The 115,343-nt window shown below is 50.9% G+C and carries 93 protein-coding genes and 1 other annotated feature (2 of these 94 only partly in view); of the genes, 47 read left to right on the forward strand and 46 right to left on the reverse strand.

The window, feature by feature from the left end; translation table 11 throughout:
- Positions 1–4: the final stretch of an anti-sigma factor family protein gene (locus LVQ77_RS07645; protein ID WP_232904106.1), read on the forward strand. 749 nt of this gene lie to the left of the window's left edge; 4 of the gene's 753 nt are visible here — the last part of the coding sequence; its start codon lies off the left edge, out of view; its stop codon occupies positions 2–4.
- Between the two features lie 51 nt (positions 5–55).
- On the opposite strand, the gene LVQ77_RS07650 is transcribed toward LVQ77_RS07645, so the two are convergent.
- From LVQ77_RS07650 to entC, 13 genes are all read right to left on the reverse strand, one after another.
- Positions 56–445, reverse strand: coding sequence for a type II toxin-antitoxin system VapC family toxin (locus LVQ77_RS07650; RefSeq protein WP_232904107.1), 390 nt, complete (start codon positions 443–445; stop codon positions 56–58).
- Between the two features lie 2 nt (positions 446–447).
- A complete protein-coding gene (locus tag LVQ77_RS07655; protein ID WP_232904108.1) occupies positions 448–711 on the reverse strand; it encodes an antitoxin in 264 nt (87 codons plus the stop codon).
- 261 nt (positions 712–972) lie between these two features.
- Positions 973–1,254 (reverse strand): acetolactate synthase small subunit, encoded by a 282-nt coding sequence (gene ilvN, locus LVQ77_RS07660; RefSeq protein WP_151994831.1) that lies wholly within the window; start codon positions 1,252–1,254, stop codon positions 973–975.
- A 3-nt stretch (positions 1,255–1,257) separates the two neighbouring features.
- Positions 1,258–2,946: an acetolactate synthase large subunit gene (gene ilvB / locus LVQ77_RS07665; protein WP_232904109.1), complete on the reverse strand. Its 1,689-nt coding sequence runs from the start codon at positions 2,944–2,946 to the stop codon at positions 1,258–1,260.
- 111 nt (positions 2,947–3,057) lie between these two features.
- Positions 3,058–3,159: an ilvB operon leader peptide IvbL gene (ivbL, locus tag LVQ77_RS07670; protein WP_232904110.1), complete on the reverse strand. Its 102-nt coding sequence runs from the start codon at positions 3,157–3,159 to the stop codon at positions 3,058–3,060.
- A gap of 127 nt (positions 3,160–3,286) precedes the next feature.
- Positions 3,287–4,309, reverse strand: coding sequence for a CobW family GTP-binding protein (locus tag LVQ77_RS07675; protein WP_232904111.1), 1,023 nt, complete (start codon positions 4,307–4,309; stop codon positions 3,287–3,289).
- Positions 4,310–4,324: 15 nt separating this feature from the next.
- Complete coding sequence (locus LVQ77_RS07680; RefSeq protein WP_232904112.1) at positions 4,325–4,522, reverse strand: YbdD/YjiX family protein; 198 nt, start codon at positions 4,520–4,522, stop codon at positions 4,325–4,327.
- Positions 4,523–4,575: 53 nt separating this feature from the next.
- On the reverse strand, positions 4,576–6,681 hold the full coding sequence (cstA, locus tag LVQ77_RS07685) for a pyruvate/proton symporter CstA (protein WP_232904222.1): 2,106 nt from the start codon (positions 6,679–6,681) through the stop codon (positions 4,576–4,578).
- 304 nt (positions 6,682–6,985) lie between these two features.
- Positions 6,986–7,402, reverse strand: coding sequence for a proofreading thioesterase EntH (gene entH / locus LVQ77_RS07690; RefSeq protein WP_232904113.1), 417 nt, complete (start codon positions 7,400–7,402; stop codon positions 6,986–6,988).
- Positions 7,403–8,155 (reverse strand): 2,3-dihydro-2,3-dihydroxybenzoate dehydrogenase, encoded by a 753-nt coding sequence (gene dhbA / locus LVQ77_RS07695; protein ID WP_232864187.1) that lies wholly within the window; start codon positions 8,153–8,155, stop codon positions 7,403–7,405. It abuts the gene before it with no gap.
- Positions 8,156–8,157: 2 nt separating this feature from the next.
- Positions 8,158–9,012 carry an isochorismatase gene (locus tag LVQ77_RS07700; RefSeq protein WP_232904114.1) on the reverse strand — a complete coding sequence of 285 codons (855 nt, stop codon included), beginning with the start codon at positions 9,010–9,012 and terminating at the stop codon, positions 8,158–8,160.
- Between the two features lie 14 nt (positions 9,013–9,026).
- Positions 9,027–10,643: a (2,3-dihydroxybenzoyl)adenylate synthase gene (locus tag LVQ77_RS07705; protein ID WP_232904115.1), complete on the reverse strand. Its 1,617-nt coding sequence runs from the start codon at positions 10,641–10,643 to the stop codon at positions 9,027–9,029.
- Positions 10,644–11,825: an isochorismate synthase EntC gene (entC, locus tag LVQ77_RS07710; protein WP_232864184.1), complete on the reverse strand. Its 1,182-nt coding sequence runs from the start codon at positions 11,823–11,825 to the stop codon at positions 10,644–10,646.
- Positions 11,826–12,040: 215 nt separating this feature from the next.
- On the opposite strand from entC, the gene fepB reads away from it, so the two are divergent.
- Positions 12,041–12,985 carry a Fe2+-enterobactin ABC transporter substrate-binding protein gene (fepB, locus tag LVQ77_RS07715; protein ID WP_232904116.1) on the forward strand — a complete coding sequence of 315 codons (945 nt, stop codon included), beginning with the start codon at positions 12,041–12,043 and terminating at the stop codon, positions 12,983–12,985.
- Here the strand turns inward: fepB and entS are convergent, their stop codons facing one another.
- Positions 12,986–14,242, reverse strand: coding sequence for an enterobactin transporter EntS (gene entS, locus LVQ77_RS07720; RefSeq protein WP_232864182.1), 1,257 nt, complete (start codon positions 14,240–14,242; stop codon positions 12,986–12,988).
- Positions 14,243–14,383: 141 nt separating this feature from the next.
- Between entS and fepD the strand changes: the two genes are divergently transcribed.
- The 4 genes from fepD (at position 14,384) to LVQ77_RS07740 (ending at position 17,791) form a co-directional block, all read left to right on the forward strand.
- Complete coding sequence (fepD, locus tag LVQ77_RS07725; RefSeq protein WP_232904117.1) at positions 14,384–15,373, forward strand: Fe(3+)-siderophore ABC transporter permease; 990 nt, start codon at positions 14,384–14,386, stop codon at positions 15,371–15,373.
- Complete coding sequence (gene fepG, locus LVQ77_RS07730; protein WP_232904118.1) at positions 15,370–16,362, forward strand: iron-enterobactin ABC transporter permease; 993 nt, start codon at positions 15,370–15,372, stop codon at positions 16,360–16,362. The genes fepD and fepG overlap by 4 nt, the downstream gene beginning before the upstream one ends.
- On the forward strand, positions 16,359–17,159 hold the full coding sequence (gene fepC / locus LVQ77_RS07735) for an iron-enterobactin ABC transporter ATP-binding protein (protein ID WP_232904119.1): 801 nt from the start codon (positions 16,359–16,361) through the stop codon (positions 17,157–17,159). The genes fepG and fepC overlap by 4 nt, the downstream gene beginning before the upstream one ends.
- Before the next feature lie 302 nt (positions 17,160–17,461).
- A complete protein-coding gene (locus LVQ77_RS07740; RefSeq protein ID WP_232864178.1) occupies positions 17,462–17,791 on the forward strand; it encodes a HigA family addiction module antitoxin in 330 nt (109 codons plus the stop codon).
- A 39-nt stretch (positions 17,792–17,830) separates the two neighbouring features.
- Here LVQ77_RS07740 and LVQ77_RS07745 read toward each other — a convergent pair whose 3' ends face one another.
- From LVQ77_RS07745 to fes, 3 genes are read right to left on the reverse strand one after another with little or no spacing between them, the layout of a single operon-like run.
- The gene (locus LVQ77_RS07745; RefSeq protein WP_370645007.1) at positions 17,831–21,718 is read right to left on the reverse strand and encodes an enterobactin synthase subunit F; all 3,888 of its coding nucleotides are present in this window, start codon (positions 21,716–21,718) and stop codon (positions 17,831–17,833) included.
- Positions 21,719–21,758: 40 nt separating this feature from the next.
- Entirely contained in the window at positions 21,759–21,980 is a 222-nt protein-coding gene (locus LVQ77_RS07750; RefSeq protein ID WP_232904120.1) for an MbtH family protein, read from the reverse strand.
- 15 nt (positions 21,981–21,995) lie between these two features.
- Positions 21,996–23,210: an enterochelin esterase gene (fes, locus tag LVQ77_RS07755; RefSeq protein ID WP_232904121.1), complete on the reverse strand. Its 1,215-nt coding sequence runs from the start codon at positions 23,208–23,210 to the stop codon at positions 21,996–21,998.
- Positions 23,211–23,488: 278 nt separating this feature from the next.
- Here fes and LVQ77_RS07760 point away from each other — a divergent pair, with 278 nt between their 5' ends.
- From LVQ77_RS07760 to gdhA, 3 genes are all read left to right on the forward strand, one after another.
- On the forward strand, positions 23,489–25,771 hold the full coding sequence (locus LVQ77_RS07760) for a TonB-dependent siderophore receptor (RefSeq protein WP_232904122.1): 2,283 nt from the start codon (positions 23,489–23,491) through the stop codon (positions 25,769–25,771).
- 104 nt (positions 25,772–25,875) lie between these two features.
- Positions 25,876–26,550, forward strand: coding sequence for an enterobactin synthase subunit EntD (gene entD, locus LVQ77_RS07765; RefSeq protein ID WP_232904123.1), 675 nt, complete (start codon positions 25,876–25,878; stop codon positions 26,548–26,550).
- A gap of 103 nt (positions 26,551–26,653) precedes the next feature.
- The gene (gdhA, locus tag LVQ77_RS07770) at positions 26,654–27,997 is read left to right on the forward strand and encodes an NADP-specific glutamate dehydrogenase (RefSeq protein WP_232904124.1); all 1,344 of its coding nucleotides are present in this window, start codon (positions 26,654–26,656) and stop codon (positions 27,995–27,997) included.
- A gap of 141 nt (positions 27,998–28,138) precedes the next feature.
- Here the strand turns inward: gdhA and opgB are convergent, their stop codons facing one another.
- Positions 28,139–30,418: a phosphatidylglycerol--membrane-oligosaccharide glycerophosphotransferase gene (opgB, locus tag LVQ77_RS07775; RefSeq protein WP_232904125.1), complete on the reverse strand. Its 2,280-nt coding sequence runs from the start codon at positions 30,416–30,418 to the stop codon at positions 28,139–28,141.
- A 442-nt stretch (positions 30,419–30,860) separates the two neighbouring features.
- On the opposite strand from opgB, the gene ahpC reads away from it, so the two are divergent.
- From ahpC to LVQ77_RS07795, 4 genes are all read left to right on the forward strand, one after another.
- Positions 30,861–31,424 carry an alkyl hydroperoxide reductase subunit C gene (ahpC, locus tag LVQ77_RS07780; RefSeq protein WP_151994812.1) on the forward strand — a complete coding sequence of 188 codons (564 nt, stop codon included), beginning with the start codon at positions 30,861–30,863 and terminating at the stop codon, positions 31,422–31,424.
- Positions 31,425–31,524: 100 nt separating this feature from the next.
- Positions 31,525–33,093 (forward strand): alkyl hydroperoxide reductase subunit F, encoded by a 1,569-nt coding sequence (gene ahpF / locus LVQ77_RS07785; RefSeq protein ID WP_232904126.1) that lies wholly within the window; start codon positions 31,525–31,527, stop codon positions 33,091–33,093.
- A gap of 220 nt (positions 33,094–33,313) precedes the next feature.
- Positions 33,314–34,402 (forward strand): NapC/NirT family cytochrome c, encoded by a 1,089-nt coding sequence (locus tag LVQ77_RS07790; protein ID WP_255666842.1) that lies wholly within the window; start codon positions 33,314–33,316, stop codon positions 34,400–34,402.
- Positions 34,403–34,440: 38 nt separating this feature from the next.
- Positions 34,441–36,882 (forward strand): trimethylamine-N-oxide reductase 2, encoded by a 2,442-nt coding sequence (locus LVQ77_RS07795; protein ID WP_232904127.1) that lies wholly within the window; start codon positions 34,441–34,443, stop codon positions 36,880–36,882.
- Between the two features lie 75 nt (positions 36,883–36,957).
- On the opposite strand, the gene LVQ77_RS07800 is transcribed toward LVQ77_RS07795, so the two are convergent.
- Together LVQ77_RS07800 and cysS are read right to left on the reverse strand one after the other, a co-directional pair.
- Positions 36,958–37,620 (reverse strand): helix-turn-helix domain-containing protein, encoded by a 663-nt coding sequence (locus LVQ77_RS07800; protein WP_232904128.1) that lies wholly within the window; start codon positions 37,618–37,620, stop codon positions 36,958–36,960.
- A gap of 90 nt (positions 37,621–37,710) precedes the next feature.
- The gene (gene cysS, locus LVQ77_RS07805) at positions 37,711–39,099 is read right to left on the reverse strand and encodes a cysteine--tRNA ligase (RefSeq protein WP_232864168.1); all 1,389 of its coding nucleotides are present in this window, start codon (positions 39,097–39,099) and stop codon (positions 37,711–37,713) included.
- Positions 39,100–39,287: 188 nt separating this feature from the next.
- On the opposite strand from cysS, the gene ppiB reads away from it, so the two are divergent.
- From ppiB to mnmH, 5 genes are all read left to right on the forward strand, one after another.
- Complete coding sequence (gene ppiB, locus LVQ77_RS07810) at positions 39,288–39,782, forward strand: peptidylprolyl isomerase B (protein ID WP_232864167.1); 495 nt, start codon at positions 39,288–39,290, stop codon at positions 39,780–39,782.
- 7 nt (positions 39,783–39,789) lie between these two features.
- Positions 39,790–40,512 (forward strand): UDP-2,3-diacylglucosamine diphosphatase, encoded by a 723-nt coding sequence (gene lpxH, locus LVQ77_RS07815; protein ID WP_232904129.1) that lies wholly within the window; start codon positions 39,790–39,792, stop codon positions 40,510–40,512.
- A 138-nt stretch (positions 40,513–40,650) separates the two neighbouring features.
- Positions 40,651–41,160, forward strand: a complete 510-nt coding sequence (purE, locus tag LVQ77_RS07820; RefSeq protein ID WP_120063936.1) for a 5-(carboxyamino)imidazole ribonucleotide mutase — start codon at positions 40,651–40,653, stop codon at positions 41,158–41,160.
- Positions 41,157–42,221: a 5-(carboxyamino)imidazole ribonucleotide synthase gene (purK, locus tag LVQ77_RS07825; protein ID WP_232904130.1), complete on the forward strand. Its 1,065-nt coding sequence runs from the start codon at positions 41,157–41,159 to the stop codon at positions 42,219–42,221. The genes purE and purK overlap by 4 nt, the downstream gene beginning before the upstream one ends.
- A 122-nt stretch (positions 42,222–42,343) precedes the next feature.
- Positions 42,344–43,447, forward strand: coding sequence for a tRNA 2-selenouridine(34) synthase MnmH (gene mnmH, locus LVQ77_RS07830; RefSeq protein ID WP_232904131.1), 1,104 nt, complete (start codon positions 42,344–42,346; stop codon positions 43,445–43,447).
- Positions 43,448–43,473: 26 nt separating this feature from the next.
- On the opposite strand, the gene LVQ77_RS07835 is transcribed toward mnmH, so the two are convergent.
- From LVQ77_RS07835 to ybbA, 3 genes are all read right to left on the reverse strand, one after another.
- A complete protein-coding gene (locus tag LVQ77_RS07835) occupies positions 43,474–44,625 on the reverse strand; it encodes a porin (protein WP_370644995.1) in 1,152 nt (383 codons plus the stop codon).
- Between the two features lie 262 nt (positions 44,626–44,887).
- Entirely contained in the window at positions 44,888–47,302 is a 2,415-nt protein-coding gene (gene ybbP, locus LVQ77_RS07840) for a putative ABC transporter permease subunit YbbP (RefSeq protein ID WP_232904132.1), read from the reverse strand.
- Positions 47,299–47,985 (reverse strand): putative ABC transporter ATP-binding protein YbbA, encoded by a 687-nt coding sequence (gene ybbA / locus LVQ77_RS07845; RefSeq protein WP_232904133.1) that lies wholly within the window; start codon positions 47,983–47,985, stop codon positions 47,299–47,301. Before ybbA ends, ybbP begins: the two co-directional genes overlap by 4 nt.
- On the opposite strand from ybbA, the gene tesA reads away from it, so the two are divergent.
- The 5 genes from tesA (at position 47,956) to LVQ77_RS07870 (ending at position 51,745) form a co-directional block, all read left to right on the forward strand.
- Positions 47,956–48,582: a multifunctional acyl-CoA thioesterase I/protease I/lysophospholipase L1 gene (tesA, locus tag LVQ77_RS07850; RefSeq protein ID WP_503489112.1), complete on the forward strand. Its 627-nt coding sequence runs from the start codon at positions 47,956–47,958 to the stop codon at positions 48,580–48,582. The two genes, ybbA and tesA, sit on opposite strands and share 30 nt — an antisense overlap.
- A complete protein-coding gene (locus LVQ77_RS07855) occupies positions 48,572–49,381 on the forward strand; it encodes an SDR family oxidoreductase (protein ID WP_232864159.1) in 810 nt (269 codons plus the stop codon). Before tesA ends, LVQ77_RS07855 begins: the two co-directional genes overlap by 11 nt.
- Positions 49,382–49,437: 56 nt before the next feature.
- Entirely contained in the window at positions 49,438–50,292 is an 855-nt protein-coding gene (locus tag LVQ77_RS07860) for a co-chaperone YbbN (protein WP_232864158.1), read from the forward strand.
- 89 nt (positions 50,293–50,381) lie between these two features.
- A complete protein-coding gene (locus tag LVQ77_RS07865; protein ID WP_064557085.1) occupies positions 50,382–51,296 on the forward strand; it encodes an SPFH domain-containing protein in 915 nt (304 codons plus the stop codon).
- Positions 51,293–51,745 (forward strand): NfeD family protein, encoded by a 453-nt coding sequence (locus LVQ77_RS07870; protein ID WP_232864157.1) that lies wholly within the window; start codon positions 51,293–51,295, stop codon positions 51,743–51,745. Before LVQ77_RS07865 ends, LVQ77_RS07870 begins: the two co-directional genes overlap by 4 nt.
- A 51-nt stretch (positions 51,746–51,796) precedes the next feature.
- On the opposite strand, the gene cueR is transcribed toward LVQ77_RS07870, so the two are convergent.
- The 3 genes from cueR to LVQ77_RS22350 all read right to left on the reverse strand — a co-directional run bounded on the left by cueR (position 51,797) and on the right by LVQ77_RS22350 (position 65,794).
- Complete coding sequence (cueR, locus tag LVQ77_RS07875; RefSeq protein ID WP_232864156.1) at positions 51,797–52,198, reverse strand: Cu(I)-responsive transcriptional regulator; 402 nt, start codon at positions 52,196–52,198, stop codon at positions 51,797–51,799.
- A gap of 158 nt (positions 52,199–52,356) precedes the next feature.
- Positions 52,357–61,869, reverse strand: coding sequence for an autotransporter-associated beta strand repeat-containing protein (locus LVQ77_RS07880; RefSeq protein WP_232904134.1), 9,513 nt, complete (start codon positions 61,867–61,869; stop codon positions 52,357–52,359).
- 214 nt (positions 61,870–62,083) lie between these two features.
- Positions 62,084–65,794 carry a C2 family cysteine protease gene (locus LVQ77_RS22350; RefSeq protein ID WP_232904135.1) on the reverse strand — a complete coding sequence of 1,237 codons (3,711 nt, stop codon included), beginning with the start codon at positions 65,792–65,794 and terminating at the stop codon, positions 62,084–62,086.
- A gap of 524 nt (positions 65,795–66,318) precedes the next feature.
- Between LVQ77_RS22350 and LVQ77_RS07890 the strand changes: the two genes are divergently transcribed.
- From LVQ77_RS07890 to LVQ77_RS07920, 7 genes are all read left to right on the forward strand, one after another.
- On the forward strand, positions 66,319–68,487 hold the full coding sequence (locus tag LVQ77_RS07890) for a type I secretion system permease/ATPase (RefSeq protein ID WP_232904136.1): 2,169 nt from the start codon (positions 66,319–66,321) through the stop codon (positions 68,485–68,487).
- Entirely contained in the window at positions 68,484–69,881 is a 1,398-nt protein-coding gene (locus tag LVQ77_RS07895; RefSeq protein WP_232904137.1) for an HlyD family type I secretion periplasmic adaptor subunit, read from the forward strand. Before LVQ77_RS07890 ends, LVQ77_RS07895 begins: the two co-directional genes overlap by 4 nt.
- Positions 69,871–71,316: a TolC family protein gene (locus tag LVQ77_RS07900; protein ID WP_232904138.1), complete on the forward strand. Its 1,446-nt coding sequence runs from the start codon at positions 69,871–69,873 to the stop codon at positions 71,314–71,316. Before LVQ77_RS07895 ends, LVQ77_RS07900 begins: the two co-directional genes overlap by 11 nt.
- A 104-nt stretch (positions 71,317–71,420) precedes the next feature.
- Positions 71,421–73,928 carry a copper-exporting P-type ATPase CopA gene (gene copA, locus LVQ77_RS07905; protein ID WP_232904139.1) on the forward strand — a complete coding sequence of 836 codons (2,508 nt, stop codon included), beginning with the start codon at positions 71,421–71,423 and terminating at the stop codon, positions 73,926–73,928.
- A gap of 74 nt (positions 73,929–74,002) precedes the next feature.
- Positions 74,003–74,809 carry a TraB/GumN family protein gene (locus LVQ77_RS07910; RefSeq protein WP_151994789.1) on the forward strand — a complete coding sequence of 269 codons (807 nt, stop codon included), beginning with the start codon at positions 74,003–74,005 and terminating at the stop codon, positions 74,807–74,809.
- A 411-nt stretch (positions 74,810–75,220) separates the two neighbouring features.
- A complete protein-coding gene (gene ybaK, locus LVQ77_RS07915; RefSeq protein ID WP_232864148.1) occupies positions 75,221–75,700 on the forward strand; it encodes a Cys-tRNA(Pro)/Cys-tRNA(Cys) deacylase YbaK in 480 nt (159 codons plus the stop codon).
- Between the two features lie 82 nt (positions 75,701–75,782).
- Positions 75,783–76,670 (forward strand): AraC family transcriptional regulator, encoded by an 888-nt coding sequence (locus tag LVQ77_RS07920; RefSeq protein WP_232904140.1) that lies wholly within the window; start codon positions 75,783–75,785, stop codon positions 76,668–76,670.
- Positions 76,671–76,755: 85 nt separating this feature from the next.
- Here LVQ77_RS07920 and ushA read toward each other — a convergent pair whose 3' ends face one another.
- Complete coding sequence (gene ushA, locus LVQ77_RS07925; RefSeq protein ID WP_232904141.1) at positions 76,756–78,408, reverse strand: bifunctional UDP-sugar hydrolase/5'-nucleotidase UshA; 1,653 nt, start codon at positions 78,406–78,408, stop codon at positions 76,756–76,758.
- A gap of 189 nt (positions 78,409–78,597) precedes the next feature.
- Between ushA and LVQ77_RS07930 the strand changes: the two genes are divergently transcribed.
- Positions 78,598–79,806, forward strand: a complete 1,209-nt coding sequence (locus LVQ77_RS07930) for an MFS transporter (protein ID WP_064516732.1) — start codon at positions 78,598–78,600, stop codon at positions 79,804–79,806.
- Between the two features lie 215 nt (positions 79,807–80,021).
- Positions 80,022–81,683, forward strand: a complete 1,662-nt coding sequence (gene ybaL, locus LVQ77_RS07935; protein WP_232904142.1) for a YbaL family putative K(+) efflux transporter — start codon at positions 80,022–80,024, stop codon at positions 81,681–81,683.
- Between the two features lie 39 nt (positions 81,684–81,722).
- On the opposite strand, the gene LVQ77_RS07940 is transcribed toward ybaL, so the two are convergent.
- The 9 genes from LVQ77_RS07940 to LVQ77_RS07975 all read right to left on the reverse strand — a co-directional run bounded on the left by LVQ77_RS07940 (position 81,723) and on the right by LVQ77_RS07975 (position 89,614).
- On the reverse strand, positions 81,723–82,154 hold the full coding sequence (locus LVQ77_RS07940; protein ID WP_232904143.1) for a HipA domain-containing protein: 432 nt from the start codon (positions 82,152–82,154) through the stop codon (positions 81,723–81,725).
- Positions 82,124–82,276, reverse strand: coding sequence for a HipA N-terminal domain-containing protein (locus LVQ77_RS22355; RefSeq protein WP_370644998.1), 153 nt, complete (start codon positions 82,274–82,276; stop codon positions 82,124–82,126). The genes LVQ77_RS07940 and LVQ77_RS22355 overlap by 31 nt, the downstream gene beginning before the upstream one ends.
- Positions 82,277–82,525, reverse strand: coding sequence for a helix-turn-helix domain-containing protein (locus tag LVQ77_RS07945; protein ID WP_034458103.1), 249 nt, complete (start codon positions 82,523–82,525; stop codon positions 82,277–82,279).
- Between the two features lie 149 nt (positions 82,526–82,674).
- Positions 82,675–83,979 (reverse strand): inosine/guanosine kinase, encoded by a 1,305-nt coding sequence (locus LVQ77_RS07950; protein WP_151994783.1) that lies wholly within the window; start codon positions 83,977–83,979, stop codon positions 82,675–82,677.
- Between the two features lie 63 nt (positions 83,980–84,042).
- Positions 84,043–85,005 (reverse strand): ferrochelatase, encoded by a 963-nt coding sequence (hemH, locus tag LVQ77_RS07955; protein WP_232904144.1) that lies wholly within the window; start codon positions 85,003–85,005, stop codon positions 84,043–84,045.
- 183 nt (positions 85,006–85,188) lie between these two features.
- Positions 85,189–85,833 carry an adenylate kinase gene (gene adk, locus LVQ77_RS07960; protein ID WP_034458097.1) on the reverse strand — a complete coding sequence of 215 codons (645 nt, stop codon included), beginning with the start codon at positions 85,831–85,833 and terminating at the stop codon, positions 85,189–85,191.
- A 206-nt stretch (positions 85,834–86,039) separates the two neighbouring features.
- A complete protein-coding gene (gene htpG / locus LVQ77_RS07965) occupies positions 86,040–87,914 on the reverse strand; it encodes a molecular chaperone HtpG (RefSeq protein WP_232904145.1) in 1,875 nt (624 codons plus the stop codon).
- Between the two features lie 117 nt (positions 87,915–88,031).
- Positions 88,032–88,637, reverse strand: a complete 606-nt coding sequence (gene recR, locus LVQ77_RS07970) for a recombination mediator RecR (protein ID WP_034458095.1) — start codon at positions 88,635–88,637, stop codon at positions 88,032–88,034.
- Positions 88,638–88,744: 107 nt separating this feature from the next.
- Positions 88,745–89,614 (reverse strand): pirin family protein, encoded by an 870-nt coding sequence (locus LVQ77_RS07975; protein WP_232904146.1) that lies wholly within the window; start codon positions 89,612–89,614, stop codon positions 88,745–88,747.
- A gap of 104 nt (positions 89,615–89,718) precedes the next feature.
- Here LVQ77_RS07975 and LVQ77_RS07980 point away from each other — a divergent pair, with 104 nt between their 5' ends.
- On the forward strand, positions 89,719–90,630 hold the full coding sequence (locus LVQ77_RS07980; protein WP_226812123.1) for a LysR family transcriptional regulator: 912 nt from the start codon (positions 89,719–89,721) through the stop codon (positions 90,628–90,630).
- Positions 90,631–90,844: 214 nt separating this feature from the next.
- On the opposite strand, the gene LVQ77_RS07985 is transcribed toward LVQ77_RS07980, so the two are convergent.
- From LVQ77_RS07985 to LVQ77_RS08000, 4 genes are all read right to left on the reverse strand, one after another.
- On the reverse strand, positions 90,845–91,174 hold the full coding sequence (locus tag LVQ77_RS07985) for a YbaB/EbfC family nucleoid-associated protein (RefSeq protein WP_034458087.1): 330 nt from the start codon (positions 91,172–91,174) through the stop codon (positions 90,845–90,847).
- Between the two features lie 87 nt (positions 91,175–91,261).
- On the reverse strand, positions 91,262–93,181 hold the full coding sequence (gene dnaX / locus LVQ77_RS07990; RefSeq protein ID WP_232864140.1) for a DNA polymerase III subunit gamma/tau: 1,920 nt from the start codon (positions 93,179–93,181) through the stop codon (positions 91,262–91,264).
- Positions 91,868–91,932, reverse strand: a sequence feature (DnaX frameshifting element). Its footprint overlaps the gene before it by 65 nt.
- A gap of 163 nt (positions 93,182–93,344) precedes the next feature.
- Positions 93,345–93,896 carry an adenine phosphoribosyltransferase gene (gene apt, locus LVQ77_RS07995; protein WP_034458083.1) on the reverse strand — a complete coding sequence of 184 codons (552 nt, stop codon included), beginning with the start codon at positions 93,894–93,896 and terminating at the stop codon, positions 93,345–93,347.
- A gap of 149 nt (positions 93,897–94,045) precedes the next feature.
- Entirely contained in the window at positions 94,046–94,423 is a 378-nt protein-coding gene (locus LVQ77_RS08000; RefSeq protein ID WP_232904147.1) for a DUF454 family protein, read from the reverse strand.
- A 45-nt stretch (positions 94,424–94,468) separates the two neighbouring features.
- On the opposite strand from LVQ77_RS08000, the gene priC reads away from it, so the two are divergent.
- On the forward strand, positions 94,469–95,005 hold the full coding sequence (gene priC / locus LVQ77_RS08005; RefSeq protein ID WP_232904148.1) for a primosomal replication protein PriC: 537 nt from the start codon (positions 94,469–94,471) through the stop codon (positions 95,003–95,005).
- Positions 95,006–95,043: 38 nt separating this feature from the next.
- A complete protein-coding gene (rsmS, locus tag LVQ77_RS08010; RefSeq protein ID WP_151994775.1) occupies positions 95,044–95,199 on the forward strand; it encodes a pleiotropic regulatory protein RsmS in 156 nt (51 codons plus the stop codon).
- A 3-nt stretch (positions 95,200–95,202) separates the two neighbouring features.
- Here the strand turns inward: rsmS and mscK are convergent, their stop codons facing one another.
- Positions 95,203–98,583, reverse strand: a complete 3,381-nt coding sequence (mscK, locus tag LVQ77_RS08015) for a mechanosensitive channel MscK (protein WP_151994774.1) — start codon at positions 98,581–98,583, stop codon at positions 95,203–95,205.
- A 129-nt stretch (positions 98,584–98,712) separates the two neighbouring features.
- Entirely contained in the window at positions 98,713–99,354 is a 642-nt protein-coding gene (gene acrR / locus LVQ77_RS08020; RefSeq protein ID WP_151994773.1) for a multidrug efflux transporter transcriptional repressor AcrR, read from the reverse strand.
- A 143-nt stretch (positions 99,355–99,497) separates the two neighbouring features.
- Here acrR and acrA point away from each other — a divergent pair, with 143 nt between their 5' ends.
- The 6 genes from acrA (at position 99,498) to LVQ77_RS08050 (ending at position 106,496) form a co-directional block, all read left to right on the forward strand.
- A complete protein-coding gene (gene acrA, locus LVQ77_RS08025) occupies positions 99,498–100,697 on the forward strand; it encodes a multidrug efflux RND transporter periplasmic adaptor subunit AcrA (protein WP_034458072.1) in 1,200 nt (399 codons plus the stop codon).
- 22 nt (positions 100,698–100,719) lie between these two features.
- Positions 100,720–103,869, forward strand: coding sequence for a multidrug efflux RND transporter permease subunit AcrB (acrB, locus tag LVQ77_RS08030; RefSeq protein WP_232904149.1), 3,150 nt, complete (start codon positions 100,720–100,722; stop codon positions 103,867–103,869).
- Between the two features lie 554 nt (positions 103,870–104,423).
- Positions 104,424–104,798, forward strand: a complete 375-nt coding sequence (gene tomB, locus LVQ77_RS08035) for an Hha toxicity modulator TomB (protein WP_034458068.1) — start codon at positions 104,424–104,426, stop codon at positions 104,796–104,798.
- A 30-nt stretch (positions 104,799–104,828) separates the two neighbouring features.
- A complete protein-coding gene (gene hha / locus LVQ77_RS08040) occupies positions 104,829–105,047 on the forward strand; it encodes a hemolysin expression-modulating protein Hha (RefSeq protein ID WP_034458066.1) in 219 nt (72 codons plus the stop codon).
- Between the two features lie 322 nt (positions 105,048–105,369).
- Positions 105,370–105,936 carry a maltose O-acetyltransferase gene (gene maa, locus LVQ77_RS08045; protein ID WP_232864135.1) on the forward strand — a complete coding sequence of 189 codons (567 nt, stop codon included), beginning with the start codon at positions 105,370–105,372 and terminating at the stop codon, positions 105,934–105,936.
- A 101-nt stretch (positions 105,937–106,037) separates the two neighbouring features.
- Positions 106,038–106,496, forward strand: a complete 459-nt coding sequence (locus LVQ77_RS08050; protein WP_134183996.1) for a YlaC family protein — start codon at positions 106,038–106,040, stop codon at positions 106,494–106,496.
- Between the two features lie 43 nt (positions 106,497–106,539).
- Here LVQ77_RS08050 and ykgO read toward each other — a convergent pair whose 3' ends face one another.
- Both ykgO and LVQ77_RS08060 read right to left on the reverse strand, forming a co-directional pair.
- Positions 106,540–106,680 (reverse strand): type B 50S ribosomal protein L36, encoded by a 141-nt coding sequence (ykgO, locus tag LVQ77_RS08055; protein ID WP_232904150.1) that lies wholly within the window; start codon positions 106,678–106,680, stop codon positions 106,540–106,542.
- Positions 106,681–106,683: 3 nt separating this feature from the next.
- Complete coding sequence (locus tag LVQ77_RS08060; protein ID WP_064516693.1) at positions 106,684–106,941, reverse strand: type B 50S ribosomal protein L31; 258 nt, start codon at positions 106,939–106,941, stop codon at positions 106,684–106,686.
- Positions 106,942–107,253: 312 nt separating this feature from the next.
- Here LVQ77_RS08060 and LVQ77_RS08065 point away from each other — a divergent pair, with 312 nt between their 5' ends.
- Genes LVQ77_RS08065 through LVQ77_RS08080 form a run of 4 tightly spaced genes read left to right on the forward strand, consistent with a single transcriptional unit; the run spans position 107,254 to position 110,563 of the window.
- Positions 107,254–108,291: an isopenicillin N synthase family dioxygenase gene (locus tag LVQ77_RS08065; RefSeq protein WP_232904151.1), complete on the forward strand. Its 1,038-nt coding sequence runs from the start codon at positions 107,254–107,256 to the stop codon at positions 108,289–108,291.
- An 18-nt stretch (positions 108,292–108,309) separates the two neighbouring features.
- The gene (locus LVQ77_RS08070) at positions 108,310–109,119 is read left to right on the forward strand and encodes a MetQ/NlpA family ABC transporter substrate-binding protein (RefSeq protein WP_232864132.1); all 810 of its coding nucleotides are present in this window, start codon (positions 108,310–108,312) and stop codon (positions 109,117–109,119) included.
- Positions 109,116–109,907 carry a methionine ABC transporter ATP-binding protein gene (locus LVQ77_RS08075; RefSeq protein WP_232864131.1) on the forward strand — a complete coding sequence of 264 codons (792 nt, stop codon included), beginning with the start codon at positions 109,116–109,118 and terminating at the stop codon, positions 109,905–109,907. The genes LVQ77_RS08070 and LVQ77_RS08075 overlap by 4 nt, the downstream gene beginning before the upstream one ends.
- Positions 109,892–110,563: a methionine ABC transporter permease gene (locus tag LVQ77_RS08080; RefSeq protein WP_151994765.1), complete on the forward strand. Its 672-nt coding sequence runs from the start codon at positions 109,892–109,894 to the stop codon at positions 110,561–110,563. Before LVQ77_RS08075 ends, LVQ77_RS08080 begins: the two co-directional genes overlap by 16 nt.
- Before the next feature lie 51 nt (positions 110,564–110,614).
- On the opposite strand, the gene LVQ77_RS08085 is transcribed toward LVQ77_RS08080, so the two are convergent.
- Entirely contained in the window at positions 110,615–111,985 is a 1,371-nt protein-coding gene (locus tag LVQ77_RS08085; protein ID WP_151994764.1) for a PTS transporter subunit EIIC, read from the reverse strand.
- A gap of 304 nt (positions 111,986–112,289) precedes the next feature.
- On the opposite strand from LVQ77_RS08085, the gene LVQ77_RS08090 reads away from it, so the two are divergent.
- Positions 112,290–113,489, forward strand: coding sequence for an enolase C-terminal domain-like protein (locus LVQ77_RS08090; RefSeq protein WP_232904152.1), 1,200 nt, complete (start codon positions 112,290–112,292; stop codon positions 113,487–113,489).
- Here the strand turns inward: LVQ77_RS08090 and LVQ77_RS08095 are convergent.
- Positions 113,477–114,199, reverse strand: a complete 723-nt coding sequence (locus tag LVQ77_RS08095; protein ID WP_232904153.1) for a GntR family transcriptional regulator — start codon at positions 114,197–114,199, stop codon at positions 113,477–113,479. The two genes, LVQ77_RS08090 and LVQ77_RS08095, sit on opposite strands and share 13 nt — an antisense overlap.
- A 145-nt stretch (positions 114,200–114,344) precedes the next feature.
- On the opposite strand from LVQ77_RS08095, the gene pdeB reads away from it, so the two are divergent.
- On the forward strand, positions 114,345–115,343 hold the 5' portion of the coding sequence (gene pdeB, locus LVQ77_RS08100) for a cyclic di-3',5'-guanosine monophosphate phosphodiesterase PdeB (RefSeq protein ID WP_232864128.1). The gene runs 573 nt beyond the window's last position; the window shows 999 of its 1,572 coding nt (coding positions 1–999); it begins with the start codon at positions 114,345–114,347; the stop codon falls past the right edge of the window.

Raw genomic sequence — 115,343 nt, forward strand, 5'->3', positions numbered from 1 at the left:
TTAGTTCAGGCAGACAGCTTTGCTTGCCCACATGCAAAATTTGCAAAGCGCATACTTAAACCGCCCAGTCTTCGACACGCAACCGCGCCACCATAGTAAAGGTACGATCGCTGGTTATCAGCGTGGCGTTTCGGCTCAGTGCATGCGCGGCAATTAACTGGTCAAGATGGCCCAATACTTTGCCTTTCTTTTCCATCGCCGCTCGTAATTGGCCGTAGCTTTTTGCCGCTTCACTATCCCAGGCGTAGACCGATACTGTTTCCAAAAACCCCTGTACCGCTGCAGCCAGAGTTTTACTCTGGCGTTTAGCAACGCCATACAACAGCTCAGCCTCCGTGATACTAGAAATGCACACTTCTACAGGCCGCGTTTGAGCAAGCTTTTCTATCACTTTAGGATGCTGACGGAAAAGATAGCTCACCGTGTTGGTATCGAGCATGTACATGATCAGTCCATCCCTGCAAAGGGATCTCTGTCAGCAATACTCTGGTTACGCTCTTGTTCATCAAGGAACGTATCCGACACTTTTGCTTTCTTAACTAAAGCAAAAACGTTTTCCCATCCTTCTGGTTTAGCTGGATTTTTTGAAAGAATCACGTTTCCCTCCTTGTCTTTGCGGATATACACCCTGTCGGTATCAAACTCAAACTCCACCGGTAACCTCACCGCCTGGTTTCTGCCGTTTTTAAAAAGCTTCGCAACGCGTTCCATAGTATCTCCTGGCACTTAATGACCTATGCCATAGCATATGCCAGAGACATACATTCGCCAAGCTCACTTTATATTCAATTAACGTTTTCGAGGGCAACACTACCCTGGATTTATACAATCAGCCTGGCTTTATTTCGACGGAATTATTGTTTTGCGAGAAGCTTTCAGGATTATGAAAATAACAACGCGGCATTGCAGCCCGGAATGATGAATGGCTCAAAATCAGGGTGGGTAAACTGACCATTTACCCACCCTGATATGCTACTGAACTAAAGCAGTCAACTTGCCAAATACGCCTGCGCCATCGGCATCACGCCTGATTTGCACCACATCTTCAAGCTTGTCGATTTGGCTAATCATTTGCTCAAGGCGCTGGTCGTCCGCCACTTGTAGCCAGATTCGGCTTTGGTCGCCCTGCGCTAGCGGAAGGCAGAGAATGCCTTCAACGTTGAACGCACGGCGGGCAAACAGGCCACAAATGTGAGACATCACGCCCGGATGGTTACGCACCGTAAGTTCCAGAATAACGGTTAGTTGTTGCATCGCTTACTCTCCAATCATCTCAATATTGGCAGCGCCTGGCGGCACCATCGGGAATACTTTTTCGCTGGCATCTATGCGCACGTGAATCAGGCATGGGCCAGGTCGTGAAATCGCCTCTTGCAGCGCCTGTTGCGGGTTTTCGGCTGCGTTCAAATCGCAGGTCGCGAGACCAAAACCTTCGGCGATTTTCAGGAAATTAGTCTGCCCTGAATAGGTCGCAGCAAAGACATTTTGTTGATAGAACAATGTTTGTTGTTGATGCACCAGCCCCAAAGCCTGGTTGTTGAGCAAAATGATTTTTACATCCAGATTATGTTCCGCAGCGGTCGCCATTTCCTGAATATTCATCATGATGCTGCCATCGCCAGTGAAGCACAGCACTTTGCGATTCGGTTCAGCTAATGCCGCTCCTACCGCCGCAGGCAGGCCAAAGCCCATGGTGCCCAGGCCGCCAGAAGTCAGCCACTGGCGCGGTCGGTTCAGCGGATAGGCCTGAGCCACCCACATCTGGTGCTGGCCAACGTCGGTGGTAATCACCGCTTCATCATCCACACAGGCGGCGGCTGCGTTAATCAGGCCGTACGGCGTTAACGGGTTATCTGCACCAGGCATATTGAACGGGAATTCATGCTGCAAACCAGCCACTTGTTGCAGCCATTCCTCGCGTGGTTTGGCGTCAATTTTTGGCAATAATTGTTCCAGCACTTCACCCACATCAGCGCGAATGGCAACATGAGCCTGTTTGATTTTACCCAGCTCAGCACGGTCGATATCAACATGAATGATTTTCGCGTTCGGGCAGAACTCTTCGGTTTTACCAATCGCGCGGTCATCAAAACGCGCGCCCAAAACAATCAGCAAATCCGCTTCCTGCAAAATGTAGTTGGTGCTTCGAGCACCGTGCATACCCAACATACCCAACGATAACGGGTGTTTCGCCGGAACAGTGCCCAGCGCCATTAACGTCATTGTGGTTGGCAGATTAGCTTTTTCGGCCAGTGCACGCGCATCAGCATGGGCATTAATCACCCCGCCACCAAGGTACAGCACCGGGCGCTGTGCCTGATTAATCATCGCGGCAGCATCGGCAATTTGTTGGGCTTCAAATTGTGGTGCAGGAGTGTGTGCGGAAACAGACGGCAACTCGCTAATATCAATTTCTGCGGTCTGCACATCTTTTGGAATATCAATCCAGACTGGGCCTGGGCGGCCAGATTCAGCAATGCGAAACGCGTCGCAAATTACCTGCGGTAGTTCAGCAATATCGCGAACCAGATAGTTGTGTTTGGTGATAGGAATGGAGATGCCGTAGGTATCGACTTCCTGGAATGCGTCGGTGCCGATCATCGATTTCGGCACCTGGCCGGTGATGCATACCAGCGGGATGGAATCGAGTCGCGCATCGGCAATAGCGGTGACCAGATTTGTCGCTCCAGGACCGCTACAGGCGATGCACACCGCCGCTTTGCCCTGCGTTCGTGCCATGCCCTGCGCCATAAAGCCCGCACCTTGTTCGTGGCGCGCCAGAATGTGGCGGATTTTTTGGCTTTTACTCAGTGCGTTGTAGAGCGGCAGAACGGTGCCACCGGGAATACCGCTAACGGTGGTGATGCCATGATGTTCAAGCATTTGCACAATTAATTGTGCACCCGTAATACGGTTTGCTTGCGGTGGGTTTTCCGAAATTGCCATTGCTCCAGTCCTTCTTCTTATGCCGTTTCGCTTTTGGCCGGGGGACTAAAACAAGAAACCCCGCCCGGTTTGCGCCGGCGGGGTTTTGGAATCGTTGTGTTGATTCAGACCCTACGGCGCATTGCCGACGACGACCACCACCACACGCACGACGACCACCGCGGCTGGTAGCACGGTTAGTAGTAGGGCTGATGTGTGCAGGTTAGTTGTCATTTGGGTCCTGAATGTGTTGTGTGTTTTTAACAGCGAATTTCATACAAACATACTGCTTCGTTTCGCACAACAGCTTTATTCGCCATGGATGAAAATCGTGCGGAAGATCACATCCGCGTTTCAGCGTTTAAATGGTTGTTGCAGCAAACTCCTGACGCAACTCATCAATCGGCAGGTAACGCCCGATAATCACTAAGCGCGATACTCGCGATTCAGATGGGTGCCACATCGAGCCATAATCAAAACCCACCACTTTATGTACGCCCTGCACAATTAAGCGCTGTGGGTGATCGGCTATTGCCAACACGCCTTTGTAGCGCAGCATGTCATTGCCAAAACGCGCGATGCAGCTTTCCATAAACGCGCCGATTTTTTTCACATCCAGCATTCCGGCATCAAAAACATGGGCCTGAATGGCATCATCCCAGGAGCGTTTGGCAGGCATTTTACGGAACGGCTGGAAACGATCGGGGTGGCTGGCATCAGCGCGAATCACATGGAACCCTGTGGCCATATCGATATTATCAGTGAGTTCAAAAGCGTTAAGATCAAGCCAAAACTCTTCCGGACATTCACCGTTTACGATCTCAAACAGATCCGCTTTGTTATTGATCCGATTAATCCGATCCAGCGCCAGCTGTTTTGTCTCTTCGTCAACACGATCCGCTTTCGTCAGCAAAATACGATCGGCAAAGCCAAGCTGTGACGCAGCAACTGCATGCTCATCAAGCTGGCGTGAGATATGTTCGGCATCGGCAAGTGCGATAACGGCATCCAGGCGCAACGCTTCACGCAGGTGTTCATCAACAAAGAAGGTCTGGACGATAGGCGCCGGGTCAGCAAGGCCCGTGGTTTCAACAATCAGACGATCAAATTTCAGCTTTCCGGCCGCACGTTTTTCCAGCATTTCTCTTAATGCGGCAGTGAACTCCCCACGCACGCTGCAACAGACACAGCCATTACTGAGTTCCACAACGTTGACGTTTTCACCGCCTCTGAGCAATGCGCCATCAATGTTTACTGCACCAAATTCGTTTTCAAGAATAGCGACGGGGGCGTTGTCGGAATGGGCGAGAAAATAGTTAAGCAGCGTGGTTTTCCCTGAGCCGAGAAAACCCGTTAATAGAGTGACAGATACCGCTTGATTCATGTCAAATTCCTTAGATTAGCAGCAGCGAGCGCCGCCTTTTCCGCCGTAGCGCGCATCCTGACGCTCACGGAAAAACTCTTCGTAAGTCATCGGCGTCTGCTCTGGATGGGTCAGACGAATGTGTTGTACGTAGTTGTCGTAATCAGGTAGGCCAACCATCAATTTAGCGGCCTGGCCGAGATATTTTCCAGCTTTAGCGAGTGTGTCAAACATGGTAGCTCCGGGCGTAAAATCCACCTCCCCTTACGGGGAGATGGATGAATGGCTTAGTGCGCGCTTTTCGCCTGCGCAACAATCTGCTCAACGTCTTCAGGCATCTTCTGGTAAGGCGTTTCTTTCGCCGTTGGCGTATCCGATCTCAGCGCCTGGCGCGCAGTTTTAATCGCAAACAGACCAATCACCACCACAACTACCATAAAGAAGATGGTCAACCCAGCATCCAGACGGTTGTTAAACACCAGTTGGGTAAGCTGAGACTGAGTGTATTGCGCAGGAATATTGCCGCTGTCGATCATCGCCTGGAACTTATTAGCGATAGCCAGGAAGCCCACTTTCGGGTTGTCGCTGAACGCCTTTTGCCAGCCAGCCGTCAGCGTACAGAACAGCAGCCAGGCCGTTGGCACCAGTGCCACCCAGGCATATTTCTGCTTCTTCATCTTAAACAGCACTACCGCACACAGCATCAGCGCCATGCCTGCCAGCATCTGGTTGGCGATACCAAACAGAGGCCACAACGTGTTAATACCGCCGAGTGGGTCAACAACACCCTGATGCAGGAAGTAACCCCATGCCAGCACGCAAAGCGCCGTCGCCAGTAAGTTCGCAGGCAACGAGTCAGTACGCTTGAGGCTTGGGGAAATTACGCCCAGCAAGTCTTGCAGCATAAAGCGTGCCGCACGCGTACCGGCATCGACTGCTGTCAAAATAAACAGAGCTTCAAACAGAATGGCAAAGTGATACCAGAACGACACATCCATCAGGCCGCCCAACGCACCATGCAGAATGTACGCCATCCCAACCGCAAGCGTTGGTGCACCGCCCGCACGCGAGATAATGCTTTGCTCGCCCACTTCATTGGCAATGTTGGTTAAGGTTTCCGGAGTAATATGGAAGCCCCAACTACTGACAACGCTTGCCGCAGATGCAACGACATCGACAGTCCCTGCCGGAGCCAGAACCGCCATCGGGCTGTTCATCGCGAAGTAGACGCCAGGGTCGATAACACAGGCCGCCACCAGCGCCATAATCGCCACAAACGATTCCATCAACATGCCACCGTAACCGATGAAGCAAGCCTGGTTTTCGTTAGCCAGCATTTTCGGCGTGGTGCCAGAAGCAATCAGCGCGTGGAAGCCAGAAACCGCACCGCACGCAATGGTGATAAACAAGAACGGGAACAAGTCGCCGGTCCAGACCGGGCCAGTACCGTCAATGAATTTGGTGAGTGATGGCATTTGCAGCGTCGGACGCATGATCAAAATACCAATCGCCAGGCCGATAATGGTGCCGATTTTCAGGAAGGTGGAGAGGTAATCACGCGGTGCAAGCAGCAGCCAGACCGGCAGAACTGCGGCGACAAAACCATAACCCACCAGCATCCAGGTCAGCTGTACACCGGTAAAGTCAAAGTACGGTGCCCAGGTTGGGCTTTCGGCAACCCAACCGCCAGAAATAATGGCAAATATCAGCATAACCAGACCGATGACCGACACTTCACCAATGCGGCCCGGGCGCAGGTAGCGGATATAGACACCCATAAACAACGCCAGCGGAATGGTGAACGCCACGGTGTATGTCCCCCACGGGCTATGGGTCAGCGCTTTCACCACAATCATCGCCAGCACCGCGAGGATGATAACCATGATCATAAAGCAGGCCACCAGCGCGATAACGCCCGCCGTGTTGCCCATCTCTTCTTTCACCAGTTCGCCCAGCGAGCGCCCGTCACGACGGGTTGAGACAAACAGCACCATAAAATCTTGTACTGCCCCGGCCAACACCACACCCGCCAGCAACCAGAGCATACCAGGCAAGTAACCCATTTGCGCGGCAAGTACCGGCCCGACAAGCGGCCCCGCACCAGCAATCGCAGCAAAGTGGTGACCGAACAGCACTTTTTTGTCGGTTGGTACGTAGTCCAGGCCATCGTTATGGCGCACGGCTGGCGTCATACGTGTGGCATCAACAGTTAAGACTCGTTTAGCGATAAACAGGCCGTAGTAACGATAAGCGATGAGGTAAACGCAGATTGCAGCAACCACAATCCACAATGCGTTTATCTGCTCGCCACGATTGAGTGCGATATAGCCGAGCGCGAATGCACCTATCAGTGCAAGCACAGCCCATATGAGGTGTTTCCCTGGATTATTCATATTGTTTTCCATGTGTAGAGCCAGAGGTAGAGGCAGACGGTACTACCGTTTTGTTCTAGAACAAGCGCGTGGATTTAACAACATTGAAACATTGGAATACAGTGGTTTGACCAGGGATTTACATCAGCTTGTTACGGGGATCACGATGCGGGGGGATCCGCTGTCCCAGAAGGGAATTATTGGATATGGCAAGCCGGAGGTTTTCCGTTCACCCGAAAGTTTACCGTTCCTACATGGATCAGCGAACGGTGAACGGAACAATCACAGCCCTAACAATGTATGCGGCTGAATCCACCACAAACGTTCACCCCATCACCGCCGTCGTCAACCGACTCGTACAACACCTCTTCCCGCGCCCATCAAAAATGGCAATTTCCCACACCTGTGAAGACCGCCCTAAATGCAGCGGTTTGCACACACCGCGCACGGTGCCGGACGCTACCGCCCGATGGTGGCTGGCGTTGATTTCAGTCCCGACCACGCACTGTCCTTCGCTCGTGGTCAGAAACCCAGCCATCGACCCCAGCGTTTCCGCCAGCACCACCGATGCGCCGCCGTGCAGCAAACCAAATGGCTGCTGGGTGCGGTGATCAACAGGCATTTCCGCTTCAAGACTTTCGTCATCCATGCGCGTATAGACGATGCCGAGATGCTCAACCATCGTCCCGACGCTGGTTTTGTTTAGCGCCTCGAGCGTGAGTTCCCTTTTCCAGATACTCATTCAGGCTCCAAGCGTTGCGCCGCCATCAATCACAATATCCTGCAACGTGATGTGGCTGGTGTGCGATGAGGCGAGGAACAAAATGGTGCTGGCGATCTCCTGCGGGCGGGCGATTTTTCCCAGCGGAATACCCAGTTTGAACTGTTCCGGGAAGCCCTGAATACGCTGTTGTTCGGCATCTGGCGTTTTCCACAGGGTGCGCTGCATGTCGGTATCGGTCGACCCCGGAGACACTACATTGCAGCGCACACCAAACGGAGCCAGCTCAAGGCCAACGGTTAACGCCAGGCTTTTGAGCGCCGCTTTCGATGCGCCATAAGCCGACATTCCGGTGCGCGGCGTGTGCGCGGCATCGGATGCAACGGTCACAATCGCCCCGCTGCGCTGTTCGCGCATTCGTGGCATTACAGCGCGGAACATATTAAATGCACCGCCAACGTTGACCGCAAATGTGTCCTGCCAGTCTTGCAGGGGCAGTGCATCCGTCGCGCCCATGCGCAAAATTCCCGCCGCGTTGACCAGCACGTCAAGCTGCGGCTCGTCGCTCATTAAACGCTGCGTAACGGCAGCCACCTGCTCGGCATCTGCCACGTTCAGCACTTCCGCGGCGAACGGATAAATATCCAACGGGAACGCCAGATCAAAGCCAATAACCGTCGCACCGGCTTCGCTAAATGCACGCGCAGTGTGATAGCCGATGCCTTTACCCGCCCCGGTTACCCAAACGGTTTTGCCGCTAAAGTCGATGTTCATGCTCATGCTCCCCGCGACAGCAGCGCCCACCAGGCGTCAATGGACGGGTTTTTCGCCAGCATCACAAAATCGATATCAGCGTGAATTTTACGCCAGCGAGCTGCCAGCGCCATCATGCGCACGGAATCGAGGCCGTAATCAATCAGGTTCTCGTCATCTTCAGGGATGTCGGATTCATCAAGCAATGGCAGGACGATTTCACGCAGTTGCTGTTTGTTTTGCGGGGCACTTTCCGGCAACAAATCACGCGTCATCACCACGCGTCCGGAACGACCTGCGGTGTATTTCAGCGCCATCATGTGTTCTTCGCGGCTGAAATCTGCCAGCGCATCGGCCACCATAAACGGTTTGATATCACGCATAAACGCATCGGTTGCCGTGGTCATGCAGCCTATATGTGCGTACACACCACAGATAATCAGTTGGTTACGGCCAGTTTCTTTCAAGGACTGTTCCAGCGGCGAGCGGATAAAGGCGCTGTAGCGCCATTTGGTCAGCACCGTGTCGTGTTCGTCTGGCGCAAGTTCGGCCACCACTGTCTGGCGCTCCGGGTGTTTATTTAAGCCCGGCCCCCACATGTCGTTGAGCAGCGCACGGTCTTCGTCGCTCTGAGCGTTGGGCTGTGCTGTGTAATACACCGGAATATTGTGGCGTTTGCAGTAATCGCGCAGCGCAGCGATGTTGGCGATAACTTGTTGGATCATCGGGCAATTGTCGCCCCAGAAATCAATGAAATATTCCTGCATATCGTGGATTAACAGCGCCGCACGCTCAGGCTCAAACGCCCAGTTCACTTTGTTTTCCGGAATGTCGGCAGCCGTCGGTAAGGGGTATGCGTTCAGTTTTGGAATAGCCATAATTTCTCCGTCAATCAGGAAGCCAGTTGCTTTTCAGCAATCAACTGGCGCAAACGTTTTTTGTCCACTTTGCCCACCGCCGTCAGCGGCAGGTTTTCAACGATTTCAATACGATCAGGCAGTTTGAAGTCGGCAATGCCAAGCTCACGCAAGTAACGGCGAATTTCCACCGCGCGGAATGGGCGACTGCCGACGATAAATGCGCAGCTTTTCTCGCCCAGCAGACTGTCTTCCATCGAAACCAGCGCGGCATGCACGATCTCTTCATGGCGCAGCAGCAGGTTTTCGATCTCCTCGGCAGCGATCTTTTCTCCGCCACGGTTGATCTGATCTTTTTCGCGCCCCTGAACCGTGATGTAACCGTCTTCGGCAATGGAAATTAGATCGCCGGAGCAGTAAAAACCGTTGGCATCAAAGGCGCTGGCGTTGTGTTCCGGGCTGCGGTAATAGCCACGGAAGGTGTACGGCCCGCGCGTCATCAGGCGGCCCACTTCCCCGTGCGGTAAAGGGTTGCCGTTTTCATCAGCCACCCACACTTCGTCGTCCGGGCACATCGGTTTGCCCTGGGTTTTGAAGATGTGCTCATTGTCGTCATCCAGGCGCGTGTAGTTCACCAGGCCTTCGGCCATGCCGAAAACTTGCTGTAACTGGCAGCCAATTTCTGCCGGAATACGTGCGGCCAGCGCTTCGCTCAACCGTGCGCCGCCAACTTGCAACAGCGTCAGCGACTCAAGCGATTTATTACTGCCCCATTCGCCAATCGCCTGTAACCACAAGCTGACCGCAGGCGGCACCAGCGCGGTGGCGTTAATCTGGTGGCGTTCAATCAGCGGGAAACAGAGCGTGGCACTCGGGTCGTTTGCCAGCACCACGCGCCCACCGCCGTAAAATACGCCGAGCGAACCAGGTGAACTGAGCGCGTAGTTATGCGCCGCCGGGATCGCGCACAGGAAGCGCGTATTGCTATCAAAACGGCAGATTTCGACGCTGCGGCGAATGCTGTAGTAGTAGTCGTTGTGGGTGCGTGGGATCAGTTTTGGCGTGCCGGTGCTGCCGCCGGAAAGCTGGAAGAAAGCCACTTCGTCCGCTGCCGATGGCGTAGCGACAAAGTTCTCTTCCGGCTCGTTGATAAAGGCGCTCAGCGAACGTTCACGATCGTTTTCGTTAAGCAACACCGCCATGCGTAACGATGGGTTCTGCTCGCAAAGCGATTCAAGGAAATCATCATGGGCGAACAAATTGTGTTTGCGGTCAGCAATCAACACTACCGGCTCGATTTGCTTAGCGTAGGCTTCCATTTCGGTGCGTTGGTGGCTGAACAGCGCGTTAACCGGAGCCACGCCAATCTTCAGCAGTGCAAACAGCGTGATATAGAGTTCCACCACGTTACCAAGCTGAACTAACGCGGTTTCACCGCAGCTCAGGCCACGACGCTGTAATGCACAGGCCAGTCGCGTAGCGGCCAGTTCGAGTTCGCGATAACTGTAGTGGCGCTCGCCATCAACCAGCGCAATGGCATCATTTTTGGCATGGCGCGTGAGAATGTCGGTGAGCGGCAAATCGGCCCAGTAGCCTTTTTCGCAGTAGCGAGCGGCCAGTTCATCTGGCCAGCGCGTGAATTGAATCGCCATTTATTTCAGTCCAAATACGTTGAGCATGGTGGAAAGTTTGACACCCGTTTCGCGCCATTCAGATTCCGGCGACGACGCAGGAACGATGCCCGCGCCTGCGAACAGCCGCACTTGATTGCCACCTACGCGGGCACAGCGAATAGTCACCACCCACTCGCCGTTACCATCAGCGTCACACCACCCGACGATGCCGCCAAACAGTTCGCGGTCGAACGGCTCCAGTTCGGCAATCAATTTTTGCGCCACATCGTGCGGGAAACCGCTCAGAGCGGGCGTGGGGTGCAATAAGCAAGCAAGGGAAAGCGCGTTGTGCTGGCGGTCTTCAACCTGGCCGTAAATCGGCGTGGCAAGGTGCCATAACGTCGGAGTGGTGATAAGTTCCGGCGTATCGGAAAGCGTTAAATATTGGCTATGCGGCTGCAAAACATCGCGCATCGCCTGCGTCACGAGGCCATGTTCGTGGCGGTCTTTTCTGGATCGCAGCAGTTGCGCACCAATTTCGCTGTCGCGCGGGATATTTTCTTTATCACGACGCGCCGAGCCTGCCAGCGGCAATGAACTGAAATTCTTGCCCGATTTGCGTAGCAGCAATTCCGGGCTGGCACCCACCAGCGAGCTGCCATCCGGCAACGGCACGTGGAAGTTATAGCTGGTCGGGTTCTGGCTAATCAGGCGATTGAGTAACACATCAAGGTCAACGGGCGCGTCCGTTTCAATATCAATCAGGCGCGAGAGCACCACTTTGTCAATATCCGGCTGAGCCGTAGCAGCGGCGGCGTGAGCCACCATCTCCATAAATTTTTCTTGTTCAGGAATCGCTTTGCGAGCGGCAATATTTAGCGGTTTTTCCGTTCTGCTTTGTCTGGCACCAGCCTGGATCTGGGAGCGGGAAAACGTCTGCCAGCTTTCGGGGATAAACAACGCTGAAGGTTGACTTGGATCGAAAGGAATTGCACCGACGACAACCGGTTTCTCGATACCGTGCTTTTTGGCGTTTTCAAACGCTTCACGCAGCTGTTTTTGCAGGTCCCCGTGGGGGTTTGCACCATCAAGCGCCGCGCAATCCAGGCGAGTAAAGCAGCCGCTGGTCGAAAAACTGCGATAAGGCGACATAAAGAAAAAACTATTCGCACAAGGTGTTAGCTGTTTTTCTTGTGGCTGCGGCACCAGTAACGTTTCCATCCGTCCTCCGTAAAAACATGACAAAAGATAGTAATAATGATTATCATTTGCTTTTCGGGGTCGTAACCTAAAGAGAAAAGACAGCAGTGTCAATAGCTGCTCGGTCTTGCCGGATGGCGCTAACGCTTATCCGACCTACGCAAAACAGTTTTGTAGGGTGGATAAGCGCCAGCAGCATCCACCGCAATCGTTAAATTTCAACAGGAAGTTATTGAGTGAAAATCAGATTCTCCGCAGTTATCGTTTTATGCCTGAGCAGCCTTGCTCACGCTGCCGACTGGCCACGCACCATCACCGACAGCCACGGCCCTCATACTTTTGAGCAGGCACCGCAGCGCATTGTCTCAACCAGCGTGACTCTCACCGGTTCACTACTGGCAATTGATGCACCGGTAGTGGCAAGCGGTGCTACGACGCCTGGCAATCGAATGGCTGACTCACAAGGTTTTCTACGCCAGTGGGGAGATGTCGCTAAACAACGTAACGTTCAGCGTTTATATATTGGCGAAGCCAGTGCTGAAGCCGTCGCGGCACAAATGCCTGATTTGATTTTGATTAGTGCCACTGGAGGTGATTCCGCCCTCGCCCTTTATGAGCAGCTCTCGGCAATTGCACCGACGCTGGTGATCAATTACGACGATAAAAGTTGGCAGCAATTGCTCACCCAGCTCGGTGAGATTACTGGGCACGAAAAGCAAGCCACAGAAAGAATCTCAAGCTTTGATAAGCAGCTAAGCGAAGCCAGAATGCACATGAAGCTGCCGCCACAACCGGTCACAGCGATGGTTTACACACCAGCGTCTCGTTCAGCGAATATTTGGACGTTAGATTCGGCACAGGGAAAATTGCTAGTGCAGCTCGGTTTTACCTTATCGCCAATTCCTGCGGCTATTCATACCAGCCAGAGCATGGGTAAACGTCACGACATCGTGCAGCTTGGCGGTGAAAACCTTGCTACAGGTTTGAATGGCGAGAGCCTATTCTTGTTCGCAAGTGATGAGAAAGATGCCACTGCGCTGGCAAATAACCCGCTTCTTTCGCACCTGCCCGCCGTGCAGAAAAAACACGTTTACGCGCTGGGAATCGAGACTTTCCGTCTCGATTATTACAGTGCAACAAGAATCCTTGAGCACATGAGCACGTTGTTTGCCAGCAAGTGATTATTTAGCTGTTTCTGCCTCGGGTTGCGCCGGGGCGGCCTGGCGATAACGTCGCAACTGCACCAACACAATCGCCAGCACAACGCCGCATAACGTCAATGCAAAGCCCCCGGAACTTGCCGCCGCCACAGGCGTCATTACAACCGTCATGCCACCTAAAATCGCAGCACCTATCGCATCACCCGTCACGTTCTGTGCTGTCCACAAACCATTGATTCGGCCTAACATCCCGTCCGGGGTAAGCGTCTGAATTAGCGTATATTGCAACAAAGAGCTAATCGCACTGAGATAACCAAACAGCGCCAGACACGCCAGCCCAAGTCCCCAAACCGGCATCAGGCTGAAAACGCCAATCGAGATAAACGACACAATTCCGGACGCCAGCATGATCATGCCTGGGCTCGCGTGATGGGCGATGCGCCCGCTGGTTAACGCGCCAATCGCGGCACCCAACGGAACGGCGGCATACATCAGGCCGATTTGTGCGGCACTCATTTGCCAGTGACCAGCCAGCGCGGGATACAAGACGCGCACCGCACTTGCCATCGTCAGCAATGCGCCGACTAACGCAATGCCGCCAATAATCGGGTGGCCGACCAGAAACCGTAAACCATTCCACAGCGACAACAGCGGATTTTCACGCGCCTGGGGAGGCGGTGCCAGTTTTGGCAAACTCAGCAGCGGCAGCAGCGTAATGAACGTGCCGACGGACGCCAGCGCGTAGTTCCACACCACGCCACCGGAAGCCAGCAGCAGCCCGCCAATCATCGGTGAAATCACCGAACCGAGGCGCACGGTGAGCATGGTTATCGCACTCGCCTGCATCAAATTCTCACGCCCGACCAGCGCAGGAGTCGCGGCTAAAAGCGCCGTCACGCCGAGTGCGCCAAAGAATCCATCCCACACGCCGAGCAGATAAATCGCCGCCAGCGAGGGGTCAGGTAATGCGGCGTTAATCGTCAGGCCAATAAAGCCGACGCCACAGGTAGAACGGGCCAGAAGAATCAGGCGGCGGCGCTCATGGCGGTCTGCCAGCACACCGCCCATCATCAGACCGATAAACATCGCCGAACCGGTAAGCGTCACCGCGAGCCCCACTTGCAAGGAGGAGCCTGTCAGCATCTGGATTTGTACCGGCACCGCGACACCCAACAACCCCAACGACACAATGGAGATAAAACGGGCGAGGAAGACAGCGCGAAAAGCGGGATGAGTCTTGAGTAAACTGAGATTAAGCAGCAAAGAATTGCGGTTCATTACATGGCCTTAAAGCGAATTTTTCTTTCCGGGTGCGAGGCGGCTCATGCTAACATAAACAAATAAGAGTGATAATGATAATAACTATCATTTAATTTTACATGATTTTTGTAGGGCTACGAAGTGAAGGATATACAACGTATGTCACGCTGGTTCATCCTGCTGAGTTTGCTGTTTTTACTCGTTTTAATGGCAATACTCAGTTTGTTATTAGGTGCCAAATCCCTCCCTGCCGAAGTGGTTATCAATGCATTTAGCGGCCAATGCCAAAGTGCAGATTGCACTATCGTGCTCGACGCCCGCCTCCCCCGCACACTAGCTGGTATTCTTGCGGGCGGCGCACTGGGCCTTGCCGGTGCGTTGATGCAAACGCTGACCCGAAATCCCCTCGCTGACCCAGGCCTGCTTGGCGTCAATGCCGGGGCCAGTTTTGCCATTGTTTTGGGGGCGGCTGTGTGGAGTCTTTCATCGCCAATAGCATTACTCGGGTTGGCCTTTGCGGGCGCATTGTCTGCGGCACTGGTGGTGGCTTTTACCGGAAGCCAGGGCGGCGGGCAACTCAGCCCGGTACGGTTAACGCTGGCGGGCGTCGCGCTCGGTGCGGTACTCGAAGGCTTAAGCAACGGCATCGCGCTACTCAACCCGGTGGTCTATGACCAGTTGCGTTTCTGGCAGGCCGGAACGTTGGATATTCGCACGCTCGAAACCCTAAAAATTATTGTATTGCCCGTGCTAGCGGGCTGCGTGATTGCGCTGTTTATCAGCCGTTCGCTTAATAGCCTGAGTATGGGCACCGACACCGCCACCGCGCTGGGCAGCAAAGTTGCACGCACTCAGTTGCTCGGTTTAATTGCCATCACTTTATTGTGTGGCAGCGCTACCGCCGCAGTCGGGCCAATTGCTTTTATTGGCCTGATGATGCCGCATCTGGCTCGTTGGCTGGTGGGAGCCGATCACCGTTGGTCGCTCCCCGTGACTCTTATTGCCACCCCAACTCTACTGCTGTTTGCCGATATTATTGGCCGCATGCTGGTTCCTGGAGAGCTGCGCGTTTCAGTAGTGAGCGCGTTTATTGGCGCACCGATGCTTATCTACTTAGTACGCCGCAGCCGCAAAGGAGCAGGATTATGAACCGCCCTTCTCCTCGTCTGGTCACCATCAGCCTGATTTTATTGCTACTCAGTATCACTCTGGGAATATGGAGCCTGGGAAGTGGCGTATTACCGCTTTCGGTAAGCCAGGTGATTGACGCGCTATTGGGTTCCGCACCGCGCAATATCTCACTGGTGGTGGTCGAATGGCGCTTGCCACGCGTTGTCATGGCGCTGCTGATTGGTGCGGCTTTGGGCGTGAGCGGAGCCATCTTCCAGTCACTGATGCGTAACCCACTCGGCAGCCCAGACGTGATGGGCTTTAACACCGGGGCATGGAGTGGTGTTCTGGTCGCCATGGTGCTGTTCGGCCAGCATCAAACTGCGATTGCTACCTCAGCCATGGCCGGTGGCATCATTACTGCGCTGGTGGTCTGGTTGCTCGCGTGGCGAAACGGCATTGAAACTTTCCGTTTGATAATCATCGGCATTGGCGTACGGGCTATGCTGGTGGCGTTCAATACCTGGCTGTTGCTACATGCCTCGCTTGAAACCGCCATTTCCGCAGGGCTGTGGAATGCCGGTTCCCTGAACGGTTTAACCTGGGGGAATATCTTCCCGGCAGCACCTTTAATGTTACTGGCGCTGGTTGCTGGAGCATTGTTAGTGCGGCGCATGCGGTTGCTGGAAATGGGCGATGACAGCGCCTGCGCACTCGGCGTTTCGGTTGAACGCTCTCGCCTGTTGTTAATGCTAACTGGTGTGATACTCACTGCCGCAGCCACCGCATTAGCCGGGCCGATTTCGTTTATCGCACTTGTCGCACCACATATCGCCCGCCGTTTAAGCGGCACTTCACGCTGGGGTTTGCTGCAATCCGCATTATGCGGCGCAACGCTTTTACTCGCGGCAGATCTGTGCGCCCAACATCTGTTTATGCCATATCAATTACCGGTCGGTGTGGTCACGGTAAGCCTCGGCGGTATTTATCTTATTGCGTTGTTGATTCAGGAGTCCCGTAAGAAATGAGCCAGATTTCCACTCCATCGCGCCTGCACGGCGAAAAATTACGGCTTGGATATGGCAATCATGTGGTGGCCGACGGCCTGACCGTTGCCATTCCTGACGGGAAATTTACCGCGATTATTGGCCCCAACGGCTGCGGGAAATCCACGCTATTGCGCACGTTAAGCCGACTGATGAAACCGATGCACGGCCAGGTTTGGCTCGATGGCAATGAAATCCACCGTTTTGCGACCAAAGAAGTGGCGCGGCGCGTGGGTTTACTGGCGCAAAATTCCACAGCACCTGGTGATATTAGTGTGGCGGAGCTAGTGGCACGTGGCCGCTACCCGCACCAACCGATGTTTTCACGCTGGCGAGAAGAGGATAGCCAGGCGGTCGAGCGGGCATTAAAAGCGACCAACATTGAAGATTTAGCCGATCAGCCCGTGGATACGCTTTCTGGCGGCCAGCGGCAACGAGCCTGGATTGCGATGGTGCTGGCGCAAGAAACTTCCATTTTGCTGCTTGACGAGCCGACCACCTGGCTTGATATCAGCCACCAAATTGATTTGCTGGAATTACTGCGCGATCTCAATCAAAAGCAAGGTTTTACCCTTGCCGCTGTGCTGCACGATTTGAACCAGGCCTGCCGTTACGCCACGCATTTAATCGCCTTGCGAGACGGTAAGATTGTGGCCGAAGGTGCACCGACCGAGATTGTCACACCCGAACTTATCGAAGCGATTTACGGCCTGCGCTGCATGATTATTGAAGATCCGGTAGCGCATACGCCGTTGGTGGTGCCGCTCGGGCGTGGATGAAAAAGAACTGATTAAAAAGTTTGCGTAGCGCCTCGCAAAAACGCACACTAGCACTGTGCAAGGGTGCGAAAATATATTCTACTGTCCACCTGATTAATCACATCGAACCAGCATCAGTACTAACGCTAAAGCACACAATCTCAACTTTGCTGATCATATATAGCCATTAGCATTCGAGTTGCAGGTAGGCGGCCAGGGAGCAAATCCCCAGGAGCTTACTGAAGTAAGTGACTGGGGTTTGTGAGTGCAGCCAACACCCCTGCGGCTTGAAGGATGATGGGTATAAACAATAAGGATTAAGTATGGTCCAGGCACAACGTAAACCCACCTCTGTCGGCGACGTGCTTCTTTATGAGTATCTCGAACCTACAGGTCTGCGAATTAACGATCTGGCGGAGATGCTTCAGGTTCATCGCAACACCGTCAGTAAGCTGCTAAATAACAACAGCAAACTGACAACCGATATGGCTTTCAGACTCGCGAAGGTGTTTGATACCTCTGTGGAATTTTGGCTCAATCTGCAAACGAATGTCGATATCTGGGAAATTCAGAACGACCCGCGGACTCAGGAAGAAATGAGTCGTATCGTGACGCTCAGAGAAATGCTGGAACGTAAAACCAGAGCAGCATAAGTAAAGCGGCGGGTAACCTAAACTACCCGCCGCTTTTGTTTAATCAAACGCTAACACTCGCTGCAACACCGGCCCAATTTCCTCGAAAGCATGTGGGGAAATGATATCGACATGGGCGCAGTCCAGGCGGAATACATCAAGTTCGCCAATCCATGGTGCCCAGGTTTGTTGCGGGTCCATCCCTTCTGGCAACGTTCGCTCGGCAACAAACAGCGTGGCTTTGCCGGCAAACGGCACACTTTGCGCCGTGGTAAGCAGGCGCACCGCATCGCCGTAGTTCCCTTCGATAGCCTGGAATAATGCATCTGACTTTTGCCCGTGCTGAGCGGCGACAAAAGCCGCACGTTCGCGGTTGATTTCATCCAGCACCGCCGGGTCGAGTTCGTTGGCACCTTTTTCAGCCCAGTTTTGCGTTTCCGGCGGCCAGGTATCTAACAGCCCTAAGAACGCGACCTTTTCGCCCACCGCTTCAAGACGCGCAGCAATACCTTGCGCCAGCGTGCCGCCTAACGAATATCCCATCAGGTAATACGGGCCATGCGGCTGAAGTTCACGCAGGGTTTGCAGATGCGTTTCACAAACCTGCGCCAGGTTTTCTGCCTGCTGCATTGGGCCATTCGGGCGCGGGGACTGAATGCCGGTTATCGACCAGCGTGGGTCGAGATAGCGCTGCAATACGCTAAATTGCCAGGCAAAACCAGACGCCGGGTGGAAGCAATAGAGCGTTGGCCCGGTGCTTTTACGCAGCGGCAGCACGGCATCAAACCCTGCCCGATTCGCTTCTTCTTCACCGCAATCTTTCGCCAGCATTTGCGCAAGCTGGCCGACAGTCGACGCCACCATCACTTGCCCCACAGTTACTGGCCTTTCAAGCATACGGCGTAGTTGAGCCGCGAGGCGCATCGCCAGTAATGAATGGCCGCCGAGGGCAAAGAAATCGTCATCTATCGAGTGAATTTCGCATCCCAGCAAATGGGCAAAAGCGTCAGCAATGGTGATTTCTAAAGAAGATTCCGGTGCGCGCCCTGTGCCACGTATCGCCAGTTCCGGCAACGGCAGCGCTTTTCTGTCCAGTTTGCCATTCGCGCTCAATGGGAAATCATCAAGCTGAATGAGCGCGACCGGCACCATGTGCGCCGGGAGCACGTTGCTCAATTGTTTACGCAGAGTGTCGACGGGCAAAACCTCGCCTGAAGCCGAGACCAGATAGCCCACTAGTTGGCGGGCATCGCCACCGCTTGCGGCCTCTTTATTGAGCACGCAGGCGTGCGTCACTGCCTGCGCCACATCCGGCAGCGCCTGCAAAGCGCGGTCAATGTCGCCCAATTCAATACGTTGCCCACGAATTTTTAACTGATCGTCACTGCGGCCAAGGTATTCCACCGCGCCATTATCAAGCCAACGCGCCACATCGCCGGTACGATACATGCGCTCGCCCGCAGCAAAAGGATCGGCAACAAAGCGGCTGGCAGTAAGATCCGGGCGGGATAAATAGCCCTGCGCCAGTTGGATCCCGGTAAGGTAAAGATCACCTGCGATCCCGACAGGAACCGGGCGCATTGCCGAGTCCAGAATTCGCAGCCCGGTATTCCACACCGGCCAGCCAATCGGCACGCTGCTGCCTGAAACCTGTGCTAATTCCGCACCAAATGCCGGATACCAGCTCACGTCGACCGCGGCTTCCGTTGGCCCATAAAGGTTATGCAGTGGCACGTGGATGAGCTGTTCCCAATGGCGGCAAAGTTCTGTTGGCAGTGCTTCGCCGCTACAGAATACGCGTTTTAAAGTTGCGCATTTCGCCACCGCGTCGGCATCGGTTAGTGCCGCAACAAACGCCGCTAACATTGATGGAACAAAGTGTGTAGTAGTCACTCGATAACGAGCAAAAAGCTGCTGCAACGCCTCCGGGTCGCGGTGCGCTTCAGGTGGGGCCATAACCAGTTGTGCGCCAACAATATACGGCCAGAAAAATTCCCAAACGGACACATCAAAACTGCATGGCGTTTTCTGCAAAACCACATCGTCACCGTTTAACGGGTAGTGATTTTGCATCCACAACAGGCGGTTAACGATAGCCTGTTGCCCGACCATTACCCCTTTCGGGCGACCCGTGGAACCGGATGTGAAGATCACATACGCGGTATGTTCCGGGCGAGAGAGATTGTGAGTCTGCGGCGGCTTAAACGCTGTCAGCACATTTTGATAGCAGAAGGTTTGCAGGCCATGAACAGCACTAAAACGTGGTAACTGCTCTTGAGAAGTGAGCAACAAACGTGGCGCGGCATCTTCAAGCATCATGTGTAACCGGTCATCGGGGTAACCAGTATCCAGCGGCAACCAGGCGGCGCCAGCTTCCACAATGGCCTGCAACGCCAGGGATAAAAAGACCGAGCGAGGGAGTGCCACGGCAACCACATCACCCGGTTTTACGCCACGTAACAGCAGCTCACTCGCCAATGCCTGAACCTGTTCACGCATCTCGCGATAACTGAACTGGTGGTGTTCATCCGCTAACGCCGGAGCGTCTGGTGTGCGCTCCGCTTGCTGCGCAATGAGCTCGCTTAACGTTGTCGAAGGGACTGACGTCTGCGTAGCATTTACGCTTTCCAGCAGCGAGGTTTCGGATTCATGCAACAGTTGGGCATCTACGCATCGTAATGCAGGATTGGCCGCAAACTGGCGCAAAAGAAGCGGCAAGCGCGCAATATGCTGCTGCAAAGTTTGCGCATCGTAACGCTCGGCATTTGCCAACATCTCAAGGGAGAAGTCACCTTGCTCGCTGATGTAGAGCGCAATTTCCAGGTCGCGGACCGGGCCTGAAGCCAGTTGATGCGTGATGCCTTCAATACCATTGAAATCAAGCCGGTAATCGAACATTTTCAGGTTTATTACTGGGCCATACAGCGGTTCGCCGTTTGCGATAAGCCCCAAATCGCGCTGGATTTGTTCAGCATCGTAACGCTGGTAACGGCGTATACCTTTCAGTTCTTTGGCGAGGTTTGTCGCAAGACTGGCGAGGGTGTAGTCGGATTCAATACGCACCCCAAACGGCAATACATTCAGCACCGGGCCGGTGGCACAAAGTGCGGCGGAACCCATGCGGCGCATAAAGATAAAACCGGCGGAATACTCATTGCGGCCACTTAAGCGCCCGAGCCACAACGCCACCAGCCCTAATGCCATATCGGCGGCTGTCAGGTTTTGCAGGCGGGCATTTTCAACCAGTGCATGAAAATCTGCCGACTCAAAACGTAGCGTCTGGCGAATCAGTTTTGTGCTAACCCCTTGGCCAGTAAGCGGTTTGGTTGACAGAGTGGCAGGTGGTGGCAACTGTTTAGCTTTGCTTATCCAGAATGCAGAATCACGCCGCCAGGCATCCGTTTTGCGGTAATGCTCGTATTCTTCAACCACTTCGCTAAACGGAGTAAATGGCGTGGGTTCAGGCGCTTGGTTTTGGCACAAGTCGCTATAAATATTGGCAATTCGGCGGGTAATAGCGGTGAAACTAAAGCCATCGACCACTAAATGATGAAAACGTTGATACCAGAACCAGCGTGTATTTGAGATTCGCAGCAGTTGATGATGGTAAAGCGGCTTGCCGCTGGCGATACGCAAATCCCCGTCGAGATCGTCGCGCATCATTGCTTGTGCGGTGGCGATCGGATCGATTTCATTGCGCAGATCAACGCAACAAGGGGCAACAAACGACGCGTTGGGGTCTATCCACTGCCGCGCTTCGCCGTCCACTTCGCTAAAGCGCATGCAAAGGGTATCGGCCTCTTTCATGCCTGCCACTATCGCCCGGCACAGTAACGCTTCGTTGAGTTCTCCATTTAGCTCAACATAGTGTGCCACGCTCCACATATTAGACTGTTGTGACAGCTGATCCGCCATCCAGATTCCGGGCTGTGCTGCTACAAGCGGCATAGTTTTTATCTGTTGTTCCAGTGCTGGCGTCATCATTAATTCACTCACCAATCACCTCTTCTTTTGCAAAGGAGGCGGGTTGAAGATCGCTCCAGTTGGCAAGCAACCAGCGGTTGCATTCATCGTTTGATGCGGGTTCACAAACCACCAGCCAGCCATCGGGCAAGACACAATGTTCCGGCCATAAGCTGAACTGTTGCTGCGCATTTTCAAGGATGAAAAAACGGCTCTGCAACGAGTCGAAAGGGTTACTGAATTCCATAGTTAACTCCGCTCTTTAAGGCGCTTTCCAAAGCCAGGCGAGACCGTCCAAAAGACCACCTCGCCAGCAAAGCGCATCGTGCCCACCATCAATCTGACGGTAGAAAACAGCTCGCTGTGTTTGTTGTAGTAAGGGGTAAATTCGTTGATTAACTTGATAAATAAGAGGTTCTCTGACACCTGCCTCAAGATAGATACGCAGCGCTTTTTCACACGCAAGCCCATCTTCCAGTTGCCGTATCAACTGCCCGCCTTGCTGGTTGTTTTCACGACGTGGCCACCAGTAAGAACCTGACTGGCTCAGCACACAGCCAAATTGTTCAGGCCAGTGAAGTGCGGCATAAAGCGAGGAAAGCCCGCCAAAGCTTTGCCCGGCGACTACTGTGGTTTCAGGGTTTTCATTCCAGCGGGTAACCGTACGCAGGTGCGGCAGTAATTCTTCCTGTACTGCCAGCCAAAACTGCGCATTACAGGGCAGTTCATCACTGCGTGTTGCGTTGTCGATGACATCAATCAACACATAAACGGCGGGAGGTAATACGCCAGCATCAGTTTGAGCCTGAAGTGCAGACCACACTGGCATCCCTTCAGCCCAGAATTGGCCGTCGAGCAAAATCGCCAACGGGCGCTGCTCTGGCTGGGCGTCACCGGTGGCAAAAATCCATACACTACGCTGGTTTTTCAGGCGCTCACTCAACCAGGAAATATGCTGAGGTGCGTGATACGGCGTGTCTGGTATATCCCAACCGGCCTGCATTGGCGCATCAGGAAGATGGAGTGCTGACATCGGATGCCCTCGCCCACCGAGCCAGCTTTCAGGATTTAGCGGATCGGCAATCGCAAGTGGCAACAGTTTTCGCCAGCCTTCGCGCAGCGCCATGCGCTCCGGCACGATGCCTTCAAAAGCCTCTGCCGGGAAATCATCTTCACTGTTTGTTGGGATGAGGCAATAACTGCCGCGCCATGTAGCAGTTAGCTGCGTTTGCCATTGCCAGACATCAGTTCCGGCAATGCGTTCGAGCGTTTGCGGACGCGAGCGTTGATGGTGATCTGTCACGCCCGTGATGTAAATCCAGACTCGCTTTATCGCTGAGGTTTGCTCGCAACCCTGGGGGTCACGCCACAAAAAAGTCACCTCACACAAACCGTCATTTTCACAGGTAACGGCGGGGATCCCTTGCGCCTTTTTTTCCTGCCACCAGCACTCACTTCCTGTCAGCAAATTCGTCACTCGAACATAACCTTATGAAATTATTGATAACGGACAATAATCTTGAAATATATTGATAATACTATTGATAATTATTTGCATTTGCAATAGCGTATTTCCGCGCTTTGGGCTACCAGCTTCCTGGTGCAAAAACAATTAATTGCCGGACTTGAACGCACGATTCCCTCATTTCAGGGCTGTTGCAGACAGTTTCGGTATCGCTTCGTAACATCCATGCTGCGCCCGATCCCTCTGGGAATGGAATGACACCGGGCCCAGCGGAAAAGCAGGCCGCCATAATGAATAAGAAAATTAACTATTCCCTCGCAATGCTAATCAATCTGGGAATATACGGTGTTGCAGCACCTGTCTTTGCGGCAGAGCAAGCGGCACCAGCAACGGCTCAGACCGCTGCTGCCAACAATGACGACACACAAAATCACGCTGAAGAAGACACTTTGGTTGTTACCGCCGCCGCGCAAAACTTGCAGGCACCAGGCGTTTCAACCATCACCGCTGAAGAGCTGAAAAAACGCCCACCAGCGCGTGATATTTCCGAAATCGTCCGCACTATGCCAGGCGTTAACCTGACCGGTAACTCCACCAGTGGCCAACGTGGCAACGGCCGCCAGATTGATATTCGCGGTATGGGCCCGGAAAACACCTTGATTCTTATCGATGGCAAACCGGTCACCAGCCGAAACTCGGTACGACTTGGCTGGCGTGGCGAACGTGATACACGTGGCGATGCAAGCTGGGTACCACCTGAAATGGTCGAGCGTATCGAAGTCATTCGTGGCCCGGCCGCAGCGCGTTACGGTAACGGTGCGGCAGGTGGTGTAGTCAATATCATCACCAAAAAAGGCACCGGTGAATGGCATGGCACCTGGAACACCTATCTCAATGCCCCTGAGCACAAAGACGAAGGCTCCACTAAGCGCACCAACTTCAGCCTGAACGGCCCACTGGGTGGGGATTTCAGCTTCCGTCTGTACGGCAACCTCGATAAAACGCAAGCCGATGCCTGGGACATCAACCAGGGCCATCAGTCTGAACGTACCGGTATTTATGCCGATACCCTGCCAGCCGGGCGTGAAGGGGTAATTAACAAAGATATCAACGGCGTCGTGCGTTGGGACTTCGCACCAATGCAATCTCTGGAACTGGAAGCGGGTTACAGCCGCCAGGGCAACCTGTATTCCGGCGATACCCAGAACACCAATACCAACCAAATCGTGAAAGATAACTATGGCAAAGAGACTAACCGCCTCTACCGCCAGAGCTACTCCATGACCTGGAATGGTGGTTGGGACAGCGGCCTGACGACCAGCAACTGGGTGCAGTACGAACACACCCGAAACTCACGTATGCGTGAAGGTCTGGCCGGTGGCACCGAAGGGATTTTCTCCAGTGATAAATTCAGCGATATCGATCTGAGCGATGTGCTATTGCACAGCGAAGTGAATATCCCGATTGATTTCGTGTTTAACCAAAACTTGACGCTGGGCACCGAATGGAACCAGCAAAAGATGAAAGATTTGTCGTCAAACGGTCAAACCTTTATGGGCGGCCCAATTCCTGGGTCGAACAGCACCAACCGTAGCCCATATTCTCAGGCAGAGATCTTCTCACTGTTTGCTGAAGACAATATGGAGCTGACCGACAGCACTATGTTGACTCCGGGTCTGCGCTTTGATCATCACAGCATCGTGGGTAATAACTGGAGCCCATCTCTGAACCTGTCTCAAGGTTTGGGTGATGACTTCACCCTGAAAATGGGTATTGCTCAGGCGTATAAAGCACCGAGCCTGTATCAAACCAACCCGAACTACATCCTCTACAGCAAAGGCCAGGGTTGCTATGCAAGCGGCACCGGCGTGGGCTGCTATATGATGGGTAACGAAGACCTTAAAGCTGAAACCAGCGTCAACAAAGAGATTGGTCTTGAGTTCAAACGTGACGGCTGGCTCGCTGGTGTCACCTGGTTCCGCAATGATTACAAAGACAAAATCGAAGCGGGTTACGCACCAATCGGCCAGACTTCTTCTGGTAAAACCAAAACCGATATTTACCAGTGGGAAAACATTCCTAAAGCTCTGGTAGAAGGGCTGGAAGGCACGTTAAACGTACCGGTTTCCAATACAGTGAACTGGACAAATAACATCACTTACATGCTGGAAAGTAAGAATAAAGAGACCGGCGAGCGCCTGTCCGTTATTCCGGAATATACGTTAAACTCCACCCTGAGCTGGCAAATTCGCCAGGACATCTCTGTGCAATCGACCTTTACGTGGTACGGCAAACAACAGCCGAAGAAGTACAACTACAAAGGTTTGCCTGCAACGGGAACAGAAACCAACGAAGTTAGCCCTTATAGCATTGTTGGCCTGAGTGGGACCTGGGATGCCACGAAGAATGTCAGCCTGACTACGGGTATCGACAATGTCTTCGATGAACGCCACTGGCGCGCAGGTAATGCCCAGACAACGGGTGGCAATGCCGGTTACATGTACGGTGCAGGTGCCGAAACATATAACGAGTCCGGACGTACTTACTACGTGAGTGTGAATACCCATTTCTGATAGACCTCCGCTTACGCCATGCAGTCCCTCTCCTTTTTGGAGAGGGACTGCGATAATGGTCCTCATCCCAACCTTCTCCCCAAGGTAGAAGGAGAAAACATCTGATGAATACTCAGCTCACCCATTTCAGCCTCTGTGACACGACGCAAACTATCGTGCGGGTGGATTTTGACGCTGTCACTTTTCAACCCGATGACCTGCTGTTACTCCCGCATCACAAGCGTCTTGAAAATGCTGTCAGGCAACGCAAAGCCGAGCATCTCGCTGGCCGGATTGCTGCCAGAGAAGCGCTGCGTCTTCATGGAATAAGCCATCATATTCCGGGCATTGGCCTGCACCGTGAACCTTGCTGGCCGCCAGGGTTTACCGGCAGCATGACTCACAGCGGCAATGTGGCGCTGGCAACAGTAATCGCTGACTCGGCGCAAATGCGTGTGGGAATTGGCATTGATTGTGCTGAAATTATTACGCCAGATGTCGCCGGGGAAATTTACCCTGGCATAATTGATAGCGCGGAAAGAGAAGTTTTGTGCTCGACCGCCCTCCCCTTTCATTACGCATTAACGCTGGCATTCTCTGCCAAAGAGAGTTTATTCAAAGCCTTGTTTCGCCACGTTGGGCGCTATTTTGATTTTTCAGCTGCATCCATAAGAAAAATAGATGACAAGCATCTTATTCTGACGCTCAATCATTCACTTGGGCCATTTAAAAAAGAAAGTAAATTCAAAGCGATATGGGAAAATCACGCTACGCAATTAATAACGCTAATACAGTTATAAACAGCATAAGATAAATCACTTGCGGCCTGGTAATAAGTGAATGTTATATTCGAAAGAACACAACACATCTACAACATCACTTATAACAAGGACTTCTTAATCTATGGAAAACTCGCTTTCTCTCGAATCATTCCTGACCTCTGTTCAACAACGTGACCCGCACCAGCCTGAATTTGCACAGGCAGTACGCGAAGTCATGACTACGCTCTGGCCGTTCCTGGAACAAAATCCGCAATACCGCCGTTTGGCACTTTTAGAGCGCCTTGTTGAACCAGAACGTGTGATTCAGTTCCGCGTCACCTGGGTTGATGACCAAAATCAGGTGCAGGTTAACCGCGCATGGCGCGTGCAATTTAGCTCGGCGATTGGGCCATTTAAAGGTGGGATGCGTTTCCACCCGTCAGTGAACCTCTCAATTCTGAAATTCCTCGGCTTTGAACAAACCTTCAAAAATGCGCTGACCACACTGCCAATGGGCGGCGGTAAAGGCGGTAGCGACTTTAACCCGAAAGGTAAAAGTGAAGGCGAGATCATGCGTTTTTGCCAGGCACTGATGACGGAACTGTATCGCCATCTCGGGCCGGATACCGATGTTCCAGCAGGCGATATTGGCGTTGGCGGACGTGAAGTTGGCTTTATGGCGGGGATGATGAAAAAACTCTCCAACAATACGGCCTGCGTGTTTACCGGCAAGGGATTGTCGTTCGGCGGCAGTCTTATTCGCCCGGAAGCGACCGGTTATGGCCTTATCTACTTCACCGATGCGATGCTCAAGCGTCATGGCCTGGGCTTTGAAGGAATGCGCGTTGCTGTTTCTGGTTCCGGTAACGTGGCGCAATACGCCATCGAAAAAGCATTATCACTGGGTGCACGCGTGGTTACTGCTTCTGACTCCAACGGTACTGTGGTTGATGAAGTTGGTTTCACTAGCGAAAAACTGGCGCGCCTGGCTGAAATTAAATCCAGCCGCGATGGGCGCGTGGCAGATTACGCCAAAGAGTTCGGTCTGAAGTACCTCGAAGGCCAGCAACCGTGGAGCGTGCCAGTTGATATCGCTCTACCGTGCGCGACACAGAATGAACTGGATAGCGAAGCTGCTCGTGTGCTGATTGCCAATGGCGTGAAGGCCGTAGCTGAAGGTGCGAATATGCCGACCACCATTGAAGCTACCAATCTGTTCCTGGACGCGGGCGTGCTGTTCGCACCAGGTAAAGCAGCAAATGCGGGCGGTGTGGCAACTTCAGGTCTGGAGATGGCGCAAAACGCCGCTCGTATGGGATGGAAGGCAGAAAAAGTTGATGTTCGCCTGCATCACATCATGCTGGATATTCACGAAGCCTGTGTGAATTACGGTGGCGAAGATAAGCAAACACATTATGTTCGCGGCGCGAATATTGCGGGCTTTGTTAAGGTAGCCGATGCGATGTTAGGCCAGGGCGTTTTATAATACCCGTCATTCTTCAAGTTGCAGGGGTGTTGGCTGCACTCGCTCACCCCAGTCACTTACTTTAGTAAGCTCCTGGGGATGAACTCTTTTGCCGCCTACCTGCAACTCGAATTATTTAGGGTATTATTTTTTTATTTAAAACTAAACCCCAGGAACCACCTTAATATCTTCCATCCCAATCCCAATCTTGCGCGGTTCGTGGCCAAGAATATTGCCTTCATTAGATAACTGCGGCTGCGGTGGAATAATCTCCAGCAAATTACTGCGCTCCGGGTTATCAAAATGCAACGTCGTGGTACTTAACTCTTCGCCAAGCGTAAGTGTTTGCTGCTGGCTCCCGACTTTGACCGGCACCGGCTGACCGATATTCGGGCCAAACGCTTTAGCTGAAATCACCAGGTCAAATTTCTCGGGCAGCGGCTCGGCATATTCAATTTTCACTTCCGGTGCCAAATTCGCATTCGACCAACGCCCCCACTCTTCAGGGCGAGAAATCCCCGCATACTCTTTCACATTAAGTGGCGCCCCCGGCACATTGAAAATAAAGCTATCTGCCTGATAGCGGATGGCGTTTTCATCCACTTTCAGCAGCGCAACGTTCTGTTTAAAACGTGCTTTATCGATGTCTTGTTTGGCAAATTCAACGGCATGTTGTTCCTGCTGCTGTTCAATTAAGCGCACTGACGGTTGGCCGCCAACTTGCCCCTGAGCAACACACAGCCCGGTCGAAAGTGCCAGTTTAGGTTCCCATAAACGCGCCATTTTGAAGCAGCGGTCGGCCCAAATAAATTTGTCATTTTCTTTAAAGTCAGCCAGTTGATAGCGTAACGGCGCGGAATACTCGCTTTCAGGCAACGGCTCTATTTTTTTATCCAGAATACGCAGCAATAAAGGCATTTTGAAATGCGCGCCTGAATAGCTAAAGGTATTTTTCTTCTGGTCAATTTCATACTGGGTAATCGTTTTCGGGAAGTTCCACAGATCGATTACGTCCGGTTTCCACTCCATCACCTTTTCTTTGACGTTAAGAAATACCGAAGCAATCGACTGCCCGGACAAACTACTGCGTCCAAGACCCAGGTAATTATCGCCGCCTAAAACATCTAATACCGTTGCGCCGTTATCCAGCGTGCTGCGTTTAACTGGCACCAGATCGGCCTGCGGTTTATCACCGCGAATAATAAAGAACAGGTTATTGCGGTCATGCTGGTTGAGGTATTTGTACGCGGTGTTATTCATTGCCAAATGGTCGGAACTTACGACAATGACAGTATTTTTAAAATATGGTGATGCTTTTATTTTCTCGATAAGTGCAGCGACATGCTCCTGGCTGCAAGCCACGGCGCTGAAGGATTGGTTTTCTTTGCCGTCAAAGTTGTAGCTACGGCGCTTACAGGTTTTCGAGATAAATCCGTCCGGGTGGTGCGTGTCGACGGTCAGCGTAAAAAGTGAGAAACGTTTATTTTTCTTCGACAGTTCAACATACTTTTCGTATACCTCGTCCAGCACAGTGTCGTCGTAGAAACCCCAGTTATTGCGGTATTCCGGGTCTGCGACCATACTTTTCAGCTCTTGCGCACCGTACATATGGTCGAAGCCATGGGACTGTAAAAAGATGTCTTTGCCTGCAAAGCGTAAGTCTGCGCCCTGCATAAAGTAGTTTTCATATCCCGAGGCTTTTAGAATATCACCAAGGCAGATATTTTTTGGGAAAAAACTCGACATTGAAGCCGATGAATTCCCCTCAAATGGGGCAAATAAAGGAATACCACATTGCGAGGCGACCATTCCGGCAATAGTGTAATCGGTGCCGGGTAATTGCACCGTATGGCTGAAATCTATTGCTTCATCTTTAAGCCCGGTTAATTCCGGCGCTAAATCAGGGAAGAACTCTGGCTGTAAATACGTACGTTCCAGACTTTCACCGTAAATATAAACCAGGTTTAATTTAGGATCTTTAATATTCCCCTGCGGGGCTTTGTAATAAACATCGAAATCTGAATCACCGGAACGGGTCTGTGATTTCACCAATTCTGTGACCTGGCGAAATGCCGGCGAGGCATCGACAGAACCCATCGCTAACGCAAGCGCCAACAGGCTGTAGCCAAAATGGTGAGGGTAGTTTTTACGGCGGCGTAAAATCCAGGTCAAACCGCTGAAAACGGCCACCAGCGCGACAAACACCCCGACACCCGGCAGGATATACTTCCCAATCCCCGCCCCAGTCAGACTGCTGGTAAGGGTGTAAAGCACCGCATCGTTGATGCCATCGCCAGTGAAGTAGTTACTGGCAACAAAGGTCACGTTCAGGACAATATACAGTCCTAAAATCAGAAGGATAGCGCTAAACCACCAGGCATTACGACCTGCTTTTACGGCGTAAACGGCAATAGCTGCGACAAACAACACAATTGAAAGCATTTCCGACAACGCCTGACCCTCGAAATAGATGCGCACAATGGCACAAAGCTGTGCTCAGAGATTACTGAGCGCTAAATCTAGCGTTGTTGTCACAGTCCTGCAATTTCCCTGACATGAAAATGTGCTCTATTTCGGAATTGTGCCCGCTGGGAATAAGGGTATTGCATTGATCGATAGTAAATAGCTATCAGAATCATCGTTAATACAACGGTTGAGTCGATTGACCAGTACTGCGTGCAAATGATTTAATCGCGCCGCTGTTATAATTTTTTAAAGTGGAATTGTAACGCGCAACATGAAGGCCACCCCGCAACGGGTGGCTTTTTTTATGTCTGCTATTTCGCTTGTAAGGTATTACTTATCAATTCGATACGGTCTACCCATTAGAGCCAAACGCGAATATTCGGTACCTTTCTCCCATCGCAAAACGGAGGAAGTACAGATGTCTTTAATTAATACAAAAATCAAACCATTCAAAAACAGCGCTTTTAAAAACGGTGAATTCATTGAAGTAACCGAGAAGGATGTAGAAGGCCGCTGGAGCGTTTTCTTCTTCTATCCAGCTGACTTTACTTTTGTATGCCCAACTGAACTGGGCGATGTTGCTGACCACTACGAAGAATTCCAGAAACTGGGCGTAGATATCTACTCTGTTTCCACTGACACCCATTTCACGCATAAAGCATGGCACAGCAGCTCTGACACCATCGCGAAAATCAAATATGCGATGATCGGCGACCCAACTGGCGCACTGACTCGTAACTTCGAAAACATGCGTGAAGATGAAGGCCTGGCGGATCGCGGTACCTTTATCGTTGACCCACAGGGCATCATTCAGGCTATCGAAGTGACTGCTGAAGGCATTGGCCGTGACGCCTCTGACCTGCTGCGTAAAGTGAAAGCGGCTCAATACGTTGCTTCTCACCCAGGTGAAGTTTGCCCGGCTAAATGGAAAGAAGGTGAAGCAACGCTTTCTCCATCTTTGGACCTCGTCGGTAAGATCTAAAAAATAATAAGACAATAAACACCTGCAATAACTAACTCAGCGGTGGGCAGCGCGCAAGCCTGCCCACCCTGGTTATTCTCGCCATCAGGGAGATTTACCCATGCTCGACAACAACATGAAAACCCAACTCAAGGCCTACCTTGAGCGCTTAACCAAACCTGTTGAGTTGATTGCCACGCTGGACGACAGTGCAAAATCGACCGAGATAAAGGAACTGTTGGCAGAAATTGCTGAGCTATCTGACAAAGTTTCTTTGAGTATTAATAACGATTTGCCGGTGCGCAAACCGTCATTTTTGATCACCAACCCAGGCTCCGATAAAGGCCCACGCTTTGCGGGTTCCCCACTCGGCCACGAATTTACTTCTCTGGTTTTGGCTTTGCTGCAAACCGGAGGACATCCGTCGAAAGAATCACAGGATTTGCTTGAGCAGATCCGTGAAATCGACGGCGATTTCCATTTTGAAACCTATTACTCGCTTTCGTGCCACAACTGCCCGGACGTGGTGCAGGCGCTGAACCTGATGGCGGTGCTGAACCCGCGCATCAGCCACACCGCGATTGACGGTGGCGTTTACCAGAATGAGATTCAGGATCGCAACGTAATGGGTGTTCCTGCGGTATTCCTGAATGGTAAAGAGTTCGGCCAGGGGCGAATGACACTGGCTGAAATCGTCAGCAAAATTGATACCGGCGCTGAAAAACGTGCGGCCGAAGCGCTGAACAAACGCGAAGCTTACGATGTGTTGATCGTCGGTAGCGGCCCGGCAGGTGCGGCGGCAGCAGTTTACTCCGCACGTAAAGGCATTCGCACCGGCCTGATGGGCGAGCGTTTTGGCGGCCAGGTTTTGGATACTGTGGATATCGAAAACTACATTTCCGTGCCGAAAACCGAAGGTCAGAAACTGGCTGGCGCACTGAAAGCTCACGTTGATGATTACGACGTGGATGTTATCGATACGCAAAGTGCCAGCAAGTTAATCCCGGCGAAGACTGAAGGCGGTCTGCATCAGATTCAAACTGCGTCTGGCGCGACACTTAGTGCACGCAGCATCATCATTGCAACAGGTGCAAAGTGGCGCAATATGAACGTGCCGGGCGAAGAACAGTACCGCACCAAAGGCGTGACTTATTGCCCGCACTGCGACGGCCCGCTGTTTAAAGGTAAACGCGTGGCGGTGATTGGCGGCGGCAACTCCGGGGTGGAAGCAGCGATTGATCTGGCGGGTATCGTTGAACACGTCACGCTGCTGGAGTTTGCCCCAGAAATGAAAGCCGATCAGGTATTGCAGAACAAAGTTCGCAGTCTTAAAAACGTCGACATCATTTTGAATGCTCAAACGCTGGAAGTGAAAGGCGACGGCACGAAAGTTACTGGTTTGCAGTATAAAGACCGCGTTACTGAAAGCGTGCATGAAATTGAGCTGGCAGGTATTTTCGTACAAATCGGCCTGTTGCCCAATACCAACTGGCTGGAAGGCAGCGTTGAGCGCAACCGCATGGGTGAAATCATTATTGATGCGAAGTGCGAAACTACCGTTAAAGGTGTGTTTGCTGCGGGTGACTGTACTACCGTGCCTTATAAACAAATTATTATTGCTACCGGTGAAGGTGCAAAAGCCTCGCTGAGCGCATTTGATTATTTGATTCGCACCCCTATCGATAATTAAAAATCATTGCTTACCTGCATATCAAAAAGCGGCTTCGGCCGCTTTTTTTCATTCTTTAAATGAATTAAATGCTTCACAACATTCATTAACTAAATGAAATAAATAACTTTTTCTATCTACCCCTCATTTTACATTAAGTGCCATTGACATATTTCAGCTCATTGCTCAAATATCCATAAAATAACCAATGTTTTATATTAAAAAGTTCAATGAGAATAATATGAACAAGAAATGGATTTTTGTGGTTTGTACGGCAAGTATCGTCGTTGGAGTTATGTTAACCGCACTCACCGGATGGGGTTTAAAAAAGACCTCAGAAACAGAATTTTGCCTCTCATGTCATACCATGCAAGCCCCCTACGAAGAGTATCAGGGGTCGGTTCATTTTATGAATCAAAAGGGTATTCGCGCCGAGTGTAAAGACTGCCATATTCCGGAAGGTGGGCTCGATTACCTCGTGACTAAGCTTCGCGCCAGCAAGGACGTTTATCACCAATTTATCACCAACAAAATTGATACCCCTGAGCAATACGAAGCCCATCGCCTTGAGTTGGCGCAAAGCGTATGGAGCCAGATGAAAAGCAACAACTCTGCCACCTGTCGTTCCTGCCACAGCATGGAAGCAATGGATCTGCAAAAACAGAGTAGCGATGCGCAAAAAATGCATGCTTTGGCGGTGAAAGAGAACCAAACCTGTATTGATTGCCACAAAGGTGTCGCCCACTTCCCGCCTGAAGTCACCGTTGATAGCAAAGCGTTGGATGCAATGATGGCTGAAGCCGTTAAAACCCCAGTCGATGCCCCAGAGCGCTTTGCCGTAACCCCAACGCCGTTGGGCACATTGGGCACTGTCTATCCAGCGACAAAAATGAAAGTTTTGCGCCAAATAGATGATGGGCAAGAAGTTGAGATTACCGGCAGCCAAATGCAGGGTGCAGAGCAGGTTCTCTACCTTGCAACAGGCCAAAGGCTGGTTATTGCCTCTCTTACCCCCGAAGGAATGCAAGCGCTTAAGCCACTGGGTGAATGGGAAAAAGACAGTTATGGCAATGTCTGGCGGGACGTTAGCCTGCAAGGTACGGTCACAGAGCACTCGTTGGCAAGCCGCGAACCTCTTTGGCGCTATGCAAAATCCCTCGACACCGCTTACTGCTCCGGTTGCCACGCACCTATAGCCGCAGATCACTACCCCCTCAACGCCTGGCCTTCTATTGCTAAAGGAATGGGGTCCCGCACAGATATCAGTGATGACGATCTGGACATTCTTACGCGTTGGTTCCAGTACCACGCTAAAGATGCTGCCCGGTAAGCCGTACGTCATAGCCATGTTCATTTAAGGAGAGAATGATGAAGTTAACACGACGTAGTTTTTTGAAAACGGCAGGCGGTACGGCTGGCGCCATGGTGGTGTCCTCAGCAATCCCGCTTCCTGCATGGGCTGAAACACCTGCAGGTACAATACTCACCGCTGCTCGCTGGGGAGCAATTGAAGTTGAAGTGAAAGATGGGAAGATAGTCTCTTCGAAAGGCGTTCTGGCTAAAACCATCGAGAACTCACTACAGAGCAGCGCACCTGATCAGGCTCATACAGCCTGTAGAATTAAGTACCCTATGGTACGTAAAAGTTATCTCGCAGCACCTGGAACAGCAGATGGAAAACGCGGTAAAGATGAGTTTGTCCGCGTTTCCTGGGATGACGCGCTAAAGCTCATTCACGAACAGCATGCTCGTATTCGTACCACTCATGGCCCGGCATCTATCTTTGCGGGCTCTTATGGCTGGCGCTCCAGCGGAGTGCTGCATAAAGCACAAACATTATTACAACGTTATATGAGTATGGCTGGCGGTTATGTTGGTCACACTGGGGATTATTCCACAGGTGCTGCACAAGTGATTCTGCCGCACGTTGTCGGTTCCGTTGAGGTTTACGAACAGCAAACCGTCTGGCCCATGATCCTTAAAAATAGCCAGGTCGTTGTTCTGTGGGGAATGAACCCGCTAAATACGCTGAAAATCGCCTGGAGCAGTACCGATGAACAAGGCCTGGAATATTTCAATCAGTTGAAAGCTTCTGGCAAAACGGTGATTGCCATCGATCCTATGCGTTCAGAAACCATCGGTTTCTTTGGTGATAAAGTTCAGTGGATTGCTCCCAACATAGGTACTGACGTTGCACTGATGATGGGGATCGCCCATACGCTGGTTGAAGCAAACCTGCACGATAAGGCCTTTATTGAGAAATACACCACCGGATACGCGGAATTTGAGTCCTATCTTCTTGGTGTTGCTGACAAAACACCTAAAAACGCCGCCTGGGCTGAAAAAATTTGCGGGGTTCCTGCTAAACAAATCACGCTGCTGGCCGAGATATTCGCCAAAAATAAAACCATGCTTATGGCTGGATGGGGTATCCAGCGTCAGCAGTATGGCGAACAGCGCCACTGGATGCTGGTGACGCTCGCAGCAATGCTTGGGCAAATTGGCAGTGATGGTGGTGGTTTCGGCTTCTCCTATCACTATTCAAATGGTGGTAACCCAACGCGTAGTGGCGGCGTATTAACGGCAATTTCTGCAACCGTTGCAGGCAATTCTTCCGCCGGTAATGACTGGGCTACATCCGATGCTGTCACTAATATTCCAGTGGCTCGTATTGTCGAAGCACTGGAGAACCCAGGCGTTAAATACCAACACAACGGTAAGGAACAAACCTTCCCTGATATCAAAATGATCTGGTGGGCAGGCGGCGGTAACTTCACCCATCACCAGGACACTAACAGGCTCATTGCTGCCTGGCAGAAGCCAGAGCTGGTGGTGATTTCTGAATGCTACTGGACAGCTGCAGCAAAACACGCAGATATCGTGCTACCGATAACGACCTCCTTTGAACGCAACGATCTGACCATGACCGGCGACTATAGCAACCAGCACCTGGTGCCGATGAAGCAGGCCATAGCACCACAATTTGAAGCGCGTAATGACTTTGACGTATTTGCCGATCTGGCAGAACTACTCAAAGCTGGAGGAAAAGCTGTTTACACCGAAGGGAAAGATGAAATGGCCTGGCTGCGCGAGTTCTACGATGCCGCGCAGAAAGGAGCCCGGGCACAACGCGTCAATATGCCGCAGTTCTCTGCTTTCTGGCAGGCAAACAAGCTTATCGAAATGCGTAAAAACCCGAAAAATGAAACCTTCGTACGCTATGCGGATTTCCGCAAAGACCCGGTGATGAACCCACTAGGTACACCGAGCGGAAAAATAGAGATCCACTCAAAAACTATCGAAGAATTTGGCTATAAAGATTGCCCGGCACACCCGACCTGGCTTGAACCAGATGAATGGGCAGGCAACGCTCAACCGGGCCAGCTGCAACTTTTAACCGCGCATCCGGCTCACCGTCTGCATAGCCAGCTTAATTATGCCGAACTGCGTAAAAAGTATGCCGTGGCGAACCGTGAACCCATCTATATCCATTCTGATGATGCAGCAAAATGCGGTGTTAAAAACGGGGATACGGTTCGCGTGTGGAACGATCGTGGTCAGGTTTTAGCGGGAGTTGTGGTTACTGATGGGATCAAACCCGGAGTGGTTTGCATTCACGAAGGCGCCTGGCCGGATCTTGATCCAGCAACCGGTATTTGCAAGAACGGCAGCGCTAACGTGCTGACCAAAGATATTCCAACATCACGCCTGGCAAATGGCTGCTCTGCAAATACGTCATTGGTGAAACTAGAGAAGTATTCAGGAGCGGAGTTAACACTTAGTGCATTTACGCCTCCTGTCGGAGCGTAACATAAAACAATAAACCCCTTCGGTAATAACCTTAGGGGTTTATTTTCACTAATTTATCCTTGCGACCCAGTCTTACTAATACTCCTTCGGTAAATGCCGAATCGCTACCAGTTTCCCACGCTTAATCTCAATGTAATCACCACGACGTAATTCCCCAAGAATCGCCATAATCGTGCTGCGCGCCAGTTGCGTACGTTCCTGAATAAAATCTGCTGCATTAATGTCACGGCGTACCTCAGCAGGTTGCAAATCCAGTTCAAGCAATTTATTGCGAATCATCACATACGCCGTAACGCCTACCAGATGCTCATCACGTAAAGAGTACATCTGTAAAAACCAGGCAAGAATGCCAGAAACTGACTCCCACAATTGCAGTCGGGTAAAGAGTTCAAATGCTTGCTCAGCCGGGATAACTCGCGCTTCACAGGGCTCTTCTACTTTCAAAAACCAGCCGCCACGAGGCCGCAAACATTCAGCAATGCCATAAATCATCTCACCTCTCACCGATGACAGGACTAAGCCATCAATTGCACGAACAGCTGTAAAATGCCCTTCATTGAATAGATACAGGTATTTTTCGTGCTGCAAAACTGCGTGCACTTCATCATTAGGCTGAAATGAACGTACCGTCCCAAGCGTGGAAAGCGCTTCCTTGAGAGCATATATCTCAGCTACAGGCCTGTGTGGATAAAGAGAGGACAGCCCTGATTCACTGTTTTGATCATTTACGGTGGTCATGAGTTAACCTTTTTATATTCCTCGCACCACAATCATAGCTGATAAAAAAAGCGGCTTGCGCCGCTTTCTATATAACAAACTGAATAAGTTCTACTTTCTACGCCAGGTCGTGCCTTGTGGGCCATCTTCCAGCACGATACCCATCTCATTCAGACGGTCACGCGCCTGGTCCGCCAGCGCCCAGTCTTTTGATTGACGCGCGTCGTTACGCTGTTTGATTAGCGCTTCGATTTCGGCAACTTCACTGTCGTCAGACTGCGCACCACCTTGCAGGAAGGATTCTGGATCTTGCTCAAGCAGACCTAACACCGCAGAAAGTTGACGCAGTGCGGCAGCCAGGCCATTTGCCGCTGCTAAGTCTTCGGTTTTTAGGCGGTTTACTTCACGCGCCATATCGAACAACACGGAATAGGCTTCCGGCGTATTGAAATCATCGTCCATCGCTTCACGGAAACGCGCTTCAAATGCTTCGCCGCCCGCAGGCTGAACGCTGGAATCGGTGCCGCGCAGCGCGGTGTACAAACGCTCAAGCGAAGTACGCGCCTGTTTCAGGTTCTCTTCGCTGTAGTTCAGCTGGCTGCGATAGTGACCGGACATCAGGAAATAGCGAATAGTTTCAGCATCGTAATATTTCAGCACGTCACGCACAGTGAAGAAGTTGCCCAGTGATTTGGACATTTTCTCACGGTCAACCATCACCATGCCGGAGTGCATCCAGGTGTTAACGTACTCGCCGCCGTGCGCACAGGTTGACTGGGCGATTTCGTTTTCGTGGTGCGGGAACATCAAGTCCGAACCGCCACCATGAATATCAAAATGGTTACCGAGCTGTTTGCAGTTCATCGCCGAACATTCGATGTGCCAGCCTGGACGGCCCTCGCCCCAAGGGGATGACCAGCTTGGTTCGCCCGGCTTGGACATTTTCCACAGCACGAAATCCATTGGGTTACGTTTGACGTTCGCTTCGACTTCAACACGCGCACCGGCTTGCAGCTGTTCCAGATCCTGACGGGAAAGTTTGCCGTAATCGACATCGCTTTCTACCGAGAACATCACATCGCCATTGCTGGCAACATAGGCGTGATTGCGCTCAATAAGCTGTTCAACAATTTCGATGATGTCCGGGATATGTTTGGTAGCGCGCGGCTCACTGTCCGGGCGCAAAATATTCAGCGCGTCGAAATCGGTATGCATTTCAGCAACCATGCGATCAACCAGTGCCACAAAATCTTCGCCGTTTTCATTGGCGCGTTTGATAATTTTGTCGTCGATATCAGTAATGTTGCGAACGTATTTCAGCTTATAGCCGAGAAAACGCAGGTAACGCGCAACCACATCAAAGGCAACAAAAGTACGGCCATGTCCGATATGACACAAATCGTAAACGGTGATACCACACACGTACATGCCAACCTCTCCGGCATGAATAGGTTTGAATTCCTCTTTTTGGCGACTCATTGTATTGAAGATTTTTAACATCAGGGGATTCCATGTAAGTGTGTCGAAACGGTGCAATTGGCTATATTAAACCATAATTTTACCTGGAGGCAGCACGCTTTGCGAGGTTATCGCATGCTGACGGGCAGGACGCAGTTATGATATAACAACCACCTTGTGTGGCGGCACCGTTTGCCGGAACACTGTCTGACTAATATAGGATGCACAGCATGGTTACTTTTCATACTAATCACGGCGATATCGTAATCAAAACTTTTGATGATAAAGCGCCGATTACTGTCAAAAACTTCCTCGAGTACTGCCGCGAAGGTTTCTACGCCAACACCATTTTCCACCGTGTGATCAATGGCTTTATGATCCAGGGCGGCGGTTTTGAACCGGGTATGAAGCAAAAAGACACCAAAGACACCATCCAGAACGAAGCGAATAACGGCCTGAAAAACACCAAAGGTACGCTGGCAATGGCACGTACCAATGCGCCACATTCTGCAAGTTCCCAGTTCTTTATTAACGTGGCTGACAACGATTTCCTGAACTTCAGCAGCGAAAGCATGCAAGGTTGGGGTTACTGCGTATTTGCTGAAGTTGTAGAAGGCATGGACGTTGTTGAGAAAATCAAAGGCGTGTCCACTGGCCGCAGCGGTATGCACCAGGACGTTCCTAAAGAAGACGTGGTTATCACAAGCGTAACCGTCAGCGAATAACTCGCCCATGGCGACGCTGTTTATCGCAGATTTACATCTGTGTTCAGAAGAACCGGCGATTACCGCCGGTTTTCTGCGTTTTCTGGCGGGCACCGCTCGGGAAGCTGATGCGCTCTATATTCTTGGCGATCTGTTTGAAGCCTGGATTGGCGACGATGACCCCGAACCGCTGCACCGCCAAATCGCTTTAGCCATTAAAGACCTGGTGTATTCTGGTGTTCCCTGCTTCTTTATTCACGGCAACCGCGATTTCTTACTCGGTAAACGTTTTGCCCGCTTAAGCGGCATGACGCTTCTGCCAGAAGAAAAGATGCTCGACCTGTATGGCCGCAAAATGCTGATCCTGCACGGCGACACGCTGTGTACAGACGACCACGGTTATCAAGCCTTCCGCAAGAAAGTTCACCAGCCCTGGCTGCAATGTTTGTTCCTCACCCTGCCGCTGTTTATCCGCAAGCGTGTGGCCGCGAAAATGCGCGCCAACAGCAAAGCCTCAAACAGCAGTAAATCGATGGCGATTATGGATGTGAATCAGCATGCGGTTATTGATGCGCTCACCCGCCATCAGGTGCAATGGATGATCCACGGTCATACCCATCGCCCAGAAATTCATCCTATTTCAGCCAACGGCAAACCCGCGTTTCGCTGCGTGCTCGGTGCATGGCATAGCGAAGGGTCGATGATCAAAGTCACTGCCGAAGACGTCGAACTCATCTCCTTCTCTTTTTAAACAAAATCACGCCTTTTTGCTGCCTTGTTGACCACGCAACCGTTTTCCTTGCTCTATGTTCATGCTATTCTCTGAGCCCTTCTGACCGACCGAGCCACGTTCGGTGATGTTTGCATACCCACAGGAGTTTTGAGACGCATGTCCTCCAACCAGACCCCGGCGCGTATCGCCATTGTCATGGGTTCCAAAAGTGACTGGGCTACCATGCAGTTTGCCGCAGAAATCCTCACCGCCCTTGATGTCCCGCACCATGTCGAAGTGGTTTCCGCACACCGCACTCCCGATAAACTTTTCAGCTTTGCTGAACAGGCAAGCGACAACGGTTTGCAGGTGATTATTGCCGGTGCAGGCGGAGCGGCGCATTTACCGGGCATGATTGCAGCAAAAACCCTGGTTCCCGTGTTGGGCGTACCTGTTCAGAGCGCGGCGTTAAGCGGCGTAGACAGTCTCTATTCTATTGTGCAAATGCCACGCGGTATTCCGGTTGGCACGCTGGCAATCGGCAAAGCCGGTGCGGCGAACGCGGCCCTGCTGGCGGCGCAAATCCTCGCGATCCACGATAAAGCGTTGCATCAGCGCCTTGAAGCGTGGCGTCAAAGCCAGACCGACGAAGTGCTGGAAAACCCGGACCCACGGGGTGAAGCATGAAACGCGTCTGCGTGTTGGGTAACGGCCAGTTAGGCAGAATGCTGCGCCAGGCAGGCGAACCGCTGGGCATCGCGGTTTACCCGGTTGGCCTGGATGCCGAACCTGAAGCCGTGCCATTTGCGCAAAGCGTCATCACCGCAGAAATTGAACGCTGGCCAGAAACCGCCCTCACCCGTGAACTGGCGCGTCATAACGCGTTTGTGAACCGCGATGTGTTCCCGATTATCGCCGACCGTCTGACGCAAAAGCAGCTATTCGATAAGCTCGAACTAGCGACCGCGCCATGGCAGTTACTTTCTAGCCGCGATGAATGGACGGGTGTTTTCCAGAATCTTGGCGAGCTGGCGATTGTGAAGCGCCGCACAGGTGGTTATGACGGGCGTGGGCAGTGGCGTTTACGCAGCCATGAAACCTCTCAGTTGCCGGACGATTGCTACGGCGAATGCATCGTTGAGCAAGGTATTAACTTCTCGGGCGAAGTCTCTTTAGTTGGCGCGCGTGGCCACGATGGCACAACTGTGTTTTATCCGTTAACGCACAACCTCCATCAGGACGGTATTCTGCGCACTAGCGTGGTTTTCCCACAGGCTGATATTGAACAACAACAGCAAGCTGAAACGATGCTTTCTGCCATCATGCACGAGCTGAAATATGTCGGTGTCATGGCGATGGAGTGCTTTATCACGCCAGCTGGACTGCTTATCAACGAGCTGGCCCCACGCGTACACAACAGCGGGCACTGGACGCAAAACGGCGCATCGATTAGCCAGTTTGAATTGCATCTACGCGCCATTGTTGACCTGCCGCTGCCGCAACCGGTGGTGAACGCCCCGTCAGTCATGATTAATCTTATCGGCACCGATGTGAATTACGACTGGTTGAAGCTGCCGCTGGTTCATCTGCACTGGTACGATAAAGAGGTGCGCGAAGGCCGCAAAGTGGGCCATCTCAACCTCAACGACAGCGATACCGGCAGACTGTGCGCCTCTCTCGAAGCGATGGTGCCGCTGTTGCCAGCGGAATACGCCAGCGGAATTGCCTGGGCGCAAAGCAAGTTCTAATCTTTCAGCGGGTGGCGATTTGTTCCCCCGCTCTTTCACTCAAGTCTCCCCAACCTTTCTTTTCCAGACGCGAAGGCGCACAATCCACGGCGTTTCGGCCTCACTCGCTCTAAGGTTTTTCTATGCAAAACGCTCGTCCTGATACTCAAAATTACGAACATCTGCTGCGCAGCGGTATTCCGCTAATCGACGTGCGCGCTCCGGTTGAATTCAGCCAGGGGGCAATGCCTGCCGCGCTAAATTTCCCGCTGATGACAGATGACGAGCGTGCTGCAGTGGGCACTTGCTATAAACAGCGCGGGCAGCAGGCAGCGGTTGAGCTGGGCCATCGTCTCGTACACGGCGAAATCCGTGAAGCCCGTTTGCAAAAATGGCTGGAAGCGTGTCGACAAAATCCGCAGGGGTATTTGTGTTGCGCGCGTGGCGGCATGCGTTCGCATCTGGTTCAGGAGTGGTTACGCGAAGCAGGCGTTGACTATCCGCTGGTTGAAGGCGGTTATAAAGCGCTGCGCCATTACGCCATGGACGTGATAGAAGCTCGCTCGCAATGGCCAATGGTGCTCGTCAGCGGAAATACCGGCGGTGGTAAAACGATCCTGATTCGCTCGCTGCCCACCGGCGTCGATCTTGAAGGGCTGGCGCACCATCGCGGTTCCTCATTTGGCCGCACGATTGTGGAACAACCCTCGCAAACTAACTTTGAAAATAACCTCGCGGTCACGCTACTTCAAAAAAGCGACAATGCAGAAGTGACATGGGTGGTGGAAGATGAAGGCCGCATGATTGGCTCACGTCATATCCCGGAATGCTTCAGAGAGCAGATGCTGCGCTCGCCGATTGTGGTGATTGAAGACCCGTTTGAGCAGCGTCTGGAGCGTTTGAAATTCGAATATTTCGAGCAGATGAGCGCGGCGTTTTTGTCGGTACACGACGAAGAGACAGCCTGGCAAAACTACGGTGAATATTTGCATCACGGCCTGTTCGCTATTCGCCGTCGTTTGGGCATGGAGCGTTTTGCGCAATTTAGCAAATATCTGGATGAGGCGTTAGAACTGCAACGTAAAACCGGTTCGGTTGATGGACATCTGGCGTGGCTTGCGCCACTACTTGAAGAGTATTACGACCCGATGTATCGCTATCAGCTCAGTAAGAAAGCGGGAAATATCGTGTTTCGTGGCGACTACAGCCAGGTTGAAGAGTGGCTGCGTAAGCGTACGGGCGAATAGCGCAAGCGCTATCCGCCACAACACGATTAGAAGTCGTAACGCAGACGAACCAGGTTCATATCACCCAGGTTGTCAGTGCTGGACGTAAAGACGTGTTCATAATCAACACGGAAACCGTAATCCAGTTGGAAGCTAACACCCACGCCATTATCGATGCGCTGGTAATCGCGACCGTTAATGTAGTCAATGCGGTCGCCCATGAAGTATGGCTGTACACTTTGAACGGCAAACTGATCCACCGGAATGGTGTAGCCAGCAAAGTATTCCACGCCCCACGCATCACCAGCGAAGTAATCGTTCACATCTACTTTTTTAGTGGTCATGAAGTTCTGATACCAACCGCCACCAATGCTGAACGTCCAGTTGTCAGGTTTCCAGCTCAGTGCTGTACCGAGGATATTCTGGTCGTAATTTTTACTTTCGCTAGTGCCCGGATCGCGCATTTCTGCACGCGTGTAGTTCCACGCTGTACCCCAGGTCAGATCTTTGGTCAGATGATAATCCACACCCAGTGAACCGCCGCCTTTACGTTTGTAACGCAGGCCGTTACCCGGCAAATATTCGTCATCGTTGAACAGATAAGAGACATACACATCGGCATCACCGAAAGTATTCTTATATTTCAGCATGGCGCGTGAACGATAAGTACCATCATAGTTGCCATTAATACCATTAGCCGATGCCTGGCCGATCATGTCGTAATCCCAGATATCGGTTTTCGCGCCAACAACATCGTAATAGACGCTATTTTGCTTACCGTAGGTTAGCTGACCCCAGGTCTTACTTTTAAAACCGGTATAAAGCATACGACGGTCAGTATCATTTGCCCCTTCTGCATAATGATTATCCCAGTCAAATACAGCCGGAATGTTAACCCCAAGTTCGTAATAGGTTATCCAGCTAATATCATCGAAGAGATAATAATCAGCGGTAAAGCGAAAACGAGTGCCGCCATCAAAGCCATTATTCTTATAAGAGCCTTTGTCGCTATCGCCGGTCATCATATTGAATTGCGGACGAATACTACCGCCAACGGTAAAGTTAAGGCGGCTAAGTGGATCACCCGCCTCAGGCGATTGTTTTAACACTGTAATTTCTGCATTAGCAGCAAATGAAGCCATGCCCAATAGCAGACCTGCTCCCACTAATTGTGGAAGAACACGCAATTTTGTTTTCATCAAAAAAACCTGATTACCATACTTATTATTAGAGCTAAAAATATATCCTTTTATTTAACCTGGTATCGGAAAAATTTTTATTGTTTTGTGCCTTTAAAAATAGAGCATTTTGTTAATAGTTATTAACAAATAAAACAATTGCGCCTGAAATATATTCAAGCACTAACAAAACCGAAATATAAGTTGATTTATAGCGCAATATAACACAAGGAATAAAAAAGCCACGGATAACACCGTGGCCATTTTTTAGATGGAATAATATTCAGGCAACAAACTGGCGGAATAACGCTTTACCTTTCAGCAAACGAATCCCTAACCAGCCGCCACACAGAGAAAGCAGCACCGCACCGGTTAACGGCAGGATTACCCACAACCGCCAGTCTGGTTCCCATGGGAAATCAAACACACGTGTTTGCAGTAGACCGAGCGCAGTTTCAGCACCAATCGCCGCCACCAGCCCGGAAACGAACCCCAGCACTGCAAACTCACACCACAAAGTCGTACGCAGCAGGCGTTTCCCTGCCCCCAGGGTGCGATATACCACCAGTTCCTGATGCCGTTGGCGCATCCCCACTTGAACCTGGGCCAGCAGTAACAGCACACCGCAAGCGGTAACCAGCACCACCATCACTTCCAATGCCCGACTGACCTGTTCCAACACCTGTCCGACCTGGCGCAGAATAGCCCCGATATCCAGCAAACTGACGGTAGGGAATTCACGGTTAAGTTGTGTTAACACGCCATTTTTCCCATCCAGATGGAAGCTCGTCAGCCAGCTTTGCGGTTGGTTGTCGAGCGCGCCCGGCGGGAAGATAAAGTAGAAATTAGGTCGCAGACTTTCCCAATCAACTTTACGCAGGCTGGAAACTTTCGCCGAGAAATCCTGGGTATCACCCATAAAGGTGACGGTATCCCCCAGTTTAATCTTCAGCCGTTTTGCTACACCCTCGTCCATCGAAACTTCGCCTGCTTTCGGCGGCCAGGAACCAGCAAGTATCGGGTTATGCGTTGGTTTCTGGCTCTGCCACGTCAGGTTTAGCTCGCGGTTAAGTGCTTCATCAGGATTACCCTCGGTGGACTTTCCGTTTATCGCCGTCATGCGCACCCGCACAATCGGGTAGAACGACTCGGGGATAATCTGGTGTTCAGCCAAAAACTCTTTCACCGGCTGAACCTGCTCGGTGGCAATGTTTAGCAGGAAATAGTTCGGGCTTTCCGGCGGCAACTGTTGCTGCCAGCGGTCAAGCAAATCGCCACGCAGCACCAATAACAATGCCAGTAACATAAACGATAGCGAGAACGCTGCGAGCTGACTTAAGGTTGCCCATGGCTGGCGCAGAAGACGATTTACAGCCAGGCGCAGCGCGAGGTTTTTCAGCGTCAGCTTCTTCAGAAGCTTCAGTACACCCCAGCCGACAATGCCGCACAAAACCGCGAGTACAACTGTACCTGCCAGCACAGCCCACAGCAGCGTGCTGCCGCCCATAAGCAGCGCTAAAAGTGCAACAACAACTATAAAGATAACGGGCAGATAGATTTTCAACGGCCAGACATTCGCTACCGCATCACGGCGTAATACGCGCAGTGGTTGGGTTGCCAGCAACAGGCGATAAGGACGCAGGCCGACCAATAACGAAATCACCACCATCGAGCCGATTGCCCACACCCAAGGCCACAGACTGGCTGGCGGTAAGGCGGCAGGCAATACAGGTTTAAGCAGGCGCATTAGCACCGCTTCAAACACCAGCCCTGCGGCACCACCGGTAACGGCCGCCAGCGCCAGCACCATCAACCATTGGCCGATAATCAGCTTGCGCAGTGCAGCACGCCCTGCGCCGAGGGTTTTCAGTATGGCGACTAAATCGTAGCGGCTACGGCAGTAATGATTCATAGCGACCGCAACGGCTGCGACTGCCAGTAATAACGTCAGAAGAGCGGAGAGCAGCAAGAATTGTTGCGAGCGTTCCAGAGATTTCCCGAGAGCGCCATCATCTTGCTCCATACCGTACCAACGCTGTTCCGGTTTAAGCAGTGGAACAACAAATTTTTCAAACTTATCGAGCTGGGCTGGCGTACCGCCAAATTTGTAGCGCCAGGAGATACGGCTCCCTGGCTGCACTGCACCGGTTTTCTCCACATCCGCAAGGTTCATCATCAAGCGCGGGGCCATCTGGAACGGGTTAAACCCAGAATCCGGTTCCTGGATAACTTCGCCCGCGATACGCAATGTGGTGTCGCCTACGTCCAGCGAATCCCCTACTTTGAGATTGAGCAGTGCCATTAAGCGCGGAGCCAACAACACACTTCCCGGCTCAGGTTTCAGTCCCACCGGGTTGGTGTCGAGCTGGCCGTACATCGGGTAAACCTCATCGACGGCTTTAACCGATGCCAGTTGTGGCGTATCCCCGGAAAAGGTCATGGTGGCAAAAGTCAGTTGTTTGCCGACTTTCAGTCCGTCCTTTTTCGCCTGCTCCAGCCATTCCTCAGGCACTTCGCGTGAGCTGCGTAACGCACGGTCACCCGCCATAAAATCACGGCTTTGCTGGTTTAGCCCTTGTTCCATGCGGTCGCTGATATTGCCTAGCGCCAAGACACACGCCACCGCCAGGCTCAACGCCAACCAGACAATCAGTAACGATGGTGAGCGCCATTCGCGCCAGAACCAGCGGGCAATCATGCTTCCTCCCACAGTTGCCCTTCGCGCAGGCGCAGGCGGCGGTCGCAGCGGGCGGCGAGCTGTTCATCGTGCGTGACGAGAATCAGCGTTGTGGCGAAATCGCGGTTTAACGAAAAGAGCAAATCGGCGATGCGGTCGCCGGTGTGGCGATCGAGATTGCCGGTAGGTTCATCGGCAAACAGTACTGTCGGGCGACCATTAAAGGCGCGAGCCAGCGCCACACGCTGCTGCTCACCACCGGAAAGCTGCGCGGGGAGATGATCCAAACGTTTACCCAAGCCAAGTTGTTCGAGCAGCGCTTTGGCCTGGGCGCGACTGGAAGAGTCGTTTTCGCCGCGTAACAATGATGGAAGTTCAACATTTTCCAGCGCGTTTAGCGTGGGGACTAACATAAATGACTGGAACACAAAGCCGACGTTTTTCGCCCGCAGCGCCGCGCGCGCTTCTTCGTCCATGCTGTGTAACGGCTGGCCGCACAGGTGAACTTCCCCTTCGCTGCCATCATCAAGCCCGGCGAGGATCGCCAGTAGTGTAGACTTCCCGGAGCCGGACTCACCGATTAACGCAATGGTCTGCGCCGGTTTGACAACCAGCTCAACTCCGGTAAGGATGGAGAGCTGATGTTCCCCAGTTCCTACGGACTTACTAAGATGATGAACTTCAACAATGTTTTCCGCTGGCATTTGCCCTTCCTGTTTCTGGCTTTGATGACCTGTCGTGCCGCTTTTGCGGACACGTTGTTGATTCTGGGTGATAGCCTGAGCGCGGGTTACCGAATGTCGGCAACGGCGGCCTGGCCTGCTCTGCTGGATAAGAAATGGAACCAGCAAAATACTAGAGTTGTGAACGCCAGTATTAGTGGCGACACCGCACCACAAGGGCTGGCACGCTTACCCGCGCTGCTGAAACAGCATCAGCCTCGCTGGGTATTAATTGAGCTTGGCGGTAACGATGGCCTGCGCGGGTTTCAGCCACAAGCCATCGAGAAAAGTCTGCGCCAGATAATTAACGATGTGAAAGCGGCAAACGCTCAACCATTGCTGATGCAAATACGTCTGCCTGCAAACTACGGGCGTCGTTATAATGAGTCGTTTAGCGCTATTTATCCGCAACTTGCCAAAGAGTTTTCTATCCCTCTTCTGCCATTTTTTATGGAGGAGGTCTATTTGAAACCGCAATGGATGCAGGATGACGGTATACATCCGAATAGTGATGCTCAGCCGTTTATCGCCGACTGGATGTCTTCCCGTCTGGCACCTTTAGTTAAACATGACTCATGAACAATCGGGGCACCTCTCGGGTAAAGTTATGCAAAAATCAGTTTTAATTACAGGTTGTTCCAGCGGTATTGGTTTTGCCTGCGCACAAGATTTAAAGCAGAAGGGTTATCACGTTCTGGCAGCCTGCCGTAAACCCGCAGATGTTGAGCGCATGAACCAGGCCGGATTTACCGGCGTGTTGCTCGACCTCGACTCGCCCGAGAGTGTGAAAGCGGCGGCGGAACAAGTCATTGAACTGACCGGAAACCGCCTTTACGGGCTGTTTAATAATGGCGGGTACGGCGTTTATGGCCCGTTGCAAACCCTTTCACGCGGCCAACTTGAGCAACAGTTTTCGACCAATTTATTCGGCACCCACCAACTCACCATGTTGCTTCTGCCGGCCATGTTACCGCACCGCGAAGGGCGCATTGTGATGACCAGCTCGGTTATGGGACTGGTTTCTACCCCCGGTCGTGGTGCTTATGCCGCCAGTAAATACGCCCTGGAAGCCTGGTCCGATGCACTACGTATGGAACTGCATCACAGCGGTATTAAAGTCAGCTTGATTGAGCCCGGCCCGATTCGCACTCAGTTCACGCAGAACGTCAACCAGACTCAAGCTGACCATCCGGTAGAAAACCCAGGGATTGCCGCACGCTTTACACTCGGCCCAGAAGCGGTAGTGGAAAAAGTGCGCCATGCTTTTGAAAGCTCAAACCCGAAATTACGCTATCCAGTGACGCTGGTCGCCCATGCTTTAACGTGGTTACGCCGCCTGTTACCTGGCCGTATGTTGGATAAAATTTTACGTGGTTAGTTGAAGGACAGCTCCTTGCCCCCATGTAAAAGCAAATCTTTATAAGGAATTGATTTATGTCTGCCCAATACAATATCGACATCACCGAAGCGAACATGCACCAGGTGCTGGAACAGTCCGTTACTACACCGATTCTGTTCTACTTCTGGTCAGCACGCAGCCAACACTGCGAACAGTTAACACCGGTTCTGGATAAGCTTGCAGCTCAGTATCAAGGGCAGTTTATCCTTGCCAAAGTAGACTGCGATGCAGAGCAAATGGTTGCATCTCAGTTTGGTTTGCGCAGCATCCCAACGGTTTATTTGTTCCAGAATGGTCAACCTGTTGATGGCTTCCAGGGGCCACAGCCAGAAGAAGCGATTCGCGCGCTGCTGGAAAAAGTTCTGCCGCGTGAAGAAGAGCTGAAAGCGCAAGAAGCGATGCTGCTGATGCAAGAAGGCAAACACGCTGAAGCGCTGCCATTGCTCAAAGACGCCTGGCAGATTTCCAACCAGAACAGTGAAATTGGTCTGATGCTGGCGGAAGTGCAAATTGCACTGAACCGTAGCGAAGATGCAGAAGCGGTACTGAAAACTATTCCATTGCAGGATCAAGATACCCGTTATCAGGGCCTGGTTGCTCAAATCGACCTGCTGAAGCTAGCCGCCGACACACCAGAAATTCAGCTGCTGCAACAGCAAGTTGAGCAAGATCCTGAAAACGCACTGTTAGCCAGCCAGCTGGCACTGCAACTGCATCAGGTCGGGCGTAACGAAGAAGCGCTGGAACTGCTGTTTAGTCATCTGAAAAAAGACCTCGGTGCCGCCGATGGCCAGGTGCGCAAAATGCTGATGGAGATCCTTGCCGCTCTTGGAACCGGTGATGCGCTGGCATCAAAATATCGCCGCCAAATGTATTCGCTGCTGTATTAAGGCTACGTTGATCAAATGACCTGATTCAAACTGAATCTTTCCACGTAAAGGGTTAGACTTACATCAAATAAACAATGGAGGTTTTTTTGATGCTAATCGTCATTCCCGTACTGATCCTCGTCGCGCTGATTATCGTCGGCGCCGGGGTAAAAATCGTGCCGCAGGGCTACCAATGGACCGTGGAGCGCTTCGGCCGTTACACTAAAACCCTGATGCCGGGCTTAAGCCTTGTGGTGCCATTTATGGACCGTATTGGCCGCAAAATCAATATGATGGAGCAAGTCCTCGACATCCCTTCTCAGGAGATCATCTCTAAAGATAACGCCAACGTCGCCATCGACGCGGTGTGCTTTATTCAGGTCGTTGACGCCCCTCGCGCGGCATATGAAGTCAGTAATCTTGAGCTGGCTATCATGAACCTCACCATGACTAACATCCGTACCGTGCTCGGTTCAATGGAGCTCGATGAAATGCTCTCGCAGCGTGACAACATCAACACACGCCTGCTGCATATCGTTGATGAAGCCACCAATCCATGGGGCATAAAAATCACTCGTATTGAGATTCGTGACGTTCGCCCACCGGCTGAACTGATTGACGCGATGAATGCGCAGATGAAAGCTGAACGTACCAAGCGTGCATACATTCTCGAAGCTGAAGGTATTCGTCAGGCGGAAATCGTCAAAGCCGAAGGGGATAAGCAGTCAAAAATCCTGAAAGCGGAAGGTGAGCGCCAGTCGGCATTCTTACAGGCAGAAGCCCGTGAACGTAGTGCGGAAGCAGAAGCAGCGGCGACAAAAATGGTTTCTGAAGCTATTGCTGCCGGGGATATCCAGGCAATTAACTACTTTGTTGCCCAGAAATATACCGACGCGCTGCAACAGATTGGTTCGGCCAATAACAGCAAAGTGGTGCTGATGCCGCTTGATGCCACAAGCCTGATGGGCTCGATTGCCGGTATTAGCGAACTTATCGCGCAAAGCGGTACCGAGCGTAAAAGATGATTGCCCTGCTTTTTACCCATGCGCATATCTTCTGGCTAACGCTGGGTGGCCTGCTGCTGGCGGCTGAAATGCTTGGTGCCAGTGGTTATCTGCTGTGGAGCGGTGTTGCGGCTGTACTCACAGGTTTATTGGTGTGGATGGTGCCGCTGGGTTGGGAATGGCAAGGTGTTTGCTTTGCGGTACTCACACTGGTTGCCGCTTTTCTGTGGTGGCGCTGGCTGTCGACACGTAAACAGCAGGAGCCGGGCGAAGTGCTCAATCAACGCGGCCACCAGCTTATTGGCAGGCGTTTGCGTTTGGAAACCGCGTTAGTCAATGGCCGCGGCCATGTCCGGGTAGCCGATAGCTCATGGCCGGTGATGGCAGATAGCGATTTGACAGCAGGCACCGATATTGTAGTGGTCGCCGTTGAAGGGATTACGTTGAAGGTGAAGGCCGTTCAAGCGTGAGTTAATAAGATGGCGCTACGCTAATCCAAACCAGGATAGCGTAGCGACTGATTACTGACGATGGCAGCAACCCGAGAGGTTGTCGATAATCGGGCAATCTGCGCTATCGTCCCCTGGGCAAGATTCGGCAAGCGCCAGCAGTTGTTGGCGCATCGCCTGAAGCTCAGTGATATGTTTTTCAATATCCGCCACTTTTTGTAGCGTGCGGGTTTTCACATCCGCACTGTGTCGCGCCGGGTCGTTAAACAAGTTGACCAGCTCGCGACACTCTTCAAGATTAAACCCCACCTGCCGTGCCTGGCGCAGCAAGGTCAGCTCATCAAGATGCTTTTGCGAATAGCTACGGTAGCCGTTTTCAGAACGAAGCGGTGCTGTCACTAGCCCCTTTTCTTCATAAAAACGAATCGCTTTGCTGGTTAAACCGGTCCTTTTCGCTACATCGCTGATGTTCATGTTTCCTCCGGGAGGTTCATTTCAATGATGCTATCCCCAAACCATTCGAGTTGCAGGAAGGCGGCAAGGGGGTTTATCCCCAGGAGCTTACTAAAGTAAGTGACTGGGGTAAACTCACGCAGCTAACACACCTGCGGCTCGAAGGGGGACGGGGATAGTCAGAAGCGGATCTTCATACCCACCGACGCTGATACATCAGATGACACGGAAGTATCACCACCACCATCCCATGTTTTTCCGATTTCAGTATAGCCCTGCACATCCGCAGTCACTGCCCATGTAGTGCCGACGGCAACTTCTGTAGTCTGGAAACGCTGGTTGGCATTGATATCCGTTGCTGCGGCGTTATTCGCCGTGTTCTTCCAGGTAACGGTGTCCTGTCCATCAGAAAGCTCCTGCCAGTAGTTGACGCGAACATACGGTTTCACTTTGCCGTAGTTAGTGTCGTAATCCGCCGCCAGACGAACCCCGAGGCGACCAATAACAGAACCGTCAGCATTCACCGAGACTTTAGTTTTGCCGCGATCTTTGAGTGTCACGTCGTCAAAATCACTGTATTGGTAGATAAGTTGCGCCTGCGGTTCAATCAGCCAGTTACTGTCACCCAGTTGCCACGGTTTACCCACTTCGACAGATGCCGTAAACGAGTTGCCATCAGGATGGTAAGTCTCGCGGTCATACATATTCTTCAAATCAACCGAGTGGTACCCGTACTGCAAAACATTATCGACATACAAGCCGTTGGTATCAGTCCAGGTTCCGTAGCCGCCAAGGTAAGACGAGAAAGTAGAGTTATAAGCGTCGCCGCCACTCATCCCGGTTATGCCACTGATTGAGCTGTCGGTATCCATAAAGGTGGTGTACAAACCCGCACGCCACTTCTCGTTCTGCCACAGATCAAGCCCCATCTGCATGCCATTGTAGTTGGTGCTACTTTGCGATTGGGTTGGGTCATCATGTTTCTGGTCGACCGACTTCACGATGTAACGCGCCCAGAAACGCCCTTCCTGATCTTCAGGCACATCGGCCTTGTACAGTTGTTCATCGCCCACACGCTGGTGAAGTGTGCCGAGCACAGTCAGATCGGCCTGGCGGATAATCGCGGCCAGCGTATCAAACCCTGGAACATCCGGACGATAGCCCGCGCGCAGGAACCAGTCCTCACCCGCTCCCTGAGCATTTCCGGCAAACAATTGGTATTCCCATGCTCCGGCAGTCAGGACATCGCCGCCGATGTTAAAGGCATCTTTCGTAGTCTGTGCGGTGGTAGTTGCACCATTAACTGCGTCAACAACCATAATGCCATCACCTGTAGTGGGCTCACCCAACTGGCTAACATCAATATCTAAAAACGTGCTGCCAGAAGCCGTGCCGCCATTGATAACCAAACGGTCAGCAACACCGGGGCTATGTTGTTGCGCAGCAATTTTCAGCGTGCCATCGACACCCACATAGTTACCATTCACCGTGAATGTTGATCCCACATCACCGCCACGCAAATTGATGGTTCCCTGGTTAACCGTATTGGCGACCGACTGGCTGTAGCCCCCGGTATCCAGAGTGGCCCCACTGCTGACAATATGGCTGGATTTCTGGCTAAAGCGGTTCTCGCCCGACGCCAGCAAAGTGCCTTTTTCGACAAGAGTAATCCCGCTCCAGGTATTACTACCGTTGATAATAGTGGTGCCACTACCTTGCTGCCAGACTCGTCCGGTGCCGGAGATATCACCGTTTAAGGTGAAGGTGTCGGCCCGGTTAATCGCAAGGGTCGCGTTGTCGACAATATTGCCGCCCACATTACCCGCCGTGCCACCGTTGCCCAGTTGCAACACGCCATCACTAATGGTGGTAAGTCCTGCAAAACTGCTGTCCTGGGTAAGCGTCAAAGTGCCTTTACCCAGCTTGGTGAAGTCGCCGTTGCCGGTCACTGCACTTAACAGCGAAACCGAGTTACCGTTGGTATCGATAGCCCCGCCGACGCCAGAAAGCGTTACCTGGCGTGCCGTATCAAAGGCGGCTCCGTAGCGCAATGTGCCGCCACTCAGGCCAATTCCGGTTCCCGCAGCGCCTAGGTTGCTGTCAGAAGAAACCTGCAATACGCCGCCGCTGACCTGCGTTCCTCCCTGGTATTGGTTATTACCATTGAGAATCAGGGTGCCGAGATCGGCTTTGTTGATGCCCCCTTCGCCGTCGATAACCGAGTTGATGGTCGCGGTGTAGCCCGCACTCGGCGCGGTGCCATCGCCTACGCGAATCACGGTATTGGCGGTATGCGTGGTGAGGTTATCACCGCCAATTACATAACCGTCGGTGGCAAATTGTGCGCCGCTAATCGCGACTTCGCCCAGGCTTGTATCTATCGTGACATTACCCGCAGTGCCGCCAAATACCGCGAATGAGCCATCGCTAAACGGTGTATTAAAACGGCCGTCCGGGGTAGTGACGTCTGTCGTCCAGTTGTCATTACCGCTGCCGCTTTGCCAGATACCGTTACCGCCGTCGATCTCGCCGTTGTTTTTCAGCGCCCCACCCGTACCGCCGAAACCATCCCAGAAGCGCATCACATAGCCGGTGCGGTTCACCAGATTGACCTGACCTGCAATTGAGGTTTGAACATAGAGATCGTCTGCTGCCGGAGGTGCGGAGCCGATATCCAGAATATTATCGGTCAACGCACCGGTATAATTGAAGACGCGATAAACCCCGACATCAAAGCTGCCGCCCGGCGTCTGCGCGATATTCAGTTTGCCGTTAAGGTTGAGATCGCCATTGATGTTGATCAGATCGTTAAGTGCGCCGCCAACGGTGTAAGGCTGTCCGAACTGGAAGTCGACTTGCGAATTTTGATTGAGTGTTAATGCGCCCATCGTCAGCACACCAACGCTTGAAAGGTCCTTCCCTGCGGCCAGATGCCCGCCGTCATCAACAACAACGCTGCCACCCAAGACGCCTGCGCCACCGAGCGTTGCGCCGTTATTGACGGTGGTTTTACCTGTCGCAGCCACTTGATTACCGTTGATCAATAACACGCCCTGCTGCGCAGTAGTGGTGCCAGTCCAGGTGTTGTTGGCGGTGAGATTCAACGTGCCGCTGCCGGTTTTCGCCAGGTTGCCGCTGCCGCTAATCATCCCGCTAATCGTGTCGTTGCGACTGAGTGCACCTTCCACCAGCGTTGCGGCGCCTAACACCACATTACCCGCGCCGGACAATGAACCAACCGAAGCGCTTGTCAGTGAACTACTGATATCCACCAGCCCACCCACAAGGTTGGAAATCACTGATCCTGCCCCCTGCGCGTTGTCGGCAAAAGTGACTTTGCCGCTGTTGTTAACGTTTGCCGAACCCGCATCTGCATTGCCTTCAAGAGCAAGTGTTGAACTTGCATCGACCGTTATCTTGGTATTATCCCCCTGGCTTTCATCGCTGAAAATCGCCTTACTGCCATTAGCCAGCTTGATGGTGCTTTGGCCCGCTCCGGCAGTGTCGTTAAATGCCAGAGTGGCCTTGTCGACGGTAAAGGTATGTGTTTCAGCCGAGGCTGAGTTATTGAGGTTTAACAGCGCGAGATTGCTTAATGAAACCAGGCTGTCTGCTGTGCCAAACACACCGCTGGTATTGGCATTTACCGTCAGTTGTCCGGTCCCATTTTTGCCAATAATCGTGGTATCGCCCTGGTAGGTATTCGCAATGCCCAATTCCAGCACACCATTATTATTGCCAATCGAGGTGTCTTTAATTGTCAGTGGACCGTCACCGCCAATCACGCCAGTTGGCATAAAGGTGTGGCCGTAAACATCCAGCGCACCACCAAAAGTACCATCGACAAAGAACAAGCGTGACGTAGTGAGATCAGCGCCCGCCTGGAAGGTGGAACCATTTTTCAACAGTACCGAGTTACTGGTCGCACCAAGTGCGTTGTCATTAGTGATGTTCAGCGTGCCGTTCCAGACTTCTACGCCACCTGTAAACACATTATTGCCGGTCAAGATCAGTCGGCCCGGATCGGTCTTTAACAAACGGATATTACCGTCGACTAAGTCATTCTGAACAAGATCGACATTAATTAGCGTCGTGATATCAGCACCCGCACCACCATCTCCCACACGGATAGCAAAGTAACTATCGGCATGAGTTGCACCTTGCGCTTCGTAACTATTATCAGGCGGGAAGCTGCCAGGAGGGTTTGTTGCCGTAAATTGCAATTGTGAGTCTGGTCGAGCCGGGTCGGCATTAAGAATGTAACCATTGGAAGTAAACTGCATGCCAGAGGTGAGAACCGGACCAAAGGCGTTACTCACACGCACTTCGTTAGCCTGCCCCTGGAAGACCGCAAACGCATCTTGCGCCCATGGCGCATTCCCATGACCATCACTTTGCGTCCAGTTGTTACTGTTACCCGAAATCTGTCTTGTCCAGTAACCAAAGCCGCCATCTACCTTGTCGTTACCCGATGTCCCGTCGCCATGGTTTCCTGGAGTTGCACCGTTATCCCCATCCCAGAACTGTAACTGGTTGGATGGATCAACGAAGTTAAGCACCAGGTTGACCTGCCTGGCGATATTGGTTTGAATCGCGTAATTATCGGCATCATTTGGCGGGAGTGAGCCAATAGTCATGACGTTGTTGACCAGTGTGCCGCCGTAATTAAACAGACGATATACGCCCGGCATGAAGGCCCCCCCCGTCGTGAGCGCAACGTCGAGCACCCCATCCAGGGTCAAATTGCCTTTTACGTCGACCAAATCGTTAAGCGGCCCCCCAGGAACATAAACTTGCCCCAACTGGAACTGGCTTTTCGTATCACTGGCGAGGGTCAAATTTTTGTTGATAGTCAGAGTACCGGTACCATTGCCGCGGCTGTCATCGCCCGGTCGCAATGTAGTTCCCGCCTGGAACACCACATCCCCGCCAATTGTGCCGTAACCGCCAAGGGTGCTACCGGCCATTACCGTAGTCTGCCCAGTACCACTTTGCACACCGTTAATCAGTAACGTGCCTTTTTCAACATTCGTGGTTCCCGCATAGGTGTTGTTCCCACCCAAACGGGTTACACCGCTGCCAATCTGGCGGAATGCCCCGCTCCCCGAAATCACACCGTTCAGCGCCACGGCATTGGAACGGTTAACCGTCAGAATACCGTCATCGATAATATTAGAGCTTGCCGACAGGCTCCCCACGGTTCCACCCGCGCCAAGCGCCAGTTCTGCACCTGCGCCAATGTAGGTGTTTCCGGTGTAACTGTTGGCTCCCAGTAGCGTGGTTTTACCCGCGTTGATGCGCTCCATACCGCCGGTTCCACTGATAACCCCGGTATAAGTCTGGTCGCTTGTACCATCGAATGACAGCAGGCTGGTCGCGCCAGATGTGGTGACATTGTAATTATGAATGGAGGCGTCAGCGGACGTAGCAGCGCTGATACCGCTGCGCAGCGTCGCGCCGTTGTTGATATTAATGGCCTGCGCACCGGAGAGTGTCAGGTTATCGACAACTCGTGCATCGGTGGCATCGCCATTTAAAGTCAGCGAACTCCAGCCGGTGCCGATATTGGTGCCTTTTGCCAGGTTATCGGCGCTAAAGGTTCCCAATAATGCCGGAGCTGCGCCTTGATGTGTGCCATTGAGGGTCAGCGCGCTGTTAGTGCCGCCGTTACTCAGAATATGGGTGACGTTCGCTAGTGAAACGTCGCCCAATGTGGCCCTGTCATTACCGTCGGCACCGCTGAAAGTCACGCCGCCGTTAAATGCCCCCGCCGTCCAACTGAACTGGTCGTTACCCGTTCCCAACACGATTTCACCACGCGTATTGGCACTCGCACCGCTTAATGCCACCACGTCATTGCCGCTACCGGTGAGAATAGCCTGCGCCGTGTTATTTGCCGCCAGCAAAGTACCACTATTGTTGACCGTCGTATTTCCCGCACCCGATGCATTAATCACGGCCGCACCGGCACCGAGACTGTTGATAGTGCCAGTATTAGTAATCGTGCGAGCCGTGTTCGCCACGCCATCGGTGGCGACTATTGCCGAACCGGCCCCCGCCGCCATATTGATGGTTGCACCCGAGCTCACATTGCCTGCTGTTCGCGCCAGAATCCCGACACTGTTAGCGCCATTCCCGTTGATGGTATAGCCATTAGCAATCGTCAGGTTTCCGGTGGTGGGATTGCCTGTCGCATTCATGAAGGCAAAACCGTAGCCGCTGCCGGAAATGTTGAGTGTGTTATTGGTCCCTGCTGCATTAAAGGTTACAGCCGTACGAATTGCCGGGCCATCCGAGGCATTAATCGTGACGCCATTAAGATTAATGTTGGACGTGTCAGCATTGTTGTTGATCCCAGCACCGCTGCCAGAGATATCGATAATGGTATTGGTCGCGGTAAAAGAGGTGGCTCCGGTGTCCATTCTCACACCATCGGCTCCACCAGATGCGGTGATATGGTTGCCCGTTCCGTTGACTGTTAGATTAGCGCCTGAACCAATCAGTTGAACCGCCGCCAGCCCACCCGTCGCATTGACGGTACCCAGACGGTTTACGATCGCATTAGCGCCTCCAACACGCAGGCCGACATTACCGCTTCCGGCTACACCGCTGACGCTAATGGTATTGTTATTGGTCAACACCCCATTATTCTGGATATTCACGCCGATATTATTGGTACCAGAAACACTGACCGGGGCATTCACGATCGCCGAGCCATTATCGTGCAACAAAATCCCGGTGCTGCCCGTTCCATTCAAGGCAATTCCCGTGCCATTGAGGGTTAATTGCCCTAAGTGAGAAACGTTATAACCCGTAATCCCACTTTGAGAAGAACTGGTGGTAGTAGACGCATCGGAAGTAACGCGGGTAATAAGTTCTTCAGGATCAATAGTGCTGTCGATATTGTAATTCCGACCATCAACCACCACCGCAGTGGTATTGTTTCCGCCTAAAATAATACCCCCATCGCTAATCGTCCCTACTGCACCGCCAGTGACTTTTACCCCGACTGCGCCATTACCATTGACGAATATTTTGGCTGACCCGGTATCAAGAGAAGTCAGAGTATCGTCAGTGATATCCGTATTATTTTTGTCATCCAGACCGTTGGCAAATATCCCAGTAGCATTTTGACCATTGACCGTAAGTTGATAGGTTGAAGCTGCACCCGTGCTGCCAGCAAAAGAGGCCCCGTGGTCAACAGCGAATAAAATTGAGTCTTTTTGGCCGCTATCGGTAATAACCGCATTGCCGATATTGATCTGCGCTTCATCGCCCCAGGCGTAATAGCCTATCTGTTGGGTGTTTTCAAAAGAGAGTGTGGAGGCCGCGTTAATATCGATTTGTGCATCGCCACGCGCGTGAACACCGATTGCTCCGGCGGATAACAGGCGAATAGTGGAGTTGAGGTTTACTTGGGCATGTTGGGTGTTCAGCCCTTCGGCGTACACCGCGTAGTTACGATAAGTATAGGGCTGGCCATCACTCCCGCCGGTATCGCCTGCCGTCCCCACGGTAATCGAGCTGCCTGCCGTCGTGGAAACCGTCGCTGCTGCTTTCTGCGCTGACACGTTAATTGCAATATTATTATCGCCATCAACGTTAATCACGCCGCTGTGGGTTACGGAGCCGATATTATCGACAACGTTCAGACCATAGTTAGCCGCCGCCGATCCATTCGTCAGTTTGCCTAAGACATTGATCGTGCCGCTGTTTGTCACAGCTCCTGTCGCACCCTGCACGGAAATCCCGGCCGCATTACGCGTTTTGGATTCAAGGGTGATGATGCCAGTGTTATTTACTGCTCCGGAACTTTGCGTATGGATACCGGCAGAAAGGTCCCCCCCGGTCATCGGAACAGCCGTCGGCGCAGTAGCATTTAAAACCGGCGTCACCCCGAGGTAAATTTTCCCGGCATTATTAAAGGTGGCACTGTCCTGCAGATAAACGCCGTAGCCGCCTGCTTTGCCCGCGGTGTTATTGCTATTGCCCACCACCGCAATCGTGGCATTGGCGGCGTTAGTGACCGCCGTTGAACCCGACGCGTTAATGCCTCGCGCGTTGTTGGTGGTGGTGTCGGTGATCGCGACGTTAATATGACCGTTGTTAGTCAAAGTGCTGCTACCGCTACCCTGCATCCCCACGCTGCCTGCGTTCGAGACATTCTGGTTTGCGCCATTTTTTTCAATAAACAGCCCGGCGTTTAAGGTGCCATTGTTGATGGCCGTGGCATCCGTGGTCAGCATGCCAATCGATATGGGGCTGCTTCCGCTACTGCGCCAGGCATTGATTGCACCATTGTTGGTGATGATTGCGTCATTGTCGGCACGCATTACCGCCTTCGCACCATCCACCGCCAGGCTACCACCAACGGTGACAAGTCCTGATGCGTTCCCACCTGTGGCATAAATAACGTTTAAATCACCCGTGTCGACGGTCGCGTTGTTGGTGTGAGGGCCTTTGTCGTCCCAGACGTGATATGTCAGGTTGATGCTGGTGTTTTCTTCTTTACCGAGCATTCCGGTAATAATCGCATCATAGGTGCTTTGAGCTTCGACCGAAGAGTCAATCACCTCGCCATTCACGGTGGCACCAGCCGTTAGCCAGTACTGTATCTGCGGTTTACCTGCGTACGCGCCCTGACCTATCAGGAAGTCGTTAACCCCGGCAATATCATTGGAGGAATTAATAACAAAGGTTTTATCAAGTAGCCTGACGACCCGGTTCCCGACCTGCTCATAATTGGGCAGCGTGATGGAGAAATCATACTTTGCACTTTGCGCCTGAAGGCTTTGAGTATCCGTTGACAGCACAATCGCCGGGCGAAAATGGATGTAGTTATCTGAACGCCATTCGGTACGACTGGTTGCACTGCCACTTCCGTCCGCTTTTGCCAGCACGGAGTTTTTAGTCAACAAATCAATGGTGTTTGCTGCCGCGGCAATGGGTGCATTAGCGTCGCTTGAACCCACGTTGATATTGGCCTGCCCGCCGGTTGATGCCACTGATGCTATGCCAAAGTTATTAAAAATACGCATCGAGTTATGATCGTAAACGGGAAGCACCATATCGCTGACGGGCGTATCACCCGCAGAAATAAAGGTCGACGAATCATAAACGCTGATGACCTGATAGCTGCCATCAAGCCCAGGAACTTCTACGTTTAGCTCCTGGCTTTCTTGCGGAACAGCAGGTGCCGGTGAGTAGGTATATTGCCCAATGTTTGCAGCAGTTATCGTCGTTGGCGTGCCATTCGAGTCGGTTGAAACAATCGTGATGATGCGGTTCGGATCGGTGCCGGTAGTACCAGGCAAACCGTTAATTACCGTGACACCCGTGCTGGTGCCGTTGGTTCCGGGAGAAATAGTCGGAATGGGGCCAAGGATATTTAGCTCGGTGCCAACCGGGTAATGGTTTGCAACAACCAGGCTATCAATAGTGAACGCATAGCCGGTTTCTTTCACGGCATCGTATGGAGGTAATAACACATAATTTGGGTATGCAACATTCCAGGTCACATCATCCGCATGGGCAAGGGAGATGTAATTTCCGGAAAGTAGTAATGCCGCCGCTAATAGTTTTCTGCGGCCCCTTCCCCCCCTGCCACCTTTTTTTCCTGTCCGAGATATTTCTGCTACAGCAATAAAACTGTTCGCAACATGGCTCCACACCAGACGATAAATATTATTCATAAGGAATCTCTGCATGGCTAAAAAGGGTAATAATGCGCTGAAACATAAAGACAACGACAAACACGTGTCGAAACACTTTAAGTAACATTAGTACATAGCCGTGCATTGAGAAGTAAATGGTAGAAAAAGTATTACTTAACTAATACTTCCTCAGGTAATGCGTTGAATATGGGGAAAACCTCCGCCCGATGGGCGGAGGTGAAGGGCTTAATTATCAGACATGTGACGCAGCGAGCTGCGGGTTATTCATATTGGTTGGTAACGCAGCAGTGGTGAGCGCTGCCGAAGGTGAAGTGTTCATTGCCGCCATTGCGTGAACAAGTTGCCCGGCAGCGTCAGATGCTCCATTTGAATTCGCGATCCAAACACCCGTGCTGAAATTTCCGTGCTGCCACATTTGATCCATTGAGGCTTCAAATGTTCCCTGAACACCATCAGTACGGTCAGCCCCCCATGGGTTGGCAACAATAAAATCATTGGTTTTCTCATCAAAACCGATAATCGCAAACGCATGTCCACTGATAAAATTTGATTGACCGGTGGTGGCATTTGTTGAGTTTTCCCAACTGGAAATTGCCGCGGGTGCACCATTGAGCACCGCAGTTTTTAGAGTTTCAAAATCCGTGGTGTCCCAGGTTCCTTCCGAAGTCGCGACTGCTCTTAGTATTGTAAGAGTGTCGCCGGTGACTTCCATTAACTTTGCTTTACCACCAACCAAGCTTGAGTAGCTATTCACATCATTTAAATAGGTCGCTTCAAATGCGACGTTCGCACGCTCAACAATCGCTACCCAACTTGAGTTTGATGAATTGGCCCCACTACTATAAGTATTACCATCAACTGTAACCCAGTGAGCCACACCATTATTAAAGAACCTTACGCTGTAAGTATCATTCGGGTTCTGAACAATCATTGATTTGATGAAATCAGGTTGTGCGTTCACCACCGTAATAAGTGAGGAAAGGAGCGAACAATCTGCTACTCCTCCTTGATGGATATCATTAATGCTTGGGCCACCTTTGGCAAACAGCGGGCGCCCATCAACGTGTGCCAATGAAGAAGACGCTGGCGCGTTCGCACCATCAAACCAGGTTGAAATTAGCTGGTTAAATTGTGTGACAGACGAGCCAACAGCCAGGCTACCGATTCGCTCGCCAGGCCCCGTTGCCGTCCAGTTAATGGATGCGCCACCGGTGCCAATCAACCCATTGACCAGGGAATAGATCGCCGAATCAGTCCCACAGACATTGCCAATCGCCTGCACGTAATTATTTATATCGTTGAACTGGTTTTCGGTGAGGTCCCCCGTCAATTGCGAGGCAAAATCTTTAAGCACGGATTCAATAGTTGTGAAACTGAACAATGAAGCATCGTTGGTCACGGCGTTGTGCATGAGAGTTTTCAAACCGGTGTCGCTTATCGTATCGACTAACGAGAATCCTGTTTCGACAGAAGTGTTAATTAATGACCTCTGGCTTTCTGGCAACTGGGCCACTTGATCAAGGGACATCATTTGCGAAACCGTTAATAGCTGGTCGTTCGACAAAGACGACATGACCTCCGTTAACGCAGACAAATCATTCAAGGCCCAAAAGTGTTGATAATCCAGACTCGCAAATGTGACTGGGGTCAGGCTCGCAAGCTGTGTTGGGGTCATTCCCGCAAAAGCCGCAATACTCAAATTGTTGAGGAACGCAGCAGTAAACGCGGAAATATCATTGGTAAATGCTGGCATTTGCGCAGCGGTAAACCCCTTGGCCGCATCCGGAGAGATCCAGTCAATATGCTGCAAAGCCTGAGTTTGCTCAGGACTCAATGAGGAAATTTGTTTCTCCGTCAGTCCCAGATATTCCGTTTTTGACATCTGCTCAATAGCTGAAACTGAAAGTTTAGAAATATCTAAATTCCCAAACTGTTCACTGGTCAAAGACTTCAGGTACGGTGCGGCTACAACCTGCTCTGCTGTTAATGCCGCCAGGTGGTTATTATCCCACTTACTGAAATTAGACGCATCAATATGGGATAACTGCGCGGCAGTCACGCCTTTGATGGCTTCATCGCTTAAGCTGTTAAACCACGTGGAAGTGAAATAGCCCATGCTAACGCTAATACTTTGCTGCTGCTCCTTTGTAAACACGGCAATAGCTTCGCTCAGTAGCCAGTCCACATGGTTCATTGCGTAGATTTGGTCGGTACTTAAGCTCGAAATTTGTCCGGCGGTAATCCCTTCATATTGCGAACGGCTCAAAGCGTTGATGGCTGAGGTTGACAGCTTAGAAATATTTAACAGACCAAACTGTTCTCCACTCAAATCGCCAAATTTATTCATACTGCCAATTTGTTCAGCGGTTAATGCTTGCAGATGTGCATTATCCAGAGCGGCCATTGTTGCCGCAGATATTTGCGCGGCCTGCGCTGGCGTCAACGCCTGGAATGCTTCAATACTCAGATGGTTTAACCAACCAGCTGTGAAGTAGCCCATGCTGATGTTAATACTTTGCACCTGTTCTGCTGTAAAGGCGGTGGCAGCATCATCTGGCATCCAGGATGTATGCCACATTTCATATATTTGTTCTGGTTTTAAGGTCGCTATCTGCTGAGCCGTCAGCCCTTCATATTCCGTTTGGCTTAAATAGTTTATGGCTACTTTAGAAAGCTGAGAAATATTTAACAAACCAAACTGCTGGCTAGTCAACGCGCTCAGATGCGTCATGGCAGCAACCTGATCCGCCGTGAGCTGCGAAAGCATGTCATTGCTAAAAGATGATACCTGAGCGGCTGTAAAACCAGTGACTGTCGCTGCAGGGATCCAGTCAATACGTTGCATTGCCTGAATTTGTTCATTGCTTAGGGTGGAAATCTGATGAGCTGTCAGCCCTGAGTACTCAGTTACGGTCCATCCGGCGATAGTCGAAGCTGACATCGCGGAAAGGTCTAATAAAGCAAACTGTTCATTGCTCAAAGTGCTAATACCGGTGATTGCATTAACCTGGGCAGCAGTTAATGCTTTCAAGTGGGCATTATCCAGACCACTAAGGTCGCCAATCAACGCAACCTGCTCCCCGCTTAATGCCTTTAACGATGCAATGCTCAACTTGTTCAAATTAGCTGAGGAGAATTCTTCTGCATGGATACTCGCCATCTGTTCAGCCGTGAAGCCGGTAGCAGAATTAGCAGGGACCCAGTCAACGTGCTTCATGGACTTAACTTGTTCGAGACTTAAGGTAGAAATTTGGTGCGCAGTGAGGCCTGCGTATTGCGCCTGGCTCATATCAGCGAAAAACGAAGAGGGTAGCCCGGAAATATTCAGCAATCCGTACTGGGGACTACTCAGTGAAGCCAGATCAGGAATTAAAGCCACCTGTTCGGATGTTAAAGCCTTGAGATGTCCATCGTTTAAGGCCGCCAGCTTCTCAGACGATATCGCCTTGATATGTTCTGCATCCAGCAGGCAAAAATCCTGTAACTTTATCTGGTTCAGTTTGTTGATCGGTATCCCTTTAAAAGCTTCAGATGTGAGGCTGTTCAGCCAGGTCGCCGAGTACCACTGGTAATTATCATTAATACCGGCCACCTGATCAGCAGATAAAAGGCCCAGATGTTTAGTATCAAGTTTAGCGAGGCTGCTAAAAGTCAGCCTTGTCATCTGATCCGGCGTAATGGCTTTTGTTGCTGCTTCATTAAGCTGGTTTAACCATTCGCCAGTAACGATATAAAAATCCACCGCCAGTTCTGGAATTTGGTCTGCCGTAAAGCCGGATATGGCTTTGGGCGCAACCAGTTGTGCATTGCTCATCAAGTGAACCTGTGCAACGGTCATTTTGCTGACAAAATCAGCGGTAAGTGACGCGTAATCGGAAGCAGTCCAGGAACTAATTTTATTGAGGTCAGGTAGTGAAGCGTTGTTTGGTGTGGAGTCAGGCACAGTTTTTCCTTTTGCCAAAATGAGTACTTATTTCGAGTTATATAAAAGACTAAATAATCATGTTAAAGATTTATTTGATTAAGAATTATTTTGATTTTTCCAATAAAAATAAAGAGATGCATTCTTGTAAATATTATCAATCAAACTATGAGTCAGCAGCTTTATTTTCACGTGAGACTTCCGGGCAATGCATTAAATATAGACATTTCAAAACAACCATATATTTACATATCGCAGGTGGTTTCTTACCAATATAAACATATTTGCTTTTTTTATGATCGCAAAAACATTAAATACGAATGCAATGGTACGCAGCTGTTAAAAAAAACCAACAAAACACAATTCAAATTAACAAAGCTCAGGACAATCAATATCACCACCATTGTCCAAAAATACCCAACTTTCACCTAAATACACATTTTACAACCCATAATGGCTGTGATATTTAATCGCGCACATCCTATATAGCCTCTTATAACTGGCCCTGTTAATTAATATGACTCTTTTGTTGTCGGCGGTATCCCATGGATAGTGGTTTCTTCTGTTTGCAGGTCATCGGTGCTTTCCATCAGGTCGCGGTCGACAAAATTAACCTTCAGCATACATTTTCAGGACATCTTGAGATATCCCCGGACGGGCAGCCCGTGTTTGGCCGCATGGCTATATTGCTGGCAGCTCAGGAATTAGGGCTTAAAACAAAAGTCGTGCGGCAGGATGTGCGCCGAATGGATAAAGCCGCATTACCTGCTGTGGCTCAGCATCGTGATGGGCGTTATTTCATACTGGGGAAATATGATCCGGGTAGCAAGAATGATAATCATATCGTAAAACCTCGTTTACTTATTCAATATGAAAACTGCCCTCCTGAATTTATTTCCATTGATGAATTGCCCGATATTTGGACGGGCGAAGTCATTTACTTCGCAAGCAAAGTAAATTTCACAGGAACATTAGCAAAATTCGATTTCACCTGGTTTATTCCGGCACTGATCAAATACCGGAGGATTTTAGGTGAAATAATGCTCATTTCCCTGGTATTGCAGTTAATCGGCTTAGCCACCCCGCTTTTCTTTCAGGTGGTGATGGATAAAGTTTTGGTTAATCATGCAATGAAAACTCTGCATGTTGTTGCTATTGGCTTAGTGGCAGCAAATATATTTGAAGCTTTATTGAGCGGAATTCGCACCTGGGTATTTGCACATACCAGTAGCAAGCTTGATGTCGAACTCGGCGCACGGCTATTCCGCCATATGCTCAACCTGCCGATTGCTTATTTCCAGAGCCGACGCGTAGGAGATTCGGTAGCGCGTGTGCGAGAGCTGGAAAATATCCGTTCGTTTCTGACAGGTAATGCCATCACAGTCGTGCTCGATATTCTTTTCTCGTTCGTCTTCCTCGCCGTAATGTTCAGCTACAGCGTTAAGTTGACACTTATCGTGATTGCATCGATCCCACTCTATGTTTTTTTATCGCTGGTGTTCACACCGGTGCTGCGCCGTCGGCTAAATGAAAAATTCAATAAATCGGCCGAAAACCAGTCGTTCCTCGTTGAAACCATCAGCAATATAGACACCGTAAAAGCCATGGCCGTTGAGCCGCGCTGGGTTAAAAACTGGGATGACCAACTAGCGGGTTATGTGACTTCCGGGCTTTCAGCCACCAATATCTCAACTATCGCCAGTGGCGGTATTACGCTTATCAGTAAACTGGTGACCGCCGCTATTATGTGGATTGGTGCAAGTCTGGTTATCGATAACCAGATGACCGTTGGTGCGCTCGTAGCGTTCAATATGCTCTCCGGCCAGGTGTCACAGCCGATTTTACGCCTGGCGCAGTTATGGAATGATTTTCAGCAGGTCGGTATTTCCATGAGCCGCCTTGGCGATATTTTAAATACCCATCCTGAAGTTGTTGACCAGAAATCACGGTTGCCGCGACTCAACGGCGCAATTGAATTCGACCAGGTGACTTTCCGTTATCGCCCGGACGCTTCTGAAGTGTTACGCAAAGTGAGCCTGACGATTACCCCCGGCGAAGTGATTGGTATTGTCGGGCGATCCGGTTCAGGAAAAAGCACCCTGACGAAACTGGTGCAGCGGCTATACATCCCCGCAAGTGGCCGCGTGCTACTGGACGGGCACGATCTCGCGGTGATAAACACCACGTCTCTCAGGCACCAAATTGGTGTGGTGCAGCAAGAAAACAACCTGTTTAACCGCTCGATTCGCGCCAATATCGCGCTGACTAATCCGACGCTGCCGATTGAAGCGGTGATTGAAGCCGCGAAACTTGCCGGTGCGCATGAGTTTATTTGTGAGTTACCGGAAGGCTACGACACCATGGTCGGTGAGCACGGCACAGGTTTATCTGGCGGCCAGCGCCAGCGTATTGCCATTGCGCGCGCCCTAATCTCAAATCCACGTATTTTGATTTTCGATGAGGCAACCAGTGCGCTGGATTATGAGTCGGAAAAAATCATCCAGGACAATATGCGTCGTATCTGTGAAGGCCGAACGGTATTGATCATCGCACATCGCCTGTCTGCGGTGCGTGAAGCCAACCGTATCGTGGTAATGGAGCGCGGAGAGATTGCCGAAGTCGGTCATCATGATGAACTGGTTCAACACACCGGTGGGATCTACGCGCATTTATATACTCTGCAACAAGGCCCGGTAAGAGAGGCCTGCGTATGAGCCTCAAACTCCGCTATACCGCGTGGTGCGAATTGATGAAACGCTACCGTTCTCACTTTGCGTTTTTCTGGAAGCAGCGCCACTCACTCACGCCACCGGCTTTGAAAGCAGACGAAGCGGAATTTCTACCGGCGGCGCTGGCATTACAACTGGCCCCCGTTTCACCTACTGCTCGCTGGACGGCGCGCCTGCTTATGGTGTTAATCGTTTTCATGGTGCTGTGGGCGGTATTGGGTAAGGTTGACATTATTGTTTCCGCCAGCGGGAAAATCATTCCCTCAAGTCACGCCAAAACGATTGCCTCTGTAGAAACCGCGCGCGTTGAACATATCTTTGTTACCGATGGGCAAACTGTGCATACCGGTGAACCACTCCTGCTGCTTGATACGCAAATTATCGACCATGAAAAAATGCGTGCGGAAGTTGGCCAGGATAACGCTGCATTACAGGTTGCACGCTCGCGTGCCTTGCTGGCATCCATCACCGCTCATCAATTTATTGGACTGAGCGATATAGAGAACATCACGCCAGAAAAGGTCGCTGATGCCCGTCAGCATCTGGCCAGCCAGTGGCTGAACGTAGAAAGCAGACTACGGGATCTGGATGGGGAAATTGCCCGTTACAGCCAGCAATTACCGATTGTTCGTGCGCGGGCACAAAATTATAAAGATCTGGCCGAAAACCATGACGTGTCGGTCACTTCATGGCAGGAAAAAGAGCAGGACAAAATTGAGCTGGAAGGCAAACTCGCCGATGCACGCCACCAGCGTGATTCATTTATCGCAGATACTCGTAAGAAAACCGAGGATGAGCTCAATGACGGGTTACGCCAGCAGGCCGAAGCACATCAGGATGTGCAACGAGCCGACGCCCATAAAACTCAACTTCAGCTCACCGCCCCGGTTGACGGCACAGTACAACAATTAGCGGTACATACGGTTGGTGGCGTAGTAACAGCCGCCCAGCCGTTGATGGTCATCGTACCCAAACAAAATCAGGTCGAGATCGAAGCAATCGTTGAAAACAAAGACATAGGTTTTGTGCACAAAGGCCAGCATGCCGCTGTGAAAATCGAGGCATTTGACTACACCAAATACGGCATGATGCAGGGTGAAGTGACTTATGTTTCCCGCGATGCATTGAATGCCGGAACCAGCAATGCAGCCGAAAGCGCACCATCTGGCCATAGCGATAACACGCAGAAATCACAGAACTCGCAATACGCCATTCATATCAAACTTGACCACAAAACGATGGATATCGATGGCGAACCCTCGACACTACGACCGGGCATGAGCGCCTCAATTGAAATAAAAACAGGTAGCCGTCGGGTCATTGAATATTTCCTCTCACCTCTGATTCAGCATTCGCATGAGAGTCTCAATGAACGGTAAAAAGTATTTAGCCTCTGTCTGTCTGTTGGGTTTACTGGTGCTGCCCACGGCCTGGAGTGAAGGGATCAATAATGTGCTCGATGATCCACTTCAGGCCAATCCCGACCAATTACAGGCGGGGGCGACGCTCCCAGACCAGAGCCGAATAAATTGTGCGACGTCAGTTGATTTCAGCCAGCCGCTAGCCCTGAACGACGCGGTGGATACCGCGTTGTGCAATAACCCACAAATCCGTGCCACCTGGGCGGAAATTAAAGTACAAAGCGGCGTGGTTGGCGAAGCCAGAGCCGCTTATTTGCCGACAATTAGCGCCACCGCCAGCCGACTCAGAGACACCAACACCGTCCCTGCGAGTTTTTTTGAACCCAGCACCACGACCACCACACGGGGTAATCAGTACTACGGTTCATTAAACTGGCGATTATTCGATTTCGGTGGCCGCTCAGCCAATCGCGAATCCGCTAATCAGATGTTACTGGCGGCCATTGCCGGGCACGACGCATCCTTGCAAAAAACAATGGCATCGGTGATTCAGGACTATTTTGAGGCGATGACCAGCGAAGCGGAAATGAATTCCCGCCAGCAAATCGCCGAGCTTGCCCAGCAGACACTTAGTGTGGCAAAGCGGCGTGAGGAGAAAGGGGCAACGACCCAGGATGATACGTTGCAGGCCGCAACCGCACTGGCGAAAGCGCAGCTGAACGCCATACATGCCAGCGGTGATTACCAGAAAAATCTCGCGGTGCTTAAACAGGCCATGGGGATAGATCTCGCCACCGGCATTCACTTACCGGCGCAACCGGATACGGTGATCCCTGCGGATATTCACGATCTTAATCAATGGCTTAAACAGGCTGAAACCCGTCACCCTGCGATTCAGCAAGCCCGGGCAAAATGGCTGGCTGATAAAGATAAAATCATCCAGGTACGCTCAGATGGTTTACCAACTATAGATATGACAGCGCATATCTCGCAAAACGGTTTCCCTAATCAGGGGCTGTCATCCAGCACTGAAACCAGTAAAGAAGTTGGCCTGACACTGACGGTTCCGCTGTTCGATGGCTTCAGTCGCCATTACAAAATTCTCGAAGCGCGGGCACAAGCTGAACAGAGCGAAGCACAACTTGAAGACACGACCAACCAAATCCTTACCGATGTGGTTAAAGCTTACGCCGACGCCAAAACCGCACTGGGTGTGCTGACCGTAAGCCAACAACTGCTCGATGCCGCACAAGCTGGGGTCGATTCTTCCCGTCGCCGTTACGAGAAAGATGTGGCCGATATTCTTGAAGTGTTAAATGCCCAGTCTGCGTTAGCGGACGCGCAACAACAGCGAATTCAGGCTATTGCCGACTGGCAATCTGCGCGCTTAGGCTTGCTGGCGAATACCGGGATATTGAGCCAGTTGCCGGCAGCGGAAAAAGTGAATGAGTGACAGACGCCAAAACAGTAAAAGAGATATTCCCTCGAGGGAAGCTTGACCTTCCCCTGAGGGGAAGGTTTAAGCTTGTCGTACTGTTAAATAAAAGGAGTCTGAAAATGTCTCACGTTATCGATCTAAACCTTGATGGCCTGACCTGTGGCCATTGCGTTAAACGCGTTAAAGAAAGCCTGGAGCAACGTCCTGACGTTGATACAGCTGAAGTCACGCAAACTCACGCCAGCGTAACCGGAACGGCTTCCGTTGATGAGTTAATCAACACCGTAAAACAAGCCGGGTACGAGGCAACTACGGCCAGCCACCCAAAGTCTGATCCGCTGACAGAGTCATCAATCCCGTCGGAAGTGCTGACAGCGGACGCATTGAAGCTTCCGACAGCTACCAAAGATGACGACGATAGCCAACAGTTGTTGATCAACGGGATGAGCTGTGCCAGCTGTGTGACCCGGGTACAAAGTGCATTGCAAAATGTCCCTGGTGTCAGCCTGGCGCGGGTAAACCTTGCCGAGCGCAGCGCCCTGATTATGGGCTCTGCCTCTGCCGAATCTTTAGTAAAAGCGGTGGAAAGTGTCGGGTATGGTGCGGAAGCCATCGAAGATGATGCGAAACGCCGTGAACGCCAACAAGAGACAGCCAACGCCGCCGTGAAGCGCTTCCGCTGGCAGGCTATTCTGGCGCTTGCTGTCGGTATCCCGGTAATGATCTGGGGAATGTTCGGTGACAACATGATGGTCACCGACGACAACCGCTCGTTATGGCTGACCATCGGGATTATCACGCTGGCCGTGATGGTGTTTGCCGGTGGGCATTTCTATCGCAGCGCCTGGCGCAGCTTGCTCAACAAAACCGCCACCATGGATACGCTTGTTGCGCTAGGCACCGGCGCCGCGTGGATTTATTCCATTACGGTGAATATCTGGCCACAGCACTTCCCAATGGAAGCGCGCCACCTCTATTACGAGGCCAGTGCGATGATTATCGGCCTGATAAACCTTGGGCATATGCTGGAACAACGTGCGCGCCAACGCTCTTCTAAAGCGCTGGAACGGTTGCTGGACTTAACGCCACCAACAGCACGAGTTGTCACCGAAGAAGGTGAAAAGACACTGCCACTGGCAGAGGTCACCGCAGGCATGATCTTGCGTTTAACCACCGGTGACCGCGTGCCGGTCGACGGTGAAATAACCCAGGGCGAAGCCTGGTTTGATGAAGCGATGCTGACCGGAGAACCTGTTCCGCAGCAAAAATCCAACGACGAACCGATTCATGCAGGCACCGTGGTACAAGACGGCAGCGTATTATTCCGTGCCACCGCAACCGGCAACCACACCACGCTTTCGCGCATTATTCGTATGGTGCGCCAGGCGCAAAGCAGCAAGCCTGAAATTGGCCAGCTTGCCGATAAAATCTCAGCGGTGTTTGTGCCTGTAGTGGTACTGATTGCTTTGTTTAGCGCCGCAATCTGGTACTTCTTCGGCCCGGCTCCGCAAATTGTTTATACGCTGGTGATTGCCACTACTGTACTGATTATCGCCTGCCCTTGTGCCCTGGGTCTGGCAACACCAATGTCGATTATTTCCGGTGTAGGTCGTGCCGCTGAGTTTGGCGTATTAGTGCGTGATGCCGATGCCCTGCAACGCGCCAGCACACTCGATACAATTGTGTTTGATAAAACCGGTACGCTAACCGAAGGCAAACCGCAGGTTGTCGCCGTCGTGACTTACAACGACTGTTCAGAAGCTGATGCATTAAGACTTGCGGCGGCCCTTGAACAAGGATCAAGCCACCCACTTGCTCGCGCTATTCTCGATAAAGCCGAAGGGGCTGAGTTACCGCAGGTTAATGCCTTCCGCACCCTGCGTGGGTTGGGGGTTAGCGGTGAAACCGAAGGGTATCAATTACTGCTTGGCAACAAAGCACTGCTTGATGAGCAAAACGTCGATACCGGCCCTATGGCTGCTGAAATTGAAGCACAGGCAAGCCGTGGTGCAACTCCGGTGTTGCTGGCGGTCGACGGTAAACTGGTCGCCCTGCTCGCCATCCGCGACCCGCTGCGTGCCGACAGTATTAACGCACTGCAACGCTTACACCGTAACGGCTACCGCCTGGTGATGTTGACCGGCGACAACCCCACTACGGCTAACGCCATCGCCAAAGAAGCGGGTATTGATGAGGTCATCGCGGGCGTATTGCCGGATGGCAAAGCCGAAGCGATTAAAAAGCTGCAACAACAAGGGCGACAAGTTGCGATGGTCGGCGATGGTATCAACGATGCGCCAGCGTTAGCACAGGCTGAAGTGGGTATTGCAATGGGAGGCGGTAGCGATGTTGCTATCGAAACGGCAGCGATTACGTTGATGCGACATAGCCTGGTGGGTGTCGCTGATGCGCTGGCAATATCTAAAGCGACTTTGCGTAACATGAAGCAGAACCTGGTTGGGGCGTTTATCTACAATACGCTGGGTATCCCAATTGCTGCGGGGATTTTATATCCGCTAACCGGAACGCTGCTTAACCCGGTAGTTGCAGGTGCTGCAATGGCACTGTCATCTATTACTGTGGTCAGTAACGCCAACCGTTTGTTGCGCTTTAAACCGAAGGACTGAATGTCAAATGACGCTGCGATTTGCACCCTGCTCATCGCAGCGGTAGCATGACTTTTTAGCCAGGGAATCTGCAAATGGGTCTGCTATCGCGAATTACCTCATTGTTTTCAAGCCTTTTTAAACCCCAATACCCCTGGCCTGCTCTGGATATTGTTCTACCCGGAGATCGCCATCTTCACCTTGTCGGCAGCATTCATATGGGTACGCGCGACATGGCGCCGCTGTCGAGCAAGCTTATCGATAAACTCAACAATTCCGATGCGCTAATTGTTGAAGCCGATATATCCGAAGGCGGTTCCCCCTTCCCGAATAATCCCGATGAACTCCCGCTTGAGCAACGACTATCAGCTGATGATTGGGCGCAGGTGGTGTCGTTAATCCAGGAGTTGGGAATCCCCCTGAGCCAAATTGATAATCAACCCGCCTGGCAAATTGCGCTGGTGCTACAGGCCCACCAGGCACAGCGACTAGGATTAAGAGCCGATTACGGGATTGATTTTCAGTTGCTGGAAGCCGCGAAGGCGCAGGCAGTACCGATTATTGAACTGGAAGGTGCACAGCATCAGGTGGATATTCTCACCCGCCTCCCTGATGGCGGCATGCCGTTATTAACCGATACGCTCACCCACTGGCACACCAATGCGCGTTTGCTGCAAACGATGATTAGCTGGTGGCTGGAGTCGCCACCGCAGAGTGGGAAAGTGGTATTGCCCAATACATTCGGCGATGAGTTATACGATGTTCTTATGCATCAACGTAATCTTCAGTGGCTGCATTTCTTGCAACAACTTCCTGCCGGACGCTACGTTGTGGCCGTCGGAGCACTGCATTTATACGGTGAGGGAAACTTGCCAGGGCTATTGAAAAATCCCACTAAATAAGCGGAAAGCCTGGTCTAAATAATTCGAGTTGCAGGACAAAAGGCTTTAGCCTTTTGAACAGCGCTTGCGCTGGCCCCTTCGGGGCGAGGCTACGCCGAGTAACGCGGCGACGCAGTGAATCCCCGGGAGCTTACTCCAGTAAGTGACTGGGGTGAACGAGGAAAGCCAACGCACCAGCAGCTTGAAGTATGACGACCGGGAAAAAAAACGGCCAATATCGCTATCGGCCCGTCAAAGAGGAATTTGTATATTATTTTAATTATTCTGGCCAAATTAATGGCCAGATACAGAATTGTCGCTCAATGTAACGATTAACGCCAACACTATTGCGTGACATTATAGTATTTGAAAGACTTATCACCCTGTTTATTAATTTGTGCGTATACCATACAAATTTACTAAGAAGGCTCCATGACACCCGCCGTAAAACTTCTCGAAAAAAACCGTGTTCCATTTCAGTTACATGCTTATGACCACGACCCAAGTGAAACAAACTTTGGTGATGAAGTGGTACGTAAACTCGGCCTGAATGCCGAGCAAGTCTACAAAACCCTGCTCGTTGCCATTAACGGGGACATGAAACACCTGGCGGTTGCCGTCACCCCAGTTTCCGGCCAACTGGACTTGAAAAAAGTGGCAAAAGCATTGGGTGCCAAAAAAGTGGATATGGCTGACCCCATGGTCGCGCAGCGCATTACGGGTTATCTGGTGGGCGGTATCAGCCCTCTGGGGCAAAAGAAGCTGCTGCCAACGGTTATCGATGCCCCCGCTCAGGAATTCCCGTCGATTTACGTGTCGGGTGGTAAACGCGGGCTGGATATCGAACTTGCCGCAGCGGATCTGGCAAAACTGCTGAAAGCCACGTTTGCTGAGATTGCTCGCCGCGACTGATCGTTATTTCCTCCCAAAATAGCAATCTCAGTCAGGACGTAAAAGAGAGTCGCTGGCAAAGTAAATGCTTGAGGGAGGAATAATGAATAGCGAAAGACACGAACTTTATGCCCGACGTTTTGAGCAAGTGTTTGCCTGGATTGAACAGCATCTTGATAGCGCGTTAACGGTCGAGCAACTAAGTGAAGTCGCCTGTTTTTCGCGTTTTCATTTTCACCGGCAATTCAGCCAGTTTTGCGGAATCAGCGTTAGCCGTTACATCACTCTAATGCGGCTAAAACGGGCCTCTTTCCGGCTGGTGAGCAACCCGCAGGAAAGAGTGATTAACATTGCTCTCGATGCCGGGTTTGAAAACCCTGAATCATTTTCCCGTGCCTTCAAAAATACCTTCGGCCTGACACCCAGCGAGTTTCGCAAAGATCCTGTTTGGGTTGACTGGCATGTGCATTTTCAATTTCCCGGACGGGAAAATCAGCAGAGGTTAAAAAATATGGACGTGAAAATCATTATTGTCGAACCGATGAAAGTCGCGGTGCTTGAGCATGTTGGCGATCCTATGCACGTAAATAATACCGTCGCGGCGTTTATTGAATGGCGTAAAGCATCAGGGCTTTCGGATTACAGTACACAAGGGACTTACGGCGTTCCGTGGAATGACCCGCTGACCACACCGGGCCCGGAATTTCGTTTTGATGTATGTGGAGAGCTAAACCCGAAGGCCAACGGACGGGTTCCTGAAAATCCTCAGGGCGTTATCAGTAAAACATTACCCGGTGGGCGTTGTGCCGTGGTGCGTCACGTTGGTGCTTATGAGCGCATCAGCGATAGCGTTTATTATCTTTATCGCCAGTGGTTGCCAAACAGCGGTGAGGAGTTACGCGATTTTCCGGTCTATTTCCGCTACCTCGAACTCGATAAAGACCATCCCGAGCATGCGCAGCAGACTGATATTTTACTGCCATTGAAATAAAGAATGGTGGATGTCGTTTCCGCTAATCCCCTTACAAAAGTTACCTTGTAGGTTGGATTAGCGTAGCGACATCCGACAAATTGCCTTACTGCCAGCTCACCTCGCCTTTCGGCTCATAAGCATTAACATCAAGCGGAGAGTTCTTCTCGATATATTGCTTCAGCACTTCTGCATCCACAAAACCGGTGTTCACATAGCCCGGTTTTTTATCGATAGCAGGATAGCCATCACCACCGGAGGCGTTAAAGTTTAACGTCGCCATACGGTAGGTTTTCGCTGGGTCAACCGGCTCACCTTTGATTTTCAGGTCCTGTAGGCCAGTAGCGGTTGCCACAAAGCTGACATTCGCAAACTGCGGGTAGGCACCCGAGTCGGGTTTTTTCTGCGCTACGGCACTGAGATATTCGGTGACTTCTTTGCCCGTCATATCGGTATAAACCACTGTGTTACCAAACGGCTGAACCTTCAGCACATCTTTATAAGTGATGTCGCCGGTTTCAATCGAATCACGAATGCCACCGCCGCTCATCACAGCAAAATCAGCACCGGTACGGTCCATTTGTGCCGCCAGCAGCAGACGCGCCAGGTTGGTTTGCACGAAACGTACTTTGCTACGATCGCCTTCCAAGTGGCCGTTAACGCTGCCGACTTTTACATTCAACTGCGCCTGGCCTTTATTCTGGAATGGCGTCAGCAGTGAGAGCATTTGCTGGTTTTCCGGGATCTGTGGCGTGTAAAGCACGCGCTCACTTTCACCATTATCGTAGGTGATTTTTTTCTTCAGATTGATGGGGATCAGCTGGTAATGCACCAGTTTCATTTCACCATTACGGAATTCAAAATCAGCACGACCTACGTATTTGCCCCACTCATGGGCCTGCACAATCCAGATACCATTTTGCTGATCCGGCGCACATGGCGTGCCAGGCACGTAATCCACCTGCTTTTTATTTTCCGAAGCCATGCAGACCGGATCTTGTGAGTGCCCGCCAACAATCATCGTCAACGCACCTGCAGGGAGGCTGCGCGCCATTTCTACGTCGCCCGGCGCGTTAGAGCCATGGTCGCCGTTGTCATAGTGGCCCATATGGGTTGCCGCGATTAACACATCTGGTTTTTCAGTACTTTGCAGCTCCTGAATCACCAGCTTTGCTTCTTCAGCAGGTTTGCGGAATTCGATATCGGTGAAGTTTTCCGGGTTGCCAATTTTCGCGGTGTCGTCTGTGGTTAAACCGATAACCGCGATTTTAATATCCTGTGGCTTAAAGATGGCCCAAGGCTTAAATAGACGCTCGCCGGTGCTTTTCTGGTAAATGTTGGCCGAAAGCAGCGGGAATTTGGCCCACTTTTCTTGCTGACGTAATACGGTCAGCGGTTTGTCGAATTCGTGGTTGCCGATTGCCATCGCGTCATAACCAATCAGGTTCATGCCACGAAAATCAGGTTCTGCATCTTGCAAGTCAGATTCAGGTACACCAGTGTTGATGTCGCCGCCAGAGAGTAACAGTACGCTGCCTCCCTTCTCTGCCACCTCTTTACGAATGCTATCCACCAGAGTTTTCTGTGCAGCCAGGCCATATTCCGCGTGTTCATTGCGCCAGAAATGACCGTGGTGATCATTGGTGTGTAAAATGGTGATGTTATAAGTTTTATCTTTTTCCCAGGCCAGTGCAGATGCGCTGGTCAAGCCGACTGCGATAAACAGTGCTGCGGTCACCCCTTTCACGACGAACTTCATTGCAAATCTCCATATTCAAAAAAATACTTCCGCACCAATAGCAGACAGCTACTAGCATAGACAAATAACTTTTCACGATTGTGACTTTCTTCAGAAAGTTCCTGCAGGTATGTTAGCAGGGTAACTGTTTCCCACGGTTCCATCGCTGAACCGATATAAAATAATACAATCAATTCTTTGCAGGTATTTATGGCAATCTCGGAACAAACTCTCGCATCGCCTGAGCCTAAAAAGGCTCGCACCGCGTTTGGCATTCTGGGGGCAATTAGTCTCTCCCATTTGCTCAACGATATGATTCAGTCGCTTATTCTGGCGCTCTACCCGCTACTCCAGAGCGAGTTCTCTCTGAGCTTTGTGCAGATTGGGATGATAACGCTCACCTTCCAGGTGACCTCATCGCTCCTTCAGCCGGTGGTAGGATACTACACCGACAAATACCCGATGCCGTGGTCGTTGCCGATTGGTATGTGCTTCACACTTTGCGGGTTAGTTATCCTCGCATTGGCGGGCAGCTTCCCGATGGTGCTTTTGGCAGCCGGGCTTGTAGGAACAGGTTCTTCCGTTTTCCACCCGGAATCATCCCGCGTAGCGCGTATGGCATCCGGTGGCCGTCACGGCCTTGCGCAGTCGCTGTTCCAGGTTGGCGGCAACTTTGGTAGTTCTCTAGGGCCGTTGCTGGCTGCGCTGATTATTGCGCCTTACGGCAAAGGCAATGTGGGCTGGTTTGTGTTGGCCGCTCTACTGGCAATTATCGTATTGCTGCAAATTAGCCGTTGGTATGCGGCGCAACATCGTATGGCGAAAGGTAAAACCGCAGCACCTGTCGTTAACCCGCTGCCACGCAAGCAAGTGATTCAGGCGGTGTCTGTATTGCTGGTACTGATTTTCTCCAAGTATTTTTATATGGCGAGTATCAGCAGCTATTACACCTTCTACCTGATGCACAAATTTGGTTTATCGGTGCAAAATGCCCAATTCCATCTATTTGCCTTCCTGTTTGCAGTCGCTGCCGGGACAGTAATTGGTGGACCGGTGGGCGATAAAATCGGTCGCAAATACGTTATCTGGGGTTCAATCCTCGGCGTCGCGCCATTTACCCTGTTCTTGCCATATGTTTCGCTTTACTGGACCGGGATTCTGACCGTGATTATTGGCTTTATCCTTGCCTCCGCGTTTTCAGCGATTCTGGTTTACGCGCAAGAGCTGATGCCTGGGCGTATCGGTATGGTTTCCGGGCTATTTTTCGGTTTTGCTTTTGGGATGGGTGGGCTGGGTGCTGCAATACTCGGCTTGGTAGCCGACCATACAAGTATCGAGTTAGTCTATAAAATATGTGCTTTCCTGCCACTTCTTGGCATATTGACCATATTCCTACCTGATAATCGCCATAAGTCATAGTTATAAAGGGTCAGAGATTGCCTCTGACCCTTTATATTACCCACGTTTACCCATACCTTTCTTAAACTAAGTGTATAAAACTCCCTTCAGACACCATTTTTTGTCTAAATGCGCCTTTTATTAAAAAACGATCTATTTAACACACACATCGATTAAAAAATTGTCATAAACTAAATGTAGGTTATTGGATCTTATTTGTTACGAAAGGAGACGGAATGCATCACGCCACCCCGCTTATCACCACCATTGTCGGCGGCCTCGTATTGGCCTTTTTGCTCGGTATGGTCGCCAACAAACTTCGCATCTCACCTCTGGTGGGCTACTTACTAGCAGGGGTATTGGCCGGCCCTTTTACGCCAGGCTTTGTCGCAGATACTAAACTCGCGCCTGAACTGGCAGAGCTCGGTGTGATTTTGCTGATGTTTGGCGTGGGTTTGCACTTTTCGTTAAAGGATTTAATGGCGGTAAAGGCCATCGCCATCCCCGGAGCTATCGCCCAGATTGGTGTGGCGACGCTACTGGGAATGGCGCTCTCATCATTGATGGGCTGGTCGCTGATGACCGGCATCGTATTTGGGTTATGCCTTTCAACCGCCAGTACCGTGGTGCTGCTACGCGCGCTTGAAGAACGGCAACTCATTGATAGCCAGCGCGGGCAAATCGCCATTGGCTGGCTGATAGTTGAAGATCTGGTGATGGTGTTAACGCTGGTTCTGTTGCCAGCTGTCGCCGGAATGATGGAAAAAGGCGACCTTGGCTTTGCGACTCTGACTCTGGATTTGGGTTTGACCATCGGTAAAGTGGTGGCGTTTATTGCCATTATGCTGATTGTTGGCCGCCGCGTGGTGCCTTGGATTCTGGCGCGAAGTGCCGCAACCGGTTCGCGCGAACTCTTCACGCTAGCCGTTCTCGCGCTGGCGCTGGGCATTGCTTTTGGTGCGGTCGAACTGTTTGATGTTTCATTCGCCCTGGGGGCATTCTTCGCAGGCATGGTGCTCAATGAATCTGAATTAAGCCACCGTGCCGCGCACGACACGCTGCCACTGCGTGATGCGTTTGCCGTGCTGTTCTTTGTCTCCGTAGGTATGTTGTTCGACCCACTAATTTTGATTCAGGAACCGCTCGCGGTACTGGGTACAGTTGCGATCATCGTTTTTGGTAAGTCGCTAGCCGCCTTCTTCCTGGTGCGTCTGTTTGGTCACTCGCAACGCACGGCATTAACCATCGCCACAAGCCTTGCACAAATTGGTGAGTTCGCCTTTATCCTTGCAGGCCTCGGTATGGCGCTAAATCTGCTGCCGCAGACTGGGCAAAATCTGGTGCTGGCAGGGGCGATTCTGTCGATTATGCTCAACCCAATTCTGTTTGCGATACTTGAGCGCTATCTCGCAAAAACCGAAACGCTGGAAGAGCAGACGCTGGAAGAAGCTATCGAAGACGAGAAGCAAATTCCGGTCGATATTTGCCACCACGCGTTGCTGGTTGGTTTTGGGCGTGTAGGCAGCTTGCTGGGTGAGAAATTGCTGGCTCAGGGCATTCCGCTGGTGGTGATTGAAACGTCTCGCAGCCGGGTCGATGAGCTACGTGAACGTGGGATTCGCGCAGTGCTCGGCAATGCGGCCAATGAAGAGATCATGAATCTCGCCCACCTGGATTGCGCACGTTGGTTATTACTGACGATTCCTAATGGCTACGAGGCGGGTGAAATTGTTGCAGCAGCGCGTGCGAAATGCCCGAATATCGAGATTATTGCCCGTGCTCATTATGACGATGAAGTGGATTACATCACCGAACGTGGTGCCAATCGTGTCGTGATGGGTGAGCGCGAGATAGCCAATACCATGATGGGAATGCTGGAACATTCAACCGTTCAGTAAGTAGTCATTGGTGATGTTTTAGAGTGGGTCCAGCCCACTCTAATTTAATTTAGCAAGGCGACAGACCGCGTTTTCCACACCATTAAATATTGCATCACTGATATGCTCAGGGAATGTTGCAGGAAGCAATTCTCTTGCCTGCTTGAGTACTTCTGGTGTCTTTAGGTAAAACTCCTCTATCAACTCCGCCATGCGGGACTCACTAAAACCACATTTTTTAGCCGTTGCCAGGAAATGGCGTGGAAAGATCATATTCCATTCATATTTTTTTCCTTTCCCTGTTGAAGCCAACGCCATCGCCATTTTGATATCCTGCTTCGCAAGACCACCCCCACCAATAAGTGGGTAACAGGACATAATATCGTATAGCGGCGTGAGGCAGTATCCTCCACCCGGCATAATCGAGACTGAATAGTTTTTGGCATGGCCATCACTCGCAGCTAATAACCAGAAAAGAATATGGCTACGCATATTGGACGGGCGCCGCTGGTGTTTAGCCAGCTATCTTCATACTGAAAAGAATTAGCGCCGTTCTCTTCTTGCATCAACTTCCCAACCAAATATCCATTCATAAATACGGACAAGCTTTTCATCTACCACTCCTCTTTCCATGCCTCGGCACGGCCATGACCGGTTTTCGGCTCAATATGAAGCTCCATATTCATGGAAGATAGAATTTTAAACAGAGTTTCGATTTGCGTTTTAGTAGGATTTTTTTCGAATTTTGAGATTGTATCCTGCCGTAAACCGACTTTCTCAGCTAACATTTCCTGCGTTTGCTTTTCCTGTTTGCGAGTGTCCTTCAGGAAAATGGCTAACTGTTCTGGAGAAGTAATTTTCATTATGCGTCTTACCCCTTTTACCGGCACTAGCGTGTAAAATAAATTTTACCGGTACTAGCGTATAAAATCAATTTTACCGGCACTAGCGTGTAAAAAAGGCCGGTAAGCTTTGCTTACCAGCCTTCTGTAGCATTACTGCACCTAAAGTTTTAACGCGCCCAGTAAGACTCTTCTAAGCTGTCTTCGCGTTCTGGCAATCCACGCGTCAGGCGCGGAGAGTGCTGGTTCAACACCTGGTAACTTACGCGGTTTGCATATTTACACACTTGTGCCAAAGACGAATAGGTCAGCCAGGTATGCTGGTGTTTGCTGGAGTTTGGCACGTTAGAACGGTGATAATTGTTCGCTGTAATATCGTGCAGCAATGCCGCTAGCGCACCGTCGCCCGCACCATTGGTGTTCATGATTTTTTCAGGCCCGCCCATGTATGGCGCAATGTGCGAGAAAATACGCATCGGGTTCTGACAGTCTTTATGGCGCATTGCGCGGCTGAATTCGTACTGGTTAAACTCGGCAATCGCACCCGGCAGCAGCGGATGTTGGGTCGTGCGTTTAGAGGACTCTTCAGTAAAGCCCGCCATGTACAAACCAACTGGCCCTGCGGTACACAACACTAAATCAACCCAATCCAACGCCTTATCCGCCGCCAGTAATGGATCGCTCTCACCGGTCAGTGCCAGCCCTTCCTCTTCGTTCATCGCAAGAATTGAGACATGTTCTTTCAAGAATGCCTGCCACCACTCCGGGTTTTCTGCGATGACGTATTTGGTGCCAAGTGTGAGCACCACAGGAACGTTGTATTTTTTCGCATACGCGATTGCTTGCATGGTGGCTTCCGGCATTGGTTCGCCATCTTTGCAGCGCACCAGATAGGAAGTCAGAACCAACGCAGAGGCACCCGCAATCACCTCTTCAGGGATATTTTCGGCACGCAACTGGTTCATATGGCCAGGGCTTATCGCAAAAGTACGCTCGCCCTGCTCGCCAATCAGCGTAAAGCAGCGGCCAATCGCGCCATTCACACCTTGCAGATAGTTGAGATCGGTACGGCTGGAGGTGTTGCAAAGGTAGCGGTAGGCGTAGCTACCAATTTCGATATTGCTGCACATCACGCCCAGCAAAACAGAGCGGTCATCGGCCAAAACCGAATAGTTGTGCATGGTGTTGCCAATGGTGCCACCAGCAAACTGGTGGGTAATCAGATCTTTTTTCACCAACTCCTGATACAGCGCTTCCGCAACATCATCTTCAATAACCAGTGAGTGCCCGAAACTCAGACCGTAACGATGAACGAACGCATCGTCCACTTTGGCTTCGATATCCACCAGCGTTTGGTCTATCCCGACTATCCAGGAAGTGCCTGTTTCGCTTTCAGGCTGAACCTGTTGCAGTAATGGGTCACGTGCGTTTACAGGGAAGTAGTGTTTGGATTTTCGTTTGCCGGGAAATTTCATGATGTTGTTCGGAGGTTGCTAATCAGGCCGAAAATGGTAGCACATTAACGGCCCTAAGCGAGATCAGCGATATTTCTGCACCAGATTCATCATCATTGCGATGTGGGCTGGGTCGTCATTGAGCGCAGGAATATATTCATACTTTGTACCGCCTGCTTCGAGGAACACTTCACGGTTTTGTACCGCCATTTCTTCAAGCGTTTCGAGGCAATCGGCAGAAAAACCTGGGCACATAACCTGAATGTGTTTCACCCCTTTCTCCGCCAGCATTTTCAGCGTTTCATCGGTGTAAGGCATCAACCACGGCTCACGGCCAAAACGCGACTGGTACGTCATCATCACTTTTTCTGGCGGGAGCTCAAGTGCCGAAAGCAATTCACGGGTCGTGTCTCGGCATCGTTGCGGGTAATCATCGCCTTCGTTGGCGTAACGCTGGGGAATCCCGTGATAGGAGAGCAGCAACAAATCTGGTTCGCCGTGCTTTGCAAAAGATTCTCTGACCGACGCCACCAGCGCGTTGATGTAGGACTCGTCGTCAGCATAATCACGAATCAGGGAAATCGACGGCAAGGAACGGTAATCGGCAAAAATGCGCCCTAATTCGTCCCACACGGCGGCGACCGTCGAGCAGGAAAACTGCGGATACAGCGGCAGCACAACGATATGGTCAACGTGGTGCGTCATCAGTTCTTCCACCGCACTTTTCAGCGACGGCGTGCCGTAGCTCATACCGAGTGCGACCGGTACATCAGGTAATTGCGCGGCCAGTGCGGCCTGTTGGCGACGGCTATAAACCAACAGTGGAGAACCTTCGTCCATCCATACCGACTGATAAAGCTTGGCGACACGAGCAGAACGCAGAGGGAGAATCACGCCACGCAATAGCGGCCACCAAATCAGGCGCGGTGTATCAACCACGCGTTTGTCGCTCAAAAACTGGCGTAAATAGCGTTTTACCGCCGCCGGAGTGGGTGCGTCAGGCGTGCCAAGGTTTGCCAGTAAGATACCCACTTTTTCCTGATTCATTTCCACTCCTTATCAACAGATTGCTGATAATTGTAACGTAAAAGCGCTTCAGGAGAACCGATTACAATGAAAGGGCAAAATTTGGGTAAAAAAATACCAGGAACAGGTCCTGGTATTTTTATCTACCCAAAAGATTTCGAGGTGCAGGTGTGTTATCTGCAACTTGAAAGATGACAGGTATGATTAGCCGAGGATTTTAGCCAGCTCAGCACTCACTTCGGTCACTTTACGGGTGCCGTCGATTTTCACGTATTTGGTGTTACCGGCTTCTGCTTCTTTGCTGTAGTAAGAGATCAGCGGAGCGGTCATCTGATGGTATTCCACCAGGCGCTTACGCACGGTCTCTTCCTGATCGTCTTTACGGGTAGTCAGTTCTTCGCCCGTTGCGTCGTCTTTACCTTCCACTTTCGGTGGATTGAAGGTGACATGATAAACGCGGCCCGATGGCGCATGTACGCGACGGCCAACGATACGCTCAACAATCAGCTCATCCGGCACGGCGAACTCCAGAACTACGTCCACATTGATGCCCGCTTCTTTCATTGCATCAGCTTGTGGAATAGTGCGAGGGAAACCATCAAGCAGGAAACCGTTACGGCAATCTTCCTGGGTAATGCGTTCTTTAACCAGAGCGATAACCAGTTCATCTGTAACCAGTTTACCGGCATCCATGATGTCTTTTGCTTGTTTGCCCAGTTCTGAGCCAGATTTCACTGCAGCACGCAGCATGTCACCGGTGGAGATTTGCGGAATGCCATATTTCTCCATGATGAACTGAGCCTGAGTTCCTTTACCTGCGCCCGGAGCGCCAAGCAGAATAATACGCATTGCGTAATTCCCCATTCGTTTGGATTTTTGATTATTTAAAGCAGAGGCGATGACCTTACCATTAAAGACGTATTCACCTCAAGAATAGCGGGGCTTGTGAGCGCTGTTAGCGGCGTTTAGATGAAAAAAAACCTGCCGTTTTGGCAGGTTTTTATCTTTTCTTGATGGCGATGGCGGGTAAACGTAATCGCTACCCGCCCCTGTCATTAAGAAACCAGCAACTGGTTCATACGACGGATAAACTGGTTTGGATCTTCCAGAGTACCGCGCTCAGCTAACAGTGCCTGGTCAAGCAGCAGCTCAACCCACTCAGAGAACTGTGCTTCATCCTGAGTATCCGCAACACGTTTCACGAGACCATGGTCCGGGTTCAGCTCAAAGATGTACTTCACTTCCGGCACTTCCTGGCCCGCAGCAGCAAACAATTTGGCCATTTGCGTGCTCATGTCGTTGCTGTCGGTGGTCACGATAGCTGGCGTGTCGGTCAGACGGTGCGTCAGACGCACTTCTTTCACGCGCTCACCCAGCAGGGTTTTCACACGGTCAACAAACGGCTCAAGTGCTTTTTCAGCTTCTTTCGCTTCCGGAGTCTCTTCGTCAGCCATTTTTTCCAGTGACTCGTCAGTTTTGCTGACTGACTGGAACATTTTGCCGTCGAATTCGGTCAGGTAGCTCATCATCCACTCATCGATGCGGTCAGAAAGCAGCAATACTTCGATGCCTTTCTTACGCAGCAATTCCAGATGCGGGCTGCTCTTCGCGGCGGCATAGCTGTCGGCAGTGATGTAATAAATCTTCTCCTGCCCTTCTTTCATGCGCGACACGTACTCTTCCAGCGACACTGTTTGTGCAGCGGAATCGGTATGCGTGGTCGCAAAGCGCAGCAGTTTAGCGATAGCTTCCTGGTTTGCGTTGTCTTCAGCAGGGCCTTCTTTCAGCACCAGACCGAAGTTTTTCCAGAAGGTCTGGTATTTTTCGCTGTCGTCTTTCGCCAGTTTTTCCAGCATCTGCAATACGCGTTTGGTCAGCGCACTACGCAGGTTTTGCGTCACACGGCTGTCTTGCAGAATTTCACGCGAGACGTTCAACGGCAGGTCGTTGGAGTCAATCAGGCCACGCACGAAACGCATGTAGTTCGGCATAAACTGTTCAGCGTCGTCCATGATGAACACGCGCTGCACGTACAACTTCAGGCCATGTTTATGGTCACGGTTCCACATGTCCCACGGCGCCTGAGACGGGATATACAGCAGGCTGGTGTATTCCTGCTTGCCTTCCACGCGGTTATGGCTGTAAGTCAGTGGGTCGGTGAAGTCATGCGCCACATGCTTGTAGAATTCGTTATATTCTTCGTCTTTAATTTCAGACTTGCTGCGCGTCCACAAAGCCTGCGCTTTGTTGATTTTTTCCCAGCCGAGGATGGTTTCGCCATCTTTTTCTTCGCGGGTTTCTATTTCAACCGGCAGCGCGATGTGGTCGGAATATTTACTGATGGTCGAACGCACACGCCAGTCGTCTAAGAACTCATCTTCGCCTTCGCGCAAGTGCAGGGTAATTTCAGTGCCGCGATCCGCTTTAGTGATATCCGCAACGGTGTATTCGCCAGCGCCTTCAGATTCCCAGAACACAGCCTGATCCGCTGGAACGCCCGCAGCGCGAGTGCGCACGGTGACTTTATCCGCCACGATGAATGCCGAGTAGAAACCCACACCGAACTGGCCGATAAGCTGGCTGTCTTTCGCCTGGTCAGAACCCATGGATTCGAGGAACGCTTTGGTGCCGGATTTTGCGATAGTCCCGAGGTGGTCAATCGCTTCGTCACGCGTCATACCGATGCCGTTGTCGGCAATGGTCAGTGTGCGTTTGTCTTTATCGAATGAGACACGCACGCGCAGTTCGCCGTCACCTTCGTAGAGGTCTGCCTGAGACAATGCGCGGAAGCGCAGTTTGTCTGCCGCATCAGAGGCGTTGGAGATCAGCTCACGCAGGAAAATTTCTTTGTTTGAATAGAGGGAGTGGATCATCAGGTGCAGAAGTTGTTTCACTTCAGACTGGAAGCCACGAGTCTCTTGTCCTTTCATGGTCATTGATACCTCAACAAATTCAAAATACGCAGGGGGTTTTAAAACGCTGAGGGTGATATGAGGATAGAAAGGAGGGTTTTCAAGCGGGAGGATTAAAAACCTCCCCGCAAGTGATTAGAAATTAATCTTGTGACGCCCAGCAAGAGAGTGCGAAAGCGTAGTGCCATCGACCATTTCCAGCTCGCCGCCGACCGGCACACCATGCGCGATACGGCTGGCGTCCACGCCATATTGCCCGCATAACTCGGCAATGTAGTTGGCGGTGGCTTCACCTTCCACGGTTGGGTTGGTGGCAAGAATAAGTTCTTTAATGGTTTCGCGCTCAAGACGCTGTTCAAGCCTATCGAGGCCAATGTCTTGCGGGCCAATACCATCTATCGGAGATAAATGCCCCATCAGTACGAAATAGCGCCCGGAAAATTGGCCGGTCGCTTCAATAGCGTGAATATCTGCCGGGGTTTCCACCACACAAATCTGGCCATTTTCCTGACGACGCGGATTGGCGCAGATTGCGCACACTTCCTGTTCAGTAAAAGTACGGCAATCAGCACAGTGGCCGATTTCAGACATCGCGCGTGTTAACGCTTGAGCAAGACGCATCCCACCGCTGCGGTCGCGTTGCAGGAGCGCGAACGCCATACGTTGGGCAGACTTTGGGCCAACGCCTGGCAGGCAGCGCAAGGATTCCATAAGGGCGGTTAGTAAAGGACTGGTTTGCATCGCTCAGACTTCTGAAAAAAGAGTGGGCCATAGCCTAACATTAGCCCCGCTGAAGGACATAGAAAAAGATATTCCCCCTGCGCGATGACTCGCACAGGGGGAATGATTTACGCTATCTTCTGACCAAATTTTCCCTGATTAAAATCGTCAATGGCCTCTTTGATTTCCTCACGAGTGTTCATCACAAACGGTCCGTAGCCGACCACTGGCTCATTAAGCGGCTCACCGCTCAACACCAACACAACGGCATCATTGTTGGCTTCAAGCGTCACCGTTTCGCCTTTAGCATCCAGCACCACCAGTTGCGCTTCGCGAACCACTTCCTGCCCATTGACCTGTACCGTGCCTTTGAGAACCACCAGCGCCGTGTTCCAGCCATCTGGCAGCGTCAGTTGTGTAGAACTGTGCGCATTGAGCCGCATATCCAGCACACGCAGTGGAGAAAACGTGTGTGCCGGGCCTTTTGCGCCATCCATTTCACCTGCGATGACTCGCACCTGTCCTGCGTTATCCGGCAGTGTCACGACCGGAATATCGGCGTCGGTAATGGACTGGTAGTTCGGTGGTGTCGACTTGTCTTTGGCTGGCAAGTTGACCCACAGCTGAACCATTTCAAGCGTACCGCCCTTCTCGCTAAAAGCCGGTGAGTGGAACTCTTCATGCAAAATGCCGCTGCCAGCGGTCATCCACTGCACGTCACCAGGGCCAATCACCCCGCCGCTGCCGGTAGAGTCGCGGTGAGCCACTTCGCCTTTGTAGACGATGGTGACGGTTTCAAAACCGCGGTGCGGGTGTACATCAACGCCACGCTGCCCTTTGTTGCTCGGCTTAAATTCCGCAGGTCCTGCGTAATCGAGCAGCAGGAACGGGCTGAGCTGTTTTTCAAATTTTGAGTAAGAAAACAGTGAGCGAACCGGGAAGCCATCGCCCACCCAGTGGGAAGCCGGTGCTGAATAAACGCCAAGAATTGATTTCATCGTTATCTCCATTGAGTGTCGATTTCTGTTGAGATAAAGCTTACTCATAAGACGAATCCCCCGGTAGACTCTGAAAATGAACTCAGTGTTCCATAAACAGGACAATGGCAATGCAAGACCTCAACGATCTGTGGTATTTCGTGCAAGTGGTGGATAACGGAGGGTTTTCTCCAGCGAGCCGCGTTATTGGTATTCCGAAATCACGCTTGAGTCGCCGAATTGCACTACTGGAAGAAAGTCTTGAGACACGCCTGATTCAGCGTTCAACACGCAGTTTCACAGTGACCGAAGCCGGGCAGATTTTTTATCGCCACTGCAAGGCGATGATTATTGAAGCCGAAGCCGCTCAGGAAGCGATTAACTCTTTGCGCGCAGAGCCTCGCGGGCTGATCCGCCTGAGCTGCCCGATTGCCCTGCTGCATGTGCATATCGGGGAGATGCTGGCGAAGTTTATGGCGCTTTATCCGCAAGTCACCGTGCAGCTAGAAGAGACAAATCGCCAGGTTGATGTACTAAATGAAAATGTCGACTTAGCGGTGCGGGTACGTCCATTGCCGCTGGACGATAGCGATCTGGTGATGCGTAAACTGGCGGATCGAGGCATGTGTCTGGTTGCCAGCCCGGAACTGGTTGAGCGCTTTACAACGCCTGCATCACCGGCAGATCTTCAGCACTGGCCAAGCCTTGCGTTGTCAAAACCGCAGCAGATTTACCGCTGGTGCCTGTTCGGCCCGGATAATCAGGAAGTGACGCTGCATCACAAGCCACGTTTTGTGACCACTGATATGGATGCGCTGCGAGCGGCTGCGCTGGCAGGTGTGGGGTTGGTTCAGTTGCCGATATTGATGGTCAACAAGCAACTGGCAGACGGGAGCCTGGTGCGTTTGTTACCGGAGTGGCGAGCAAGGCGTGAGGTTATTCATTTGGTGTTTCCTTCACGGCGCGGCCAGTTACCGGCTGTCAGGGCATTGATTGATTTTCTGGTGGAGAGTTATGCAGAGTTTGAGGAGGAGTAGACCTGGAAAATTGATTTTCCAAAATAATTCGCGTTGCGGGAAGGCGGCAAGTGAGCAAATCCCCAGGAGCTTACATCAGTAAGTGACTGGGGTTTGTGACAAATCTGCCGGGAGCAGATTTGAACGCTGCTTGCTGCGGCCCCGAAGGGGTGAGGCTCACGGATGAGCCGAATAACGTAGCCAACGCCCCCGCAACACGAAGAATGACGGAAAATCAGAATGGCATTTTGAAGCCTGGTGGCAACTGCATCCCGCTGGACACGCCAGCCATTTTCTCTTTCTGCGCTTCGCCGATACGACGAGCCGCATCGTTGAAGGCCGCAGCAACCAGATCTTCAACCATCTCTTTGTCGTCTTCCATCAGGCTTGGATCGATTTCCACGCGACGGCAGTTGTGCGCGCCGTTGATGGTGACTTTGACCAGACCCGCGCCAGATTCGCCAGTGACTTCCATTTGGGCGATTTCTTCCTGAACCTGGGCCATTTTTTCCTGCATCTGCTGGGCTTGCTTCATGATGTTGCCCAGACCGCCTTTTCCAAACATAGTCTTCTCTCTTTTGCTCGGGCCGACTAACCGTACGTGACGATTAACGGCTATCAGGGTTTACAACAAACCGGCGTGGCCGGTTTATCAAATAGGTCGAATACTGTCGTCATCCAGTTCCGCATCAAAGAAACGACGCAGCGTCTGAATGTTGTTGTCAGTTTTCATTGCTTCCCGCGCTTGTGCCAGCTTCTCTTCATAGATAGCCTGGCGCCATTCAAGCGGGGTTCGTTGCGCAAGATTATCATCTTCAATAATAGTCAGCTCAACAGTTTCACCACTAAAAGTACTCAATGCGTCCGCCAGCGTTTTCTGCGCCGACGGTGAATTCAAATGCCGTAGTGCCGGGCGCAAGTGCAAACACACTCGGTTGCCGTCCTGCTCTTTCCAGGCATTTAATGCAAGCTGCTGCACTAATTTCGGCAGCACCAGTTGGCTAATTTCAGCCGACCAGCTATCGCGCTCAATCGCCTCCAGAGCCAGTTTCTGCGCAAGCTCAGGCGTTTTCTCATGCTCCATCGCGCGTTTTAATGCTTTTGGTGTCGCAACCGGTTCTTCGACGACATCAGAAACAATTTGCGACTTCCAGCGATAAGCCTCGGGCTTTGGCTCAGGCTTTTCCTCTGTCTGCGCTGCGGGCCGGGACTGGATACGCTCGCTCACCGAGGCTAAACGTTCCAGAGCAGTGCTGTTCTTTGCCGGCCGCGCTAGATTTGGCGCTGCCGGCTCACTCTTTTTTGCTTTGTTCGCTCCCTGCTGGCGCATGAGCTGTGTTCGCGCTTGCAACACCTGACTGGTGGTGTCTGGCAGCGCAGTCTCATTTGTCCGTGGCGCGGGTGCTATTTGTTGGCGCACCGGAACAGGGTTCACCACCGGAATACTTGGCGCCTGACGCGGTTGTTCTGGCTCTGGTAGCGGCTTGCGCGGGTGGAATGCCAGTGCGCGCAGCAGAGTCATTTCAATGCCCATACGTCGATCTGGCGCCCAGGACAGTTCTTTGCGGCCAATCAGCAAGGTTTGGTAATAAAGTTGGACTTCAGCAGGCGGCACGACGCGCGCCAGCTCACGCATACGCTGTTCAATCGCGGCCATGTCGCTGCCTAACGCAGCAGGCGAAAGCTGAACCATCGCCACGCGATGCAGCAAACTCAGCATTTCCACCAGCAAAGCTTCCCACTCAACACCACGCCCGGCGGCTTCATTAAGCAAGTTCATCACCCGCTCACCATCAGCCTGCACCATCGCCTCTACTAACGAAAGAGCCTGGTCGTCATCAAGCGTACCCAGCATCGTGCTGACAGCGGCAGTTGTTACCTGCCCATCACCGCTGGCAATCGCCTGGTCGGTAAGACTTAGTGCATCACGTAGGCTGCCATCTGCGGCGCGAGCCAACAGTTGCAGAGCTCGGGTTTCGCTGGGGATTTTTTCTTCGCCAAGAATGTATTCCAGTTGATGGCGGATTTGTTCGACATCCAGCGCTTTCAGGTGGAATTGCAGGCAGCGAGAAAGAATAGTGACCGGCAGTTTTTGCGGATCGGTGGTCGCCAGCAGGAATTTGACGTGCGATGGCGGCTCTTCAAGCGTCTTCAACAATGCATTGAAGCTATGGCGGGAGAGCATGTGCACTTCATCGATAAGATAAACTTTAAAGCGGCCACGCGCTGGCGCGTACTGAACGTTATCCAGCAAATCACGCGTATCTTCGACTTTGGTACGCGAGGCGGCATCAATTTCAATCAGGTCAACAAAGCGACCTTGTTCGATTTCGCGGCAATTGTCGCACACACCGCAAGGGGTGGCGGTAATGCCGGTTTCACAATTTAACCCTTTCGCCAACAGGCGAGCGATGGATGTTTTACCCACGCCGCGCGTCCCCGAAAAGAGATAGGCGTGGTGGATTCGGCCCATGGATAAGCCATTAGCCAGAGCAGTCAACACGTGTTGCTGGCCGACTACATCAGCAAAAGTTTGTGGCCGCCATTTGCGGGCTAAGACCTGGTAGCTCATTCGAGATAGGCTCTACATCGCGGGAGTGAATTCAGGGGGGTAATGCTAACATAAGCCTCACCTGATGGGCGAGGCTTCTATACCCATCATCCTTCAAGCTGCAGGGGTGTTGGCTGCAACTCGAATGCTAACGGGTATAATTTTGGGAATACGAAGGCTGAACTCAGTGACCTGGGAAAAGTACGAGGCTGTAGCTTTTCACGCCCATTTTTTCCAGGCGCTGTTCACCACCAATATCAAACAGATTGATGATAAACGCAGCGTCAGTCACTTCCCCACCCAGACGGCGGATAAGTTTCACTGTTGCTTCAATGGTACCGCCGGTTGCCAGCAGATCGTCCACTACCAGAACTTTGTCGCCAGGCTCGATTGCATCAACGTGGATTTCCAGCTGATCGGTGCCGTATTCCAGCTCGTAGTTTTCAGCGATTGTTTCGCGTGGCAGTTTGCCTGGCTTGCGAACCGGCACGAAGCCAACACCTAACTCCAGCGCAACCGGTGCACCAAACAAGAACCCACGCGCTTCGGTACCCACCACTTTGGTGATACCGGCGTCTTTAAAGCGTGAGACTAATAATTCGATGCTGGTGGCGTAAGCTTTCGGATCTTCAAGCAAGCTGGTAACGTCACGGAATAAGATCCCAGGTTTTGGGTAGTCTGGAATGCTTTTGATGCTGTTTTTCAGATATTCAAGCTGCTGCGCAGTCGCGGTCATAATTAATGCCTGCTAAAAACAAGGTTCTAACAAAGCACGGAACAGGTTAATTAATGAAGTATTGATGATTCATTAATCAGTCATACCATGCTCGAAAACGGTCGAATTTACTGGCTGGCACCAACAATTGCAACCACTGCAAATGCGGTTTACGGCTTTTGTTGCTTTTCATCAATTACCGGCATGCGCCACATAAAGAACAGCAGCGCGCACATCATCACTAATAATAGTAGTCTGACCCACAGAATATTGACCAGATAAAGGGATACCGCAAAGGTTAATACGATGAAAATCAGTGCCCTGGGTTTAGCTCCCGGCGGCAGCGCACGATGGTCCTGCCAATGGCGGATATAACTGCCAAACCATGAGCGGTACAGTAACCAGTGATGAAAGCGCGGCGAGGAATGGGCGAAGCACCAGGCCGCCAGCAGCAAAAATGGGGTTGTGGGAAGTAAAGGCAAGACAACACCCAGCGTCGCAAGGACTACCGCCAGCCAACCAATGATGATTAAAATGATCCGTTTCATTCATTATTCCGTACTTAAACACGTGCAACACTGGAGATTCATTTTGTGAAAACCGCCGCGCTGTTACAAGCTTTGGATGCTCGCGTCGCGGAACTCGCACAGGCCATTGCGCCTGTCTCGTTACAACGCGCATCGCAAGCACGCTTCGATCGTAAACTGTTTTCCACTCACAGCACGCAACTTAAAGATTATCTGACCGAAGTTCAGGCAAATCTCGCGCAGTTAGAGCTTAGCGTGAAAGTCGGCAAAGCGGAGCAAGTTGCGTATCTCGCCGAAAAACTCGTGGCACAGATTTCCGCACTGCAGCGTGAACTGGCGACCTGGAAGATGCGTAAAAATGATCCGCAGCCCGTGGTTGCCGAGAATCTGTATGAGAAACTCTCAACGCATCAGGATTACGAACGCCGCATCCAGATTATGATTAGCGATCGTGAAAGCCAACTTTCGATACAAGTCACGCTCGCCGGGCAGCAAAAACTCCAGAAGGAACTGGCGGCTCTCGAAGGGCGTTTGCAGCGCTGCCGCCAGGCGTTGACGCGAATTGAACGCGCCATCGAACGCCGCGAACGTGGGCTAAGCTAGCGCTTAAACCAAACCATTTACTTGAACGGATAAACGTAATGTCGCTGGAAAACGCACCAGAAGAAGTCAAACTGGCGGTCGATTTGATAATGCTGCTAGAACAACATGAAATCCCGACGGAAACCGCGCTCGCAGCGCTTGAGATTGTCCGTCAGGATTTTTTGCGTAAGCGGGAAGAGAACAGCTCCCGCTAATTTTTACTGAGCAGGAACGATGTCACCACCGTTTGATTTGCCATTATGATCGCGTTTCACTTCTGTCAATTCATCGCCTTTGTCATTACGCAGATGAACTTCAAGTTGGTTGAAGGCGATATTAATGCCATTTTCTCGACACAGACGATCGATAGTCCGGTTTAGCTCATCGACGGTGTAGCTGCGATCACGCAGTTCACGCACATACAGACGCAGTTCATGATCCAACGTACTGGCCCCGAAGGTAGTGAAGAACACCGTAGGCTCAGGGTCATGCATCACTTTCGGATGCTCATGGGCCGCTTTCAGTAAGATCTCACGTACTTTATCCAGATCGGAGCCGTAAGCCACTCCCAGACGGATAACCACGCGAGTGATGGTGTCGGTAAGCGACCAGTTGATCAGTCGTTCCGTCACAAACGCTTTGTTCGGAATGATCACTTCTTTGCGGTCAAAGTCTGTAATCGTGGTGGCACGAATACGAATTTTGCTCACGCTACCGGAATAAGCACCAATCGTGACGGTATCGCCGATACGCACCGGGCGCTCGAAGAGGATAATCAGGCCGGAAACGAAGTTACCGAATATCTCCTGCAAACCAAAACCTAAGCCCACTGACAACGCCGCCGCCAGCCATTGCAACTTATCCCACGACACGCCGAGTGAACCAAAGATGGTCATCGCCCCGACAGCAGTAATGACGTAGTTAAGAATGGTCGTGATGGCGTATGAAGCACCCTGACGCATTTGCAGACGCGAAAGCACCAGTACTTCAAGCAAGCCCGGCAAGTTGCGAATCAGCACCCAGGCAATAGCAAAAGCAATCGCGGCAAATAACAGGCTGCCCATAGTGACGTTTTTCACTACTGCTACACCCGCTTCCGAAGCGCTATAACTCCAGAGTTGGATGCTGTCCAGGTAACCGAATACCCCGAATAAATCTGACCAAATGGTGTAGAACACCAGAGCAAACAGGGCGAACAGAGCAATGATAGCCAGACGCATAGTTTGTTGGTTGATTTGGTCCAATGCTAACGGTGGCTCTTCTACCGGCTCGCCCCCTTCTGCGCCCTCTTTCACCAGATTCTCACGGCGCGCAACGGCACGGCGATAAGCCATACGACGCGCGGCAACACTTAATCCGCGCAGGACGGTTTGATAAACCAGGTTCCAGATAAGTATCAGATAGATAGTTTCAATCCAGCGACCGGCAAGGCGAAGTGTCGTATAAAAATATCCCATCGCTGTCAGCACGATTAACACCGCGGGCACCACACCCATCATCGTGACAGTAAACAACTGCATGGTGTGGTTGTTTTTGTTGCGCCAGTTTTCACGGCACATTGGGAAGACCAGCGCGGTGATAAGCAACAGGTTGAAGAAGATGATCAGTTGACCCAACGCATCTTCAACCAGATGTAGCGGCGAACGTTCACCGAGCACCGACCAGAATAACAACGGTAATAGCGCACAACCAATACGCACCAGTTGGCGGCGATAATGGCTGCACAGCTGCGGTTGCATATTAAAGTGGCTGACAGCTACACCATTTTTAGAGAGCACCTGGTAAGTTAAGCCGAAGACTAACCAGAACAAGGAGAGCTGTTTGCAAAATGCCAGCATCGATTCGCTGATGTTCATTTGCAAGCCAGCAAACACCAGGCCGATTGAGTAGATAACCAAAGCGCCGGGCAAAACTTTAACCAGCGTCAGAGCAATGGCTTTCGGGGTCAGCATTTGGCTATCGTTACGCAACTGCCCGACACGACTCGCCTGCTTTTCCAGATAGCGGTCTATCGCTTTAAAGCGCCAGCGTATAACGCCTGCCAGCAACAAAGCAGGAATCATCAGTAGCAGGATGGCGAGAATTTTAAGCGAGTTCTCAGGCCCTTTAAAATTGAGATTGGCGTTTTTAAACTGATCGCGCAATGAAGAAGGCAATGATTTCAGCCAGTCCCAATCCATCGGCTTATTACTGGTTACCCAGAAAATTTGCTCAGTCAGGATCTGGTCGAGTGATTTCGTGACGTTTTGCAGCTGCTGCTGGTTATTCTGCAAGTTGATTGCCAGCATTAATTGCATGCCAAGCTGCTTATTCAACTGATCGAGCAATTCGCGGCGAGTATCCAGAACCTGCAATAGCGCATCGTGAACTTCCGGGGTGACATCCGCTTTATGCCCATCCTCGATTTTCGCCACCAGTTCATCCGGCTGGAACAACGCGTCACGTTGCTGGTTTACATCGAACTGTTCGAGGCGAATATCCGCAATGCGGTTGGTCAGATCTTCAGTGTCTTCCGCAGACGGCAGGTTTTGTTGCTGCTGTTGGTAAAGAATACGCGACAACAACAAGCTGCCTTTCAAAACGGCGATCTGCTCTTTGAGGTTACGTTCAGATTGCAGAGCACGATCCAGTGTATTTTTAATGCGAATGCTCGAAGGCACCATTTCATTGGCATGCTGAGTGGCGTCTATCAGACGCTGACTCAGCTGATGGTTGATATCCAGCTCCTGCTTAACCAGCGGATTTTGCTGAATCTTAACAGTATCTTCAGAGTCTATGGCGTCCTGTGCGGTCTGCTGCGTCAGGGTTAAACGCTTACTGCTCGCCACTTTTTGCAGGATCTGGAGGGTCGCCTCCATTTGATTAATATGCGCGTTGGTGTAGTCACGTTGCTTTTGCAACGTATCTTGCAAGATGGTGTTGCCTTTGAGGCTGTCACGCTGTTGATCTAACTGCGCGTTCAATAATGCTTGTTGGGCCAGTAATAAAGTTTGCTGACTTGGTCGTAAGTCTACAGCGCCTGGCGTGACACCATTAAGACGATTACGAATCGCTTCAAGCTGAGTCGATGCCGCGGTCATGGCATTCTGAACACGCTCAGGTTGCGTTTGCAGCGAAATCAGTTGGCTATTCCAGGTCGCCAAATCGCTTTGCGCGTTCTGTAACTCCGTCATTAAATCATTCAGACGAGACTCAAGTTGGCGCAAACTGAGCGCTTCGATTTCCGCTTCTTCATCAGCCGGGTTGGCGTGTTGGTTTTTTATCTCATTGAGCGCATCAGTGGCTTTACGCAGCACTTTCGGTGCTTCCGTCACCTGCTGATGGAGTTTTGCCGTTTCATCCTTGACCCGATCAATTTTATCCAGCACCTCAAGAGTCTCATTGAGATCTTGTTGGGTGAGTTTGTCATTTGGAGACAGTGTCTTTTGCTTATTCAGTGCAGACAGCTGATTTTGAATCTCATCGCGGCTCGGGAGATCGCTACCATTTTTTTGCGCCCAGACTGGCTGCGCCAGCACGCAAAACAGGCTAACGAATGCAATGAGCAAAAAACGTGCGGGTACGCGACGTGAATACAGTGAACACAAGAGTTGCGGCATAGTTTGACAGTGTTTGAGAACAGGCCGAAGGATGGCGAGTTAAAGACGAAATATGAGCCGCAAGATTAGCACGTCTTTTCGGAAAAACCTTGGTCAACTATGTTCGGAATTACCCTAATAAGCATATTTTTATTGTGGGATGGATCTCAGGGTTGGGCAGGTTTGAAACATTTCCAGCAGAATGGCGACGTAGTCCTCGGCCTGGCTGTGGAGATCAAAACTATCCGGTGCAACCAGCCAGTTTTCAATCAGCCCGGTAATATAACTACGCAGTAAAATAACGGCGTGGGGAAGTCGCAAGTTTTTTGGTAACATTTCAGCATCAATACAACGCTGCAAACTGCTCTCAATTCTCTCGTTTCCTTCCATATAAAGTTCACGTCTGGCCTGTTGTAAAACAGCCAGTTCACCTACAAACTCGCACTTATGGAAGATGATTTCGGTCATTAAGCGGCGGCGTTCATCGGCGACAGTTGCTTGTAATATGTAAATAAGTAACTCTCTGACAACAGAAAGTGGATCGTCAGGAAATTTTGCCCGATACTCAGTTTCTAAATCGCCAATACTGGACTCAGTTAGCTCCCAGATTTCATTAAACAAATCCGACTTATTTTTGAAATGCCAGTAGATTGCACCACGGGTTACTCCCGCTGCTTTTGCGATATCTGCAAGCGAAGTTGCGGAAACTCCGTGTTGTGAAAACAAGCGGATTGCAACATCCAAAAGGTGTTGGCGTGTTTCCAGCGCTTGTTGTTTGGTTTTTCGTGCCATAAGTGGGTGAAATAACGGTAGTTAGATTTACATACATTTGTGAATGTATGTACCATAGCACGACGATAATATAAACGCAGCAATGGGTTTGTGGACATTTGATCCATTGAACAACTTTGAAATCGGACACTCGAGGTTTACATATGAACAAAAACAGAGGGTTTACGCCTCTGGCGGCCATTCTGATGCTCTCAGGCAGCTTAGTACTTACAGGATGTAATGACAAAGAGACAAAACAGAGTGCGCCGCATACCCCAGAAGTGGGTGTGGTAACTCTGAAAAGTGCTCCTTTGCAGATAACTACAGAGCTTCCTGGCCGTACAAGCGCTTATCGTATTGCAGAAGTTCGCCCACAAGTCAGTGGCATCATCCTGAAACGTAACTTCGAAGAAGGAAGTGAAATCAAGGCGGGTGTATCGCTGTACCAAATCGACCCTGCAACATACCAGGCAGCATATGACAGCGCCAAAGGCGACCTCGCTAAAGCACAAGCAAGTGCAAACATCGCTCAGCTGACGCTTAAACGTTATCAGAAACTGTTAGGTACTAAGTACATCAGTCAACAAGACTACGACACTGCACTTGCCGATTCTCAACAGGCAAACGCATCTGTTGTGGCTGCTAAAGCCGCCGTTGAAACTGCTCGCATTAACCTTGCATATACCAAAGTGACTTCACCTATTAGCGGTCGCATTGGTAAGTCTTCTGTTACAGAAGGCGCTCTGGTGACTAGCGGACAGGCTTCTGCATTGGCAACCGTACAACAGCTCGACCCGATTTATGTTGATGTGACCCAATCCAGCAATGATTTCTTGCGCCTTAAGCAAGAGCTGGCAGAAGGCAAACTGAAACAAGAAAACGGTAAAGCTAAAGTCAAATTAGTGACCAACGACGGTATCACTTTCCCGCAGGAAGGCTCTTTAGAGTTTTCTGATGTGACGGTTGACCAGACCACCGGCTCTATCACTTTGCGAGCTATCTTCCCGAACCCAGATAAAACATTACTGCCGGGCATGTTTGTTCGTGCACAACTGGAAGAAGGTACCAATCCAAACGCGCTGTTAGTTCCACAACAAGGTGTAACTCGTACACCGCGTGGTGATGCTTCAGCAATGGTTATTGGTAAAGAAGACAAAGTGGAAGTACGCAATATCACCGCAACTCAAGCTATCGGCGACAAATGGCTGGTAACCAGTGGGTTGAAGGATGGTGATCGCGTTATTGTGACCGGTTTGCAAAAAGTGAAACCCGGTGTTCAGGTGAAAGCGCAGGAAGTGGCGGCAGAAAATAAAGGCCAGGATCAAGCAGCCGCTGGCGCACAGTCTGAACAAACGAAGTCTTAACTTAAACAGGAGCCGTTAAGACATGGCTAAGTTTTTTATCGATCGCCCGATTTTTGCCTGGGTAATCGCCATCATTATTATGTTGGCGGGCGGGCTTGCGATCATGAAATTACCGATCGCGCAATATCCAACCATTGCGCCACCGGCAATTTCGATCTCAGCAAACTACCCTGGTGCAGATGCGAAAACGGTACAGGATACCGTTACACAGGTTATCGAACAGAACATGAACGGTATCGACAACCTGCTGTACATGTCCTCATCCAGTGATTCCTCTGGTTCTGTAACCATCACCATTACCTTTGATTCTGGTACTGACGCGGATATCGCACAGGTACAGGTTCAGAACAAACTGCAACTTGCGATGCCACTGCTTCCTCAAGAAGTACAGCAGCAAGGTGTTAGCGTTGAGAAGTCTTCCAGTAGCTTCCTGATGGTTCTCGGTATGATCAACACCGATGGCTCCATGACACAGGAAGATATTTCGGACTACGTTGGCGCAACTATTAAAGACCCGATCAGCCGTACTCGCGGTGTTGGTGATGTTCAGCTGTTTGGTGCTCAGTACGCGATGCGTATCTGGATGGATCCGAACAAACTGAACAATTACCAGCTCACGCCGGTTGATGTTATTGCCGCTATCAAAGCGCAGAACGCCCAGGTAGCAGCAGGTCAGTTAGGTGGTACTCCACCAGTTAAAGGTCAACAACTTAACGCCTCTATCATTGCTCAGACCCGTTTAAAATCTGCCGATGAGTTCAGCAAAATTTTGCTGAAAGTGAATCAGGATGGCTCACGTGTTCTGCTTAAAGATGTGGCAAAAGTTGAGTTGGGCGGCGAGAACTATAACGTTGTTGCACGTTTCAACGGCCAACCAGCCTCTGGTTTAGGTATCAAGCTGGCAACCGGTGCTAACGCCCTGGATACCGCCAATGCGGTACGTGCCACTGTGGAAAAACTACAGCCATTCTTCCCTGCGGGTCTGAAAGTTGTTTATCCATATGACACCACTCCATTCGTTAAAATCTCTATCAAAGAGGTAGTAAAAACCCTCGTTGAAGCAATCGTGCTGGTGTTCCTGGTAATGTATCTGTTCTTGCAGAACTTCCGCGCCACATTGATTCCAACGATTGCGGTACCAGTGGTACTGTTGGGGACGTTTGCCATCCTTGCCGTCTTTGGCTATTCGATAAACACCCTAACGATGTTCGGGATGGTGCTTGCGATAGGCCTGTTGGTTGATGATGCCATCGTGGTAGTAGAGAACGTTGAGCGTGTAATGGTGGAAGAAGGATTGCCGCCAAAAGAAGCCACACGCAAATCAATGGAGCAGATTCAGGGCGCTCTGGTCGGGATCGCGATGGTACTGTCGGCGGTATTTATACCAATGGCATTCTTCGGCGGTTCTACAGGTGCAATCTATCGTCAGTTCTCTATTACCATCGTATCGGCAATGGTGCTTTCTGTACTGGTAGCAATGATTTTGACACCAGCACTTTGCGCCACCCTGCTTAAGCCAATTGCGAAAGGCGAACACCACGAGAAGAAAGGTTTCTTCGGCTGGTTTAACAACATGTTCGACAAGAGCACGCATCACTATACCGACAGCGTCGGTAATATTTTGCGTAGCACCGGTCGTTACTTAGTGCTTTATCTGCTGATAGTGGTTGGCATGGCCTTCCTGTTTATTCGCCTGCCAAGTTCCTTCTTGCCAGATGAAGACCAGGGCGTGTTCCTGACCATGGCACAGCTGCCTGCAGGTGCGACGCAAGAACGTACACAAGCCGTTCTTGATGATGTGACCAAGTACTACCTCGAAAAAGAGAAAGACAACGTTAACTCCGTATTTACCGTTAACGGCTTTGGCTTCTCTGGTCAGGGGCAGAACACAGGTCTGGCATTCGTATCATTGAAAGATTGGGATGAGCGTCCTGGTGAAGAGAACAAGGTTCCAGCGATTGCTGGTCGCGCAAGCGCCGAGTTCTCGAAAATCAAAGATGCCATCGTGTTCGCATTCAACCTGCCAGCTATCGTGGAACTGGGTACAGCAACGGGCTTCGACTTCCAGTTGATTGACCAGGCAAACCTTGGGCACGAAAAACTGACTCAGGCGCGTAACCAATTGTTTGGTGAAGTCGCTAAACACTCTGATCTGTTAGTGGGCGTGCGTCCAAACGGCCTGGAAGATACGCCGCAGTTCAAAATCGATATCGACCAGGAAAAAGCGCAAGCATTGGGCGTTTCTATCAGTGACATCAACACCACACTGGGTGCTGCATGGGGTGGTAGTTACGTGAACGACTTCATCGACCGTGGTCGTGTGAAGAAAGTTTACCTGATGGCGGATGCGCCATTCCGTATGCTGCCTAGCGATATCAACAACTGGTATGTTCGCGGCTCTACGGGGCAGATGGTGCCATTCTCAGCGTTCTCTTCTGCGCACTGGGAATACGGCTCACCGCGTCTGGAACGTTACAACGGTTTACCGTCCATGGAAATCCTTGGTCAGGCAGCTCCGGGTAAGAGTACCGGTGAAGCAATGGACCTGATGGAACAGCTGGCCAGCAAACTGCCAACCGGTATTGGTTATGACTGGACGGGTATGTCTTATCAGGAACGTTTATCTGGTAACCAGGCCCCTGCCCTGTATGCCATCTCCCTGATAGTGGTGTTCCTGTGTCTGGCTGCACTGTACGAGAGCTGGTCGATTCCATTCTCGGTCATGCTGGTTGTTCCACTTGGCGTTGTCGGTGCACTGCTTGCCGCGACGATGCGTGGGCTGACCAACGACGTGTACTTCCAGGTAGGCCTGCTGACAACCATTGGCCTGTCGGCGAAGAACGCGATACTTATCGTAGAATTCGCCAAAGACTTGATGGAGAAAGAAGGCAAAGGCTTGATTGAAGCCACGCTCGAAGCCGTACGTATGCGTCTGCGTCCGATTCTGATGACATCACTGGCATTTATCCTCGGGGTAATGCCACTGGTAATCAGCTCCGGTGCAGGCTCTGGTGCACAGAACGCCGTAGGTACAGGGGTTATGGGCGGGATGGTTACTGCAACAGTCCTGGCTATCTTCTTCGTACCAGTGTTCTTCGTGGTAGTTCGTCGTCGTTTCAGCCGTAAGTCTGAAGATGTTGAACACACTCACGCTGTTGACCACCACAAGTAAGTCTTAAATCTGCAATTTAAAGGCCGCGCAAGCGGCCTTTTTTATATCCGCGGTTCCTATTTGTCATATTAATAAATAACGATAGCTGCTGGCTTTTTCTACGATAGGTTACTAAATGTTGCAATAAGAACTCAGTTGGACTTAAATATGATGACAAGATATTTCTTAAATTCACTGGCAGATAAGGCAAGAAGGTTCATACTTATATATTAGGATGATTCTTAATTAACCCCTTATTTACTCCCCGTTTAAGGTTCATTGCAGCAACACAATATTAACCTATTGAATATAAACTGCTTTCCCAAACGTTCACTTAAGTTAATTTATCAGACGATGCTTTTAAAAAAAGTGAAAGTCTTAATAAACATTACGTTAGAGTAAACAGCTTTGCTGTAAATGTAATTTTTCGTAATAGTGAAAGGAAATCTACTACGGATTGATTTATAGTAAACGTATATGGAATAATCGTTGTAATTGATTCCCACCTCATCCAGGTGTGTCCACCCCAAGGCGTTTTGTTTATCAAATTTTCTTCGATAAAAAGGGGCTGCATTATGGACGAATACTCACCAAAACGGCATGATATCGCGCAGCTTAAATTTCTCTGCGAAAACCTGTATCATGACTGTCTTACCAACCTTGGCGAGAGTAATCATGGTTGGGTTAATGATCCTACTTCGGCCATTAACTTGCAGTTGAATGAATTGATTGAGCATATTGCTGCTTTCGCACTTAATTACAAAATTAAGTACGATGATGAGAGTAAATTGATTGAACAAATTGACGAATATTTAGACGATACATTTATGCTGTTCAGTAACTATGGCATCAATGCCCAAGACTTGCAGAAATGGCGTAAGTCCGGGAATCGGTTATTCCGATGTTTCGTCACAGAGAGTCGCGCTAACCCTGTAAGCCTCTCCTTTTAGAACTATTACAAGATGTAATAAGGTGATTTCATGACAACAAAACCACTTACTAAGACCGATTATTTGATGCGCCTGCGACGCTGCCAAACAATTGACACTTTAGAGCGCGTAATCGAAAAGAATAAATACGAATTACCAGATAATGAGTTGGCTGTATTTTATTCAGCAGCAGACCACCGTCTGGCTGAACTGACCATGAATAAGCTTTACGATAAAATACCACCATCCGTATGGAAATTTATCCGCTAATACCCCTTAACTGTTATTACCTTTATGGTTTCAGACTGACATGCTGTTGTAATCAGCCGCAACTGGATTCAGAAACTCTTTTAGTCACTTAACAGAGTGCTAAATAGATATTTATCCTGGGCTGTTCAGCTTTCGAGATACAAGCTGCTCATCGCTCTTTTGTAAGGCTTACTACATTCTGTCCGTCGCTCCCCTTAATTTGTGATTGTTAATAGCACATTTAACCATGTGATTACCGTCACAAAAAGGAACTATAGCCACATTAACTACAAACTAATCGCTTAGGGTAACGGGTGTCCTGTCTATTTTAAAAGGCATCACCATGAGTGAAGAAAAAAAGAAAATGATTGCAGGCGAACTTTATCGCCCTGCAGACCAACAGCTTCGAGATGACCGCGTAAAAGCACGCCATCTGATTCACCGTTTTAATCACACCGCTCCAGATGAAAAGGCCATTCGTAGTGAACTGCTCGAACAACTATTAGGCCAAAGTCTGGATGCTTATATTGAGCCATCGTTTCGTTGTGATTACGGCTACAATATTTTCCTCGGCAAAAACTTCTACGCCAATTTTGACTGTGTGATTCTCGACGTTTGTCCTGTCCACATCGGTGAGAATTGTATGTTAGCCCCAGGTGTTCACATTTATACTGCGACTCATCCGCTGGATGCTGAAACGCGCAACAGTGGTGTTGAATTTGGTAAACCTGTCTCGATTGGCAATAATGTCTGGATTGGCGGGCGCGCGGTTATCAACCCTGGTGTGACTATTGGCGATAATGTAGTGATAGGTGCCGGCTCCGTCGTCACGAAAGATATTCCGGCGAACTCGGTAGTTGCTGGAAACCCAGCTCGGCTGATTAAAATGGTGCCTGACACGCCACATTAACTGTTATGGTTTTTTATGGCGAAACTGTTACTTTTTTACCCTCGCAGGGCTTCTTAAAATAACAGTTCTCTGCCTGTCGCGTTCCTGTTCAGAAGGCCATCATGACTGAAATTCAGCGTCTGCTCACCGATACAATCGAACAACTCAATGCGGAAGAAAAACGCGACAATCGCCCGCGTTTTAGCATCAGCTTTATTCGCAAGCATCCGGGGTTATTTATCGGCATGTGGATAGGTTGGTTCGCAACACTATGGGTGATGCTGGAATCGGATACTCTGTCGGGATCGGTTTGGCTATTGGTTGTGTTGTTTGCGCTGCTAAACGGCTTTTTCTTTTTTGATGTGAATCCCCGTTACCGCTATGACGATATTGATGTGCTTGATTTACGCGTTTGCTATAACGGTGAGTGGTACAACACGCGTAACGTTCCACCCACATTGATCGATAAAATCCTGCATTCCCCTGGTGTTGACGAACAACAAAAATCGTTACTGCATAAGATGGTGGCGACGAAAGGCGAGCTCTCATTTTACGATATTTTCTCGCTCGGACGTCCGTAACGTTCACAGCTTATAAGAGCCAAGGGGCGAAGTGCCCCTTGTCTTAACGCCGCTTCTTCCCGCCCTGCACCGCTTTGAAACGCGGGTTACTTTTGCAAATCACATACAGCCGCCCTCTACGCTTCACAAGCTGGCAATCTGGATGGCGCTGCTTTGCACTACGTAATGAATTCAGAACCTGCATCTCTTACTCTCCCTTGCCAAAAAAACGACCGAAACGCTGCTGGAAACGAGCCGGGCTGCCTTCATTGGTGAATGTTCTTTGTTTACCGGTGTAATGTGGATGAGAGGCCGATGAAACCTCCAGCGTGATATAGGGATATTTCACACCCTCAAGCTCAATTTCCCGGTCTGTCTTGATAGTCGAACCCACTTTAAAGAACTCATTGGCGGTAGTGTCGTGGAACACGACTGTTCGATAGAAAGGATGGATGTCACGTTTCATTTTCTTTTCCAGGATACGTTATAACATAACAATAAAGTAAAAGATGAATGAAAAAAAAGCAAGCCTGTTTGGCAACAAAGCTTAAGAACCGTTGATTGCCAAATTCTGCAAATGCTTAGAACCCCACCCGGCAATAACTTAGAAGATAACAATATTGGGCGGCGTGATGCAGTTGCGGCAATGTCATTTACACGAACAACACATCAATCCAGAAGGGATAAACCATGAGTCAGCGCTGTCGTTGTGAAAATTATTGTTGGGCTAAAACATCAATACGTGACGGGAAAACATCTGAATTACGTGGAGTTCAAAATGAGCAAAACAACGACCCAGGCATTGCCAATACTCGATCTCTTAGCCCTTGATGGCACCGATACCGATCGCGCAGCCTTTCTTGAACAACTACGCCATGCTGCTCGTGACATCGGCTTCTTTTATCTGATAAATCATGGCATCAGCCCGGAACTGCAACAGGCCGTTCAGGATGAAGCCCAGCTGTTTTTCTCTTTGCCTGACGCAGAAAAACAAAAAGTCGCGATGATTCACTCCCCGCATTTTCGCGGTTATAACCGCGCCGCCAGCGAATTAACACGTGGTAAACCTGACTGGCGTGAGCAATTTGATATTGGCGCTGAACGCCCGATACTTTCCGTCAGTCCATCACAACCTGGCTGGCTGCGTCTGCAAGGGCCCAACCTGTGGCCTGAATCGTTGCCAACTCTCAAGCCGACTCTGTTGCAATTTCAGCGTGAAATGACCGCTGTGGCGTTGAAATTACTACGCACTTTTGCATTAGCGTTGAAGTTACCGGCTAATAGCTTTGATGACCTGTATGGCAACAAACCCAACGAGCATATCAAGCTGATTCGCTATCCTGGCCAACAGGCTACCGATAGCAATCAGGGTGTTGGCGCTCACAAGGACTCCGGCTTCCTAAGCTTTCTGCTACAAGACAGGCAGCAGGGTTTACAGGTTGAAGTCAACCCCGATAACTGGATAGATGCAGCCCCCTTGCCCGGTAGCTTTGTGGTAAATATTGGTGAGTTGCTTGAATTGGCAACCAATGGCTACTTGCGCGCCACGGTTCATCGAGTGGTTTCTCCACCGCCAGGGCGGGAGCGCCAGTCCATCGCATTTTTCCTCGGCGCACAGTTAGATGCCGTGGTTCCGGTTTATACATTGCCTCCTGAGCTTGCAAGCCAGGCTCATGGCCCGGAAAGCGATCCTCACAACCCGTTACTGCGTGATGTTGGCTGGAATTACCTGAAAGGCCGCCTGCGATCTCATCCCGACGTGGCAGAACGTTATTATCCGGATGTCTTGCGTAGCAGCACTGAACTCATCGCTTAAATATTGAAGGAAACCACCATGAAATATGCCTCTTTTAAACTGGCAGGGATCGCGTTGTCTTTGACTCTGGCTTTCAGTGCTCAAGCAGCAGATACCTTACGTATTGCAGCAGATGCTGTACCACACGCAGAAATTCTGGCCTTTGTGCAGAAAATCGATCCTAATTTAAAACTCAAAGTCATTGAGCTCAGTAACGGCGTAAATGCCAACGAACTGCTGGCCAACGGCGATGTGGACGCCAACTACTTCCAGCATGTTCCGTATTTACGCGACCAGGAGAAAGCGTTAGGTAAAAAATTCACCGTTGCGGCCACTGTTCACATCGAGCCACTGGGGATTTACTCACACAAATATAAAGACCTGAAAGCGGTGCCGGAAAATGCCACCATCGCCTTACCAAATAACGTCACCAACCTAAGTCGGGCACTCTATCTTTTGCAGGACAAAGGGCTTATCACCCTGAAACCTGAGTTTAAAGATGCAGCGCAAAACCAGGCGACACCGCGCGATATCGCCAGCAATCCTAAAAAGCTGAAGATAATTGAAATCGAAGCACCGCAACTGCCGCGTTCGCTGGATGATGTCGATTTAGCCGTGATTAATGGTAACTACGCATTGGAAGCTGGGTTAACTCCGTCAAAAGATGCGCTGGGGTTGGAAAGTGCCACTCATAACCCGTATGCCAATATTCTGGTCACCAACCCAAATCTGGCAAACGATCCACGCATCAAGGAGCTGGCGAAAGATCTGCAATCACCGCAGGTTGCTGATTTTATTCGCAAGCAATTTAATGGCTCAGTGATCCCGGTTGCTACGCCACAGTCATGATAACCCTTGAGCGGCTGAGCAAAGTGTATGCCGGAGGAGGCCAACCGGCACTGGATGATGTCTCACTGACTGTGCCAGACGGCGCAATCTACGGCATTCTCGGGCGCAGCGGCGCTGGAAAAAGCACCTTGATTCGCTGCCTTAATTTGTTGGAGCGGCCCACTTCGGGCCGCATTCTGATGCAAGGTGTCGATATCACCACTCTTAATAATCGCGAGTTGCGGGTACACCGCCAACGCACCGGAATGGTATTCCAACACTTCAACCTGATTCATGCGCGAAATGTGGCGGACAACATCGCCGTACCGTTAGAAATTGCGGGACTTCCCCGTGAAGAGCGGCAAAAACGCATCACTGAGCTACTCGAGTTAGTCGGCCTTAGCGATAAAGCACAGGCTTTTCCTTCTCAGCTTTCCGGTGGGCAAAAACAGCGTGTGGGGATTGCTCGCGCGCTGGCTGCTCATCCTGATGTTCTGCTGTGTGATGAAGCAACCAGCGCATTAGATAGTGAAACTACCGCGTCCGTGCTGGCACTACTAAAAAATATTAACCATAAACTGGGGGTCACCATTGTGCTGATAACCCATCAACTTGAAGTCGTGAAAGCTATTTGCGACCACGCAGCATTGCTGGAAAACGGCAGGCTTATAGAAAGCGGCTCGTTGTCTGAATTACTGCTCATCCCCAGCTCCCGTCTGCGCCAGGCGTTACTCCCTGGAGATGCGGCCGAACAAGCATTCTTACGCCGTATCGGCGTGACAAGGAGTCTATTATGCGAAGTCGCCTAGACTGGGATGATTTATGGCCATTACTGTTAGATGGCTCACTGGATACGCTGTACATGGTCAGCCTCGCAGCACTCTTTACCGTGCTGATTGGATTGCCATTGGGGGTGCTGTTATTCCTCACTCGCCGTGATGGAGTATTGCCCGCTCCGCTATTCAATCAGGTCATTGGTAGTGTCGTGAATATCGGTCGTTCACTGCCGTTTATTGTGCTATTAATTGCGCTGATCCCCTTTACCCGCATAATTATCGGCACCACGTTAGGCAGCACAGCCGCAGTGGTTCCGATAACAATTGGCGCCTTCCCCTTCTTTGCGCGGGTAGTAGAAAACGCGTTAGATGAGGTCGATAAAGGTCGCATTGAGGCCATTTTATCCATGGGAGGAAATGTCTGGCATATCATCAGCAAAGTACTGCTGCCCGAAGCGCTGCCTGCTCTGCTGGCAGGGATCACCCTTACCATCGTAATGCTAATCGGCTTTTCGTCGATGGCTGGTGTGATTGGCGGTGGCGGCCTGGGAGATCTTGCAATTCGCTACGGTTATCAGCGATTTAATGACCAGGTCATGGTGGGCACCGTTGTCATTCTGGTGGTGATGGTGCAATTAGTACAAAGTATTGGAGACCGTCTGGTGCGCCGCCTGGCGCACCGACGTTAATTTCGCAATCTTTCTTAGGGCGGATAAGCGCAAGCGTCATCCGCCAGTTTTTCAGGCTTTCTCGCGCACTAGCAAAGTAGTCAGCGTAAATGACAATCCCAATGCCAGCGCCACCCCCATCAAAGCAAAGATAAAGTATGGCCCGATGTAAGCCGGCAGGCTGAAAATACTCGATAAAATATAGCCATACAAACGCACACCAAAGAAGGCAATAAATGCCGAGGCGATGGAGCTGGCAACCGTGGCGGCGATAAACGCTTTCTTGTAGCGCGTCAGAACACCAAACAGCGCAGGTTCGGTAATACCCAGTAATGCGGAAATAGCCGCGGGCAGAACCACCGATCTTTCTTCGCGAGATTTACTTTGCTTCCAGATGGCAAACGTTGATCCGGCAATCGCCATATTAGCCATAAACATCATTGGCATCAGCATGTCGTAGCCGCGGTCGGTAAAGTTTTGCAGTGCGATTGGTGTCATCGCATGGTGCATTCCGGTCAAAATCGCTACCGGGCGAATGGCTCCCACTACCAATCCTGCAAAACTTGCGGATACACCAAACAGCCCTTCAATAAACCACGCCAACGCTTTACCCAAATAGATCCCCAATGGCCCAATCACCACCAGCGCAACTAACGCGGCGAGGAACAAAGTGAGCGTCGGAGTAAATACCGTTTTCAATACATCTGGCATAAACCGGTCCACCCATCGATGGATGTAGCTCAGGGCCAGAACCGAGAAAATCACCGGGATCACGCTTGAGGCGTAGTTAAATACCGAAACCGGTACCACGTTCAGAAAATAGAACGTATCGACAGCATTCGGCGCATGGCTTGCCAGTAACTTTGCTGCTTCGATAAGCGATGGATACATCAGACAGGCCGCCACCGCTGCGGCCAGGTATTCATTAGTTTTAAAGATACGTGCCGCAGAGATAGCGAGGAAAAACGGTAAAAAATAGAACACGCCGCTGGCAATTAAATCGATGACAATTACCGTATCGCTTTTTGCCGAAACGAATTTAAGTGCAATCAAGCCTGCTAACAGACCTTTGATCATCCCGGCGCCAGCGATAGCGGGAACAATCGGCCCAAACACGCCCGATACGGTATCCATAAACATCGACACCAGGCTTTTACGGGCTTTCTTGTGAGTCGCGGGGGCAATTTGCTCACCAGATGTATCCAGCGCGCTGCTCAGCTGTTCGTACCAACTGTTCACCTGCGGGCCAATAATAATCTGGAATTGGTCACTCTGAATCTGCGCCCCTAATACACCGGGGATTTTTTTAATTTCGGACTGATCAATTTTATTCTCATCAATCAGAGAGAAGCGCAAGCGCGTCATACAGTGCCAGGCTTTGTTAATATTATCCGCACCACCTACAAGGTGAATAATATTATTAATTGCATCACGAGTCCCCATCTGTCGCTCCCAAAGAATTACTAATTATTATGTGTTGAATGCCTGAGATGGTAGAGAATCGAAAGAACCAAAACAAACCAATAAACTTTGAGCAACATCACAATTACGCCTAACAAAGGGCATCAAACACATCAAACTAACAAATTGGTATGGTATTTAGGTCACATTCAACTATTTTACGGACCAATAAAAATAAGCAAAAATAATGGTTTACCCACATATAAAAATAAGGTGATAGTAAATAACAGAAGCCTTTAATTGATGAGTAAATGACCGCGATTGACAAGGTCTGTGGAGTAATCTCGTGCAACCAACCATTATTGAAAATATTGAATGTTTTATTACCCGCCCTGACCGTCACAACCTGATTACGGTGCGTGTCACCACCAATAAGGGTGTAATAGGTCATGGATGTGCGACCTTCCAGCAACGCCCCCTGGCGGTAAAAGTGATGGTCGATGAATATCTCAAACCACTGCTAATAGGGCGCGATGCCAATAACATTGAAGATCTGTGGCAGCTGATGATGGTCAACGCTTACTGGCGCAACGGACCGGTTATCAATAACGCTATCGCAGGTGTCGATATGGCACTTTGGGATATTAAAGGCCAGCTGGCAGGAATGCCGCTATACCAACTTCTTGGCGGTAAATCGAAAGACGCTATCGCAGCATATAGCCACGCCGCCAGTGAAACGCTTGAAGGTTTGTATCTGGAAGTCGACAAACTTTTGGCACAAGGTTATCGCTACATTCGCTGTCAGTTAGGGTTTTATGGCGGAACACCTCAGGGGTTGCATGCCACAAAGACACCTACTCCCGGCGCCTACTACGATCAGGACGAATACATGGCCAATACTGTGGCAATGTTTAAGGCTCTGCGCGAAAAGTACGGCAACCAGTTCCATATACTTCACGATGTACATGAGCGTCTGTTCCCACAACAAGCGGTGCAATTGGCAAAAGCTCTTGAGCCATACCAGCCATGGTTTATCGAAGATATTTTACCGCCGCAACAAAGCGCCTGGCTTGAGCAGGTTCGCGCGCATTCTTCGGTTCCACTTGCTTTGGGGGAGCTATTTAATAACCCTGCCGAATGGCATGATTTGATTGTTAATCGCCGCATCGATTTTATCCGCTGCCATGTTTCGCAAATTGGTGGAATCACCCCTGCATTGAAGCTCGCTATTCTATGTCAGGCATTCGGTGTACGCCTGGCATGGCATGGCCCATCGGATATGACGCCAATTGGCGTAGCGGTAAATACCCATTTAAATATCCATCTGCACAATGCAGCGATTCAGGAATTTATTCCCAATAAGCCAAATACCGAATCGGTCTTTCCAGGTAGCCCGGTTGCGGAGAAGGGCTATATTTATCCGCTTGAAAAACCGGGTATTGGCGTAGGTTTCGACCAACAAAGAGCGGAAACCTTCCCGGTGGAGTATCGCCCACATGAGTGGACGCAAAGCCGCTTACCTAACGGAGCCATTCACACTCCCTGAATGCCCTGCCGCCAGGCCAAATTATCGTGGTTATAGGGGGTAACGTAGGTACAGGAATAATTGATATCAATGATATCGCTGATTTCAAAAACCCGTCCTCCTTCAAGAATTCCCCGGTTGATGATGTGCATCGCCGGGATACCTTTTTTACACTCCAGCAATACCGCCTGCTCTTTACTGACTGCTACCGCCTGATAACTGGTTAACAGGTGCGAAATCCGCAACCCTTTACTCAGCACATATTGTTGAATCGAGCGCTCGATGACCTGCTGATTCAGATCGGGAAAGTCCTGTACTGGCATGCGCGAAATTTCAATTTGTATCTTTTGATTTTCAACATAACGCAGGCGGCAAAATTGCCAAATGTAGTCCTCTTTACCCAGACCAAATACTTGCTGCTCTTCGCGATTGGGTAATTTCTTATGCAGATTAACCATGCGAAAGGCTATCTGGTCGAAATGCTTTTCGGTGATGGAGTTATAGACCAATGGGTTATTTCTGGCCTGCGGATTAATCCAAATCCCGGAGCCCTGAATAATCTCAATGACCCCAATGCTGACCAGCTTTTCCAGCGCTTTACGAATCGTGAAACGCGAGACATCATATTCCAATGCTAATTGGCGCTCAGGCGGTAATTTTCGCCTTTGGTTATCGTTGTGCTGATAAATTTTGCTCAACAGATCCTGAATAACAAACTCTTTTTTCTTCATTTATTGCTCACCAGTCACTCACTTTCACAGGTTATCCCACCGCATAGGCAGAGGAAAACATAACATCGCCTATTCATGTGAGATACACTGTTCTCGTCTATGAAAAACCATTATAAAAACTAACTTCTTAACTGGGTCTAAAAGAATGACATCCCGAAAGCTCATCAGCCTGGTAAGCGGTGTACTTATTTTGGCAGTTTTGCTACCCATTCTGTTAAGCATTTATCTTGCTCATCGTAATGCCGAACACGCATTTCACGATGAATTAGTAGAGTTTGCCGATCACGCTTTGCTTCGCACCGATAAGGTCATCGACCAGGCTGTTTCTGCGATTAATGATATTAACCGCTTTAATGACAATACATGTTCGCAAGCACACGCGGAAGCCATGCATCGTGTCGCTCTTGAATATCGCTACGTGCAAGAAGTGATGTTCCAGGAAGATGAGCATATTTTGTGTACTTCACTGGAGTCCATTACTCATAGTGCTACATTAGGTAAACCAGACCGTCAGGGTATTCATGGTTTTAACGCCTGGTATACCACTCCACCGATACCCGATTTTCAACGCAAGATGGTATATATCGGCAAGAAACCTCACCTTGCATTAATTGACCCAATGTCATTTATTGATGTTCTCCCCTTTGGTAATCACACGCTAAATATTGCGATGATTGGGCTGCATAATAATCAGCTTATTGCCAGCAACAGTCGATATATTTCTGAGACATGGCACGAAGCGCTGGAAAAAGGTACGGACGAATTTCAGAGCAACGACAATTTCTATGTGATTCGCCGGGATAATAATCTTGGCCTGGCTATGATTGCCTGGGCGTCAATGGAACCCATGACGACCGCCTGGTATAAGCAATTGTTTATCTGGCTACCAGTAGGCTTAATTATAAGCCTCGTTGCAGGTGGACTCTTAATTCGTATTTTGCGTCGGTTGTTATCGCCTCGTAACAGGCTGATGGATGCTATCAAAAACAATGAATTTAGCGTGGTTTATCAACCTATTGTTCATCTTCAAAGCGGCGAAATTGTCGGCGCGGAAGCCTTAATTCGTTGGCAGCAACAAGATGGCTCAATGTTAAACCCGGATGTGTTTATCCCACTGGCGGAGCAAACCGGGTTGGTAACACAA

The sequence above is a fragment of the Buttiauxella cochleicola genome (genome assembly GCF_021282435.1).
In the GTDB taxonomy this organism is placed as follows: domain Bacteria; phylum Pseudomonadota; class Gammaproteobacteria; order Enterobacterales; family Enterobacteriaceae; genus Buttiauxella; species Buttiauxella massiliensis.

Bases quoted from the DNA above. Each gene is read 5' to 3' on its own strand.
- LVQ77_RS07650 (WP_232904107.1), bottom strand. From the start codon at position 445: ATGTACATGCTCGATACCAACACGGTGAGCTATCTTTTCCGTCAGCAT.
- LVQ77_RS07655 (WP_232904108.1), bottom strand. From the start codon at position 711: ATGGAACGCGTTGCGAAGCTTTTTAAAAACGGCAGAAACCAGGCGGTG.
- ilvN (WP_151994831.1), bottom strand. From the start codon at position 1,254: ATGCAACAACTAACCGTTATTCTGGAACTTACGGTGCGTAACCATCCG.
- ilvB (WP_232904109.1), bottom strand. From the start codon at position 2,946: ATGGCAATTTCGGAAAACCCACCGCAAGCAAACCGTATTACGGGTGCA.
- ivbL (WP_232904110.1), bottom strand. From the start codon at position 3,159: ATGACAACTAACCTGCACACATCAGCCCTACTACTAACCGTGCTACCA.
- LVQ77_RS07675 (WP_232904111.1), bottom strand. From the start codon at position 4,309: ATGAATCAAGCGGTATCTGTCACTCTATTAACGGGTTTTCTCGGCTCA.
- LVQ77_RS07680 (WP_232904112.1), bottom strand. From the start codon at position 4,522: ATGTTTGACACACTCGCTAAAGCTGGAAAATATCTCGGCCAGGCCGCT.
- cstA (WP_232904222.1), bottom strand. From the start codon at position 6,681: ATGAATAATCCAGGGAAACACCTCATATGGGCTGTGCTTGCACTGATA.
- entH (WP_232904113.1), bottom strand. From the start codon at position 7,402: ATGAGTATCTGGAAAAGGGAACTCACGCTCGAGGCGCTAAACAAAACC.
- dhbA (WP_232864187.1), bottom strand. From the start codon at position 8,155: ATGAACATCGACTTTAGCGGCAAAACCGTTTGGGTAACCGGGGCGGGT.
- LVQ77_RS07700 (WP_232904114.1), bottom strand. From the start codon at position 9,012: ATGGCTATTCCAAAACTGAACGCATACCCCTTACCGACGGCTGCCGAC.
- LVQ77_RS07705 (WP_232904115.1), bottom strand. From the start codon at position 10,643: ATGGCGATTCAATTCACGCGCTGGCCAGATGAACTGGCCGCTCGCTAC.
- entC (WP_232864184.1), bottom strand. From the start codon at position 11,825: ATGGAAACGTTACTGGTGCCGCAGCCACAAGAAAAACAGCTAACACCT.
- entS (WP_232864182.1), bottom strand. From the start codon at position 14,242: ATGAACCGCAATTCTTTGCTGCTTAATCTCAGTTTACTCAAGACTCAT.
- fepD (WP_232904117.1), top strand. From the start codon at position 14,384: ATGTCACGCTGGTTCATCCTGCTGAGTTTGCTGTTTTTACTCGTTTTA.
- fepG (WP_232904118.1), top strand. From the start codon at position 15,370: ATGAACCGCCCTTCTCCTCGTCTGGTCACCATCAGCCTGATTTTATTG.
- fepC (WP_232904119.1), top strand. From the start codon at position 16,359: ATGAGCCAGATTTCCACTCCATCGCGCCTGCACGGCGAAAAATTACGG.
- LVQ77_RS07740 (WP_232864178.1), top strand. From the start codon at position 17,462: ATGGTCCAGGCACAACGTAAACCCACCTCTGTCGGCGACGTGCTTCTT.
- LVQ77_RS07745 (WP_370645007.1), bottom strand. From the start codon at position 21,718: ATGCCGCTTGTAGCAGCACAGCCCGGAATCTGGATGGCGGATCAGCTG.
- LVQ77_RS07750 (WP_232904120.1), bottom strand. From the start codon at position 21,980: ATGGAATTCAGTAACCCTTTCGACTCGTTGCAGAGCCGTTTTTTCATC.
- LVQ77_RS07760 (WP_232904122.1), top strand. From the start codon at position 23,489: ATGAATAAGAAAATTAACTATTCCCTCGCAATGCTAATCAATCTGGGA.
- entD (WP_232904123.1), top strand. From the start codon at position 25,876: ATGAATACTCAGCTCACCCATTTCAGCCTCTGTGACACGACGCAAACT.
- gdhA (WP_232904124.1), top strand. From the start codon at position 26,654: ATGGAAAACTCGCTTTCTCTCGAATCATTCCTGACCTCTGTTCAACAA.
- opgB (WP_232904125.1), bottom strand. From the start codon at position 30,418: ATGCTTTCAATTGTGTTGTTTGTCGCAGCTATTGCCGTTTACGCCGTA.
- ahpC (WP_151994812.1), top strand. From the start codon at position 30,861: ATGTCTTTAATTAATACAAAAATCAAACCATTCAAAAACAGCGCTTTT.
- ahpF (WP_232904126.1), top strand. From the start codon at position 31,525: ATGCTCGACAACAACATGAAAACCCAACTCAAGGCCTACCTTGAGCGC.
- LVQ77_RS07790 (WP_255666842.1), top strand. From the start codon at position 33,314: ATGAACAAGAAATGGATTTTTGTGGTTTGTACGGCAAGTATCGTCGTT.
- LVQ77_RS07795 (WP_232904127.1), top strand. From the start codon at position 34,441: ATGAAGTTAACACGACGTAGTTTTTTGAAAACGGCAGGCGGTACGGCT.
- LVQ77_RS07800 (WP_232904128.1), bottom strand. From the start codon at position 37,620: ATGACCACCGTAAATGATCAAAACAGTGAATCAGGGCTGTCCTCTCTT.
- cysS (WP_232864168.1), bottom strand. From the start codon at position 39,099: ATGTTAAAAATCTTCAATACAATGAGTCGCCAAAAAGAGGAATTCAAA.
- ppiB (WP_232864167.1), top strand. From the start codon at position 39,288: ATGGTTACTTTTCATACTAATCACGGCGATATCGTAATCAAAACTTTT.
- lpxH (WP_232904129.1), top strand. From the start codon at position 39,790: ATGGCGACGCTGTTTATCGCAGATTTACATCTGTGTTCAGAAGAACCG.
- purE (WP_120063936.1), top strand. From the start codon at position 40,651: ATGTCCTCCAACCAGACCCCGGCGCGTATCGCCATTGTCATGGGTTCC.
- purK (WP_232904130.1), top strand. From the start codon at position 41,157: ATGAAACGCGTCTGCGTGTTGGGTAACGGCCAGTTAGGCAGAATGCTG.
- mnmH (WP_232904131.1), top strand. From the start codon at position 42,344: ATGCAAAACGCTCGTCCTGATACTCAAAATTACGAACATCTGCTGCGC.
- LVQ77_RS07835 (WP_370644995.1), bottom strand. From the start codon at position 44,625: ATGAAAACAAAATTGCGTGTTCTTCCACAATTAGTGGGAGCAGGTCTG.
- ybbP (WP_232904132.1), bottom strand. From the start codon at position 47,302: ATGATTGCCCGCTGGTTCTGGCGCGAATGGCGCTCACCATCGTTACTG.
- tesA (WP_503489112.1), top strand. From the start codon at position 47,956: ATGAACTTCAACAATGTTTTCCGCTGGCATTTGCCCTTCCTGTTTCTG.
- ybbA (WP_232904133.1), bottom strand. From the start codon at position 47,985: ATGCCAGCGGAAAACATTGTTGAAGTTCATCATCTTAGTAAGTCCGTA.
- LVQ77_RS07855 (WP_232864159.1), top strand. From the start codon at position 48,572: ATGACTCATGAACAATCGGGGCACCTCTCGGGTAAAGTTATGCAAAAA.
- LVQ77_RS07860 (WP_232864158.1), top strand. From the start codon at position 49,438: ATGTCTGCCCAATACAATATCGACATCACCGAAGCGAACATGCACCAG.
- LVQ77_RS07865 (WP_064557085.1), top strand. From the start codon at position 50,382: ATGCTAATCGTCATTCCCGTACTGATCCTCGTCGCGCTGATTATCGTC.
- LVQ77_RS07870 (WP_232864157.1), top strand. From the start codon at position 51,293: ATGATTGCCCTGCTTTTTACCCATGCGCATATCTTCTGGCTAACGCTG.
- cueR (WP_232864156.1), bottom strand. From the start codon at position 52,198: ATGAACATCAGCGATGTAGCGAAAAGGACCGGTTTAACCAGCAAAGCG.
- LVQ77_RS07880 (WP_232904134.1), bottom strand. From the start codon at position 61,869: ATGAATAATATTTATCGTCTGGTGTGGAGCCATGTTGCGAACAGTTTT.
- LVQ77_RS07890 (WP_232904136.1), top strand. From the start codon at position 66,319: ATGGATAGTGGTTTCTTCTGTTTGCAGGTCATCGGTGCTTTCCATCAG.
- LVQ77_RS07895 (WP_232904137.1), top strand. From the start codon at position 68,484: ATGAGCCTCAAACTCCGCTATACCGCGTGGTGCGAATTGATGAAACGC.
- LVQ77_RS07900 (WP_232904138.1), top strand. From the start codon at position 69,871: ATGAACGGTAAAAAGTATTTAGCCTCTGTCTGTCTGTTGGGTTTACTG.
- copA (WP_232904139.1), top strand. From the start codon at position 71,421: ATGTCTCACGTTATCGATCTAAACCTTGATGGCCTGACCTGTGGCCAT.
- LVQ77_RS07910 (WP_151994789.1), top strand. From the start codon at position 74,003: ATGGGTCTGCTATCGCGAATTACCTCATTGTTTTCAAGCCTTTTTAAA.
- ybaK (WP_232864148.1), top strand. From the start codon at position 75,221: ATGACACCCGCCGTAAAACTTCTCGAAAAAAACCGTGTTCCATTTCAG.
- LVQ77_RS07920 (WP_232904140.1), top strand. From the start codon at position 75,783: ATGAATAGCGAAAGACACGAACTTTATGCCCGACGTTTTGAGCAAGTG.
- ushA (WP_232904141.1), bottom strand. From the start codon at position 78,408: ATGAAGTTCGTCGTGAAAGGGGTGACCGCAGCACTGTTTATCGCAGTC.
- LVQ77_RS07930 (WP_064516732.1), top strand. From the start codon at position 78,598: ATGGCAATCTCGGAACAAACTCTCGCATCGCCTGAGCCTAAAAAGGCT.
- ybaL (WP_232904142.1), top strand. From the start codon at position 80,022: ATGCATCACGCCACCCCGCTTATCACCACCATTGTCGGCGGCCTCGTA.
- LVQ77_RS07940 (WP_232904143.1), bottom strand. From the start codon at position 82,154: ATGCGTAGCCATATTCTTTTCTGGTTATTAGCTGCGAGTGATGGCCAT.
- LVQ77_RS22355 (WP_370644998.1), bottom strand. From the start codon at position 82,276: ATGAAAAGCTTGTCCGTATTTATGAATGGATATTTGGTTGGGAAGTTG.
- LVQ77_RS07945 (WP_034458103.1), bottom strand. From the start codon at position 82,525: ATGAAAATTACTTCTCCAGAACAGTTAGCCATTTTCCTGAAGGACACT.
- LVQ77_RS07950 (WP_151994783.1), bottom strand. From the start codon at position 83,979: ATGAAATTTCCCGGCAAACGAAAATCCAAACACTACTTCCCTGTAAAC.
- hemH (WP_232904144.1), bottom strand. From the start codon at position 85,005: ATGAATCAGGAAAAAGTGGGTATCTTACTGGCAAACCTTGGCACGCCT.
- adk (WP_034458097.1), bottom strand. From the start codon at position 85,833: ATGCGTATTATTCTGCTTGGCGCTCCGGGCGCAGGTAAAGGAACTCAG.
- htpG (WP_232904145.1), bottom strand. From the start codon at position 87,914: ATGAAAGGACAAGAGACTCGTGGCTTCCAGTCTGAAGTGAAACAACTT.
- recR (WP_034458095.1), bottom strand. From the start codon at position 88,637: ATGCAAACCAGTCCTTTACTAACCGCCCTTATGGAATCCTTGCGCTGC.
- LVQ77_RS07975 (WP_232904146.1), bottom strand. From the start codon at position 89,614: ATGAAATCAATTCTTGGCGTTTATTCAGCACCGGCTTCCCACTGGGTG.
- LVQ77_RS07980 (WP_226812123.1), top strand. From the start codon at position 89,719: ATGGCAATGCAAGACCTCAACGATCTGTGGTATTTCGTGCAAGTGGTG.
- LVQ77_RS07985 (WP_034458087.1), bottom strand. From the start codon at position 91,174: ATGTTTGGAAAAGGCGGTCTGGGCAACATCATGAAGCAAGCCCAGCAG.
- dnaX (WP_232864140.1), bottom strand. From the start codon at position 93,181: ATGAGCTACCAGGTCTTAGCCCGCAAATGGCGGCCACAAACTTTTGCT.
- apt (WP_034458083.1), bottom strand. From the start codon at position 93,896: ATGACCGCGACTGCGCAGCAGCTTGAATATCTGAAAAACAGCATCAAA.
- LVQ77_RS08000 (WP_232904147.1), bottom strand. From the start codon at position 94,423: ATGAAACGGATCATTTTAATCATCATTGGTTGGCTGGCGGTAGTCCTT.
- rsmS (WP_151994775.1), top strand. From the start codon at position 95,044: ATGTCGCTGGAAAACGCACCAGAAGAAGTCAAACTGGCGGTCGATTTG.
- mscK (WP_151994774.1), bottom strand. From the start codon at position 98,583: ATGCCGCAACTCTTGTGTTCACTGTATTCACGTCGCGTACCCGCACGT.
- acrR (WP_151994773.1), bottom strand. From the start codon at position 99,354: ATGGCACGAAAAACCAAACAACAAGCGCTGGAAACACGCCAACACCTT.
- acrA (WP_034458072.1), top strand. From the start codon at position 99,498: ATGAACAAAAACAGAGGGTTTACGCCTCTGGCGGCCATTCTGATGCTC.
- acrB (WP_232904149.1), top strand. From the start codon at position 100,720: ATGGCTAAGTTTTTTATCGATCGCCCGATTTTTGCCTGGGTAATCGCC.
- tomB (WP_034458068.1), top strand. From the start codon at position 104,424: ATGGACGAATACTCACCAAAACGGCATGATATCGCGCAGCTTAAATTT.
- hha (WP_034458066.1), top strand. From the start codon at position 104,829: ATGACAACAAAACCACTTACTAAGACCGATTATTTGATGCGCCTGCGA.
- maa (WP_232864135.1), top strand. From the start codon at position 105,370: ATGAGTGAAGAAAAAAAGAAAATGATTGCAGGCGAACTTTATCGCCCT.
- LVQ77_RS08050 (WP_134183996.1), top strand. From the start codon at position 106,038: ATGACTGAAATTCAGCGTCTGCTCACCGATACAATCGAACAACTCAAT.
- ykgO (WP_232904150.1), bottom strand. From the start codon at position 106,680: ATGCAGGTTCTGAATTCATTACGTAGTGCAAAGCAGCGCCATCCAGAT.
- LVQ77_RS08060 (WP_064516693.1), bottom strand. From the start codon at position 106,941: ATGAAACGTGACATCCATCCTTTCTATCGAACAGTCGTGTTCCACGAC.
- LVQ77_RS08065 (WP_232904151.1), top strand. From the start codon at position 107,254: ATGAGCAAAACAACGACCCAGGCATTGCCAATACTCGATCTCTTAGCC.
- LVQ77_RS08070 (WP_232864132.1), top strand. From the start codon at position 108,310: ATGAAATATGCCTCTTTTAAACTGGCAGGGATCGCGTTGTCTTTGACT.
- LVQ77_RS08075 (WP_232864131.1), top strand. From the start codon at position 109,116: ATGATAACCCTTGAGCGGCTGAGCAAAGTGTATGCCGGAGGAGGCCAA.
- LVQ77_RS08080 (WP_151994765.1), top strand. From the start codon at position 109,892: ATGCGAAGTCGCCTAGACTGGGATGATTTATGGCCATTACTGTTAGAT.
- LVQ77_RS08085 (WP_151994764.1), bottom strand. From the start codon at position 111,985: ATGGGGACTCGTGATGCAATTAATAATATTATTCACCTTGTAGGTGGT.
- LVQ77_RS08095 (WP_232904153.1), bottom strand. From the start codon at position 114,199: ATGAAGAAAAAAGAGTTTGTTATTCAGGATCTGTTGAGCAAAATTTAT.